Source organism: Bacillus sp. CH140a_4T (assembly GCF_008923725.1).
In the GTDB taxonomy this organism is placed as follows: domain Bacteria; phylum Bacillota; class Bacilli; order Bacillales; family Bacillaceae_G; genus Bacillus_A.
Genome location: NZ_WBPF01000013.1, coordinates 574,757 through 690,099 on the forward strand (window position 1 = coordinate 574,757; position 115,343 = coordinate 690,099).

At 36.9% G+C, this 115,343-nt stretch carries 121 protein-coding genes, 3 pseudogenes and 2 other annotated features (2 of these 126 running past the window's edge); of the genes and pseudogenes, 24 read left to right on the plus strand and 100 right to left on the minus strand.

Going from position 1 to position 115,343, the window contains the following annotated elements; all coding sequences use genetic code 11:
• From F8162_RS11735 to gpr, 25 genes and pseudogenes are all read right to left on the minus strand, one after another.
• Positions 1-21, minus strand: partial view of a helix-turn-helix transcriptional regulator gene (locus F8162_RS11735; protein ID WP_000583755.1) — the beginning only. 612 nt of this gene lie to the left of the window's left edge; only the first 21 of its 633 coding nucleotides appear in the window; its start codon is at positions 19-21; the stop codon falls past the left edge of the window.
• A gap of 107 nt (positions 22-128) precedes the next feature.
• A complete protein-coding gene (recO, locus tag F8162_RS11740) occupies positions 129-875 on the minus strand; it encodes a DNA repair protein RecO (protein ID WP_151633705.1) in 747 nt (248 codons plus the stop codon).
• Positions 876-908: 33 nt separating this feature from the next.
• Complete coding sequence (locus F8162_RS11745) at positions 909-1,052, minus strand: YqzL family protein (protein WP_000883924.1); 144 nt, start codon at positions 1,050-1,052, stop codon at positions 909-911.
• A 176-nt stretch (positions 1,053-1,228) separates the two neighbouring features.
• Positions 1,229-2,134 (minus strand): GTPase Era, encoded by a 906-nt coding sequence (gene era, locus F8162_RS11750; protein WP_151633703.1) that lies wholly within the window; start codon positions 2,132-2,134, stop codon positions 1,229-1,231.
• The gene (locus tag F8162_RS11755; protein ID WP_001086294.1) at positions 2,127-2,525 is read right to left on the minus strand and encodes a cytidine deaminase; all 399 of its coding nucleotides are present in this window, start codon (positions 2,523-2,525) and stop codon (positions 2,127-2,129) included. Before F8162_RS11755 ends, era begins: the two co-directional genes overlap by 8 nt.
• Before the next feature lie 99 nt (positions 2,526-2,624).
• Positions 2,625-2,978, minus strand: coding sequence for a diacylglycerol kinase family protein (locus F8162_RS11760; protein ID WP_151633701.1), 354 nt, complete (start codon positions 2,976-2,978; stop codon positions 2,625-2,627).
• Positions 2,975-3,445: an rRNA maturation RNase YbeY gene (gene ybeY / locus F8162_RS11765; protein ID WP_000054689.1), complete on the minus strand. Its 471-nt coding sequence runs from the start codon at positions 3,443-3,445 to the stop codon at positions 2,975-2,977. Before ybeY ends, F8162_RS11760 begins: the two co-directional genes overlap by 4 nt.
• Positions 3,442-5,586 (minus strand): annotated as a pseudogene (locus F8162_RS11770) (HD family phosphohydrolase). Before F8162_RS11770 ends, ybeY begins: the two are co-directional and overlap by 4 nt.
• Before the next feature lie 193 nt (positions 5,587-5,779).
• A complete protein-coding gene (locus F8162_RS11775) occupies positions 5,780-6,739 on the minus strand; it encodes a PhoH family protein (RefSeq protein WP_016086243.1) in 960 nt (319 codons plus the stop codon).
• 3 nt (positions 6,740-6,742) lie between these two features.
• A complete protein-coding gene (yqfD, locus tag F8162_RS11780; RefSeq protein WP_151633697.1) occupies positions 6,743-7,942 on the minus strand; it encodes a sporulation protein YqfD in 1,200 nt (399 codons plus the stop codon).
• Between the two features lie 176 nt (positions 7,943-8,118).
• Positions 8,119-8,412 (minus strand): sporulation protein YqfC, encoded by a 294-nt coding sequence (gene yqfC / locus F8162_RS11785; RefSeq protein ID WP_000732264.1) that lies wholly within the window; start codon positions 8,410-8,412, stop codon positions 8,119-8,121.
• Between the two features lie 109 nt (positions 8,413-8,521).
• Positions 8,522-8,965, minus strand: coding sequence for a GatB/YqeY domain-containing protein (locus F8162_RS11790; RefSeq protein ID WP_000054579.1), 444 nt, complete (start codon positions 8,963-8,965; stop codon positions 8,522-8,524).
• 15 nt (positions 8,966-8,980) lie between these two features.
• Complete coding sequence (rpsU, locus tag F8162_RS11795; RefSeq protein ID WP_000048061.1) at positions 8,981-9,154, minus strand: 30S ribosomal protein S21; 174 nt, start codon at positions 9,152-9,154, stop codon at positions 8,981-8,983.
• A gap of 445 nt (positions 9,155-9,599) precedes the next feature.
• Positions 9,600-10,952, minus strand: coding sequence for a tRNA (N(6)-L-threonylcarbamoyladenosine(37)-C(2))-methylthiotransferase MtaB (mtaB, locus tag F8162_RS11800; protein WP_061677306.1), 1,353 nt, complete (start codon positions 10,950-10,952; stop codon positions 9,600-9,602).
• A gap of 6 nt (positions 10,953-10,958) precedes the next feature.
• Positions 10,959-11,708 carry a 16S rRNA (uracil(1498)-N(3))-methyltransferase gene (locus F8162_RS11805; protein WP_151633695.1) on the minus strand — a complete coding sequence of 250 codons (750 nt, stop codon included), beginning with the start codon at positions 11,706-11,708 and terminating at the stop codon, positions 10,959-10,961.
• A gap of 145 nt (positions 11,709-11,853) precedes the next feature.
• On the minus strand, positions 11,854-12,792 hold the full coding sequence (gene prmA, locus F8162_RS11810) for a 50S ribosomal protein L11 methyltransferase (RefSeq protein WP_151633693.1): 939 nt from the start codon (positions 12,790-12,792) through the stop codon (positions 11,854-11,856).
• Positions 12,793-12,820: 28 nt separating this feature from the next.
• Positions 12,821-13,936 (minus strand): chaperone protein DnaJ, encoded by a 1,116-nt coding sequence (gene dnaJ, locus F8162_RS11815; protein WP_000043954.1) that lies wholly within the window; start codon positions 13,934-13,936, stop codon positions 12,821-12,823.
• A gap of 193 nt (positions 13,937-14,129) precedes the next feature.
• Complete coding sequence (gene dnaK, locus F8162_RS11820) at positions 14,130-15,965, minus strand: chaperone protein DnaK (protein WP_000034697.1); 1,836 nt, start codon at positions 15,963-15,965, stop codon at positions 14,130-14,132.
• 26 nt (positions 15,966-15,991) lie between these two features.
• Positions 15,992-16,558, minus strand: coding sequence for a nucleotide exchange factor GrpE (gene grpE, locus F8162_RS11825; RefSeq protein ID WP_000392716.1), 567 nt, complete (start codon positions 16,556-16,558; stop codon positions 15,992-15,994).
• A 114-nt stretch (positions 16,559-16,672) separates the two neighbouring features.
• Complete coding sequence (gene hrcA / locus F8162_RS11830; protein ID WP_151633691.1) at positions 16,673-17,689, minus strand: heat-inducible transcriptional repressor HrcA; 1,017 nt, start codon at positions 17,687-17,689, stop codon at positions 16,673-16,675.
• 133 nt (positions 17,690-17,822) lie between these two features.
• On the minus strand, positions 17,823-18,962 hold the full coding sequence (gene hemW, locus F8162_RS11835; protein WP_151633689.1) for a radical SAM family heme chaperone HemW: 1,140 nt from the start codon (positions 18,960-18,962) through the stop codon (positions 17,823-17,825).
• A gap of 51 nt (positions 18,963-19,013) precedes the next feature.
• Positions 19,014-19,388 carry a winged helix-turn-helix transcriptional regulator gene (locus F8162_RS11840; RefSeq protein ID WP_076540274.1) on the minus strand — a complete coding sequence of 125 codons (375 nt, stop codon included), beginning with the start codon at positions 19,386-19,388 and terminating at the stop codon, positions 19,014-19,016.
• A 160-nt stretch (positions 19,389-19,548) separates the two neighbouring features.
• A complete protein-coding gene (gene lepA / locus F8162_RS11845; protein WP_151633687.1) occupies positions 19,549-21,372 on the minus strand; it encodes an elongation factor 4 in 1,824 nt (607 codons plus the stop codon).
• A 210-nt stretch (positions 21,373-21,582) separates the two neighbouring features.
• Entirely contained in the window at positions 21,583-21,945 is a 363-nt protein-coding gene (locus F8162_RS11850) for a YqxA family protein (protein ID WP_151633881.1), read from the minus strand.
• The gene (gene gpr, locus F8162_RS11855; protein WP_151633685.1) at positions 21,945-23,048 is read right to left on the minus strand and encodes a GPR endopeptidase; all 1,104 of its coding nucleotides are present in this window, start codon (positions 23,046-23,048) and stop codon (positions 21,945-21,947) included. The genes F8162_RS11850 and gpr overlap by 1 nt, the downstream gene beginning before the upstream one ends.
• Before the next feature lie 181 nt (positions 23,049-23,229).
• On the opposite strand from gpr, the gene rpsT reads away from it, so the two are divergent.
• Positions 23,230-23,487: a 30S ribosomal protein S20 gene (rpsT, locus tag F8162_RS11860; protein ID WP_001274014.1), complete on the plus strand. Its 258-nt coding sequence runs from the start codon at positions 23,230-23,232 to the stop codon at positions 23,485-23,487.
• Positions 23,488-23,569: 82 nt separating this feature from the next.
• Here rpsT and holA read toward each other — a convergent pair whose 3' ends face one another.
• Complete coding sequence (gene holA / locus F8162_RS11865; RefSeq protein WP_151633683.1) at positions 23,570-24,580, minus strand: DNA polymerase III subunit delta; 1,011 nt, start codon at positions 24,578-24,580, stop codon at positions 23,570-23,572.
• Between the two features lie 346 nt (positions 24,581-24,926).
• Here holA and F8162_RS11870 point away from each other — a divergent pair, with 346 nt between their 5' ends.
• On the plus strand, positions 24,927-25,061 hold the full coding sequence (locus F8162_RS11870) for a YqzM family protein (protein ID WP_000997609.1): 135 nt from the start codon (positions 24,927-24,929) through the stop codon (positions 25,059-25,061).
• A 29-nt stretch (positions 25,062-25,090) separates the two neighbouring features.
• On the opposite strand, the gene F8162_RS11875 is transcribed toward F8162_RS11870, so the two are convergent.
• The 3 genes from F8162_RS11875 to F8162_RS11885 all read right to left on the minus strand — a co-directional run bounded on the left by F8162_RS11875 (position 25,091) and on the right by F8162_RS11885 (position 28,647).
• On the minus strand, positions 25,091-27,412 hold the full coding sequence (locus F8162_RS11875; RefSeq protein WP_151633681.1) for a DNA internalization-related competence protein ComEC/Rec2: 2,322 nt from the start codon (positions 27,410-27,412) through the stop codon (positions 25,091-25,093).
• A gap of 14 nt (positions 27,413-27,426) precedes the next feature.
• Entirely contained in the window at positions 27,427-27,984 is a 558-nt protein-coding gene (locus F8162_RS11880; protein WP_151633679.1) for a ComE operon protein 2, read from the minus strand.
• A gap of 63 nt (positions 27,985-28,047) precedes the next feature.
• Positions 28,048-28,647: a helix-hairpin-helix domain-containing protein gene (locus tag F8162_RS11885; RefSeq protein ID WP_151633677.1), complete on the minus strand. Its 600-nt coding sequence runs from the start codon at positions 28,645-28,647 to the stop codon at positions 28,048-28,050.
• Positions 28,648-28,724: 77 nt separating this feature from the next.
• Here F8162_RS11885 and comER point away from each other — a divergent pair, with 77 nt between their 5' ends.
• Entirely contained in the window at positions 28,725-29,552 is an 828-nt protein-coding gene (comER, locus tag F8162_RS11890; RefSeq protein ID WP_151633675.1) for a late competence protein ComER, read from the plus strand.
• Between the two features lie 171 nt (positions 29,553-29,723).
• Here the strand turns inward: comER and F8162_RS11895 are convergent, their stop codons facing one another.
• The 8 genes from F8162_RS11895 to F8162_RS11930 form a co-directional block, all read right to left on the minus strand.
• Complete coding sequence (locus F8162_RS11895; protein ID WP_000873069.1) at positions 29,724-30,473, minus strand: class I SAM-dependent methyltransferase; 750 nt, start codon at positions 30,471-30,473, stop codon at positions 29,724-29,726.
• Positions 30,470-30,826, minus strand: a complete 357-nt coding sequence (rsfS, locus tag F8162_RS11900; RefSeq protein WP_061677276.1) for a ribosome silencing factor — start codon at positions 30,824-30,826, stop codon at positions 30,470-30,472. The genes F8162_RS11895 and rsfS overlap by 4 nt, the downstream gene beginning before the upstream one ends.
• Positions 30,823-31,392, minus strand: coding sequence for a bis(5'-nucleosyl)-tetraphosphatase (symmetrical) YqeK (gene yqeK, locus F8162_RS11905; RefSeq protein ID WP_151633673.1), 570 nt, complete (start codon positions 31,390-31,392; stop codon positions 30,823-30,825). Before yqeK ends, rsfS begins: the two co-directional genes overlap by 4 nt.
• Complete coding sequence (nadD, locus tag F8162_RS11910) at positions 31,382-31,951, minus strand: nicotinate-nucleotide adenylyltransferase (RefSeq protein ID WP_151633671.1); 570 nt, start codon at positions 31,949-31,951, stop codon at positions 31,382-31,384. Before nadD ends, yqeK begins: the two co-directional genes overlap by 11 nt.
• 139 nt (positions 31,952-32,090) lie before the next feature.
• Positions 32,091-32,384, minus strand: coding sequence for a ribosome assembly RNA-binding protein YhbY (gene yhbY, locus F8162_RS11915; protein ID WP_016086221.1), 294 nt, complete (start codon positions 32,382-32,384; stop codon positions 32,091-32,093).
• A 5-nt stretch (positions 32,385-32,389) separates the two neighbouring features.
• Positions 32,390-33,223 (minus strand): shikimate dehydrogenase, encoded by an 834-nt coding sequence (aroE, locus tag F8162_RS11920; protein ID WP_151633669.1) that lies wholly within the window; start codon positions 33,221-33,223, stop codon positions 32,390-32,392.
• A 15-nt stretch (positions 33,224-33,238) separates the two neighbouring features.
• On the minus strand, positions 33,239-34,345 hold the full coding sequence (gene yqeH / locus F8162_RS11925; protein ID WP_151633667.1) for a ribosome biogenesis GTPase YqeH: 1,107 nt from the start codon (positions 34,343-34,345) through the stop codon (positions 33,239-33,241).
• Between the two features lie 3 nt (positions 34,346-34,348).
• Entirely contained in the window at positions 34,349-34,861 is a 513-nt protein-coding gene (locus F8162_RS11930) for a YqeG family HAD IIIA-type phosphatase (protein ID WP_151633665.1), read from the minus strand.
• Positions 34,862-35,108: 247 nt separating this feature from the next.
• Here F8162_RS11930 and F8162_RS11935 point away from each other — a divergent pair, with 247 nt between their 5' ends.
• On the plus strand, positions 35,109-35,264 hold the full coding sequence (locus F8162_RS11935; RefSeq protein ID WP_000850097.1) for a sporulation histidine kinase inhibitor Sda: 156 nt from the start codon (positions 35,109-35,111) through the stop codon (positions 35,262-35,264).
• Between the two features lie 148 nt (positions 35,265-35,412).
• Here the strand turns inward: F8162_RS11935 and F8162_RS11940 are convergent, their stop codons facing one another.
• Both F8162_RS11940 and sigK read right to left on the minus strand, forming a co-directional pair.
• Positions 35,413-36,201 carry a phosphatidylserine decarboxylase gene (locus F8162_RS11940; RefSeq protein ID WP_151633663.1) on the minus strand — a complete coding sequence of 263 codons (789 nt, stop codon included), beginning with the start codon at positions 36,199-36,201 and terminating at the stop codon, positions 35,413-35,415.
• Positions 36,202-36,492: 291 nt separating this feature from the next.
• Complete coding sequence (gene sigK / locus F8162_RS11945) at positions 36,493-37,206, minus strand: RNA polymerase sporulation sigma factor SigK (RefSeq protein ID WP_000051382.1); 714 nt, start codon at positions 37,204-37,206, stop codon at positions 36,493-36,495.
• Positions 37,207-37,464: 258 nt separating this feature from the next.
• On the opposite strand from sigK, the gene F8162_RS11950 reads away from it, so the two are divergent.
• Positions 37,465-37,695: a hypothetical protein gene (locus F8162_RS11950; RefSeq protein ID WP_151633661.1), complete on the plus strand. Its 231-nt coding sequence runs from the start codon at positions 37,465-37,467 to the stop codon at positions 37,693-37,695.
• Positions 37,696-37,749: 54 nt separating this feature from the next.
• Here the strand turns inward: F8162_RS11950 and F8162_RS11955 are convergent, their stop codons facing one another.
• Both F8162_RS11955 and rpmG read right to left on the minus strand, forming a co-directional pair.
• On the minus strand, positions 37,750-39,243 hold the full coding sequence (locus F8162_RS11955) for a YcdB/YcdC domain-containing protein (RefSeq protein WP_151633659.1): 1,494 nt from the start codon (positions 39,241-39,243) through the stop codon (positions 37,750-37,752).
• 90 nt (positions 39,244-39,333) lie between these two features.
• Positions 39,334-39,483, minus strand: coding sequence for a 50S ribosomal protein L33 (rpmG, locus tag F8162_RS11960; protein ID WP_001265617.1), 150 nt, complete (start codon positions 39,481-39,483; stop codon positions 39,334-39,336).
• A gap of 337 nt (positions 39,484-39,820) precedes the next feature.
• Between rpmG and F8162_RS11965 the strand changes: the two genes are divergently transcribed.
• The gene (locus F8162_RS11965) at positions 39,821-40,471 is read left to right on the plus strand and encodes a GTP pyrophosphokinase family protein (protein ID WP_000456212.1); all 651 of its coding nucleotides are present in this window, start codon (positions 39,821-39,823) and stop codon (positions 40,469-40,471) included.
• Positions 40,472-40,544: 73 nt separating this feature from the next.
• Here the strand turns inward: F8162_RS11965 and F8162_RS11970 are convergent, their stop codons facing one another.
• Both F8162_RS11970 and F8162_RS11975 read right to left on the minus strand, forming a co-directional pair.
• A complete protein-coding gene (locus F8162_RS11970; RefSeq protein ID WP_151633657.1) occupies positions 40,545-41,012 on the minus strand; it encodes a hypothetical protein in 468 nt (155 codons plus the stop codon).
• Positions 41,013-41,066: 54 nt separating this feature from the next.
• The gene (locus F8162_RS11975; protein ID WP_000714923.1) at positions 41,067-42,452 is read right to left on the minus strand and encodes an alkaline phosphatase; all 1,386 of its coding nucleotides are present in this window, start codon (positions 42,450-42,452) and stop codon (positions 41,067-41,069) included.
• 261 nt (positions 42,453-42,713) lie between these two features.
• Here F8162_RS11975 and F8162_RS11980 point away from each other — a divergent pair, with 261 nt between their 5' ends.
• Both F8162_RS11980 and F8162_RS11985 read left to right on the plus strand, forming a co-directional pair.
• The gene (locus tag F8162_RS11980) at positions 42,714-43,547 is read left to right on the plus strand and encodes a GNAT family N-acetyltransferase (protein ID WP_151633654.1); all 834 of its coding nucleotides are present in this window, start codon (positions 42,714-42,716) and stop codon (positions 43,545-43,547) included.
• 15 nt (positions 43,548-43,562) lie between these two features.
• Positions 43,563-44,447, plus strand: a complete 885-nt coding sequence (locus F8162_RS11985; protein ID WP_151633652.1) for an alpha/beta fold hydrolase — start codon at positions 43,563-43,565, stop codon at positions 44,445-44,447.
• Between the two features lie 41 nt (positions 44,448-44,488).
• On the opposite strand, the gene F8162_RS11990 is transcribed toward F8162_RS11985, so the two are convergent.
• The 3 genes from F8162_RS11990 to F8162_RS12000 all read right to left on the minus strand — a co-directional run bounded on the left by F8162_RS11990 (position 44,489) and on the right by F8162_RS12000 (position 46,406).
• The gene (locus F8162_RS11990; protein ID WP_000236605.1) at positions 44,489-44,989 is read right to left on the minus strand and encodes a DoxX family protein; all 501 of its coding nucleotides are present in this window, start codon (positions 44,987-44,989) and stop codon (positions 44,489-44,491) included.
• 259 nt (positions 44,990-45,248) lie between these two features.
• Positions 45,249-45,785: a delta-aminolevulinic acid dehydratase gene (locus F8162_RS11995; RefSeq protein WP_151633650.1), complete on the minus strand. Its 537-nt coding sequence runs from the start codon at positions 45,783-45,785 to the stop codon at positions 45,249-45,251.
• Between the two features lie 18 nt (positions 45,786-45,803).
• Positions 45,804-46,406 (minus strand): histidine phosphatase family protein, encoded by a 603-nt coding sequence (locus tag F8162_RS12000; protein WP_151633648.1) that lies wholly within the window; start codon positions 46,404-46,406, stop codon positions 45,804-45,806.
• Between the two features lie 171 nt (positions 46,407-46,577).
• Here F8162_RS12000 and F8162_RS12005 point away from each other — a divergent pair, with 171 nt between their 5' ends.
• Complete coding sequence (locus F8162_RS12005) at positions 46,578-46,916, plus strand: phosphoglycerate mutase (protein WP_151633646.1); 339 nt, start codon at positions 46,578-46,580, stop codon at positions 46,914-46,916.
• Positions 46,917-46,985: 69 nt separating this feature from the next.
• Positions 46,986-47,108, plus strand: coding sequence for a DUF4023 domain-containing protein (locus F8162_RS12010; RefSeq protein ID WP_000071861.1), 123 nt, complete (start codon positions 46,986-46,988; stop codon positions 47,106-47,108).
• A 42-nt stretch (positions 47,109-47,150) separates the two neighbouring features.
• Here F8162_RS12010 and F8162_RS12015 read toward each other — a convergent pair whose 3' ends face one another.
• A complete protein-coding gene (locus F8162_RS12015) occupies positions 47,151-48,389 on the minus strand; it encodes a TolB family protein (protein ID WP_151633643.1) in 1,239 nt (412 codons plus the stop codon).
• Positions 48,390-48,686: 297 nt separating this feature from the next.
• On the opposite strand from F8162_RS12015, the gene F8162_RS12020 reads away from it, so the two are divergent.
• The 3 genes from F8162_RS12020 to F8162_RS12030 all read left to right on the plus strand — a co-directional run bounded on the left by F8162_RS12020 (position 48,687) and on the right by F8162_RS12030 (position 53,681).
• Entirely contained in the window at positions 48,687-51,440 is a 2,754-nt protein-coding gene (locus F8162_RS12020; protein ID WP_151633641.1) for a S8 family peptidase, read from the plus strand.
• A 191-nt stretch (positions 51,441-51,631) separates the two neighbouring features.
• Positions 51,632-53,386, plus strand: coding sequence for an aromatic amino acid hydroxylase (locus tag F8162_RS12025; RefSeq protein ID WP_151633639.1), 1,755 nt, complete (start codon positions 51,632-51,634; stop codon positions 53,384-53,386).
• The gene (locus tag F8162_RS12030; RefSeq protein ID WP_098667246.1) at positions 53,367-53,681 is read left to right on the plus strand and encodes a 4a-hydroxytetrahydrobiopterin dehydratase; all 315 of its coding nucleotides are present in this window, start codon (positions 53,367-53,369) and stop codon (positions 53,679-53,681) included. Before F8162_RS12025 ends, F8162_RS12030 begins: the two co-directional genes overlap by 20 nt.
• A gap of 19 nt (positions 53,682-53,700) precedes the next feature.
• On the opposite strand, the gene F8162_RS12035 is transcribed toward F8162_RS12030, so the two are convergent.
• Positions 53,701-54,558, minus strand: coding sequence for a VOC family protein (locus tag F8162_RS12035; protein WP_151633637.1), 858 nt, complete (start codon positions 54,556-54,558; stop codon positions 53,701-53,703).
• A gap of 21 nt (positions 54,559-54,579) precedes the next feature.
• The gene (locus tag F8162_RS12040; protein ID WP_151633635.1) at positions 54,580-54,984 is read right to left on the minus strand and encodes a DoxX family protein; all 405 of its coding nucleotides are present in this window, start codon (positions 54,982-54,984) and stop codon (positions 54,580-54,582) included.
• A gap of 156 nt (positions 54,985-55,140) precedes the next feature.
• On the opposite strand from F8162_RS12040, the gene F8162_RS12045 reads away from it, so the two are divergent.
• Positions 55,141-55,686 (plus strand): helix-turn-helix domain-containing protein, encoded by a 546-nt coding sequence (locus F8162_RS12045; RefSeq protein ID WP_151633633.1) that lies wholly within the window; start codon positions 55,141-55,143, stop codon positions 55,684-55,686.
• A gap of 32 nt (positions 55,687-55,718) precedes the next feature.
• Here the strand turns inward: F8162_RS12045 and F8162_RS12050 are convergent, their stop codons facing one another.
• The 13 genes from F8162_RS12050 to F8162_RS12115 all read right to left on the minus strand — a co-directional run bounded on the left by F8162_RS12050 (position 55,719) and on the right by F8162_RS12115 (position 67,700).
• Entirely contained in the window at positions 55,719-56,096 is a 378-nt protein-coding gene (locus F8162_RS12050; RefSeq protein ID WP_151633631.1) for a MaoC/PaaZ C-terminal domain-containing protein, read from the minus strand.
• A gap of 111 nt (positions 56,097-56,207) precedes the next feature.
• Positions 56,208-56,666 carry a GNAT family N-acetyltransferase gene (locus F8162_RS12055; protein WP_151633629.1) on the minus strand — a complete coding sequence of 153 codons (459 nt, stop codon included), beginning with the start codon at positions 56,664-56,666 and terminating at the stop codon, positions 56,208-56,210.
• 56 nt (positions 56,667-56,722) lie between these two features.
• Positions 56,723-57,229: a GNAT family N-acetyltransferase gene (locus F8162_RS12060; protein ID WP_151633627.1), complete on the minus strand. Its 507-nt coding sequence runs from the start codon at positions 57,227-57,229 to the stop codon at positions 56,723-56,725.
• A gap of 458 nt (positions 57,230-57,687) precedes the next feature.
• Positions 57,688-58,083 (minus strand): ankyrin repeat domain-containing protein, encoded by a 396-nt coding sequence (locus tag F8162_RS12065; RefSeq protein WP_061677232.1) that lies wholly within the window; start codon positions 58,081-58,083, stop codon positions 57,688-57,690.
• A complete protein-coding gene (locus tag F8162_RS12070; RefSeq protein ID WP_151633625.1) occupies positions 58,050-58,868 on the minus strand; it encodes an ABC transporter ATP-binding protein in 819 nt (272 codons plus the stop codon). The genes F8162_RS12065 and F8162_RS12070 overlap by 34 nt, the downstream gene beginning before the upstream one ends.
• Positions 58,855-59,883, minus strand: a complete 1,029-nt coding sequence (locus tag F8162_RS12075; protein ID WP_151633623.1) for a FecCD family ABC transporter permease — start codon at positions 59,881-59,883, stop codon at positions 58,855-58,857. The genes F8162_RS12070 and F8162_RS12075 overlap by 14 nt, the downstream gene beginning before the upstream one ends.
• Positions 59,884-59,888: 5 nt before the next feature.
• On the minus strand, positions 59,889-60,836 hold the full coding sequence (locus F8162_RS12080) for an ABC transporter substrate-binding protein (RefSeq protein ID WP_151633621.1): 948 nt from the start codon (positions 60,834-60,836) through the stop codon (positions 59,889-59,891).
• Positions 60,837-60,991: 155 nt separating this feature from the next.
• Positions 60,992-61,219 (minus strand): YrhC family protein, encoded by a 228-nt coding sequence (locus tag F8162_RS12090; protein ID WP_000661459.1) that lies wholly within the window; start codon positions 61,217-61,219, stop codon positions 60,992-60,994.
• A gap of 126 nt (positions 61,220-61,345) precedes the next feature.
• Positions 61,346-63,949: a bifunctional acetaldehyde-CoA/alcohol dehydrogenase gene (gene adhE / locus F8162_RS12095; RefSeq protein ID WP_151633619.1), complete on the minus strand. Its 2,604-nt coding sequence runs from the start codon at positions 63,947-63,949 to the stop codon at positions 61,346-61,348.
• A gap of 259 nt (positions 63,950-64,208) precedes the next feature.
• Positions 64,209-65,342 (minus strand): bifunctional cystathionine gamma-lyase/homocysteine desulfhydrase, encoded by a 1,134-nt coding sequence (locus tag F8162_RS12100; RefSeq protein WP_097818246.1) that lies wholly within the window; start codon positions 65,340-65,342, stop codon positions 64,209-64,211.
• 3 nt (positions 65,343-65,345) lie between these two features.
• The gene (locus F8162_RS12105) at positions 65,346-66,269 is read right to left on the minus strand and encodes an O-acetylserine dependent cystathionine beta-synthase (RefSeq protein ID WP_048562250.1); all 924 of its coding nucleotides are present in this window, start codon (positions 66,267-66,269) and stop codon (positions 65,346-65,348) included.
• Between the two features lie 82 nt (positions 66,270-66,351).
• Positions 66,352-67,047 carry a 5'-methylthioadenosine/S-adenosylhomocysteine nucleosidase gene (mtnN, locus tag F8162_RS12110; protein WP_151633617.1) on the minus strand — a complete coding sequence of 232 codons (696 nt, stop codon included), beginning with the start codon at positions 67,045-67,047 and terminating at the stop codon, positions 66,352-66,354.
• Positions 67,048-67,061: 14 nt separating this feature from the next.
• A complete protein-coding gene (locus tag F8162_RS12115) occupies positions 67,062-67,700 on the minus strand; it encodes a class I SAM-dependent DNA methyltransferase (RefSeq protein ID WP_098670110.1) in 639 nt (212 codons plus the stop codon).
• Between the two features lie 136 nt (positions 67,701-67,836).
• Between F8162_RS12115 and F8162_RS12120 the strand changes: the two genes are divergently transcribed.
• Positions 67,837-68,052, plus strand: coding sequence for a YrzA family protein (locus tag F8162_RS12120; protein ID WP_151633615.1), 216 nt, complete (start codon positions 67,837-67,839; stop codon positions 68,050-68,052).
• A 35-nt stretch (positions 68,053-68,087) separates the two neighbouring features.
• Here F8162_RS12120 and F8162_RS12125 read toward each other — a convergent pair whose 3' ends face one another.
• From F8162_RS12125 to alaS, 12 genes are all read right to left on the minus strand, one after another.
• On the minus strand, positions 68,088-68,738 hold the full coding sequence (locus F8162_RS12125) for a YrrS family protein (protein WP_151633613.1): 651 nt from the start codon (positions 68,736-68,738) through the stop codon (positions 68,088-68,090).
• Positions 68,739-68,854: 116 nt separating this feature from the next.
• Positions 68,855-70,609 (minus strand): peptidoglycan D,D-transpeptidase FtsI family protein, encoded by a 1,755-nt coding sequence (locus F8162_RS12130; RefSeq protein ID WP_151633611.1) that lies wholly within the window; start codon positions 70,607-70,609, stop codon positions 68,855-68,857.
• A gap of 92 nt (positions 70,610-70,701) precedes the next feature.
• Positions 70,702-71,178 carry a transcription elongation factor GreA gene (greA, locus tag F8162_RS12135; protein ID WP_000179964.1) on the minus strand — a complete coding sequence of 159 codons (477 nt, stop codon included), beginning with the start codon at positions 71,176-71,178 and terminating at the stop codon, positions 70,702-70,704.
• A 276-nt stretch (positions 71,179-71,454) separates the two neighbouring features.
• Positions 71,455-72,093: a uridine kinase gene (gene udk / locus F8162_RS12140; protein WP_151633609.1), complete on the minus strand. Its 639-nt coding sequence runs from the start codon at positions 72,091-72,093 to the stop codon at positions 71,455-71,457.
• 17 nt (positions 72,094-72,110) lie between these two features.
• Entirely contained in the window at positions 72,111-73,391 is a 1,281-nt protein-coding gene (locus tag F8162_RS12145; protein ID WP_151633607.1) for a peptidase U32 family protein, read from the minus strand.
• An 18-nt stretch (positions 73,392-73,409) separates the two neighbouring features.
• Positions 73,410-74,339: a peptidase U32 family protein gene (locus tag F8162_RS12150; RefSeq protein ID WP_151633605.1), complete on the minus strand. Its 930-nt coding sequence runs from the start codon at positions 74,337-74,339 to the stop codon at positions 73,410-73,412.
• Positions 74,340-74,346: 7 nt separating this feature from the next.
• Positions 74,347-74,988 carry an O-methyltransferase gene (locus tag F8162_RS12155; RefSeq protein WP_151633603.1) on the minus strand — a complete coding sequence of 214 codons (642 nt, stop codon included), beginning with the start codon at positions 74,986-74,988 and terminating at the stop codon, positions 74,347-74,349.
• Between the two features lie 202 nt (positions 74,989-75,190).
• Positions 75,191-76,261, minus strand: a complete 1,071-nt coding sequence (gene mltG / locus F8162_RS12160; RefSeq protein WP_151633601.1) for an endolytic transglycosylase MltG — start codon at positions 76,259-76,261, stop codon at positions 75,191-75,193.
• A 218-nt stretch (positions 76,262-76,479) separates the two neighbouring features.
• Positions 76,480-76,758: a DUF1292 domain-containing protein gene (locus tag F8162_RS12165; RefSeq protein ID WP_000392245.1), complete on the minus strand. Its 279-nt coding sequence runs from the start codon at positions 76,756-76,758 to the stop codon at positions 76,480-76,482.
• 12 nt (positions 76,759-76,770) lie between these two features.
• Entirely contained in the window at positions 76,771-77,184 is a 414-nt protein-coding gene (gene ruvX, locus F8162_RS12170; protein ID WP_151633599.1) for a Holliday junction resolvase RuvX, read from the minus strand.
• Between the two features lie 3 nt (positions 77,185-77,187).
• Complete coding sequence (locus F8162_RS12175; RefSeq protein ID WP_000348590.1) at positions 77,188-77,454, minus strand: IreB family regulatory phosphoprotein; 267 nt, start codon at positions 77,452-77,454, stop codon at positions 77,188-77,190.
• Between the two features lie 76 nt (positions 77,455-77,530).
• A complete protein-coding gene (gene alaS / locus F8162_RS12180; protein ID WP_151633597.1) occupies positions 77,531-80,173 on the minus strand; it encodes an alanine--tRNA ligase in 2,643 nt (880 codons plus the stop codon).
• A gap of 40 nt (positions 80,174-80,213) precedes the next feature.
• Positions 80,214-80,433, minus strand: a binding site (T-box leader).
• A 222-nt stretch (positions 80,434-80,655) separates the two neighbouring features.
• Here alaS and F8162_RS28705 point away from each other — a divergent pair.
• The 4 genes and pseudogenes from F8162_RS28705 to F8162_RS12205 form a co-directional block, all read left to right on the plus strand.
• Positions 80,656-80,805: pseudogene (locus F8162_RS28705) on the plus strand (PH domain-containing protein); the annotation flags it as partial.
• A gap of 262 nt (positions 80,806-81,067) precedes the next feature.
• Positions 81,068-81,157 carry a hypothetical protein gene (locus F8162_RS29435; protein ID WP_192797614.1) on the plus strand — a complete coding sequence of 30 codons (90 nt, stop codon included), beginning with the start codon at positions 81,068-81,070 and terminating at the stop codon, positions 81,155-81,157.
• The gene (locus F8162_RS12195; RefSeq protein ID WP_151633595.1) at positions 81,150-82,505 is read left to right on the plus strand and encodes an RNA-guided endonuclease TnpB family protein; all 1,356 of its coding nucleotides are present in this window, start codon (positions 81,150-81,152) and stop codon (positions 82,503-82,505) included. The genes F8162_RS29435 and F8162_RS12195 overlap by 8 nt, the downstream gene beginning before the upstream one ends.
• A gap of 287 nt (positions 82,506-82,792) precedes the next feature.
• A pseudogene (locus tag F8162_RS12205) lies at positions 82,793-82,987 on the plus strand (hypothetical protein); the annotation flags it as partial.
• Positions 82,988-83,025: 38 nt separating this feature from the next.
• Here the strand turns inward: F8162_RS12205 and F8162_RS12210 are convergent.
• Entirely contained in the window at positions 83,026-84,093 is a 1,068-nt protein-coding gene (locus F8162_RS12210; protein WP_000793122.1) for an AI-2E family transporter, read from the minus strand.
• Between the two features lie 176 nt (positions 84,094-84,269).
• Between F8162_RS12210 and F8162_RS12215 the strand changes: the two genes are divergently transcribed.
• Complete coding sequence (locus tag F8162_RS12215) at positions 84,270-84,482, plus strand: hypothetical protein (protein ID WP_000242555.1); 213 nt, start codon at positions 84,270-84,272, stop codon at positions 84,480-84,482.
• Between the two features lie 35 nt (positions 84,483-84,517).
• Here the strand turns inward: F8162_RS12215 and F8162_RS12220 are convergent, their stop codons facing one another.
• The 7 genes from F8162_RS12220 to cymR form a co-directional block, all read right to left on the minus strand.
• A complete protein-coding gene (locus tag F8162_RS12220) occupies positions 84,518-84,646 on the minus strand; it encodes a YrzQ family protein (RefSeq protein WP_001053553.1) in 129 nt (42 codons plus the stop codon).
• An 18-nt stretch (positions 84,647-84,664) separates the two neighbouring features.
• Positions 84,665-84,853, minus strand: a complete 189-nt coding sequence (locus tag F8162_RS12225; RefSeq protein WP_000469281.1) for a hypothetical protein — start codon at positions 84,851-84,853, stop codon at positions 84,665-84,667.
• 127 nt (positions 84,854-84,980) lie between these two features.
• On the minus strand, positions 84,981-87,317 hold the full coding sequence (locus F8162_RS12230; protein WP_151633593.1) for an ATP-dependent RecD-like DNA helicase: 2,337 nt from the start codon (positions 87,315-87,317) through the stop codon (positions 84,981-84,983).
• Between the two features lie 96 nt (positions 87,318-87,413).
• Positions 87,414-88,073, minus strand: a complete 660-nt coding sequence (locus F8162_RS12235) for a tetratricopeptide repeat protein (protein ID WP_151633591.1) — start codon at positions 88,071-88,073, stop codon at positions 87,414-87,416.
• A 110-nt stretch (positions 88,074-88,183) separates the two neighbouring features.
• Positions 88,184-89,299, minus strand: a complete 1,116-nt coding sequence (gene mnmA, locus F8162_RS12240; protein WP_048531354.1) for a tRNA 2-thiouridine(34) synthase MnmA — start codon at positions 89,297-89,299, stop codon at positions 88,184-88,186.
• A gap of 16 nt (positions 89,300-89,315) precedes the next feature.
• Positions 89,316-90,461, minus strand: coding sequence for a cysteine desulfurase family protein (locus F8162_RS12245; protein ID WP_151633589.1), 1,146 nt, complete (start codon positions 90,459-90,461; stop codon positions 89,316-89,318).
• 35 nt (positions 90,462-90,496) lie between these two features.
• Positions 90,497-90,913 (minus strand): cysteine metabolism transcriptional regulator CymR, encoded by a 417-nt coding sequence (gene cymR / locus F8162_RS12250; protein ID WP_000704116.1) that lies wholly within the window; start codon positions 90,911-90,913, stop codon positions 90,497-90,499.
• Positions 90,914-91,205: 292 nt separating this feature from the next.
• On the opposite strand from cymR, the gene F8162_RS12255 reads away from it, so the two are divergent.
• Together F8162_RS12255 and F8162_RS12260 are read left to right on the plus strand one after the other, a co-directional pair.
• Positions 91,206-92,492: a replication-associated recombination protein A gene (locus F8162_RS12255; protein WP_151633587.1), complete on the plus strand. Its 1,287-nt coding sequence runs from the start codon at positions 91,206-91,208 to the stop codon at positions 92,490-92,492.
• A 37-nt stretch (positions 92,493-92,529) separates the two neighbouring features.
• Positions 92,530-93,171 (plus strand): RsfA family transcriptional regulator, encoded by a 642-nt coding sequence (locus tag F8162_RS12260; protein WP_151633585.1) that lies wholly within the window; start codon positions 92,530-92,532, stop codon positions 93,169-93,171.
• 461 nt (positions 93,172-93,632) lie between these two features.
• Here the strand turns inward: F8162_RS12260 and F8162_RS12270 are convergent, their stop codons facing one another.
• The 11 genes from F8162_RS12270 to F8162_RS12315 all read right to left on the minus strand — a co-directional run bounded on the left by F8162_RS12270 (position 93,633) and on the right by F8162_RS12315 (position 108,426).
• A complete protein-coding gene (locus F8162_RS12270) occupies positions 93,633-94,400 on the minus strand; it encodes a ThiF family adenylyltransferase (protein WP_000903181.1) in 768 nt (255 codons plus the stop codon).
• Between the two features lie 501 nt (positions 94,401-94,901).
• Entirely contained in the window at positions 94,902-96,677 is a 1,776-nt protein-coding gene (gene aspS, locus F8162_RS12275; RefSeq protein WP_151633581.1) for an aspartate--tRNA ligase, read from the minus strand.
• Positions 96,678-96,689: 12 nt separating this feature from the next.
• Positions 96,690-97,961, minus strand: coding sequence for a histidine--tRNA ligase (gene hisS / locus F8162_RS12280; protein ID WP_033656406.1), 1,272 nt, complete (start codon positions 97,959-97,961; stop codon positions 96,690-96,692).
• 69 nt (positions 97,962-98,030) lie between these two features.
• Positions 98,031-98,261 (minus strand) — a binding site (T-box leader).
• A 54-nt stretch (positions 98,262-98,315) separates the two neighbouring features.
• Positions 98,316-98,492: a hypothetical protein gene (locus F8162_RS28710; protein ID WP_048531368.1), complete on the minus strand. Its 177-nt coding sequence runs from the start codon at positions 98,490-98,492 to the stop codon at positions 98,316-98,318.
• 211 nt (positions 98,493-98,703) lie between these two features.
• Positions 98,704-99,144 carry a D-tyrosyl-tRNA(Tyr) deacylase gene (locus F8162_RS12285; protein ID WP_001266958.1) on the minus strand — a complete coding sequence of 147 codons (441 nt, stop codon included), beginning with the start codon at positions 99,142-99,144 and terminating at the stop codon, positions 98,704-98,706.
• 17 nt (positions 99,145-99,161) lie between these two features.
• On the minus strand, positions 99,162-101,345 hold the full coding sequence (gene relA, locus F8162_RS12290) for a GTP diphosphokinase (protein ID WP_151633579.1): 2,184 nt from the start codon (positions 101,343-101,345) through the stop codon (positions 99,162-99,164).
• Positions 101,346-101,555: 210 nt separating this feature from the next.
• Complete coding sequence (locus tag F8162_RS12295; protein WP_000346221.1) at positions 101,556-102,068, minus strand: adenine phosphoribosyltransferase; 513 nt, start codon at positions 102,066-102,068, stop codon at positions 101,556-101,558.
• Positions 102,069-102,115: 47 nt separating this feature from the next.
• On the minus strand, positions 102,116-104,455 hold the full coding sequence (recJ, locus tag F8162_RS12300) for a single-stranded-DNA-specific exonuclease RecJ (protein WP_151633576.1): 2,340 nt from the start codon (positions 104,453-104,455) through the stop codon (positions 102,116-102,118).
• Between the two features lie 101 nt (positions 104,456-104,556).
• Positions 104,557-105,450 (minus strand): cation diffusion facilitator family transporter, encoded by an 894-nt coding sequence (locus F8162_RS12305; RefSeq protein ID WP_151633574.1) that lies wholly within the window; start codon positions 105,448-105,450, stop codon positions 104,557-104,559.
• 156 nt (positions 105,451-105,606) lie between these two features.
• Positions 105,607-107,871, minus strand: coding sequence for a protein translocase subunit SecDF (secDF, locus tag F8162_RS12310; RefSeq protein WP_151633572.1), 2,265 nt, complete (start codon positions 107,869-107,871; stop codon positions 105,607-105,609).
• A gap of 270 nt (positions 107,872-108,141) precedes the next feature.
• A complete protein-coding gene (locus tag F8162_RS12315) occupies positions 108,142-108,426 on the minus strand; it encodes a post-transcriptional regulator (RefSeq protein ID WP_151633570.1) in 285 nt (94 codons plus the stop codon).
• 186 nt (positions 108,427-108,612) lie between these two features.
• Here F8162_RS12315 and spoVB point away from each other — a divergent pair, with 186 nt between their 5' ends.
• Complete coding sequence (spoVB, locus tag F8162_RS12320; protein WP_151633568.1) at positions 108,613-110,172, plus strand: stage V sporulation protein B; 1,560 nt, start codon at positions 108,613-108,615, stop codon at positions 110,170-110,172.
• A gap of 29 nt (positions 110,173-110,201) precedes the next feature.
• On the opposite strand, the gene F8162_RS12325 is transcribed toward spoVB, so the two are convergent.
• Positions 110,202-110,849, minus strand: a complete 648-nt coding sequence (locus F8162_RS12325) for a DUF421 domain-containing protein (protein WP_151633566.1) — start codon at positions 110,847-110,849, stop codon at positions 110,202-110,204.
• A gap of 103 nt (positions 110,850-110,952) precedes the next feature.
• Here F8162_RS12325 and F8162_RS12330 point away from each other — a divergent pair, with 103 nt between their 5' ends.
• A complete protein-coding gene (locus F8162_RS12330) occupies positions 110,953-111,336 on the plus strand; it encodes a TIGR04086 family membrane protein (protein WP_151633564.1) in 384 nt (127 codons plus the stop codon).
• Positions 111,337-111,372: 36 nt separating this feature from the next.
• Here F8162_RS12330 and yajC read toward each other — a convergent pair whose 3' ends face one another.
• The 6 genes in view from yajC to ruvA are tightly spaced (at most 27 nt apart) and all read right to left on the minus strand, a layout consistent with a single transcriptional unit that may run on beyond the window.
• On the minus strand, positions 111,373-111,633 hold the full coding sequence (gene yajC / locus F8162_RS12335) for a preprotein translocase subunit YajC (protein WP_001068064.1): 261 nt from the start codon (positions 111,631-111,633) through the stop codon (positions 111,373-111,375).
• A 27-nt stretch (positions 111,634-111,660) separates the two neighbouring features.
• Positions 111,661-112,800 (minus strand): tRNA guanosine(34) transglycosylase Tgt, encoded by a 1,140-nt coding sequence (gene tgt, locus F8162_RS12340; protein WP_000125362.1) that lies wholly within the window; start codon positions 112,798-112,800, stop codon positions 111,661-111,663.
• A gap of 12 nt (positions 112,801-112,812) precedes the next feature.
• Complete coding sequence (gene queA / locus F8162_RS12345) at positions 112,813-113,865, minus strand: tRNA preQ1(34) S-adenosylmethionine ribosyltransferase-isomerase QueA (protein ID WP_151633562.1); 1,053 nt, start codon at positions 113,863-113,865, stop codon at positions 112,813-112,815.
• Positions 113,866-113,884: 19 nt separating this feature from the next.
• Positions 113,885-114,085 (minus strand): DUF2905 domain-containing protein, encoded by a 201-nt coding sequence (locus F8162_RS12350; RefSeq protein WP_151633560.1) that lies wholly within the window; start codon positions 114,083-114,085, stop codon positions 113,885-113,887.
• Positions 114,082-115,083 carry a Holliday junction branch migration DNA helicase RuvB gene (gene ruvB / locus F8162_RS12355; protein WP_000344467.1) on the minus strand — a complete coding sequence of 334 codons (1,002 nt, stop codon included), beginning with the start codon at positions 115,081-115,083 and terminating at the stop codon, positions 114,082-114,084. The genes F8162_RS12350 and ruvB overlap by 4 nt, the downstream gene beginning before the upstream one ends.
• A 5-nt stretch (positions 115,084-115,088) precedes the next feature.
• A protein-coding gene (ruvA, locus tag F8162_RS12360) for a Holliday junction DNA helicase RuvA (protein ID WP_000464511.1) crosses the window boundary here: on the minus strand, positions 115,089-115,343 show its 3' end. It continues 363 nt past the right edge of the window; the window shows 255 of its 618 coding nt (coding positions 364-618); its start codon lies off the right edge, out of view; the stop codon is at positions 115,089-115,091.

The following is a 115,343-nucleotide window of genomic DNA, read 5'->3' on the forward strand; positions in this document are numbered from 1 at the left end:
ATTCAGCTCTATGATAATCACCACCTTCAATGCACAACGAAAAAAGTTATACTATCTCTTAAATATTATATACTAAATATGCTATTTGAAAAAGATAGGATGTAAAAAGGACCGTATACGGCCCCAAATTATATTTGAAACTTATCAAGTTGTTCTAAGAAACGTCTTGATTTCAAATAAATCCCGCAATATTCATCATAATATGTATTCAATACTAAACGCATTTGTTTTTTTGTGCTATCCTTCACTGATACATTGCCAAGCCTATGTAAATCGAAGTGGTAGAAAAGACGTAATAATTTATGAACAGCTTCCCCCACTGGTATACGATACTGGTCTTGCTCAGCATGACGTGCGCACAGAAAACCGCCTTCCCGGACAGAGAAGGCGACAAAATCTGTTTCTTGATGACAAATCGCACATGTATCAAAGTACGGGCGCATCCCTAATACCGGAAGCATTTTCGTTTGATAAATTAATGATAATACTTCTGAATCAACACCCTCACACATATAATGCAACGTTTGATATAACATTTCAAATAAATATGGATTATGTTTTTTATCTTCTGTTGCTTTATCAGTTAACTCAACAATAAATGATGCATAAGCAGTTAAAAATATATCCTCGCGAATTTCTTTCATAGTTGAAATAATCTCGCCTTGTTGCAAAGTTCCAAGTCCAGATCCCATTTGGATAAGAAAATTACCATGGGTCATAAGTTGCGAAACAGATGCTAACCGGCTTTTCGGTTTTTTCGCTCCTCTTGCCATTGCACTTACCTTACCCAATTCTCTTGAGAATATGGTAACAATCTTGTTCGTTTCTCCGTAATCTGTCGTACGGATAACGATGCCCTCAACTTTTTGAAACATGTTCGTCACCATCCAAGGTTTGAACAAAACGGGTCAAGAAATTGGAGAGTCTAGATGCGCTAGCTCCTCTTCATGTTGATCCATCTCATCGTTTACGTCTTTTTCCATTTCTTTCAAAAGCAAGTACGTTTCAATGCTTCCTGTTTTGGAGAAAAACTTCCAGGTAAAATCTAGCATAAGAATCCACCTTTCTCAATAAGCGTAGCCTATAAACCAATTTCCTTTGTTGTTATTAAATTGACCCATTTTGTCCATTTTCATGTGAGAAAAATTTTTCCTAATTTATCAAAACTCATAAAAACCAATAATCAGCGGATGAACAAAACATCCGCTGATTACAGCTTTACTCTATTTTAGTACTCGTCTTCGCGGAAACCAAGGTCACGAAGCTGAGACATTTTATTACGCCAATCTTTTTGCACTTTTACCCATACTTCTAAAAATACTTTAGAACCAAGTAATGCTTCAATGTCAAAACGAGCTCGCTTACCGACTTCTTTTAACATCTTTCCTTGCTTACCTATAATAATTCCTTTTTGTGATGCACGTTCAACAACAATCGTTGCGTTTATATAAACCGCTCCGCCCTCACGTTTTTGAATTGCATCAATAACAACTGCTACAGAGTGCGGCACTTCTTCACGTGTTAAATGTAATACTTTTTCACGAATAAGCTCTGAAATAATAAATCGCTCTGGATGATCCGTTACTTGATTATCTGGGTAGTATTGCGGTCCTTCTGGTAAATACTTTTTAATTGTTCCAATTAAAGCATCCACATTATTGCCGTCTAATGCAGAAATTGGTACAATCTCTGCAAACTCATATAGTTTACGGTATTGATCAATTAACTCTAATAATTGCTCTGGATGAAGTTGGTCAATTTTATTAATTACTAAAAATACTGGTTGTTTCGTTTCTTTTAATTTCTCAATAATGAATTCCTCACCACGACCAAATCCTTCAACTGCATTGACCATAAACAGAACAATATCAACTTCTTTTAATGTCGTTTGAGCCATCTTCACCATGAAGTCGCCTAATTTATGTTTAGGTTTATGTATTCCTGGTGTATCAATGAAAATTACTTGTGAATCATTTTCTGTATATACGCCTTGAATTTTATTACGAGTTGTTTGTGGCTTGTCACTCATAATGGCAATTTTCTGGCCGATAATACGATTTAAAAATGTAGATTTCCCAACATTCGGTCTGCCAATAATAGAGACAAAACCTGATTTATAACCTTTTTTATTCATGTAAATCCTCCGCTAAAAATGCTCCTGGTAACAATTCTCCGACTGTCGTCTCTTGAACGTCACCATGTAAATTTGATAGGTATACTTTCGTATCCTGTTTACATAATTCTACCATAACTTGTCGACATGCTCCACAAGGAGGTACTGGACGCTTTGTATCCGCCACAATCGCGATTGCTACAAACTCTTTATCTCCTTCAGAAACCGCCTTAAATAAAGCTGTTCTTTCTGCACAGTTACATAAGCCATATGATGCATTTTCAACATTACATCCACGATACACTTTTCCATCCTGTGTTAATAATGCTGCACCTACTTGAAATTTAGAATATGGTACGTACGCTTGTTTACGCGCTTCGATTGCTTCTTGAATTAATTGTTTACTATTCATATTCCCGCATCCTTCCTGTCCACAGCTGTGAATAGATACACTCTCTTATTAAAGGCCTTTACGGCACTTTCAAAGCTTAATAAAAGCTTTGGAATGCAACTATACCATATACGGCAAAAAGATAATAGCACCAATTATAACGGCTATTATCGCAAACAATAAAACCGCTCCGGCTGCGACATCCTTTGCAATTTTCGCAAATGGATGTATATCGGTAGTCGCTAAATCTACTGTTTTTTCCACAGCCGTATTTACCATCTCTAAACTCATTACGATTCCTATTACAATAAGTAATACCATCCACTCTACTTTCATAATTTGGAAATAAAGGCCGCAGCATATAACAATGACTGCGGCTAAATAATGAATTTTCATATTTCGTTCATGACGAAGACAAAAGAATATACCTGCTATAGCATATCCAAAACTATTTATAAGTTTTCCTTTTTTCATCGACCTAATCCAAATGCCTCTAAAATTTCTTTTTGTCTTCCAAACATTTCTTTTTCATCCTCTTCTGTCATGTGGTCATAACCAAGTAAATGTAAAAAGCCATGTAACGCTAAAAAGCCAAGTTCACGATCAAAAGAATGTCCATACTCTTCAGCTTGTTCTTTCGCTCTCGGAATAGAAATAATAAGGTCACCTAACATACGAGGCATCTCTGCACCTACAATTTCCATTTCTCCCTCTCCCATTTCTTCCATAGCAAAGGAAATGACATCAGTAGGCTGATCCTTATCTCGGTAATCACGATTAATCTCGCGAATGCGTTCGTTATCTACAAATGTCACTGATAACTCCGCACCATCCTCTATTTTTTCCATTTGAGCTGCTTTTTCTAATATCTCACGAATTAAATTCACATATTCTTCTTTCACTTCTTCTGTTTCATCAATGAAATCAATTAATAAACTCATTCTTTCTCCTTCTCTTCCGGTGGTTCCGGATATGTAATACGCGAATGGAAAATACCATTTAACGTTTCACATAACGTTTTTCCAACGATTTGTAGTTCCTTAAACGTCAAATCACATTCACTAAATTGCCCATCTTGCAGACGATCTTTAATAATACTTTGTACTAAATTATTAATTTGATCTGGCGTTGGGTGATTCATAGAACGTACCGCCGCCTCAACACTATCAGCAATACCAACAATTGCCGACTCTTTAGAAGTTGCTTTTGATCCCGGGTAACGGAACATCTCTTCTGTATATTTTTCTTTATCTTCTTTAATCGCCTTATAATAAAAATATTTAAGTAATGTTGTACCATGGTGTTGTCCAGCAATATCGATAATTTCTTGCGGAATATGGTATTCTTCGAGCATTCTGACCCCATCTGTTACATGAGCAATGATAATATCTTTACTCGTCACAGGGTCTAATTTATCATGTGGATTTTCAATTCCCATCTGGTTTTCAATAAAGAATTGCGGTTGTACTGTTTTTCCTACATCATGATAATACGCCCCTACACGTGCTAATACACCATTTGCTCCAACCGCTTCACAAGCCGCCTCAGAAAGATTCGCTACCATTACACTGTGGTGATACGTTCCTGGCGCTTCTAACAGAATTCTACGCAAAAGCGGATGATTCGGACTTGATAGTTCCATAAGCTTCATGCTTGATACAATTCCAAGTCCACTCTCTAAATATGGTAATATCCCCATAGCCAAAACGGATGAGATAATTCCTGAAACGGAAGCCATCAATAATTGCGTTCCAATTTCAAGAGGTGAAAAATTCCCATTACGTAATAATAATAACGCGGCTAAGACGACTACATTTAAGATAGAAACGAGTATACCAGCTTGCAAAATCATCGTACGACGATTTTTTTCCCGTAAGAAAATGCTTACTGATAATGAACTTAATAACACATAAATACCTACACTATAATTCAGTGTACTTGTTACCCCTTCATTAAACATAATACTTCCGCACACAGAAAAAATCATACTTGTTAAAAATACAAACCGATCGCCAATCATTAGTTTTACAAGTATTGTTCCCATCGCAACTGGGACAACATACGCAATTCCTGCATATTCAAGCTTTTGAAACAAACTAATCGTTTTCATTAAAACAATCGTGATAGACAAAATTGTAATATACGCCAAAATATACGGTCTATCTTCTCTTTTTCGCTGTAAAAACACTTCAAATTGCTTATGCATAAAGTACAGTAACACACCAATAAGCACTGCTAATCCAACATAAGGCTGAAAACTATTACCTTTCTCTAATAAACCGACTAATTTCAACTGATTATACATATCACTTGAAATTGTTTCACCTTCTCTAACAATAACTTGTCCTTGAAGAATATAAACAGGTGGAACTAAATCTTCTTCCGCTTTCTTCTTCTCTTTCGTTACAACCGGATCATAAAAATAATTTGCTGTAATCGCATATGATCCTAGCGCATTCACAGCTTCCTTCAATCCGCTATTCACATTGAGGCTTTTCATTTCATTAACAAATCGCTCTTTTGCTGCTATTTCTTCGGACATTTTAATATTTCCACCCATAATAACACTAACAGACGTTAAAGCCGCGTTCTTTGCTAATTATAATTGATCCGGTTCTGCATTAATAAAGTATAATAAATTCTCATCAGATAGTTCCTTTGTTAAATTAGATGGCAACTTCTTCTTCAACTTTTCTAATTTATTTGCATCGGTCATCTTTTTTTGCTCTTCAGGTCCAGCAGCTTTCATCTCTTGAATTACTTCATTTACCTTAGCAAAAACATCATTTACAATATCTACTCTATTTTGTTTATATTCACTTCTATATGTATATTGATCCCCAACTTTTTGAGCGGCCTCTTGTTTTTTTCTATCCGTTATAACCTTATCTTCAATTTTAATAGGAGAATGAATTGTTTTTTTCGCAATAGAATACATATCAACATCTAATTGCTCTGGTTTTACATTATTCATAAGTGCAAAAAACAGCACCGCTCCTAATAAAACGTAAGAAATCCAACTTAGTTTTTTCGAATGTTGTAAATTACGAAACCACTTAGAAATTTCTTCAGATCTTAACATGATTTCAATACCTTCTCCTCTCCAGAAATAAAGTGAAACTATTTATAGCTTTCATTTCTTCTAGCCAACGATACTTTTAGGTAACATTTTGATACACCAGTACCTATAGTTTATTTCTCTTATCTTTTATGATAGTAAAAGATATGCCGTTCGCCAACCTTCATACAAAAAGAAATGATCCTGACAAATAGGATCATTCCATTTTATCATATGCCTCAATAATACGTTGCACCAGCGGATGCCTCACAACGTCCGTTTGTTCTAATGTAATGAATGAAAGACCTGATACACCAGATAAAATGTTAGAAGCTAGCGAAAGCCCTGATTTTACCCCTTTTGGTAAGTCTACTTGTGAAGGGTCCCCTGTAATAACCATTTTAGAACTAAAACCCAACCTTGTTAAAAACATTTTTATTTGTGCACCCGTTGTATTTTGCGCTTCATCTAAAATAACAAATGAATCATCGAGCGTACGCCCTCTCATATAAGCAAGAGGCGCGATTTCAATTACACCTCGCTCCATCATACGTTGCGTATATTCTTGTCCAAGAATATCGTGCAACGCATCATACAATGGACGCAAATACGGATCCACCTTCTCTTTCAAATCTCCTGGTAAAAAGCCTAAACTTTCTCCAGCTTCTACAGCCGGTCTCGTTAAAATAATTTTCTTTACATACCCTTGTTTTAAAGCTCTCACAGCCATTACTACAGCTAAGTATGTTTTACCAGTCCCAGCAGGTCCTATTCCAAATACAATATCATTCTTCTTCATTGCATGAATATATCTTCTTTGCCCCATTGTTTTTACACGAATGGATTTACCTTTTGCCGTTTTAAAGATTTCTTCTTCATATAACTCTTCAAATTGAGCGATTTTCCCTTGTTGTGCGAGCTGAATTGCATACGCAACATCTCTTTCTGTAATTGATACACCTTTTCGAATAACAACAAGTAATTGCTGTAAGATTTTTTCTACGAGTGTCACAGTTTCAACTGCTCCAGATGCATGAACAGTTTCACCTCTAGTTACAATCGATACATTCAGTTCCCGTTCAATTACTTTCAAATGAGCATCATTGACTCCAAAAAGAGCGATTGCTTCGTTAGTATTTTCCAATTGTTGGTTCATTTCTACTAATTGTTCTGCCATTACTCAGTCTCCTTGAATATCGGATTCGGATATTGGTTGTGGCTCTGCAATATTTTCAATCACAGTATAATGCAATGTGACTTTTAGTTGATCCGCCTCAACCTCTTTACTCAAAATCTTATCACTTACAATCATAGCATGTTCATCCAATTTTTTCTTTAGTTCTTTTTCAGCCATCTCTTTCGCTACTTTCATTGCCTGTTTTTCTGTATATTCCCGATTCGCTTCTTCCTCTTCTCGCACGATATCTTTTTCGTACGCGATCGGCAGTGTAAAACCAAATAGTTTCACATCGTGTTTTACACTTTCAGTACGAGAGCGTTTATACTTATCATGTTGAAATCCCCATATTTTTATTTTCGCACTCCCAAATGTAAGGTAATGTTCATTATATGCATTGCCAGTATATACTTGAAATTGCGTCTTTAGTGGCACATTCACCTCAGATGTGTACCACGTTTCTCCATATACAATACCTTTCGCCGAAACAATCATCGGACTCTCCTCATTACCGTATATCCCTGATACGAGAAGCTGTCCTTTTTCGACATGGTCATTTTTCAAGACAACTGGTTTTCCTACTTCAACAAATGTTTTTGTCACAATCGCTTCTTTTTTTGCTACTAAATTTTGTGGCCTTTGTTCCTTTTCTTTTTTCGGCTCGTTTTTTTCAACAATTTTAAAATGGTACGTCGTTCCTCTTATTTCTAGTCCCGCCCAAGTAATCGCATTAATATTGTCTGTCAAATGACGTTGTACATCTTCTACATTAGGCATTTGGAATTGTAATTTCCCTTTTTTAATACCCATTTTGTCCAATTCTTTCATCAATATATATTCCGTTTCAGGTTTCGCTCCTGTAATTTCAATTTTCCAAACCATATTTGATAATGCAATCATGCCAAAAAAGAAAATTAAAAAACCAATTAAGAATCCACTATTTTTAATTAAACGCTTATTCAAAAAAGGAAAACCGTAACGCCCAATAAAATATAGTTTACATTCATTTTTTCTATAAATTGGTTTTATTTTCTTCACATCTCGTAATAACATACAAAAAACTAACGTTTCATCAGCAACCTTCTTAACATCCCAAACTAATAATTTTCTACGCACACATTCGTTAACGAACCGTTCCGCTCCTCTACCTTCAATTCGTACTTTTACATATCCAAGCCACTTTATAAACCATTTATTTTTCATCTACTCTCTCCACTACCTTTCCAAAAGTATACACACTACTTTTCTCTTCAATTAGCAAAATAGCTCGTACGAAAATGAAATAAAGAGTTCTACCGCCCATAAATAGCGAGATAAACTGAATAGTAAGGTCGAATCACGAAAATAACGAAGAAAAACTTCACATATGGAAGTTTCCCTCACTCCTCTTTTTTTTCGTTTTCTAAAAACGTCACTTGCTCAATTATCCCTTCAAGCAAAAGTTCTTCCGGAAGGATTGTTTTAATAATAAAGGATTGCCCCTTAATTAATAATTGACCGTGCTTTAACAACAATCTTACTTCTTTATCTGAAAACACTAATAAACCCCGATGATTTTCTATATAGATATGCACTTGCCCAACAAGCGTAATCCGAGGTAGATCCATTAGTACATCCACTGGCAGGTCTATTTGCTTCGTTAACCAATTCTTCATTTGTTCTAATTTTTTCATCTCAAAAGACCCCCTCTCATCCCATATGTATGAAAAAAGAGCTTGTAATATCACGTCCAAACTGAAAAAAAGCATAAAAAAAACGTCTCATACGAAATGAGACGTTTTTTTATGCTAATAGCTGGATAACCAGCTTATTCACAAGTGATCCGTCTGTTTTACCTTTTACTTTCGGCATAACAGCAGTCATCACTTTACCCATATCCGCTTTAGAAGTCGCACCAACTTCAGAAATAACTTGCTTAATTACATTCGCTAGTTCTTCTTCTGTTAATTGCTCCGGCAAATATGCGCTTAAAATCTGAATTTCACTTTGCAGTTTATTAACAAGGTCTTCACGACCAGCTTTTTTAAATTCAAGGAGGGAGTCCTTATACTGTTTTACTTCACGAGCTAAAACTGTTAATTCCTCTTCTTCAGTAAGAGTATGTTGCAGTTTAATACCTTCATTTTGTAAAGCAGCCTTAACCATACGAATAACGGTTAATTTTTCTTTTTGTTTATTCTTCATCGCTTGTTTCATATCATCGTTTAAACGACCGAGAAGACTCATAACTTACACCCTCTCTTAGAATTTACGCTTTCTTGCCGCTTCAGATTTCTTCTTACGTTTTACACTTGGCTTTTCATAAAACTCGCGCTTTCTTGCTTCAGCAAGTGTACCAGTTTTAGAAACCGATCTTTTAAAACGGCGAAGTGCATCCTCCAAAGACTCGTTTTTACGAACGACTGTTTTTGACATTCTCTTTCCCTCCCTCCGAAACATCACACTTACATACTAATTTCAGCATGCAAAAAGAAACCCTTCTTCAGCATGTCTTTTACGATTATAATACATTTTATCACTTCAGGTCAACTATTTGGCAGAATAAAAGAAGAATAGATGCCCTTCCCTGTTCAAAAGCTATGCAGATAGCTATTATCCTTTTGCCCTGAAGACAACTATATTTTTATCATTACACCTTTTTTAATACAAGAAAGCATTAAATAACTACTCATTCGACGTACTTAACTTCTCTACGAAAAAAAGAAAGCATGCAAATCGTTTCCGTTTGCATGCTTTTTTTATCCCGCTATTTGCCGGGCAGTAAGACCCCCACCTCAAAATTCAGCGAAAGCAAAGAACTTAGGTGAAGGCCGGGCTGATAATCAGTGGGGATGAACCCCTCACTGATTAAAGTTTCATTTTATGCGCTTGCTGATTCTTTTTTTACATCATCTTCAAGAACACGAACAAATTGCGCTTCGTTATATGGATAACCAGCTTTCGTAATTTTCACTTTCACTAGCTTACCAATTAATTCTTCTGATCCTTCAAATACAATTTTCAAGTAGTTATCCGTATAGCCTACATATAACCCTTCACGGTCGCCCTCTTTAAATTGCTCTTCCGGAATGATTTCAAGCACTTCACCTTCAAACTGTGACGCATACTCTTTCGCTAATTGGTTAGATAGTTCAATTAAACGATGAACACGATCATTCTTCACATCTTCAGGAACTTGATCTTCCATACGCGCTGCAGGTGTTCCTGTACGCTTTGAGTAAGGGAATACGTGTAACTCAGAGAAGCGATTCTCTTTAATGAAATTGTATGTTTCCATGAATTCTTCTTCTGTTTCACCTGGGAAACCAACAATTACGTCCGATGTAATCGCAAGGCCTGGCAATGCTTCTTTCAAACGATCTAAACGTTCTTGGAAAAATTCCATCGTATACTTACGACGCATACGCTTTAATACAGTATTAGATCCAGATTGCAATGGAATGTGTAAGTGACGTACAACTACTTCAGACTTATCTAACACTTCAATTACTTCATCTGAAATCTGACTCGCTTCAATAGAAGAAATACGAAGACGTTTTAATCCGCCTACTTCCGCTTCCATATCACGAAGTAATCCAGCTAAGTTATAATCTTTAATATCTTCACCGTACCCACCTGTATGAATACCTGTTAATACGATTTCTTTATAGCCTGCATCTACTAATTGCTGCGCTTGTTTAATAACTTCTTTCCCATCACGAGAACGCATTAAACCACGCGCCCAAGGAATAATACAGAATGTACAGAAATTATTACAACCTTCTTGTATTTTTAAAGATGCACGTGTACGATCCGTGAAGTAAGGTACATCCAGCTCTTCGTATACACGTGTTTTCATAATGTTGCGGACAGCATTAATTGGCTGACGCTCTTTACGGAATTCTTCGATGTATCCTAACATCTTTTCACGATCTTGTGTACCAACTACAATATCTACACCTGGAATCGCCATAATTTCCGCTGGAGATGTTTGTGCATAACATCCTGTTACACAAATAACCGCATCCGGGTTTTGACGAACAGCACGTCTAATAACTTGACGACTTTTCTTATCTCCCGTATTCGTTACTGTACACGTATTAATAACGTATACATCAGATTTCTTTTCATATTCAGTTCTTTCATATCCACCTTGTTTAAACAATTGCCAAATGGCTTCTGTTTCATAGTGGTTTACTTTACAACCTAACGTATGGAACGCAACAGTTGACATTGATCATCACCCCATCAATTCAAAATGATACGAAGCAGCACTTAACGCGTATAACGGCGCCGTTTCTGTTCTTAAAATTCTTGGTCCTAAACTACATGGTACAAATTTATGTTCACGAAGCGTTGTAATCTCTTCCTCAGCTAAACCGCCTTCTGGGCCAAATACAATCAATAGCTTTTGACCTGGTTTCATCGTCGTTAAAGCTCTCGCAAAGTTAGATTTCTCGCCTTGTTTTGCTTCCTCTTCGTAAGCAACAAGACAAACATCATACTCACCACTCATTGAAAGCAATTGTTTAAACGATGCCGGAGCATGTACTTCTGGAACTTCACTTCTATGTGATTGTTCCGCAGCTTCTTTCACAATTTTTCTTAAACGCTCAACTTTTTTATCAGCTTTTTTCGCATCCCATTTTACGATAGAGCGAGATGCTTGAAATGGTAAAAATGCGGCTGCCCCAAGCTCAGTTCCTTTTTGGAAAATTAACTCTAGCTTGTCTCCTTTCGGCAGTCCACTTGCAATCGTCACGAAAACAGGAAGTTCACTTGACGCCTCTACCCATTCTACAATAGCCGTATTAATAAATTCACTGGTAATTTCATCAATTGAACATACTGCTGTTTTTCCGCTTACACAGCAATAAATGTGATCACCAGCTGACATACGCATCACTCTTGCGATATGATGTACGTCATCACCTACAATGCGAATACTTGTCTCATTTACATATTTCTCTTCTACAAAATAACGTTGCATATAATCACCTTAGTAGAGTTTCGTTCCTTTCGTAAGTCAACACTTACGAAAAGAACGAAACATTATCATTTTTTCATATAACAAACGGCAAGTCCCTCACCTTATAGTGAGAGACTCCCCTTTTCATTATAAACTAAAATCTATATTACGCATTTCGTGCAATAATTGCTACCCAATCTTCCATTCGTAATACTTCTTCAATTGTAAATCCAGCTTTTTCTAGCGCTTCAGAAATTAACTTTTCCTTCGCTGCAATAATGCCCGATGTAATAAATAATCCACCCGACTTCACAACTCTCGCTGCATCCTCAGGGAATAAAAGAATAATTTCTGCTAATAGGTTAGCTACGATTAAATCAACAGGACCTTCAATACCTTCTAAAAGACTATTTTGCCCAACAGACACGATATCATCTGTTTTATTCAAACGTACATTCATTTCTGCACTTTCCACTGCAACCGGATCTAAATCATACGCTTGAACAGAAGACGCACCTAATTTTGCCGCTGCAATACTAAGTACACCAGAACCTGTTCCTACATCAATGATAGTATCACCTGGCTGAACTGTTTTTTCTAAAGCACGAATACACATCGTTGTTGTCGGATGAGTCCCTGTCCCAAAGGCCATACCTGGATCTAATTCAATAATTTTTTCTTCCGGAGAAGCTGGTGTATACTCTTCCCACGTCGGCACAATTGTGAATGTATCAGAAATTCGTACTGGATGGTAATATTTTTTCCAAGCAGTAGCCCAATCTTCTTCATTGACTTCGTTAACGGTAATATTTCCAGTACCAATTTCGATGTCGTAAGATGGAAGCATATCAATAGATGATTTTACACCCGCAATCGTTTCCTGTAAAGAATCCGTTTGTGGGAAATATGCTTTTATTAATACACCTTCCGCCGGATATTCATCTGGGTTCAGTGCATAAATTTCACCATATTGTTGCTCGCGCTCTTTCGTCAACTCCGCTGGATCCTCAATCGCAACTCCACTAGCACCAGCTTCATGTAAAATATGAGAGACAGCTTCTACTGCTTCTTCTGTTGTATGAATACTAACTTCTGACCATTTCACAATTTACCAACTCCATTTTTTATTTCCATTATTCCCCTTTGAAAGCACGTTTAAGCTTTCCAAATAAACTATCATCCTGCTCTTCTTGTCCCGCAAATTCACGTAATAACTCTTTTTGATGTGAAGTTAATTTCGTCGGTACAACAACACGAACGACTACATATTGATCTCCTTGACCGTATCCACGTACGTTCGGGGCACCTTTTCCTTTTAAGCGGAATTCTGTTCCTGTTTGTGTTCCTGCTGGAATTTTCAGCTTCACTTTCCCATGAACAGTAGGAACTTCCACTTCAGCACCAAGTGCCATTTGCGCAAATGTTAGTGGCATTTCACAAATAATATGATCTCCTTCACGCTCAAAGAATTCATGATTTCTTACATGAACAACAACATATAAATCTCCTGCCGGTCCGCCATTTACGCCCGCTTCACCTTTTCCAGATACACGAATTTGTTGACCATTATCGATACCCGCTGGAATCTTAACGTTGATTTTTTTACGTTTACGTACTTTACCAGAACCATGACATGTCGTACATTTTTCTTTAATCATTTGACCAGTTCCTGAACAATGACCACAAGCTTGACGGTTTACGATACGACCAAATGGTGTATTTTGTTCTACACTTACTTGCCCTGATCCCGAACAATGTTTACATGTTTCTTTTGAAGTTCCTGGTTTCGCTCCGCTACCTTTGCAAGTATCACATGGATCTTCTACCGGAATCTCAACATTTAATTCTTTACCAAAAATAGCTTCCTCAAACTCTAAAGTAACTTGATATTGTAAGTCAGCACCTTGACGCGGAGCATTTGGATCACGACGTCTACCACCGCCGCCGCCAAAGAATGAACTAAAGATATCTTCGAAACCGAAGCCACCGCCGAAGTCTCCTCCGCCGCCAAAGCCACCGAAACCTTGATTTGCACCAGCATGACCAAATTGATCATATTGTGCGCGCTTTTGATCGTCGCTTAATACTTCGTAGGCTTCTTGTACTTCTTTAAACTTTTCAATTGCATTTTCTTCTTTACTTACGTCTGGATGGTATTTTTTAGCCAAACGACGATACGCTTTTTTTATTTCATCTTTTGAAGCACCCTGGCTAAGTCCAAGGACCTCATAATAGTCTCGTTTACTCATAAATTTACAACCCCCGAATCTTTCACATAAACGTAATTTTAACACCGAAAGAAAGTGCTTTGCAACAAAGTTTCCTCACTTACAGTATGCAAAGTAAAAAACTTAAAAACCTCACACTTTTCTTTTCATTCGTGAAAAAAGCCAAAGCCAAGGCACGCTTGACTTTGACTTTTTGTCATCTTACTTATTTATATTACTTATCTTCTTTTACTTCTTCAAACTCAGCGTCTACTACATTATCTTTCTTCGCGCCAGCATCTTGTGCTCCTTGTGCACCTTCTGCTTGCCCTGCAGCTGCTTGAGCTTGCTCGTATAATTTAACAGTTAATTGTTGTACGATTTCTTGTAAAGCGTCTTTTTTCGCACGGATTTCCTCAAGCTCGTTCTTCTCAATCGCAGCTTGTAATGCTTCTTTCGCTTCTGTTGCTTTTGCAACTTCAGCCGCATCCACTTTACCTTCTAAATCTTTTACAACTTTATCCGTTTGGAATACAAGTTGGTCAGCTTCGTTACGAAGTTCAACTTCTTCCTTACGTTTTTGGTCAGCGTCAGCATTTGCTTCTGCTTCTTGTACCATACGATCTACTTCTTCATCAGAAAGACCTGAAGAAGATTGGATTGTAATAGTTTGCTCTTTGCTTGTTCCTAAGTCTTTTGCACGTACATTAACGATACCGTTCGCATCAATATCGAATGTTACTTCGATTTGTGGAATACCACGTGGTGCTGGCGGAAGGTCTGTTAATTGGAAACGACCTAACGTTTTGTTGTCAGCTGACATTGGACGCTCACCTTGTAATACGTGAATATCTACTGCTGGTTGGTTATCAGCAGCTGTTGAGAATACTTGTGACTTACTTGTTGGAATTGTAGTGTTACGCTCAATTAATTTCGTGAACACACCACCCATAGTTTCAATACCTAAAGAAAGTGGAGTTACGTCTAATAATAGTACGCCTTCTACATCACCAGTAAGTACGCCACCTTGAACTGCAGCACCTAATGCTACAACTTCATCAGGGTTTACACCTTTATATGGTTCTTTACCAGTTTCACGTTTAATAGCTTCTTGTACAGCTGGGATACGAGTAGATCCACCAACAAGGATAACTTTATCTAATTCGCTTGGAGCAAAACCAGCGTCTTTTAATGCACGACGAGTTGGCTCTAACGTTCTTTCAACAAGACCTGCTGAAATCTCTTCGAATTTCGCTCTTGTTAACGTTAATTCTAAGTGTAATGGACCAGCAGCTCCAGCACTAATGAATGGTAATGAAATTTGTGTTTGTGTTACGCCAGAAAGATCTTTTTTCGCTTTTTCAGCTGCATCTTTCAAACGTTGAAGTGCCATTTTATCTTGGCTTAAATCAATGTTATTTTCTTTTTTGAACTCAGCTACTAAGTGGTCAATAATAACTTGGTCAAAGTCATCTCCACCAAGACGGTTGTCACCAGCAGTTGAAATAACTTCGAATGTTCCATCTGCTAACTCAAGGATAGATACATCAAATGTACCGCCACCTAAGTCATACACTAAGATTTTTTGCTCTTCATCTTGTTTTTCTAAACCGTAAGCAAGTGCTGCTGCTGTTGGTTCGTTAATGATACGTTCAACTTCTAAACCAGCGATACGACCAGCATCTTTTGTTGCTTGACGTTCTGCATCGTTGAAGTATGCAGGTACTGTAATAACAGCTTTCGTTACTGTTTCACCTAAGTATGCTTCAGCAGAAGCTTTTAAGTTTTGTAAAATGATTGCAGAAATTTCTTGAGGTGTATAATCTTTACCTTCAACTTCTACTTTGTAGTCTGTACCCATATGACGTTTAACAGACATGATTGTATTTGGGTTTGTAATTGCTTGACGCTTTGCAACTTCCCCAACTTGACGCTCTTCATTTTTGAAAGCTACAACAGAAGGTGTTGTACGGTTTCCTTCTGGATTTGGGATAACCTTTGGTTCTCCACCTTCCATAACAGCTACACAAGAGTTTGTTGTACCTAAGTCAATACCGATAATTTTACTCATGGCGAATCCTCCTACTTTTATGTAAATTATTGATTTACTTTTACCATTGATGGGCGAATCACACGGTCTTTTAGTTTATAACCTTTTTGGAATTCTTCAACTACCGCGTTTGATTCAAATTCACTATCTTCCACTTGCATAATTGCTTGGTGTTCATTAGGATCAAACTGTTTACCAACAGCTTCAATCGCTTCAACACCTTCTTTAGTCAACGCTTCTAGCAATTGACGATGCACCATTTCCATACCTTGTAACAAGGATTTTGTTTGCTCATCAGTCGCTTCCACTTGCATCGCTCTTTCAAAATTATCAAGAGCTGGCAAAATATCTGAAACTAGACTTTGTGCTCTATATTTTTCAGCAGCCTGTTTATCCATTTGGACACGGCGCTTATAATTTTCAAAATCAGCTTGTAGACGTAATGTGCGGCCTTCCGTTTCCGTTAGTTTCGCTTGTAACTCATCTACTTTTTCTTGTAAAAGAGCAGCCTCACTTTTTTCTTCTACAGTTTTTTCACTGTTTTCTGTCGTGACAGCTTCTTCAACTTGCGCTTCTTTTACTTCTTCTACCACTTGTTCGTTACGCTCTTCCACAATATTCACCTCCTTAAAAGGTATTAGGTATTATGCTGAACACAATTACCTAAGCATTATATATTACACACAGCAATGAAAATTTCATTACTTGAGCGAATGTATTACTCTCATTTACTTTTTAAGTCCATCAGTAAATTGTCTCGTAAATAACTGTAACAAACTAATTACCCGAGAGTATTGCATTCTTGTCGGACCTAAAATAGCAATTGTTCCAAGCTGTTCTTCTCCAATCGAATACGTTGCAGAAATTAAACTACAATCTTCCATGGCCGTCGCAGAGTTTTCCCTACCAATTTTCACTTGAATACCTACTTGTTTATGACGCAAAATGTCATAAAACTCAGCTTCATTATCAATCATCGTCAGCAAGGATCTTACTTTGTGAATGTCATGGAACTCTGGTTGCGAAAGCATATTTGCTTTTCCTCCAAAGTATATCTTTTCCGATAAAGGAACTTGAAATGTACCATCTAACATTTTTATTGCACTATCGTAATTATGAACATACCCACGTAAAACTGTAACAATCTCTTTCAAGATTTTGTTATGCAGTTCTGCCATTGGTATGCCCGACAGCTTTTCATTTAAAATATTAACCATTTTTTCTAAATCTGATAAATCAACAGATTCCGGAACGGTAATCGTTTTGCTTTGTACATGCCCTGTATCCGTTACAATAATAGCGACTGCAGTTTGACGATCAAGCGGTACAATTTGTACGTTTTTAAGTTTATTTGTGCTTAACTTCGGTCCAAGAACAATGGCCGTATAATTCGTAAGCTCTGATAAAATTTGAGCCGATTGCTGTGCAATCTTTTCCGCTTCAAAAATTCTTTCAGCAAATAAATCTTTAATTTGTACAATTTCATCGTTCGGTAAGTTTTGCGGCGCTAAAAGATGATCTACATAAAAACGATATCCTTTTTCAGAAGGAACACGTCCTGAAGAACTATGCGTTTTCTCAATAAATCCTAGTTCCTCTAAATCAGCCATTTCATTTCGAATAGTAGCTGAACTAAACGTAATTTCATCTTTCTTAGCCAACGTCCTCGACCCAACAGGTTGCGCTGATCCAATAAAGTCATCAATAATTGTTTGTAAAATTAAGAGCTGACGTTCCGTAAGCATCTCATCATCACCTCTGTTAGCACTCTTTACCTTCGAGTGCTAAATCTATTAATAACTTACCAAAATTGACATTCAATTGTCAACGGAAACGTCACGAAATAATGAAACTTTTTCACGTTTATGGAACATTTAATTAGTCAATCAAAAATGATTGGAATACTTCATTCCCTAATAATTTTCCTTTTCGCGTTAAACAAACATATCCATCTTTCTCTTCAAGCAATCCTTGTTCTTGATTTTTTTGCAACTGCTTCGCGAAAACTTGATCCATCTCCATATTAAATTTCTTTTGAAACGCTACTTTAGATACACCTTTTGTTTTTCGAAGTCCTAAGAACAACTCTTCTTCCATTTTTTCTTTCTCCGTCACCGCGTGAACATCTAAATACGGAAATCCAGTTTCATCGATTTTATTGAAATATTGCTTGAGCGGCCCTACATTTTGGATACGTTCTCCATTTACATAACTATGCGCTCCAGCTCCAAATCCATAATACTCCTCATTATTCCAGTATGTGAGATTGTGTCTACTTTCATTATCACCTTTTGAGAAATTGCTAATTTCATACTGGGTATAGCCATGTTTCCCCATTTCATCCATTACCATTTCATACATTTTCGCTTCATGATCTTCACCTGGAAGTCTTAATTTCCCTTTATTCATTAAGTTATAAAACACAGTTTTCGGTTCCACAATTAATGAATATGCCGAGAAATGTTGTACACCGAGCGTAAAAGCAATATCTAATGTTTCTTTTACATCTTCTATTGTCTGCCCTGGCAGAGCATAAATAATATCTACATTTATATTTTTAAAGCCCACTTCCTGCGCTTCTCTAATTGCTACAAATGCATCTTCCCTCGTATGCTTACGCCCAATTTTCTCAAGCAACTCATCCCGAAATGTTTGCACACCAAAACTAATTCGGTTCACTCCACCTTCTAGCAATACATTTAACTTCTCTTTCGGTAAATCACCCGGATTCGCTTCAAATGTTAATTCACAATTTGGAGCAAACGGACGTAAGCGGCGGTTTATAATATCTAGTAACTTTTTTGTCTGCTCCATATTTAACGCTGTCGGAGTTCCTCCACCAACAAAAATCGTTTTCATACTATCAAACGGTACTTTTTGAACTGTATTTATTATTTCTTTCTCTAAATACTCTAAATATTGATCGACCGGTTGGCGTTCAATAAACACTTTATTAAAATCACAATAGTGACAAATATGCTGACAAAATGGAATATGAATATATGCAGCTTGTACCAAATATAACTCCTACCTTTCTAAAAAGAAAACCTCCGCACTCCGGAGGAATCTTTACTTCTCTAACGTATTACGAATTTGTTCCATTCGCATTTTTCCCCAATCATACATCATTTCAACGATCGGTAAAAGCGACATGCCTAATTCCGTCATACAATACTCTACTCGCGGAGGAATTTCTGGATATACCGTGCGATCAACAATCCCATCTTCCATTAACTCTTTTAATTGGTTCGACAAAACTTTATGAGAAATGCTTGGGAATAATCGTTGTAATTCACTAAAACGATGAGGCCCTTCCACACCAAGATGCCACAGTATCACAACTTTCCACTTCCCGCTAATAATAGAAAGCGTCAATTCCTTTTCACAATTAAAATTGCCATTTTGTATTTTCTCGCGAATATCTTTTCGAATATTTTCGGACATTAATAGTCTCCTAACTCTATATCAATCATTCATAAATATAGCCACCTCACTATTGTAAATGAGAGAAGCTACGTTGTCTAAAAAGTAATTATACATAAAAAAGAAGCCGTATAAACGGCTTCTTTTTTTATCTCAATTCGTACGAAATAACAATCAATTATTAGTTGTCATCCATTTTCAGTACAGCCATGAATGCTTCTTGCGGTACTTCTACAGAACCAACAGACTTCATACGTTTTTTACCTTCTTTTTGCTTATCAAGAAGTTTACGCTTACGAGAAATGTCACCACCGTAACATTTCGCAAGTACGTTTTTACGCATCGCCTTAATTGTAGAACGTGCTACAACCTTGTTTCCGATAGTCGCCTGAATTGGTACTTCGAACTGTTGTCTTGGAATTAATTCTTTTAATTTCTCTACGATTACTTTACCACGGTCATACGCTGAATCACGGTGTACGATAAATGATAGAGCATCGACTTGTTCATTATTTAAAAGAATATCCATTTTCACAAGTTTCGACGGTTTATAACCAATTAACTCATAGTCAAACGATGCATATCCTTTTGTATTTGATTTCAACTGATCAAAGAAGTCATATACGATCTCTGATAACGGAATTTCGTATGTTAGTGTAACACGTGTTTCATCTAAATATTGCATATCAATAAACGTTCCACGTTTACCTTGGCAAATTTCCATTACAGCTCCAACATAGTCATTCGGAACCATAATTGACGCCTTCACAAACGGCTCTTCTACACGATCGATAGACTGTGGATCCGGCATATTAGATGGGTTATCAACAATAACATCTTCACCGCTCGTTAAATAAACTTTATAAATAACACTTGGCGCTGTTGTAATTAAGTCAATTTTGAATTCACGTTCAATACGTTCTTGAATGATTTCCATGTGAAGAAGTCCTAAGAAACCACAACGGAAACCAAATCCTAGCGCTTGAGATGTTTCTGGTTCAAACTCAAGAGCAGAATCGTTTAACTCTAATTTTTCTAACGCATCACGTAAGTCGTTGTAACGTGCAGAATCGATTGGATATAAACCACAGAATACCATTGGGTTTAATTTACGATAACCCGCTAACGGCTCTGCAGCTTGACGTTTCGCGTGTGTAATCGTATCACCAACACGTGTGTCACCCACATTTTTAATCGATGCTGCTAAGAAACCTACATCACCTACTGTTAATTCGTCACGTTGCGTTGTTTTCGGTGTAAACACACCTACTTCTGTTACTTCAAATTCTTTTCCAGTTGCCATCATACGTACTTTATCGCCAACTTTTACCGTTCCGTTTACAACACGGATATATGCAATTACACCGCGGTATGGATCATATAAAGAATCGAAAATCATACATTGTAAAGGCTCTTCTGAATCACCTGTTGGAGCCGGTACCTTTTCAACGATTTGTTCTAAAATATCTTCAATACCAATACCAGCTTTCGCTGAAGCAAGTACAGCTTCCGATGCATCTAAACCAATTACATCTTCTACCTCTTGACGTACACGTTCTGGGTCCGCACTTGGTAAGTCAATTTTATTAATAACCGGTAAAATTTCTAAATTGTTATCAAGCGCTAAGTATACGTTCGCTAATGTTTGCGCCTCAATACCTTGCGCTGCATCCACAACAAGAATTGCACCTTCACAAGCCGCTAAACTACGAGATACTTCGTACGTAAAGTCGACGTGTCCTGGAGTATCGATTAAGTGAAGAATATACTCTTCACCGTCTTTCGCTTTATACGTTAGTTGTACTGCATTTAATTTAATTGTAATACCGCGCTCACGCTCTAAATCCATAGAGTCAAGCAATTGAGCCTTCATTTCACGTTGTGTTAACGCGTTTGTTTTCTCTAAAATACGGTCTGCTAACGTTGATTTTCCGTGGTCAATATGAGCAATGATAGAGAAATTACGGATTTTGGACTGTCTTTTTGCTCTTTCTTCTTTGTTCATCTATGTTCTCAACTCCTAATAGTCTCGCCAATATACACTAGCACTGATTATATCAATAGAGCAGCAAAGATTCAATGAAAACTCGTGCTGCTTACAATACAAATCATTCTATCTATATCTTATGCGAACAAACCATAAGAGACAAACCTTTTTCAAATTAAAAAACGGCTGTCTTACAAATCTGTAAAACAGCCGTCCTCCGTTTGACTCTTAACTAAAAATTTCTTTTACTTTCCCGACAACTATATCTGTTCCAAACCTTGTTATTTCATAGGCAACACTTGCTATCGCCATACCCATCCCTTCTACAACATTAAAACTTCTTAAACTTTCTAATTGTTTTTGTTTTTCAGTAGCGGAAAATGAACCCTCCAAAATTTCTGATTCAGCAGCCTCACCTTTTGTTCCTGTCATATGAGCGATTTGTTCATACGACATTTGCTGATAACCTTTCATACTTTTCAAACCATGATTAGCAAGTGCCACCCCTGCTATTATCATAAGTAAACATAAGGCCGCACTACATATACATAAAAGCGAAAAGCGGCTTAAACGATTATCGTCTCTTCCCATCAATGTGTATATGCTCCGGTATTATCTTGGTCAATTTGATGATGCAAGGCTGCATTTAAACCACTCGCTATTACATTTGCCATATCTTCTATGAATGCATCCACTTCTTTCGGAGTCACCATTAAATTATGGCCAAGAGGAGATAACACTTCATAAATTAATTTTCTCTTCTCTTCATCTTCCAGTGTACCTACAGCACCTAAAAACATATTCCGACTCTTTTCATCCGGCATATCTTCTTCTGTTAATTTTTTCTTTTCTCCAAATGTAAAACCAGCTGGTAACAAAGAACGGGAAGGTTTGTTTCCTTCTTTCATCTCCCGTCCAAAATGTTTCAAAATAAAATCAATTGTATCGCTTGTAATCGAAACTGCATCAACCACAGTCGGAACACCAATCGCGATAACAGGAATACCCAATGTTTCTTTACTGAGTTCCTTACGTTTATTCCCAACACCCGATCCTGGATGAATTCCCGTATCAGAAATTTGTATCGTACTATTTACTCGTTCAATAGAACGGGCAGCTAATGCATCAATTGCAATGACAAAGTCTGGCTTTGTCTTCTCAATAATTCCATAAATGACATCGCTCGTTTCGATTCCTGTAATTCCCATTACCCCCGGCCGAATTGCACTAACAGGTCTAAACCCTTCTTCTACACTTTCAGGCTGCAATTGAAACAAATGTCTCGTTACCAATACATTTTCTACAACTATCGGCCCAAGCGCATCTGGCGTGACATTCCAATTCCCAAGACCAACAATTAAACAACTCGCTTCCTTCGTAACGCCAACTTCTTCTAAGAAATAAGAAAATTCTTTTGCAAAAATGCGCTCTACTTTTTGTTGCAATTCCGTATCTTGTTGACGTATACCTTGCACTTCAAGCGTTAAATAACTCCCAGGTTTTTTTCCCATCGATTCAGAGGCAACTTCATCAATCGTTACTTTCGTAATAGTAACACCTTCTTCTTCCCTCTCTTTTACAATAACTCCTTGTATCCCTTTTTGCTCTTCTTGACGCTCTTGCAACATTTGATGAGCCTCTACAGCAAGGTCAGTTCTAACGCTATATTTACTTAAATCTAATGGTTCTTTCATCGTATCGCCTCCGTAATTCATAGTAAATATCGTTAGATTTCCCAAAGTTATATAAGGTCATTCTTTCCTTTACGTGAAATTTCATTGATATACTATTGCAATTCTCTTCACCGTTTGATAGAATATCACTTGTTCTATGTTAAGAATCGAGTCATTCGATTGCACCAGGGAGGTGAAAAGTATGGCAAACATCAAATCTGCTATCAAACGCGCTAAACTTAGCGAAGAGCGTCGTTCACATAACGCTTCTATCAAGTCTGACATGCGTTCTGCTGTTAAAACTGTAGAAGCTTTAGTTACTAATAACGATCTTGAAAATGCTAAAGAAGCTTTCAAAACTGCTTCTAAAAAACTTGACAAAGCAGCTCGTAAAGGTCTTATCCACCAAAACGCTGCAGCTCGTCAAAAATCTCGCTTAGCGAAACAAGTAAACGCGTAAGGCGTTTAAAAAACGATCCATTTGGATCGTTTTTTTATATACAAAAAAGTTCACGTGCTTAGCACGTGAACTTTTTGTTTCATCACATATGATTTAACCGCATTAAGAAAAACTCAAGCACAAGTTTCTTATCCATTTTTCCTGTCTTCATACTATAATCAGCTTCCGCTAATTCTATAATCACTTTTTTTAATTCTTCAAAAGAGAAAAACTTCGTTTGATTCATCGCTAACTTTACACGATATGGATGCACACCAATATGAGACGCAATTTGATTTTGTCCATAACCACGTTGCTGTAACTCTTTCACTTGATAGAGCAAGCGGAATTGACTTACTAATAATGCAAGCAGTTTAATGGGTTCCTCTTGCTGCGTAAATAATCCATCCAAAATTTGCATCGCACCCGCGATATCTTTTTTCACCACTTTTTCTGTCAAAGCAAACACATTTTGTTCAACCGATTTTGGCACAAGTTCTGCAACGAGTTTCGGTGTAACCTCTCCGCCCATACCGACGTATAACGTTAACTTGTCCATTTCCTTCGCCAACATCGTTACATTACTTCCCACAAGCTCTAACAACAAACTAACAGCTGCATTATCAATATGTACATGCACTTCATCTGCACGAGCAACAATCCACTTCTGAACATCCTGCACTTGCATCGCATTCGCTTCTACTACATCCGCTGTTTTCTTTAATAGTTTTGTAATTTTTTTTCGTTCATCAAGTTTTTCGTAAGGCGCAACAAAAACAAGAATAGAAAATGGAGAAGGCTCCCCAATATATTCTTCTAAAATTTTTATATTTTGCTCTAATTTTTGTTTTTGTGAAGTTAAAAATAGTGGTGATTTTATTAATATCACTTTACGTTCTCCGAAAAAAGGAAGTGTACGTGCATCCTCAACCACATCTTCTAAATACGCTTCTTCTAAATCATATGTCACAACATTAAACTCGCGATCTTCCTCTTCAAGCGCTTCTGTTGTAATAAGCTTTATCGTTTCATTTATAAAAAACGCTTCCGTTCCATATAGTAAATACAACGGAACAAACTGCTTCTTTTTAATCTTTTTATGTATATCACTCATACTTTTTCCTACTCCCTAACTTGGCAATATATATTTATACTAATGCCCTAGCTTTTGTTTTACAAGTACAAAGGAACAGGCTGTATAACCCGTCCCTTTATTTATATTAAACGCCACGCAATAAGCCCCGGGTTTCTTATTGGTGTGCGGTAATCACCTTCCCTTTATTATTCACAATAAAAATTCGAGTATAAGTGCCAACTGTTAACATGCTTGGAAACAAAAAACTCACGTTACTTCATGATCTAAAAGTAGTAAAAACGCTCTATTTCTCTTCATATGGAAATTGTAGATTTTTTTCTGACAATATTTTATACTAAAGTGGAATGTTGGGGAGGGATTCTAAATGAATGATTTTGAACAAAATGTTCAAAGTAAACGCAATGACGCTATTGATTCAGGGGTAGGATTTATCGTCTCATTTGGTTTTTTCGCAACACTTTTCATCATTGCAACTGTTATTAAATTTATCGGTTCTTAAAGACTGCTGCTTACTGGCAGTCTTCTTTTTTATCTATTATGTGTTTCATCATATGTGATTTTGCTACGAAAGGTTCCCCTTTCCCCTTTAAAAACATAGGAAATAGCACCTTGCTTATCCGTGCGCCATATTTCAATCCCCATCTTCTCAAAACGCTCTATAACTTCCTTATGAGGGTGCCCATACCTATTACGCTCACCGGCAGAAATAATCGCTATATTAGGCTGTACGATGCTCAGAAAAGGCGCTATAGACGACGTGTTACTCCCGTGATGAGCAACCTTTAAAACATCCGCCCGTAACTCTGGATACGCCGCTACTAAAAAATTCTCTCCTTCTTCTTCTAAATCACCTGTAAATAGCCACGTTATCCCTCCTAACTTTGCCCACACTACAATTGAAGCGTTATTTTCACTTCTTTCCTTTCCTGTTGGAGCTAGTACGAAAAATTCCGCTTCATTTACGCCCCAACTCTCTCCTTCTCCCACTTCTCTTATTTTCACTTTCTTTTCTAACGCCTGTTTCTTTACTACTTTTTCTAATACTGGATCTTGTTCCTTTCGGCCAAATACGACTTCTTTTACGGTTATATTTGATAATAACTCTTGCGCAGCACCTATATGATCCGCATCGCCATGCGTTACGATTAATTTATCGATTTTTTTAATACCTTCCTTTTGTAAATACGGAATCAAAATATCATTTCCGACAGAAAATTCATGCTTTTTTAGTTGCCATTCTTCTTTGTTTACACGAATTGTTCCACCAGTATCAATGAGGTAAATCTCTTTATCGTACGGGAGACGGATTAATATCGCATCTCCCTGTCCAACATCAAGAAATGTAACACTTCCGCTTTCTCGAAAATACGGATATACATAATGACATGTACTAATAAATAGAAATATACCTGAAGCTATACACATAATTCCCTTCGACATTCGCCTTTCCCAAACCATCAATATACTAATAATACTCACGCAATATAGGGCTACAAGAAGTAGAGGTGTTTGCCCGAAATTAAGACGGATAAATGGCAATTTTTCACAATAACTTAAAAAATCATTAGAAAGATTCAAACCTATTGATAGTACATTCGCAAGTCCTTTTGCAAGAAATGGGACGATCGGTATACATACCAAAATGATAATACTACACGGCAATACAATGAGAGATAAAAACGGAACGTATAGGATATTAAGAAAAATACTATATGGAGAAAAATAACCGAAGTGATATAACAAAATTGGAGTACTAACGAGCTGTGAAATAAAAGAAATATAAATAGAATTTCGGATTACTCCATTACTATTCTCTAGTAAAAGCGGGGCAGATAAAAGTAAAGCAAAACTACCAACGAAAGAAAACTGAAAACCAATATTAAACACGAGATATGGATCAAATATAAGCATACATATAGCTGTTACACTTAAAGCATCTAAGCTAGATAAACGAATAGAACACATAAAAGCAATCAACATTAAAACACCTGTTATAGAAGCTCTTATAACAGACGGTGACGCTCCTGCTAAAATCATATATAGAGGAATACAGAAGATAAGACATACTGTCGCTACCTCCCTCGTCACACCACTTCTTAGCAAAATAAAATACACGATCACCATTAACAATACGATATGCGATCCTGAAATCGCCAACAAATGTACAAGACCAAATTGCTGATATTGCTCTTCAACTTCATACGTCATTTGTTGTCTATCACCAAATACTAATGCATTCATAAAAGCACCTGATTGCCCTGGAAACATTTCTGTAATGCCCGAGATCGCTTGCTGCCTTAAAAGAAGGATCCATTGCACGAGTGACAATGATGTTTTATGGCATTCAGAAATATATGTAGCCTCCAATATGAAATGAATATTTTGCTTATACAAATAATCACGATAATTAAAACCATGAAAATTCCGAGCTATTGGCGGTTCTTTCCTCTCACCTTCGAATACACATGATGCTCCTGCATGTAATCGTCGCAGTTGTTTCTTTTCCGAGGCTGATTTAATTTTGTAACTTAACTGCACTATATTTTTATACTGATCTTCAACTTGAAATGATAGGCGATCCCCGTTAATAAGAGGTGTATTGTATATCACTCCTCTTGTAGCTTCGTAGGACTCTCCTAGAGGCTTATTTTGCCCTTGAATATACATAGTGTACATAGCGCCACTAAAACACGCTATCATACAATAAAGGAAGGTTTTACGCGAAGTACGATACAAACAAAAGAAAACATATAGAACAAGACAACAAATCAGCAATAAAACCGAAGAGGAGAAGGCAATTGCAATCCCTATGATAAATGAGATTGCAACATAGCCCCATTGTCCTTGCAATTCATACTCACTCCTTATAGCATCATTTTTGCTTTCGTGAATACATACTGTAATTCTGCCATTGATAAGTTTTCTTTTTCTAAAGATGCAAATAGTTCTTTTAACTCCATATGACGCTTTTGATCCTCTAATGCTGCAATATTATATTCTAGCGGAACGTGTTTCACTGTTACATTCGCTTTTTCAAATAACTCTACGGCATATGGATGATTTTTATAATCCTGCGCATAATAAACTGCTGTAATACCACTTTGAATAATCGCCTTACAGCATTGTAAACAAGGGAAATGCGTAACATAAATTTCCGCTTCCTCCGTTTTTACACCAAACTTTGCACATTGTAATAAAGCATTCATTTCTGCGTGAATTGTACGAACACAATGATTATCAATAACGTAGCATCCATCATCTATACAATGTACACCACCTTTAATTGAACCATTATATCCACCAGCAATAATTCGTTTATCACGAACGATTGTCGCTCCTACTGCAAGCCTTGTACATGTACTACGTAAAGATAGCAGATGGCTTTGTGTCATAAAATATTGATCCCATGAAATTCGTTCCATATTTTTCACCTACTTTTTTGTCTACTTGTAGTGTAGCGAATGAAGAAAAACTTCGTCAATCTTTTACGGAATAATAATTTGATCTTTTATTTTTTCCAATGACTTCACACCGATCCCATCAATCTCTAACAAATCCTCTATTTTCTGAAAAGGACCATGTTCTTCTCGATATTTCAAAATACTTTCTGCTTTCCGAGAACCAATACCTGTAATTTTTTCAAGTTGTTCTTTAGAAGCTGCATTTATTTGAACTTTCCCCTCTTCCTTTGAAACAGCAGCTACTTCTTGCACTTGCTCGCTTTTATTCGGTACATAAAGAATCATTTGGTCTTGTACCATTTGTGCTAAATTTACCTTCATCCTGTCTGCCTCGGGCAAAAAACCACCTGCCTTCTCAATAGCATCCTTGACCCGGTCCCCTTCTTTCATTTCATACACTCCCTCTTTAACAACAGCCCCTTTCATATCAATTACAATTATTTTTTTCTGCTGCTTTGTATCCGATATTTTCGGTTTACTTTTTTTCTCCATCTCTTTCGCTTGAACATCCGTTACAATGATCGATTGCTCTGTATGCTCGTTTGTTTTCCAGAAAAGAAGAAAAAGTACAGTTCCAATAATAGCTACTAATCCTAACCATTTCTTTGGAAAATCCCACATCATTTTTCACCTCTAATCATAAATTTATAACATCATTCATATTGTTTAGGAGAAAGCTGTTACGAAGGAGGGATGAAACATTGAACATAGGAATTATAGGGACAGGGAACATGGGGAATATACTAATCGACGCATTTTTAGAAACCCGTGCTGTCAAACCTTCGTGCCTTACAATCATTAATCGAACGCCCGCCAAAGCATATCATATAAAGGAAAAATACCCTTCTGTTCATATAGCCAAAACTATTGATGAGGTAATCGAACGATCACATCTTATTTTTATTTGCGTAAAGCCGATAGATATATACCCGATCCTACAAAAATACGCCGAACATTTTTCTGATGAAAAGTGCTTAGTTTCTATCACAAGTCCAATATCTCCATCACAATTAGAGACACTTGTACCTTGCCACGTTGCCCGTATTATTCCAAGCATTACAAACCGCGCCCTGTCTGGCGCATCACTATTTACGTTTGGAAGTAAATGCTCTGAAGAGTGGCAACAAAAACTATTTCGCCTATTCAAAAAAATTTCTACTCCCCTTGTAATAGAAGAAGATATAACGCGCGTTTCATCTGATATAGCAAGCTGCGGCCCTGCATTCTTTAGTTATTTATTACAAGGTTTCATTAACGCTGCTGTAGATAAAACAAATATTACACATGAAGAAGCCACTACTTTAGTAAGTGAAATGGTCGTTGGAATGGGGAAATTACTTGAAAAAGGGATTTTCACATTGCCTACTTTACAAGAAAAAGTATGTGTGAAAGGCGGCGTTACAGGAGAAGGTATTCGTGTTTTAGAAGAACATGTTGGAGATATGTTTCATAAATTAATCGAGCGGACACACGAGAAATTTGATGAAGATTTAAAATGCGTTGATCAGCAATTCAATAAACACACATAATAAATACGTCATCGTCATTCCAATTCCTTTTTATAAATACTTACTTTTTTACATTACATTTTCACTTAAACTAGTATTTTCACACTTCACGTATATCATCTTCTTATTATTCTAGAACAAAAATTACAGCTTCTTTACAAAACAAAAGCAACCTTCTCGGTTGCTTTTGTTTTACCCGTTTTTCTTCGCCATGAAGAAAATACGTTCTGTTTGTTCGGTAACTTCAAGTCTCTCAAAGTCACCAGTCACGCGAAGCACTGTAAAACCAGCTTCTTCAAGCCATTTCGTTAACTCTTCAACCTGATATGCACGTTGCACGTGACATTCGTCAAAGCGATGGTACACATCTTCTTCTGGGTCTTGAACAAAGAATGTTAAATCATGTTCTACACTATTTGATTCTTCACCAGGGAAGCAATTCCAAATAAGAGATATTTCTTCTCCATTCACTGTGTATGTTTCATTTTGAAATACATGATGTATTTTATATAAAGAATGTACATCAAATAAAAACAAACCATCTTGACGTAAATGGTGAAACACTCTTCGAAATGTTTCTTGCACTCCATCTTCTTGCAATACATAATTTAATGAATCACAAAAGATAGTTACACAGTCAAACTCACCCGGAACATCAAGCTCTCGCATGTCTTGTTGGTAAAAAGGAATAAAATATCCTTCTCCGCCTAATTTTTGCTGAGCGACCGTTAACATTTCTTCTGAAAGATCAACACCGATTAAATCGTAACCCTTTTGTACAAGCGGAAGTGTTACATTACCAGTACCGCATGCTACATCAAGAATCTTCGCCTCTTTCATATCCGCTTGTTGTAAACTTTCCTCTGTGAATTCCACCCATTTATCATAAGGAACATCATTCATTAGTTCGTCGTACAACAATGCAAATTGTTCGTATTTCATTGGTCTAGCTCGTCTGTAATATCCTCACGCGGCACATCGCCCCAAAGACGCTCTAAGTTATAGTGATTACGCTCATCTTTATGGAATACATGAGCAACTACATCTCCAAGGTCAACTAATACCCAGCGTGCTTCGTCAAAACCTTCCATACGTTGTACGTCGATTTGGAACTCATGTGCTTTTGATTTAATTTCACGTGCAATTGCTTGCACTTGCTTATCTGAGTTACCGTGACAAATAATGAAATAATCTGCAATTGGTGAAATACCTTGCATATTTAGGACAACCATATCTTCTGCTCTCTTATCATCAGCCGCTTTTGCTGCTAATACTAATAAATCTTTATCGTTCATTTACTAATTTCCTCCTTGATAACTGCGTTGTATGTTTGGAATGTTAATGGATAAATCGTTTGATTTTTTTCCATTAAAAATTGAATTGTTCGCTTTAACGCAAATAATAAAGCTTGATTTATATCCGCATATGCGAGTTTACGAGCTTCCTCCACCCCTGGAAACTTTCGCCCAGGCTCAATGTAATCAGCTACATAAATTACTTTATCTAACATCGTCATTTTCTCATGACCACTTGTATGATATGTAATAGCTTGCAGGATTTCAGGATCCGTAATGCCTACTTCTTTTTCTACTAAGTATGCCCCAACAGGTGCATGCCATAACTCTTTGTTATAACAAAGTAAATCTTTCGGCAAATCTTCACTTTTAATAATCTCTTCCATCTCAGAAATCGCTCTACACTTCGCATAATCATGGAATATAGCCGCAACTTCAGCCTTTTTTTCATCCACACCGTATAACTTAGCAAGTTCAATTGCTGTCTCCATTACACCAATTGTGTGTATATAACGTTTTTCATGCATTTGTTGTTTGACAATATGAAGTGCTTTCTCACGATTCATACAACCCATTCCTCTCGATATATACCTGTACTTTTTCAGGAAGTAAATATTTACATGTTTTCTTCACTTTATATCTCTCACGCAATAAAGATGAAGAAACTGCAAACTCCGGAATTTCCACAGTGGTGATAGGATAAGGTGTACGCAATGTATAACCAGGTCTTGCAACCCCAACAAACGTTACAAGATCAAGTAACGCTTCAATGTTATACCACTTTGGTAAATACTCAACCATATCTCCACCAATAATAAAGTGAAACTGCACATCCGGATACTTCTTCGTCAATTGTAACATAGTGTCATACGTATAAGATGGGCCCTTCCTGCTTAGCTCTTCTAAACAAATAGAAAAATGTTCCTCTGCCTCAGTCGCAAGCTCTAACATTTGCAAGCGATTTTCTACACTTGTAATATTCCGCCCTTGTTTATGCGGTGGAATTTGGTTCGGTAAGAACCATACTTCTTCTAAATTCAAAGCATGATATACTTCATTTGCAATGAGCAAATGTCCATAATGTGGCGGGTCAAATGTACCGCCAATGATGCCAATTTCCCTCAAAAGAAACGCCCCTTCCTTTTACGTACAGCAACTCTCTTCATCCCTATCCGAAGAGAGTTCACTGTTAATAAAAGTTCAATTGGTTTCGCTCTCTACATCATTACGTACTAACGATAAAAAATAGCATATGCTAGTCTTTTTATCGTGGAAGTTTAATTTGTTTATTTTCTCTAGATTCTTTGTATAAAACGATTGTACTTCCAATTACTTGAACGATTTCAGCACGTGCGCCTTTTGCAAGTTCTTCTGCAACTTCACGACGATCAAATTCACAGTTTTGTAGTACGCTCACTTTAAATAGTTCACGAACTTCTAATGCTTCTCCAATCTGCTTCACCATATTTTCATTTACGCCACCTTTTCCAACTTGAAAAATCGGTGTTAAATGATGTGCCTTGGCACGTAAAAATCTTTTTTGTTTTCCTGTTAACATATATGTTAGCCTCCAAGCTTTCTTATAACTAATTGTTTCATTCTATCGATATTCGGTACACGTCCTGTCCACATTTCAAATGCAAGTGCCCCTTGATAAACAAACATATCAATACCATTTTGAATCATTGCACCTTGCTCGTTTGCCTCACATAAAATTTTCGTTTCAAATGGATTATAAATTATATCTGATACAATCGTTCCTTTTTTTAACGAAGAAATTTGTAATGGCGTATGTTCGACACGTGGATGCATACCTATTGTTGTCGTCTGAATGATAATATCATAATTTCCTTGTTCTTCTGTTGCTTTTTCTAACGGTAAAGCAACAGAATTAACATGAGCCGTACATGCAGCAATAAGTTCTTTCGCCTTATCTACTGTACGATTAGCTACATCAATCTCTTTCACACCTACATCAGCAAGAGAAAAATAAATAGCTCGACTAGCACCACCTGCGCCAAGCAATAAAATACGTTTCTCTTGAAGTGGTTCACTACTAACTGCCTGCAGCGCTCGGACAAAACCAATTCCATCTGTATTATAGCCAATCAATTTTCCATCCTTATGAACCACTGTATTTACTGCACCAATTTGTTTTGCTAGCGGGTCAATCTCATCCAAATAATCCATAATAGCAACTTTGTGCGGAGTTGTTACATTAAATCCTGAAATACCTAATGCTTTTAAACCTCTTACTGCTTCCCCTAGCACTTCCTCTTTAACAAGAAATGCATGATAATGGGCATCCATATTCAAGTGTTCAAATGCATCGTTATGCATAACGGGTGATAATGAATGTCCAATTGGATTTCCGATTACACCATATAATTGTTTCATAAATCCCTCTCCATATTAAATTAAAGATTTACGTAGCGAAACACTTACTCCTTTTGGTACGTGTGCAACAATTTTTGCTCCCGGTTCGTTCACAGTAACCCATCCTAATCCAGAGAATACAACATCCGTTTTTGGTTCACGAATATTAAATTCGTATTTCACTAGATCTGGCATATTTGCTAATTCTTCTGGTGTTGGCGGGCTTAGTAAATCCCCAGCATGATTTTTAAACAATTCATCTGCTTTCTCAAGCTTTGTACGATGGATTGTTAAACGATTCGAGAAGTGACAAGTAAATGCACGACGACCACCACTTACATAATCAAAACGTGCCAATCCACTGAAGAATAATGTTTGTTCTTCATTTAATTGGAACACCATCGGCTTAATTTCTTTTGTTGGTGTAATAAGCTTTAAGCTTTGTTTTCCAACATAATGAGCCATTTGATGGTGGTTAATAATACCTGGCGTATCATATAAAGAAGATTCTTCGTCTAACGGAACATCAATTAAATCAAGTGTTGTTCCTGGGAAATGAGATGTTGTAATTACATTTTCAGTCTCATCACTAAATTCTTTAATCATACGATTAATAAATGTTGATTTTCCTACATTCGTACATCCTACAACGTAAACATCTTTTCCGCCGCGGTAATACTCAATAGCATCTGCCAGTTCAGCAATCCCTTGCCCTTTCTCTGCACTAATTAAAAAGACATCTTCTGGCTTTAATCCTAGCTGCTTTGCACTATAGCGCATCCAATGCTTTACTTTATCATGTTTTACTGACTTAGGAATTAAATCAGCTTTATTTCCAACAAGTAATACTTTATTATTTCCCACGAAACGATGTAAGCCAGGTAACCAGCTACCATTAAAATCAAAAATATCTACAATCTTAACTACTAACGCATCTGATTTTCCAATTCCATTTAGAATACGTAGGAAGTCATCATCTGTTAATGATACATCTTGAATTTCGTTGTAATGTTTCAAGCGAAAACAGCGTTGACAAATTACTTGTTCTTTCTCTAAAGATGAGGTAGGAGCATATCCCACTTCGTTTTTATCTTCTGTTTGAATTTCTACACCGCAACCAATACATTTAATTGTTTCAGTCAAACTTTATTCCTCCCAGTTAATTAAACCTTTTTTCTTCATATTTCTCATAATTCTTCGTTCAATTTTTCGATTAAAGCGCGTTACTAATCCGTCCGTTTGTGCTACCGGTACAACTAAAATTGTATGAAGTCCCACTCGGTTTCCACCTAACACATCCGTTAGTAACTGATCCCCAATTACTACAACTTCATCTGGTTGCAGATGCATCTCTTGTATCGCACGCTTAAATGCACGAACAAATGGTTTACGCGCACTATGAATAAATGGAATACCTAATGGATCAGCAAAGTCTTTCACACGTTGCTCATTATTATTTGAAACGACCGTTACTTGAATGCCTTGCTCTTTCATTTCCAAAAACCATTCTTCAAGTTGCGGCGTTGCATTTGGACGATCCCATTCAATTAAAGTGTTATCTAAATCAGTAATAACACCTTTAATTCCACGTTTTTTCAAATCTTCTGGTTGAACATGATATACATTTTTCACATATTCATTTGGTAAAAATAACTTCAATTTCTTTCACCTCTTTGAGGAGTTTTCATAAAAATTTTTCGACAACATATTTCGATATATAACCTGTGGATAAAATTGTACACATTTTCCACATTAATTTTTCAGTCAATTTGGAATTTACTAACATTCTATACACATTTTATCCACCTAGGTATGTGGATAACCACCCGTTTGTGACTGTCATATTTTTTTGGTACATTAAATGCAACAACGAATCAATCCTTATATTATTAGGAGGTGACTCACCTTGAAAACAAAACATATGGAACAGTTATCTACTGAGTTACTCACTGAGTCTTATTATAAAGCAAAAGAACTAAAATTAAATCCCGACTTCATTTTACTTATAAAACAAGAAATGATTAGACGCTCATTAGAGGACAAGCTTGTCAAATCGTCTTGATTACATATAAAGTGAAATTTTAATGAGCTAACTTGTAAAAAGAGCCATCCTGCGATGGCTCTCGAATAAACAAGTACTCCCATCTAGGGAATTTCATCATTAAGCATCTTTGTCCATAACTCTTGCTTACAGTTATAAAATCTTTTCTTTACTTATGGGCCAATCGAGTAGCAATTTTTTCACCAAGACGAAGCTCTTGCCCACTCTTCAAATTCTGCACTACTTCTATCATATCTTTTTCAAACAATAACACAACTGTTGAGCCAAATGTAAAGTATGCCATTTCTTCACCTTTTTGAACAGTACTTCTTTCATGCAAAAGCTCAATACTATTAACAAACATAGCTCCTACTTTTACAAGCGCCATATGTTCACCGTCACTATTTACTTCTGTAACAGAGCGATAATTTTTTGATAATGGCTCTTTCCCGTATTCCATACCAGCTGCATTTACCGGATATGATTTTCTACCAAGTACAAACCTTTCAGTCACAGAACCAGAAAGCGGGCTATGAATACGATGATAATGACTTGGGCTTAAATAAATAACCATGTATGTACCACCTGCATATCGCTTTGCACGTTCTTCATTACCTAGCATATCCACGATCGAATAACGCTTGCCTTTAATATCAAATGTTTTTGTGTCCTCAATAGGACCGTGATCAGCAAAAACACCATCAACAGGACTAACGATACTCGATGCACCTGTATCAACACTACGCTTTCCTTCTTTTAGCTTACGCGTAAATAATTCATGCAATGTTCTATATTCCTTCAAACCCTTTTCCATCTCATCTTGATTAATTTGAAAAACTTTCGCATACGATGGAATAATGATAGAGCTCAAACGAGATTGTGCAAATTTACGTAATATATAAGAAGTAAAACGACCATTTGTAAGTTCGATCATAAGTCGATATAATGTACGTCGCAAATTGCGAAACCTCCTAATCAGCCTATAACTTTAGCTTCCCCTTCTTTTCCTTCTATATCATATGTAAAATTGGTTCTTATTTCCACATATCATATAGAACTGTTTCATTGATACATGCGGAAAACTAAGTATGGTATTATTCTTAAATTGTTTAGCACCCTCTAATATTACAGATAGAATCCGTCATTTTCAACAGTGAACATGGATTTCTTCTGAACACAACTCTTTTTCTTTCCTTATTTACAAAAAGAAAAGCAGCCCATTTTAAAATATGGCTGCTTGCAATGTACATTATTCTTTCGCTTTTTTCTCTTTCTCTGCTCTTACAAATTCATGGAACATTTTCATTAAAGCACGCTTTTCAATTCTTGATACGTAGCTTCTCGAGATACCGAGTGCCTTTGCGATCTCTCGTTGCGTTTTCTCTTTATCAAGCCCCAGTCCAAAACGCTTCACGATTACTTCTTTCTCCCGTTCGTCTAAAATATCGATATACTCTTTAATCTTTTCTAACTCCATACTAAGCTGAATCATATCAATTACATCTTCAGACTCTGATTTTAATATATCAATAAGCGATATTTCATTCCCCTCTTTATCTTGCCCGATCGGGTCATGAAGTGAAACGTCCTTTTTCGTTTTCTTTAGTACACGTAAATGCATCAAAATTTCATTTTCAATACAGCGTGCTGCATACGTCGCAAGTTTTGTGCCTTTTCCTGCCGAATAGCTCTCGATCGCTTTAATAAGCCCTATTGTACCAATTGAAATTAAATCTTCTGCATCTTCCCCTGTGTTTTCAAACTTCTTAACGATATGAGCTACAAGCCGTAAATTATGTTCAATTAACAAATTCCTCGCTTGAGCATCACCTTGCTCCATTAACTCTAAGTACTTTCTCTCATCGTCTGATGATAACGGTTGCGGAAACGCATTGTTCTTTACATAAGAAACAAAGACAAACACTTCTCGAACCATATATCCAATTGCGGCGAATAGACTCAAACCTTTCACCTCCGCCAAAATAGTGGTCTTTACTATGTGTATGTGGGCGTAAGGTTGTTTGTGTCTGTACGATATCATTCCAACATCTTTTTAAGCATAATTCTTGTCTCACGAAGCTTTGCTACGTATACTTTAACAACAGATAGGAGGGGGAAATGTGAAACATTTTACTACCTTCTTGTGCATAAGTAGCTTGTAAGAGATGAACTCCTTGTACGCTCTTGCAAGCTGCTTGTACTACAAGGAGGGATTACAAATATGAGATTTGAAAGAACACGTGCTTTTACGCGACACCAACGTCAACGTACAATGCGCCGAAAGATGAATATTGCAAAACACGCCTGGGGATATACTCCTGAAATTGCCGGTATTTTTGCGAAAGGAAAAGTCCACTGTTCTTGCGGAATGTGTACAACAAAGTGGCGAACAGAAGGACCACCTGCTAGTGTACAGAAGTGGTTATACAAAATTGATACATACGAAGAATAATCGTTCTTTCTAAAAAAGGTCTTCTCTCGAAGACCTTTTTCCCTATTGAAAAGCTTATTTGCTCCAAATTTTCTTCCCTGTGTTGGCATCAATATAACGCAGTTCTCGACTACAATCGAAGGATTCTTTATAATTTTCATCCGTTGTTTGTTTATACAATAATTTATATACCGTTTCTTCTGCATCATTATCTATGTCCCATTCTAAATTAATTCGGATGGCCTCTTTGTATATTTGTAACGCTTTTTCTTTTGTTACTTTTGGTGTTGTTTCATATGTAAGCAATTCTTTTATAAAGTTGCTAGATTCTCCAGAGTAGTGTATCACAGCACCATTTTCCGCATTTATATTGACCATAAATTGCTTACACTCTGCTGGAATACCATTCACATATACGGAAAAGATAAACCTTTCAATTCCATCTTCTGTTGCTTCACGTTCTTCCCAAAGACGTAGATATTTTGTGACATCTGGAATAACTTGTTCCAAAAATTGAAGTGCTTTTTGTAAACATTCCTCTCTAGACAATATTTGCTTTACTTCTTTATCGTCTGTCAGTTTTATAAAACCAGTTAATTCATTGGTAGATTTATCAACCGTAATGCCAAGTAAATTATTATATTTTAACATCGGTAAATGCTTCTTAAAAAATTCATTCATTAAATATGGATTTTTTTCTTCTTTGTGTTTCTGTAATTCCTCTTTCGGAACAAATTTCATCCTGATTTCATCATCATTTTCCGTCTCAGCTACTTTTGTAAAACTTTCTTTATCCCAGTCAAACAAATCGAATATATCATCTTTTCGGCTACCTTTTTTCAGTTTTTCAACAGCTATAGTTGGAGGCCACTTATAGTGATCCGATCCAAACAAATCTTTACCTGTACTTGCTTTAATAAACGCATGGCTAGGTTCTGGTTCATATACAAGATGGTACCCTTTTACTTCCTCTCCATTTTCATACTCACATGAAGAGTATGTTAAATCCACAAATACAAGTCTCATATCTTGTCTAGCTTTCAAATTTTCTAAGACGACGTTCTCTTCAACGATTTCACTTGGCCATAACGGTTTTTTCTCGATAGCTTTTTGTCCATTATAACGAAAATGCACAACATTACCTGAAGAATGAACTCGCACAACACACCCTGTATTTGGCAATGGGTATCCATTCACTTCTTGCATATAATTTACTTCTTTCCAACCGCGCCTGTCGTCCTTAACAGTTACATATGTATAAAATTCATATCCTTCTTTTGTATATTTTTTTAAGAATACATTTGCAATCTCTCTTGCTTTATTCTCCTCTATCGCTTCCTTACCACTCGAAAAAGAATTTTCATCATCTATACTAAATTCAATTACATTACCAGTATGTCTATTCAGCGTAATTTGTATCGTTTTCTCCTCGTCCTCTTTATGCTCCCACCATAATAGATGATACGGGTCATCCACGCCTTCTTGATCATCTACAACAAGACTATAATCATCTGGAATGTCAATCATATGAGCCACTTGCTCTTTTCTTTCTTTATCTTTTTGATTCATCATACCTCTCCTTTATTACAATTTAAGGTAATTATAACAAACAAAACCAAAGAACTATAAACAAAAAAGACTAGAGATATCTCTAGTCTTTTACTTTGTCTCACGATGTAGCGTTACTCGCTTTAATCGCGGACAATATTTTTTTAGTTCGATGCGCTCTGGATTGTTTCGTTTATTTTTTTTAGAAATATAATTACGATCACCGCACTCTGTACAAGCTAATGTAATATTTACACGCATATGTAGTTCTCCTTTCTTTCAAAGATCGCAAACTAAAACGTAACGATTACGATTTATATGTTATATAACTTTATTCTCTTTGTCAATTGCAAAAAAAGACAAAAATCTGAAACAATTAGTTCATACGAAATTCACACGAATCTATTAATATAGGAATTGTACATAGTGAACTTATTAACAATCACGTTTATTTATATAGAATTTTAATCGAAAGGAGTTGAAAGTATGAAAACTAAATATCGTTTTATGATCTCATCATTTGCTGCTTGCGCCTACATGATTTGGTGTTTAGTATAATAACAACCTCACTTGTAAATAGGAAAAGGTGTGTATATAAATGGAATATAATCAATCAACAGTTAACTATTGGAAAGCTTTTGTACTACCATATACATTCGCTTTAGAAGAGTTAAAAACTAAATTTGAAATTATGAACCGGGAAGCCCAATTTTTAGAGGATTACAACCCGTTTGAACATATAAAAACAAGATTAAAACAGCCTGAAAGTATTATTAAAAAGCTTGAACGTAAAAATTTATTACCGACAGTTGAAAATGCGCAAACACATTTACAAGATATCATCGGCATCCGTATTACATGTTGCTTCGTAGAAGATATTTATCATTTAAAAGAAGTCATTCAAAAGCGTGAAGATATGGAAATCATAGAAGTAAAAGATTATATCGCTAATCCAAAGGGAAACGGATATAAAAGTTTACACATGATTATTAAATATCCTTTATCACTGAATTCTGGTACAAAAGATGTATTTGCAGAAATCCAGTTACGTACGCTAGCAATGGACTTTTGGGCAAGTTTAGAACATAAACTTTACTATAAATATGAAGGGAAAATACCTGAGTATTTAAAAGATGAACTTCATGATGCGGCAATGAAGGCTGAAGATCTTGATAATAAAATGGCAACAATCCGCCAAGATATTGATGATATCGAAGCATGTTCAAATCAAATTCTGTTACCACTATAAAAAAGGTTCTCTCCAATGAGAACCTTTTTTTCGCTATTTACGGGCAGTAAGACTCCCTGATTAAAGGTTCACGTTATTTTTTCCCTATCGTACGAACTTCTTCAATTTTCCAGCCATCCTCTTCTTTTCCAAGTGCATACTGTACATTTTTCTGAAGAGTGACCTCCCCCTCTATTTCCTTTTCCTTTGTTTCAACTACCACATACCCTTCTTTACTAGCTTTCATGTCTATATGTTCCAATTGAATTTTCTTATTTCCCTTTTGAAAAGCTGCTTCTTTTTGTGTTTTTAAATCTTCAGCACTAGGCATCTTCTTTGAGAATAACTCCATATGTTCAGCAAGATTTTTTTCATTTGTCGTCTGTACAAATTTCTCCATAACATCTTGAATCGATTTCTCTTCTTCTTTCGTTATTTGTACCTTTTCCTCAGTTTTTGTAGTAGTAGATTTTTGTTCTATATGATTCTCCTTGGATTGACATCCAACTAGTAATAATACACCTATTAGAAGGGATCCTATTCCCCTGAAAAAAGAACTCATCTTCCCATCTCCTAAAAAGAAAAGTGAGGCATTTCGCCTCACTTTCATTGATAATTAGCGTCTCCCTTTATTCGGATCGCCACCGCCAACTATATCAAAGACACGTTTAGCGATATTTGTATTCTCTTGAACGCCAGAGAACAAGTATTTACCTGGGCCAAATGCATATACATTTACATCTTCCCCTGTATGTCCACCTGTCGTCCAGCCTGTAACCGAACGTTTATTGAAAATATCTTCAATCGCATTATCAATCTTTGTTACATCTTTTGAAGGAGCTATATCATTTACCGCTTTAATTTCTTCTGGTGTTAACTGTAAATCAATATATTTTTTCAATGTTTCTTCTACATTTGCACCTTTTGCAATCTCATTTGCCATGAAGTCTGGTGTGCGTTTTGCAGCTTTAATTGGATCTACTTTAAAGTTATACTCGCCATTCGCACCTAATGATAATCCACCAGTAGCGTGGTCTGCCGTTGCAACGACTAACGTATTTTTATCTTTTTTCGCAAACTCAATCGCTGCTTTAAATGCTTTTTCAAAGTCTTCCATTTCACTCATTGCACCAACGATATCATTATCGTGTCCAGCCCAGTCGATTTGACTTCCTTCAACCATTAAGAAGAAACCATTTTTATTTTTGTTCAAACGTTCAATTGCTGCATTTGTCATTTCTTCTAATGAAGGTGTTTTATCGGTACGGTCAATCATTTTATCTAAACCGCCTGGTGCAAATAAACCTAGAATTTGATCGTTTTTATCATTTAACAATTGATTGCGATCAGTCACATAGCTATAACCAGATTTCTTAAATTCTTCTGTAAGATTGCGATCTTTTCTAACAAAGTTATTTACACCGCCGCCAAGCATAACGTCTACTTTATGCTTCCCTTTAATTTTTTCATCAAAATAATCATTTGCAATTGCGTCCATATTTTTACGACTAATGTCATGCGCACCGAAAGCAGCTGGTGTTGCATGTGTAATTTCAGAAGTAGCAACGAGTCCCGTTGATTTCCCTTTTTCTTTCGCTTGTTCAAGAACAGTTTTCACTTCTGCTTTATCATTATCAACTGCAATTGCTGCATTATATGTTTTAATTCCTGCTGACATGGCTGTTGCTGCTGATGCAGAGTCTGTGATATTTTCATGTTCATCTTCCGGATATGTCTTTTGTGTTCCTACAAGATGTTTATCAAACTCTGTAGATTCCATCTCGAATGTTTTTGGATTATCTTTCATATAACGATGAGCCGTCATGTATGAAGGGCCCATACCATCTCCAATTAACACAATAACATTTTTAATCTTCGCATTGCTTCCGCTCTCATCTGCATTTACTTCACTAGAACGTGTAAAATTCCATGTTGCCACCGAAGTAACTGCTAACGACGCCACAACTGCAAATGGCCATGCTTTTTTCACAAACTTTTTCACTGTCTTGTCCCCCTAATTAGGTTATTCATTTCCCACTATCAAATTTAATGGAAGACTATTAAGAGAAAATTAGTTATATGTAAATTTTTTGTTAACTTATGTAAATATCAGTTATAATTTGTATAAGTTTGTCTGTTCATATCAACCATCTTCCCCTTTACAATCGAAATATAAACTAGTTGGATTTCATTTAACGTAAATCTCTTAATTAACATTTTCAATCTACTTTTATGAGAATTAATAGAAATGTGGTGAACATTTATGAAAACAATAAAGCTAGATGAATCTTTTATCTTTGATTTACTCGACCTTTGCAAAGCTATTGGATGGTTACAAGATAAAGCATTTATGAAAAAACAATTCGAAATGTACCTTTCTCTCGGCACACTTATCGGTTATATACATGAAAATAAATTGATTGCAGCTGGAGGAGTATTTCCTTTTAAAAATAGTTTTTCTACGATTGGCATGTTAATCGTCCATCCTAATTTTCAAGGCCGAGGCATCGGGCGGATTTTGCTAACTCGTTGCTTAGCACACACTCACCCAAAACAACCAATTGCACTTATTGCAACAAAAGCCGGCGAGCCTCTTTATACATCATGCGGATTTCAAACAGTAACGACGATTCATCGTTTTGAAAAACAAACTACTAAGACACATATTACTCCTACACAACAAGTGAAAGAACAAGATCTTGTATCACTTATTTCTCTCGATCAAATTACAACTGGTGCGAATCGTTCTTTACTTTATTCATCGCTATTACCAAGAACGAGCCATTCTTTTAAAATTGAGAGAAATAACTGTATAGAAGCTTTTTCCTTATGTATACAAAAAGGTAATATATTATGCGTCAATCCACTTATCGCAAAGCGAGAGAAGGATGCTATTCAATTATTCAAGAAAATCTGTGAATGTTGGAGTGGCACAGTAAGGATTGATGTCCCCCATTCACAATTTTCATTTCGTCAATTTCTTCAAACAGAAAATTTCCAAGAAACACTCCTTTCACCTCTTATGACGAAAAATGGTAGTCAACTTCCTGGAAATCGTAACATGCTATTTGCTATGATAGATACAGCGTTATGTTAGAAAGGGGACACCTCATTGAAGCGATTTAGCTATTTTATGGTAGGTTGTCTTACTCTTACACTATTAGTAGGATGTAGTGCAGCAGAAAAGCCAGTAGAACAAGTAAAACAAGTTAAAAATACACTTACAGCGAAACTAGCTACCGAGGAGAAAATGGTAGAAATAGATGGTCAAACCATTTACTTTAAGAAGATTGGTAATGAAAAACCACCTTTACTTATGATCCATGGATTTGGAGGATCTTCAGATGGTTTTCAAAAGATTTATTCAGACTTAGCAAAAGATCATACAATTATTTCTGTAGATGCTTTAGGGTTCGGGCGCTCATCTAAGCCGATGGATTTTTATTATTCTTTCCCAACCCATGCAAATTTGTATTATAAATTAATGAAAACACTAGGTTATGATTCATTTGCAATACTGGGACACTCAATGGGTGGAGAAATCTCCCTTAATTTAACGTATTTATATCCTGAAGCCGTTACTCACCTTATTTTAACTGATGCTACAGGCGGTCCGCATACACTCGTTAATAAACAAGGTTCACCAAAACCACAATTGTCGACCGATTTAAATACCGTCTCTGCTATTGCAGATTACGATGAGAGCAAAGTGAAATTTAAACGTAATGATGAAGAGCATTACAATAAAATGAAATTATGGCCTAGACGTCTTCAAATCAATGCAAATGAATTGAATCAACCAACCTTAATTATATGGGGAAGAAATGATAGTAGCGTTTCTTGGAAAGAAGGAGAAACGTATCATCAATTCTTAAAAAATAGTACTTTCCATATTATCGAAAAAGGTTATCATGCACCATTTCGTCAAGAGCCACAAGAATTTGTAGGTTATGTAAAAGAATTCTTTAAGAACAATCCAATGAAAGTTGAAAAATAACATAAGCGGGTATCTCATTTTGAGATACCCGCTTTCATATATTAAGCAGCTTGCTTTTGGCGTTTTTGAGTTTTTGATCCTAATACTTTCGGAATAACGAAACCATCTATTCCAAATTTACCAGCATTCATACCAGAGACTAGAACGAACATTGATAGAATAACCATTTCAGGGTTTACACCAATTGACCCACTAAGCATATAGGAAAAGTTCATTACAAGGCCGAAAAAGACCGCTGTTTTTGTTAAACAGCCTACAATTAAACCAATTCCGACTAAAATTTCGCCCCACGTTACAAGTGTATTAAACAAATCTACATTTGGAATTGCAAAATCTTGTAAAAATGATGCCCACCAAGATTGAACAGCCGGTTGTGCTCCTTTAGATTTTTCAATTGCCCCTTGTAAATAACCGGTTGCATCGAACCCTTTTCCTTGTAGTTTACCTATTCCAGCCATTAACCATGTGTAACCAAGATACACTCGAATTACTGCTAACACAAAAGAAACTGCTTTGTTTTCTCTTAAAAATTGAATAACCATATCTTCCTCCTAAGGTTGTAATTAATTTAGTTACAGATAATATAATAACATTAGTTACTTATTTTTTAAATGTAAATTACGAAAAATTTGTGACGAACATAAAAAATATTGAATACTAATGTATAGTAACTTCTATTACCCGTAAAAACTTGAACATATCATACCATAAGTGATAATGGTTTTCATTGAAGAAAATGTAAAAAAAATGTGAGTTAAATGTGAAACACGTTTATTCGAATATAGAATAAACGTGTTTTTTCTATTTATAGAATTGAAATGTACGTGTCTCCTCATCGATTAATTTCGCCTCTTGAAAAGCCTCTTTTAACGTTTTTTCATGGTTAATAAGCCCGTAAAATAAGCGTATTGTAAACATAATTGCTGCATTCCCGTCTACATAATCTATCGATCCAATATACGATTTCGCTCCACTACGTAAAAAAGATTCTGCTAGTTTTCGCTCCCCTAACGTACACCCACTATTTACAATATGTGTATTATGCAATTGTGCATATTTATAAATTTCTGCTGCGCCAAAGTATCCTCTCGGTTCATCTTGTTCATATACATCTTCACCTAACTCTTCCATCACAAACTTTCCTTCCTCACCATGAAAGCAAAAGACAACATAATCGATATCATTATATAAACCCTTTCCAGAAAGAATATCGATGAACTCTTTCGGTCTACCAATCCAGTATGTTATAACTTTTGCTCCAAAATATTCAAGCGATGCTCGGATTGATTGCGCCTCTAAATCAGAGTTAAAGCCAACTACTATTGCAACATTCAACATACACCCTCCATCCTATCATTAGATCTCATCAATCAAACTTGTAAGGGATAGATCCATTTCATATATACCCGTTTCTTGCAAAAAATCAGATCTAGTTAAAACGACTTTCTGTAAATATTGCCTATATGCTGTAATTGTCCCATCGTGAGATACAATGCAAATTCTTTCAGCCCCCAGTTCATAACACCAGAGAAGAAATTCATCTACTATTTTCCGAAAACGATTCTCTGAAATAGTATTTATACCTTCCGTCCATAACTGCTTATTTTTAGTTTTCTCTATCGAAAAATGTGGAAATAAATTTGTTATTATTCCCTGTTCTACTATGTGATCACATGGTAATGTTTTCGCTCCTTCTCGATAAGGAAAAATACGTGGGGATACATATGTATAGACGAGCTTTTGACAGGCTACTTTCTCACTCCATATTGTTGCCGTTTGTAAAGTTCTAAGTGTAGGGCTAGCAATTAATATATCTGTTTCTTGTAATGGCACATTGTATTGAAGTAATTTAGCCTGATTCCTTCCCTCATCTGTTAATGACGGATGCAACACTTGTAAACTTACCGGCAAATCTTTTGTATGTTCTCCTTCACCGTGCCGAACAAAGACGAGTTTCATATCCATCCTCCTCTCTCTATGAAATCCTTCAACATAATTTCTTCCCTATCTCATCCATTATTCCTGCTATATGCAAAATGGGTATGTAAAAAAAATTTAACACAATGAATTAGAAAATATTACAATTATATATGTAAAATACTTTTTACACGAGAGAGGGGAATCATAAATATGAAATGGATAACCATCTTAATTGGAATGATCATATGGGTATATATAAACGGATTTTTTAGTAGTGATAAAACTGCTAATCCTTGGATTACAGATGATGAACGGGAAACAAAAATTAAGCAGAAAGCAATTATTGCAAGCTGGTCTGGTGTTTTTATGTTTTGTATCATTAACCTCTTAAACAAATGTTTAGGTTTAGAAACGAGCAATGCGTCACCTTACTTACCACCTTCTGTCGCAACTATTTTAAAAGAAAACGTAGAGCTACAAATTTTATTTATGCTATTTATTACGTATGGCATATTTTACGTATACTATCGAAGAAAACTAAGTGCTTAACTTTTATTTCATGATTATCCTCCTAAATGGTTATAGTAATTAGGACGAAATGAAAGGAGCGATATAAAAATGAGTAACTCAAATGATTTTTTAGATACATTGCATGAAAAACAAGCAAAAGATGAACAAAACAGAAAGCGTCAAGGGAACGGAAACCCAGCGAAAAAAAAACCAAATAAAACACATAAATAACAATAAAAAAACGTGCCTAAAATTATCTTTTAGGCACGTTTTTTATTCTTCTTTCACCGAAATAACATTTCCCCAATTCCATTTCTCATAATACCACTCTGGTACATCTATATTTTCAATCAACTTCTTTTCTTGTTTTCCATCACTATTTGCAACCCATACATTTGCTTTCTTTCGGTCTGAACGTATCCATATTAATTGATTGCTCTTCTTCATGAATATTGGATGATAATCACCTTGCTTATGAGGTGGCTTTGTGATTTGATGTTGTTCGTCGCTTGTACTATCGATCTCATATAAGGATGGCAGTGGCCTTTTCTCCGGCGGAGTTTCTATCCCTGCCTCTTTCGCGCGTGAAACGATAATTACTTTATCATTTTTCCACGCAAAATCCCAATCGACATATCCTTTCGGCGTAAAAGTGTTCTGCTGAAGTGCCGGCAGTTCTTTTACTTTTAAATGTTTATTCTCTAGCGCAACTCTCCCGCTTCCTTCAATATAAGCTAATATATTCTTGCCTGGCGCCCATTTGAACCATTGTGTGTTTAATAACATTTGATCTATCTTTTCAAACCGGCTGCCATCTGCTCGAACTAAGCAAAGCGTATTACTATCAGCTGACCATGAAGCTGTCGGTACTGCTAAAAATGAAATCCACTTTCGATCCCGTGACCATTCAAACCCACTTGCAACTAACGCTAGAAAATCATCATGCTCATTTGGTAATGCGTACAAATGCTTCATTTTATGAGGATTCATATGTGCATCTTTTTGCACTTCATACAGTTGTGCTCCTGTCCATCCCGTTGGAAGCAAGTGTGCTTCAGAAGATACAAGAAACTTCTTTCCATCAGGGTACCATGCATAATCACCTACACCAGCTGATACATTTTCAAAATCCGCATTCTTTTTTTGAACGTCAAACGTATTTAACGTATTCGCAAATACAAATGCAATTATATTCTCTTTCGGTGACCATTGAAAATTCGATACTTCAGATTGCAATGGCCTAACTTTCTTTCCATCTTCCAGTTGGTACAACTCCAAGGTGCTTTGCTTCTTTCCTTTAGCATAGGCAATCCATTCTCCATCATGAGACCATTTCGGTCCTATTATGTACTCACCTTTTGTTATTTGTTTTTCCTTCCCATCAATTTTAATCCAAAGGTCATGGTGACGGATAAAAGCAACTTTCACCCCATTATTTTCTGCACTGGTACTAAAAATTGAAGATAAAAAAATGAATAAAGCCACACTACTACTCACGATAATTTTTTTCATACGTTCCTCCATTTTTCTTATAGCATTCCTCATATTCCGCTTACTATATGTGAATTTCGCTCCGTATTAATTGCACAGTTGTTGTGAATTTATACCCAGTCATTACGTTCTTCCCCCACTGAATATTAGCCATTCGACATAATCACAAAAAATTTCCCAAGAAATTTTAAATTCATAGAGGATTGGTATGAATTATGTCGAAAGTATAGTTTAGCCAACATTCGATTTTATATTTCATAATAAAAATGTAAGATGACTTTTCGGAATATTGACACTTTTTATTAGGGGGGAGTTTCAATGAAAAAAACTGCATCTACACTATTAAGTATGGCGCTCGTCTTTTCTAGTTTTGGAGCTTTAAGCGCACATGCTGAATCGCTGCAAAAGGAGAAGCAATTTAGTCCACAGTTAAAAGCGAATATTGAACAATGGGGCGACAACAAAATCGCGCAAAATGTTGAAACAAAAACATCAAAAGAAATTTCAGTCATTGTAGAATTGCAACATGCTCCGCTCGCTTCACAAAGTAACATTCAGCATGCTCCAGATTTTAAAAAAGGCAATGTGCAATCATACCATGCACAACTAAAAAAGGCACAAGAGGATACAACAAAGAAAATTAAAGAAAAAGCACCGAAAGCCAAAATAAAAGAAACGTATAGTACATTATTTTCTGGATTTTCTATTTCTATCCCAGGAGATCAAGTTGCTGCTTTAGCTTCTTTACCTGAAGTAAAGGCTGTTTATCCGAACTTAACATATAAATTGCATGAAACAGCAAAAAGCACTACTAATGAAGAAGCGCCAAATGTCGGTGGACCGACAATCGGTGCACCTGAAGCATGGAATTTAAAAGATCCAACTGGAAAACCGCTTGATGGAAAAGGAATGAAAGTCGCTGTTATTGATTCAGGTGTAGATTATACCCATCCTGATTTACAAGCAAACTATATCGGTGGATATGATACAGTCGATGAGGATAATGATCCGATGGATGGCAACGTACACGGTACTCATGTAGCCGGCATTATTGCTGGTAACGGAAAAATTAAAGGCGTTGCTCCAAATGCATCTATTCTAGCTTATCGTGTAATGAATGATGGTGGCACTGGTACGACCGATGATATTATTCAAGGTATTGAGCGTGCTATTCAAGATGGTGCAGATGTTCTAAATCTATCTCTCGGTCAAGATTTGAATGTCCCTGATCAACCTGTAACAATGACGTTAGAACGTGCAGCAAAACTTGGTGTAACTGCAGTCGTTTCAAATGGAAATGATGGACCAAAGCCTTGGTCTGTTGATGCTCCTGGTAATGCAAGTAGCGTCATCTCTGTTGGTGCATCTACTGTTTCTATTCCATTCCCAACATTCCAAGTAGCTGGTTCTAATAAATCTTATCAAGGATTACCGTTATCAAAAGCAGATTTCCAAGTAGGAAACGATGCTCAGCTTGTCTATGTTGGCTACGGTAATTCAAGCGATTACGCTAAACAAGATGTGAAAGGAAAGTTTGCCCTTGTTTTACAAGGAACTTCGAGCGCATTAGTAAAAGCAGAACAAGCAAAACAAGCTGGCGCTCTCGGTGTGCTACTAATTTCTAATGAAAAAGAAATTGACCTTATGCCAGAATATTTCGGACGTGCAGACATAGCTCTTCCAGTTATGCAATTATCAAATACAAATGGCGAAGAGTTGAAAAATTCAATTGCAAAACGAAAGAAAAATATAAAAATTGGACAACCGAACCAAACAGAACTTATTGGTAACTTTAGTTCAAGAGGACCATCACAAGGAAGTTGGCTCATAAAACCTGATGTTGTTGCACCTGGAGTAAGCATTACAAGTACAGTACCAAGAGGTGGCTATGAATCTCATCACGGAACAAGTATGGCTGCGCCACAAGTAGCAGGAGCCGTTGCCTTACTACGTCAAATGCATCCTGATTGGACGACAGAACAATTGAAGTCTGCTCTTGCCAATACTGCAAAAACATTAAAGGATGTCAATGAAAATACATATCCTATTATGGCACAAGGATCTGGTTTAATTAACATTCCGAAAGCAGCTCAAACGGATGCATTAGTGAAACCGAACAATGTAAGTTTCGGTCTTATTAAACCGAATAGCGGCAAAGTAAAACTAACACAAAATATTACGTTACAAAATCTTTCTAGTAAAAAGAAAAGTTTTTCAACTCGTGTCGAGTTACTAGATGCAAATACAAAAACAAAAGTAAAAACTTCCGTCCCTTCGTCAATTAGCATCCAGCCAAATAGTAGCACCGAAAAGCCATTTACGCTCACAGTCGATAGCTCACTACCACAAGGCGTATATACTGGCAATGTATACGTAAAAGACCAGGGAACAAAAGAAGAAACGCGTATTCCATTTACATTTAGCATCGATCCGAAAGAATACAAGCGTATTGATGGCGTTGAAATCGTTAATTCTACTTTTAGTCCAAATAATGACAAAATACTAGATGACAACTTAATCAATTACTATCTAGTTACACCAGTTGAAGATATAGCGTTCCATGCTAATTTAATTACGAAAGAGCATGTGACATACCAAGGCATGGTATACCAAGGTAAAAACGAAAAACCTGGTTATAAATCTTTCAAATGGAATGGTACAAGAACGGACGGATCTCCGTTGCCTGATGGCTTATACCAAATCGAAGCTGTCGCTTCTAACTCTGGCGGAGAAACAAAGCAAACAGGAGCTGTATTTATCGACCGAACAGCACCTAAGTTAACACACGAAATTGATCAAGAAAATCTTGTTATTAGAGGAAAAGTTGACGATATTCTACTAGATTGGATGACAGAATCTGGTTGGGTTGCACCCGGTATTCCAGTGAGAATGCAATATGAAATTAACGGTAATGGCGTGTGGGAAAGTGCGTACCTGAATCCTTGGGAGAAAAACTTCGAAATTTATTTCGATCGTAATCAATTACAACAAGGAAAGAATACTATTCATATTGTAACGAGCGATGCAGCTGGAAATACGACTAATTTAAATGTTGATTTAGAAGTAAAATAAAGTCGTACCACTATTCTTTTGCCCCTATCAAATGTTCCGATAGGGGCTTTTTCTATTTCTCACATAAACAAATGTTAAATAATTCTGAATGTTATGATAGAATTTTTATAAGCGCTTTCAAATTTGGAAAGAGGTGATACAAGCTATACGAAATCAATATGTAGTTTTATAGAAAAAAGGAGGATGTTTAAATGACAAAGAAAACAGAAATTCCATCGCATTTAAAACCATTCGTATCCACACAGCATTATGATCAATACACACCGGTGAACCACGCTGTATGGCGTTACATTATGAGACAAAATCATAGTTTCTTAAAAGACGTTGCCCATCCAGCCTACGTGAACGGATTACAATCATCTGGTATAAATATAGATGCAATTCCTAAGGTAGAAGAAATGAATGAATGTTTAGCACCAAGTGGCTGGGGAGCTGTAACGATTGATGGACTTATTCCCGGTGTCGCATTTTTCGATTTTCAGGGGCACGGATTATTACCAATTGCAACAGATATTCGTAAAGTAGAAAATATCGAGTATACACCTGCTCCTGATATCGTTCATGAAGCTGCAGGCCACGCACCAATTTTGCTTGATCCTACATATGCACAATATGTAAAACGCTTTGGACAAATTGGTGCGAAAGCTTTCTCTACAAAGGAAGAACATGAGGCGTTTGAAGCTGTTCGTACATTAACGATTGTAAAAGAAAGTCCTACTTCTACACCTGAAGAAATTGCAGCTGCTGAAAATGTTGTAATTGAAAAACAAAACTTAGTTTCTGGTTTATCAGAAGCGGAACAAATTTCACGTCTTTTCTGGTGGACAGTAGAATACGGATTAATTGGAAATATAAATGCTCCAAAAATCTACGGCGCTGGCCTCCTTTCTTCTGTTGGTGAAAGTAAACATTGCTTAACAGGCGCTGTAGAAAAAGTTCCTTTTTCCATTGAAGCTTGTACAGGAACAACTTATGACGTAACAAAAATGCAACCACAATTATTTGTTTGTGAATCATTTGAAGAGTTGACTGAAGCACTTGAGAAATTCTCTGAAACGATGGCCTTTAAAACAGGTGGTAAAGAAGGTTTAGAAAAAGCGATTCGCTCTGAAAACTATGCAACTGCTGAGCTAAATAGTGGACTACAAATTACAGGTACATTCAATGAAACAATTGAAAACGATGCAGGTGAAGTGATTTACATGCGTACAAATTCGCCAACTGCATTAGCAATTCATAATAAACAACTAGCGAATCATTCTACCGCTGTACACAGTGATGGCTTTGGAACGCCAATTGGATTACTTACTGACAATATTGCATTAGAAAATTGTACAGATGAACAATTACAATCATTAGGAATTACAATTGGAAATAAAACATCCTTTACTTTTGCAAGTGGCATCCATGTAAATGGAACGGTAACAGATATTGAAAAGAATGATAAAAAGATCGCTCTTATCTCCTTTATTGATTGTACCGTTACTTATAAAGATCGTTTATTATTTGATGCTTCATGGGGTGCTTTTGATATGGCTATTGGCTCAAAAATCACTTCTGTATTCCCAGGAGCTGCAGATGCAGCATCGTTTTTCCCAGCTGATGAAGAAATAGAAGCAACTCCAGCGCCTCTTACATTAACTGAGCTAGATCGTATGTATCAAACAGTTCGTGATATTCGAAATGAAGGTATTTTACACGACGCGCATATCGAGCAGTTAGTAGCAATTCAAGAGGTACTAAATAAGTTTTATGCGAAAGAATGGCTACTTCGCCTTGAATTATTAGAATTGCTTTTAGATCATAACAAAGGGCATGAAACATCCGCAATATTATTACAGCAACTTTCTACTTTCACAACTGACGAAGCTGTAACACGTCTTATTCACAATGGCCTTGCACTACTACCTGCAAAGGATGTGAAAAATGATGCTACGATTAACTGAGGAAGAAGTTCAAGAGGAATTATTGACAGTAGATAAATGGATGATAAAAGATGAAAAATGGATTGAACGAAAATATATGTTTTCCGACTACTTAAAAGGAGTCGAATTTGTCTCTGAAGTCGCCAAACTATCAGAAGAACATAATCACCATCCATTTATTCTTATCCAGTATAAAGCAGTCATTATTACTTTGTCCTCATGGAATGCAAAAGGTTTAACGAAACTCGATTTTGAGCTGGCGAAGCAATTTGATAAACTATTCGTCCAAAATGAAAAAGCCATTATAAGAAAGTAAAAAAAAAGAGAAGCCTTTATTAGGCTTCTCCTTTTATTTTGAAATGAATACTATGTCCAAATGGATCCTCGACTTGTAATATTCCATCCTTGTACGTAGCAATTTTGCCAATATTTTTTAAGCTTTCACATACTTGCTCTTTTTGTTTTTCATCCGCTAGTACAATTGTGAAATATTTCAATCCAACGGAATTTGGCATTTGCGGTGGTATCCCTTCACCTTGCCACGTATTTAAACCGACATGGTGATGATAGCCGCCTGCTGATACGAACAACGCACCATTGCGAGCTGGGATTGTTACTTCAAAACCAAGACCATCCACATAGAAACGTTTCGCTTCTTCTAAATCAGCTACATGTAAATGAACATGCCCCATCACAGTACCTGCCGGAAAACCCTTCCATGTACTTCCTTGCTGCAATAATTCTTCACCAGCTAACGGGTTACTAACAAATGGTAGTTCTCCATTCTCATCACGCCAAACTTCTTTTTGGCGATCATGATAAATTTCAATCCCGTTTCCATCTGGATCAGCTAAATAAAGAGCCTCACTAAAGTAATGGTCAGCACCGCCATGCAGTGGATACACCATTTCTACAAGATGACGAAGAATATTCGCTAAATCTTGTCTGCTCGGTAATAAAATTGCGTAATGATATAACCCCGTTCTCCCTCTTTGCTTTGGTAAGGCTTCTTTCTTTTCTTCAATGATAAGGAGTGGTTCGTTATTTTCATTACCAAATGTAACGACTATTTCATCTTGTTTTAATACTTTCATACTTAGTACTTCTGTATAAAACTCTAGTGATTTCTTTATATTTGATACATATAAATGAACAACATCAAGTGTTGTATCGGGATGAAGTTGAAAACTCATCTTGTTAGCCCCCCATTTAATTTAGTTCTTCTTTAACATTTTCTCTTTGATGAAATTATCTACAAAACCGTCTGCTTTCGCAACAAATAAGTACGCACCCATCGCTAACAATGCAAGCTCTAATTCGAAGCCAGGATTTTTTCCATCTCCTAATAAACCAGCTGACCATTTTACTTTTACAATTGCGCCAACCATAACAAGTGCGAATAATAATCCAATATATCTTACACCTAAACCTAAAATTAATAATAGACCACCAACTACTTCCGCTGTTGCTACACCGTATGCAAGTCCTCCTGGTAAGCCAATGCTTGTGAACCACCCTGCAATATTGTCAATCCCTGATTGGAATTTTGTTAAACCGTGCATAAAGAACGTTACCCCTAACACGATACGAATAATTAAGTTACCGATATGTTGATTCATTTCTTTCTCTCCTTTATAGTTTTCTTATACAAAACTTTTATTCACATTACAAAACATACACTAATTTTTTTTATTCGTCAATTCATTTTCACTGGGAAAAAATATATTTTTTTTGCTATGATACAAATAGTTGTTTACGAAAAGGAGCTTGATTTTATGAATATTGGTTCTGCAATACGTGAAATTCGTCAACGTAGAGGCATAACAATTGCACAAATTTGTGAGGGAACAGGTCTTTCTAAAGGATTTATGAGTCAGGTTGAAAATAATAAAACATCACCATCTATCTCCACTTTAGAAACGATCTCCAATTTTTTAAATATTCCCTTGCCCTATTTATTATTAGAACAAAAAGATCGGTTGAAAGTTGTCAAAAAGGTAGAGCGTAAATATAGTGTATATGGAAAAGATGAACAAAGAATTGAACATGTTGCAGAGCAAGGTGGCCTTCGCCTAAACCTCGTAGAAATTCCTGCTGGGTTTCCGAAAGAAAACACACCAAATGCCCATGAAGGGGAAGAGTGTCACCTTGTATTACGCGGAAAACTAGAAGTTCAACATGGAGAAGATATTGCAATTGTAGAAGAAGGGGATTCTTTCTCCTGGAATGCATGTGTTCCTCATATCGTTCGTAATATAGGGGAAGAAACTGCATTATTACTTATCTCTAGTCATGCAGAAAATCGAAAACGTGTTTATTAAATAAAAAAGAAGCCTGTAACTCAGGCTTCTTTTTATCCCCTTATAACTCCATAGCTTGTCCCAACTAGTACAGTCTTTTCGTCTTGATTGCGATAAACTGACTCTATTGAAACCTTTTTGTATCCTTCCATCTGTTCAATATTTGTTAAAGTTAATTCACAAGTGATCGTATCTCCTGTAAAAACTGGTCTAATAAACTCACTTACTAATTCTCTTGCTATGTAATGTAATTCTTCGCCTACTTTCGTTCCAATACTAGCAGTCAATAAACCATGAACCATTAAACGTCCATTTTCATCATATTCCATATGATGCCTACCTTTATCTCCTGTAATATTTGCAAATTCAAAAACCTCTTCCTCAGTGAATCTTCTTTCGTATTTAAATACATCCCCAACCTTTATACTCATTTTTATCCCCCTAATAATAAACAGAATTTTCTTTCATTTTATCATAAAATGCGTCTTAGTTCAGTTTATATTATTAAAATAGCGAGTCTTTTTCCATACTACTGTTTCTCTTTATCGGTGCCCATCTTTTTTTGCTATTTGATATCCATAGTACGCACATGTTCCATTTCTCGATAGCTCTCTCACCTCAAAACCACAACTTCTATAAAAATCAAAATTACTTGCAGATGTATGTGCAAACCAGTCTCCATGTGGCAGCTTTTGCAAACAAAGAGCGACAAGTTTCTTACCTAGTCCCTTCCCTCTATATTCACATTTCACAACTAAATTTACTATGTTCGCGACCATGATTCCATCAGAAATGACCCTAACCATCGCAACCATCTCTTCTTCATCCCATATTGTGAATGCCCACGTTGAATTTTCAAATGCTATCGTAAATTTTTCAATTTGCCAAGAAGGGATATTATCATTGCTCCAACCGGCATCTTCGAATAAGGTTTTAATTGCATATGCAGGTACACCATTCGTTCCCTCACGAATAATAAGTCCATTATGATAAATGTACATGTAATCCCCCCTTTATTTTTATATACCATTCTTCAAAAGATGCAATTTACCTTTTTTCACCCAACTCGCTTAATAGAATACACGAGAATATCCATCCCATGAAATGAAGTTGTCTTCTCATAACTAAGCCCAGTTTTTCTAGCAACAAATATTGAGGCGGGATGGTCTGGATTAATAAGAGAAATTAACTTATTCATTCGTAACGCTTGGAAGCCATATTCTCGAAATGCTGCCGCTGCTTCTTTCGCATAACCTTTTCCCCAATACTGAGGCAATAACCAATAACCAATTTCAATTTCCTCTTTTCCATCTATTTGCTGCTTTACTAATCCTGCATGACCAATTCGTATTCCCGTTTCCTTTTCAATCAATACAAATAAACCGAGACCGTTTTTATAGCTAGGAATCACCCATTCCTCCAAACTTTTTTTACATTGCATATATGTTTTTAACGTCCCATTTCCAATATAGCGCATTACCTTCTCATTTCCCCATAGTGAAGCGTAGAACTGTAAATCATCCATTGTATATTTGCGAACTTGTAAACGCTCTGTATGAAACATCTCTGCACTCCTTCCCACGAATTTGTACTTAACTACACGAGTTTTGGATATATACTAAATGTTACTATCTATTATAAAGTGAAACTTTAATCAGTGGGGGGTTTTGTTCATCCCCACTGATTATTAGCCTTCACCAATCGGACATTTACAGACAGTGGACCTCTCACCTAACTTCTTTGCTTTAGCTGAATTTTGAGGCGGGAGTCTTACTGCCCACAAATAGTGGGATAAAGGAACTAACGATAAAATACAGAATATTCAATCTAGAAAGAATTAAAAAAGACAGTAGACAAATGTTGTCTACTGCATCCATATCATAACTAGCATAAAGAAAACTACAATTGAGGGGGGTGTAGGATTTTCAATTATACTAGATACTTATCCCGTTCTAACGGGCGGTAAACTTTTCAATTATATGAAAGTGAAAAGTTTACCGCACATAAGAACCTTTGCGGTCATTAAGAGAGCACCGTTAAGTACTCAAATACACGCTGTGCTTTTTCTCCACCCATTCGTGCATGCTGAAGAAGGGAAATACCATGTGGACCAGATGCACGTAATGCTTCTGGTTGTGCTACTAAAATAGCTTGTACAACTTCTAATTCACCGAGCATAGCGGCCGCGAAAATATCCATTCGAGCACCCTTTTCTAATAAATAAAGAGCAATATCTTTACGACCTACATGTGCCGCTGCTCCTAACGCACTTTCCCAATCTGATCCGCCCCAATTGTAAGAGGCATGAAGTAAGCTTGGCGATTCAGCCAACAGTTCTTGTACTTTCTCTAAATCTCCGTGAGCTGCCATAACAAATTCTCTTACTAACTCAGTGGTAATACGTTCTTCTGTTCGCATCTTGCTCCTCCTTTTTTAGAAATTCGTTTTGGTGTAAAAAATGGCTTGTCGCTACCTTGAAAAATATCTACCTCTATGCCGAACACACGTTGAAACATTTCATGACATAACACTTCTTCTGGTACACCGTCATACTGAAGCTTCCCTCGCTTTAATACGAGTAAACGATCACTATATTGAGCCGCTTGGTTAATATCATGTAAAACCATTACAATTGTCATACCAAACTCCTCGTTTAATCGTTTCACAAGTTCCATGACTTCCAACTGATGAACGATATCTAAAAAGGTTGTTGGCTCATCCAATAATAAGACATTTGTACGTTGTGCTAGCGTCATTGCAATCCAGGCACGTTGTCTCTCTCCTCCTGATAAAGATTGTAAAAGACGATATTCATACCCTTCAAGATTTGTAACAGACAATGCCCAATCAACAATTTCTTCATCTTCTTTATTAAAGCGACCACTCCATGATTTATGCGGGCCTCTTCCAAATTCGATTAATTCTTTCACCGTTAAATCTAATTGATGATCATGCATTTGTGGTAACATCGCTAATTGCTTCGCTACATCGGCACTTTTCATCGTATGAATACTTTTTCCATCTAAAATGATATCCCCTTCGCTTTGTTTAAGTAGTCTTGCCATTAAACGAAGCAAAGTAGATTTCCCCGATCCATTCGGTCCAATTAAACTAACGACCTCTCCAGCTTTAATATGTACATTCATATTTTGCATTTGAAATCTTTCAGAATGTGCGTAAAATACTTTATTAACGGAAATCACGTCGTTTTCCTCCTCTATGAATTAAATATAAGAAGAACGGACCGCCTAAAAAGGATAATAAAATACCTACAGGCAATTCAATTGGATCGAACCAACTTCGAGCTATCGCATCCGCGAAAACAAGTAATATCCCTCCGCCAAGGCATGATAATGGCAGTAAATATTTATAATCATTTCCAACTAATAAACGTAACATATGTGGTACGACAAGACCGACAAATCCAATAAGGCCAGAAACACTAACTGCAATTCCAGCTAATAGTGTACTAACTACTATTAAATAAAAACGGCTTCTCTCCACGTTATAACCTAATAATTTCGCCATCTCATCTCCAAGCATTAATACTCGAATATGCTTAATACCAAAGAAGGCTAATATAATAGCGAATATTGCATAATAAATAATCATGTTTAAATGTGCCCAACTTACACCACCAATGCCACCCGCTAACCACGGTAACACGGATTGTACTTTGTCACTATGTAATAACATTAACGCTGACGTCGCTGCACCAATTAATGCATTGATTGACACACCTACTAAGACAATCCTTGAAGGCGGTGCCCCTTTTTGCCATGATAAAGCATAAATGACCATCGCTGTTATGAAAGCTCCTAAAAACGCCCCGAGCGGTAAAAATGCCATATGCTGAGGGAATAAAATCATAATTACAATTGCTACAAGACCTGCTCCAGATGAAACCCCGATAATACCAGGGTCTGCAAGAGGATTTCTCATAACCCCTTGTAGCAGTGCACCAGATGCCGCTAAACATGTTCCTACTATAAATCCAACGAGCACTCTCGGTATACGAAGGTCCCATACAATTCGATGGACCGTCGAACCTTCATCTTGTATGCCTGTTAGAATATCTTGTAAAGAAAAGGATAGACTTCCTGCGAAAAGACCGTAAAAAAGGCCTAAAATCGTTAATACAACTAAAGTAATTGCTATTATCCATCTTTTTTTCGCAAAAGGATGTTCCTTTTCCCTTACTACTTCACTACTTTCCATACTTATCATTTCCTTACATCTTGTATACTTTTATACATAAAGTCCATTGCTTCTGTAACTTTTGTTCCAGGATTTGATCCAAATAAGTCAGGTGGCAAAATAACTACACGATTTTGTTTTACTGCATCTAAATTTTTCCACGCTTCATTTTTCATCATTTCGCCTTCAAATGCTTTTTTAACGCTATTTGGATCTCCATGTGTAATCAAATAAATCACATCTGGATTTGCCTCAATAATGCGTTCTACGCTTAGCTGTGCATATTGCGGATATTCCTTCATTTCTGGAAAATCAGCTGCAATATTTTTCCCGCCTGTTTTTTCTAAAATATCACCTGATAAAGATGTTGGTAATGCCGCTAAATAAGTACCCGGTGCTCCATACACTAGCAATGCTTTCACATCGCTCTTTTTCTCATATGTCTTCATTTGATCATTAATTTTTTGGTTCAGTTCTTTTGCTTTATCTTCTTTCTTCATTATCGTTCCATATAGTTCAATACTCTTTTGAATATCTTGTACAGAATTCGCAGAAGAAATCATTACTTTCGTTCCCTGTCCTTCAACCGTTGGAACATTCTTTTGGAAACCATTGTTAGCAATAAGTACATCAGGCTTTAAGCTGGCAATTTGCTCAAAGTTCGGCTGATGTGCATTCCCAATTACTTGTACTTTCTTTATATCCTCTGGAAGAGTTATTTTTGCATCCGGACGACCCACTATTTTTCCGCCCAACGCATGAATAATATTCATGTCTCCCATACTTAATGTTGCAAAACTCTCTGGCACTTTATCGAATGTTACCTTTCTTCCTGACAGGTCGGTAACTTCGATTTTCTCTTTTCCTTTTTCTGTTTTTGTCGCAGATGCTTTTTCGTCTCCCTTTGCATTGCAACCTATTAACAAGAAAAAAATAGATAAAATCGCTGTGAATAGCGTAATAGATTTTTTCATTCTTTCACCTCTAACTGATAATGATAATCATTAACTACTATTCTACTTTAATTGATAAGGATTATCATTGTCAATATAAACCGCATACATTTTTTACAAAAACAAAAAGCACTACAAAAAGATTCGTTCTTTTCGTAGTGCTCTATTTCATAATATTACTCACATTCATTTCCCTCTAACTGATCTCGCATCACTTTCACACGCTGAAAGAAAAAGAATGATAAACTTAAAAATATAATGGTGCTCCCCATCATAACAAAAGATTGTATTGTTTCTTTTGCTCCATTCGGAATCAATAAGCCAACCATTAACAATGTACTTACAGCGAGAAGGATTTGTCCGAACCGAGTATAATCTTCTATTTTCCCTTGTAATTCTTTCATTATATTCTCACTCCCCTATTTCACTGTATCATATTCTATTAAACTTAAAGACCAGTAAATACAGCCATTCTGGGAGATGTTTTCCAAATGAAAAAGAGCCGCTTTATTGCGACTCTTTCATAACCATTACTCCCCTTTATATGCTTCCATATAAATTTCTTTCAACTCTGAAATAAGAGGTAATTTGGGATTAGCTGTTGTACATTGATCTTCAAAAGCTCTTTCTGCTAATAATCCAACACTCTCTTCAAATTGGTCTTTAGCAACTCCTTGTCCTGCAATACTCATATTTATATTTAAGCTTTTTCCAAGCTCAATAATTGCTTGGACGAGTGATTCCACACCTTCTGCTGTCGAGCCTGCTGGAAGCCCAAGCATTTTCGCAATATGTGCATAACGTTCATCAGCTACAAAGTGCTCATATTTTGGGAACAACGCATGTTTTCTTGGCTTAATAGCATTATAGCGAACTACGTGCGGCATAAGAATTGCATTCGCACGCCCATGCGGAATATGAAATTCTGGTCCAATTTTATGTGCTAAGCTGTGATTAATACCTAGGAAAGCATTTGCAAATGCCATCCCTGCGATTGCAGAAGCATTATGCATTTTTTCTCGTGCTTCTTCGTCATTCCCATCTTTAAATGCTCTTGGTAAATATTTAAATACGAGATCAATGGCCTTTAATGCTAATCCATCTGTATAGTCATTTGCTAGAACAGACACATACGCCTCGATTGCATGTGTCAATACGTCCATACCAGTGTCTGCTGTTACATGTGGTGGTACTGTCATTACAAACTGTGGATCAACAATTGCTACATCTGGTGTTAATTCATAATCCGCGAGCGGATACTTTATATTATTTTTCTTATCTGTAATAACCGCAAATGGTGTCACTTCTGATCCTGTTCCTGATGTTGTTGGAATGGCAACAAACTGCGCCTTACTTCCTAATTCCGGATATTTACATGTACGTTTTCTTATATCTAAAAACTTCTGTTTAATTCCATAGAATGTTGTTTCTGGGTGCTCATAGAAAAGCCACATCCCTTTCGCTGCATCCATAGCTGAACCACCACCAAGTGCGATGATTACATCTGGCTTAAAACTTCTCATCATTTCCGCACCTTTAAACACAGTTTCATCTGATGGATCTGGCTCGACCTCAAAGAAAACTTCGACTTTTACATCATTTGCATGTTTACGTAAATAATGCGTAACCGTATCTACATATCCGTGCTCAACCATTCCTGGATCCGTTACAATAAATGCACGTGAAATGTTAGGCATATTCGCTAAATATGCTGTCGCATGTTTTTCAAAATAAATTTTTGGTGGTAATTTGAACCACTGCATATTCTTTTTTCTATTTGCCAACCTTTTTATATTTAATAAATGCGTCGCTGTTACGTTTTGAGAAACTGAGTTTTTCCCATACGAGCCGCAACCAAGCGTAAGTGATGGAATAAATCCATTATATATGTCACCGATTCCACCTTGTGATGAAGGGGCGTTTACAATAAGACGGCAAGCTTTCATACGTAATCCAAACTGCTTTTGTACTTCTTTATTTGTAGAATGAATAACTGCTGAATGACCTAAACCACCGAGGTTTAACATTTCTTCGCAATATGTAAACCCTTCTTCTAATGAATTTGCTTTTACACAAGCTAATACTGGACTCAGTTTCTCACGAGATAGTGGATACGCTGCTCCGATACCTTGTATTTCAGCTACAAGCATTTTTGTATTTTTAGGTACAGTAATTCCAACTAATTCGGCAATGTACTGCGCTGATTTCCCTACAATATCACTATTTACTGCACATGTATTTTCATTAATAACTAGCTTTTCTAATTTTCTTCTCTCTTCTTCTGTTACAAAATAACAATTGTTTGCAATCATTTCTGTTTTTACATCATCATAAATTTCCTTGTCTATAATGATTGCTTGTTCTGATGCACAAATCATACCGTTATCAAATGTTTTTGATAAAATTAAATCATTAACAGCTCGTTTTACATACGCTGATTTCTCTATATAACATGGTACATTACCAGGACCTACACCTAGCGCTGGTTTTCCAGTAGAATAAGCTGATTTCACCATACCTGCTCCTCCAGTTGCCAAAACAAGCGCAACACCTTCATGGTTCATTAATTGTTTTGTTGCTTCGACAGAAGGTTTTTCAATCCACTGAATACAATGTTTTGGTGCCCCCGCCTTCACTGCTGCATCATATACTGTTTTCGCCGCTGCAATGGAACAGTTTTGTGCTGAAGGATGAAATGCGAAAATAATTGGATTTCTCGTTTTTATCGCGATCAATGCTTTAAACATTGTTGTCGATGTTGGATTCGTTACTGGCGTTACCCCAGCTACTACACCGACAGGTTCCGCAATTTCTATTATTTCTTCATGAGGATCTTCGTGAATAATCCCTACTGTTTTATCTTTCTTTATGCTATGCCAAATATATTCAGTAGCAAAAATATTTTTAATGCATTTATCTTCATATACACCACGACCCGTTTCTTCAACAGCCAACTTCGCAAGCGGCATATGTTGATCAACACCTGCTAATGCCATTTCATGAACAATGTTGTCAATTTGCTCTTGTGTAAAACTTTCTAATGCTTGTAAAGCCTTTCGACCGTTATTCACTAACGTATCAATCATCTCTTTTACTTCCTGCATTTCATTTACAACTTTCTCTTTGACTACCATGTAAATTCCTCCTATTCTGCTATCATGGACTAAATAAGACCTTATAGGTCATAATAAGTCCCGATTAGCGCAAAAAAAATAGAGTTGCTTTCCTACATGAACCTCATTGTTTGTGAAATATTTCACAAGTTTGTTCGTGAGTAACATTTCATGAACTTAATATACATGAAATTATTTCATTTGTGTATGTCTATTTTGTGAAATGTTTCACAAAATAATATAATAAAAATGCACCGCCTATATGAGCAGTGCATTTTTACTATGCTAGCGCTTGTGCTAGATCTTCAATTAAATCTTCACCGTCTTCAATACCGACAGAAATACGAATTAATGTATCTGTAATTCCTAATTCTTTACGGCGATCTGCTGGGATTGATGCATGTGTCATTTGAGATGGGATAGAAATTAAACTTTCTACTGCCCCCAAACTTTCAGCAAGTGTAAAGTATTGTAATTTCTCAAGTACTTTATTTAATGTTTCTTCACTATCTACATCAAATGAGATAATAGCACCAAATCCATTTGCTTGTTCTGTTGCAAGTTCATGGTTTTGATGTGATGCAAGACCTGGGTAATATACTTTATTTACTTTTGGATGGTTATTTAAAAACTCGGCAATTGCGCGTGAATTCGTTTCATGCTCTTCCATTCGAATTCCTAATGTTTTTAAACCACGAAGTAGTAAGAAGCTATCTTGTGGGCCAAGAATGCCTCCTGTTGAGTTTTGTACAAAGTGAAGGTCTTCTGCTAATTGCGGGCTATTTACAACTACTAGGCCTGCAACTACATCACTATGACCTCCTAAATATTTCGTTGCACTATGAAGTACAATGTCTGCTCCTAAAGTAATCGGCGACTGCCAATATGGCGTCATGAATGTGTTATCGATAATTGTTAATAAATCTTTCTCTTTAGCAAGAGTAGATATTTTCTTAATATCAGTAATTTTCAATAATGGGTTCGTTGGTGTTTCCACATAAATTGCTTTCGTGTTTGGACGAATTGCTTCTACAACTTCCTCTAAGTTGGTTGTATCTACAAATGTATGCTCAATACCGAAGCGATTTAATACTTTCGTGATAACGCGGTACGTTCCACCATACACATCATCTGTTAAAATAACGTGGTCACCTTTTGAGAACAACATAATTGTAGCTGTAATAGCAGCCATTCCTGAACCAAATGCAAAACCAGCATGACCGTTTTCTAATACTGCAATCATTTCTTCTAAAGCTGCACGTGTTGGGTTGCCTGTACGTGAATATTCATATCCTTGATGCTTACCAACCGCTTCTTGTTTGTACGTACTTGTTTGATAAATCGGTACATTTACAGATCCAGTTGAAGGTTCTCCTATGCGAATACCATGAATTAACTTTGTCTTTGCTCTCATTTTTTATTCCCATCCTTTGTATATGTCTTTACTTAAATAACGCTCACTACTATCAGGAAAAATCGTTACAATATTTGTACCTGGCGCCGCTTGCTCTGCTTCAAGTAAACTTGCATGAAATGCCGCTCCTGAAGAGCTCCCAACAAGCAGTCCTTCTTTTTGCGCTAATTCCTTTACTCGTAAAAATGCATTTCGATCAGAAATTGTATGAATTTCATCAAAATAAGATGTTTTCAAAAATGGCGGGATGAATTCAAGGCCGATCCCTTCTGTTTCATGCGAACCAGCTTTACCACCATTTAAAATGGATCCTTCTGGTTCCACAATAACCGTTTTTATATCTACATTTTTTTCTTTCAAATAAGATGCAGTCCCCATGAATGTACCACCAGTTCCTGCTCCTGCAACAAATATGTTAATCTCTCCGTTAAGTGCCGACCAAAGTTCAGGACCTAGTGTTTTGAAATAAGCACGCGGGTTTGCTTCATTCGCAAACTGACTTGGAGAGTATGAATTCGGTATTTCATTTACTAATTCTTTTGCTTTTGCAATTGCACCGGTCATTCCTTGCTCAGTTGGTGTATGCACGACCGTTGCGCCTAGCGCTTTCATTAATTCTTGTTTTTCAATACTAAATTTCTCTGGTACACAAACAATAACGCGTAAATCATGTTGTAACGCTGCAAGTGCCAGTCCAATACCAGTATTTCCAGCAGTCGGTTCAATAATTGTTCCACCCTGGGTAACAAGCCCTTTTTCTAGCGCATCTTCGATTAATTCTCTTCCTAAACGGTCCTTAACGCTTCCACCTGGGTTATAAAATTCAAGCTTTGCAAATAAACGGACCCCTTCTGGAAGTGAAAAACGAGTAATTTCTACAATTGGTGTATGACCAATCAACTCATGAACTCCACGATATACATTCATCGTGTTCTCCCCCTTATTTGCCAATAAAGAAAAGGCAACTGTATGTATTTTCTTTATATGAGACAGTTGCCTTTTTGTTACATTACTTTAACTCTTCTAGTACTTTTACGATAAAGTTTGTAGAATGAAGAGCTGCTTGATCTAAAAATTGATCAAATGAAACATTTGATTCTTTACCAGCAATATCAGAAAGTGCACGAATAATAACAAACGGAACTTGATATTGGTGGCATACTTGTGCAACAGCTGCTGCTTCCATTTCTACTGCATAAAGATTTTCGAATTTATCACGAATTGCTGCAACGCGGTTCGGATCACTCATAAATGAATCACCTGTTGCAATCATACCTTTTACAACTTGAATATTTTCTTCTGTCTGCATACATTTCTCAGCTAATGCAACTAATGCTTCATCAGCCTTGAATCCAGGAGGCATTCCTGGTACTTGACCATACTCATAGTTAAATGCTGTTACATCTACGTCATGATGACGAACTTCTGTTGAAATAACTACATCTCCAACGTTTAGAGAATGATGGAAGCCACCAGCTGAACCAGTATTAATTACTTTTTCAGGCTTATATCTTTCTAATAAAATTGTCGTTGACATCGCTGCATTTACTTTACCAATACCAGACTTTAACAAGATTACTTCATGTCCTGCTAATTGCCCTTTCGTAAATTCACAACCCGCAACCGTTTCTGTTTCTGCTTGTTCTAATTTGTCACGTAAAATACGTACTTCTTCTTCCATTGCTCCAATTACAGCAATTCTCAATCTAATCCCTCTTTCTATTGCTTAGTTGCCTCCATTACCCAAACGAAATGATTTAATCTCGTAAACGTTACATGGAAGCCATTGTTTTCAAAAATAGACTGCATGACTGGAATACGTGTATAGTATTCCGTTTGCAAATCGTTTGCTAACTGATGAAAACCTCTTTGTTTTGCTGTTTCAACAGTTTTATCATATGCATCTTGATCTGCAAATATCGTATCAGCAAACACTATTTTACCACCTTTGTTTAGCAATTGACTATACTTCGCAATCGCTACATTTTTTTCATCATCTGTTAAATGATGAAATGCATAGGTGCTTACTATGGTATCAATTGAATTTGGGACTTCAAACGAAAGAAAATCACCTTCTGTAATAGAAAACTCTTGCGGCAATTTCTCTTTTGCAATCATGCGCATTTCACGTGACGGCTCTATACCGTAAACTGTGCGGCCAGCAAGTAATAATTTATTTGTTAAATTACCAGTACCAACACCAAATTCTAATACATTACCAAATGACTTGTTAACTACATCCTCTAGAATGTCCTCATAATGGGCGAAAACTTCTTTATATTGTATATCTTCGCCTTGTACAAATGAGTCGTACGTATGAGCCCACTCATCAAATAAACCATTAAATTCTGTACCCATAAAAATTCCCCTTTTTCTTATCGGTTTTATCAGTATGATATGCCCTCTTTCTAAAAATGTCAATTGAAATGTACATGGCATTTCCTTCTTTTCTTTGTTACACTATAGTTGATTACATAGGAGAGGGGCCGTCTTCATGTCATTTACCTTTGAAATGTTAGAAGATAAAGTAGAGTTTTTCGAAGCAGGAGACTTAGCTTCTTTGGAACGAAAAATTAGTGAACAAGTCGATAATAATAAAGCACTTATGCTTGAAGTTCATCACATCTCGCATCAAATGGTTATGGATCCCGAAAGCAAAAGGCCATATTACAGCGCGGTTGTTCATTTTAAATTAAAGAAATTACGCTAACTAAAAAAGAGAGGCTCCTTAGGAGCCTCTCTTTTTTAGTTCAGAGTTTGAACAAGTACTGGTTTCCAGCCCTCATTGTCTACCCAATCAATATTCACATAATATTTTTTACCCGATTGTTTATCTTGTACGTTACCGTAAGCTTTATTTTTACCGTTATTTCCGATTCGATGAATAACTAATTGCTCTACTGGAACGTCAATTGCAGCTGAAATAGCTTGATTCATCTCATTCCAATCTGCTGTACCTTTTTTAAACGTCATCGCAGGTGTTGCACCTTGCTCTGTACCTACTGGCTTCCAAGAAGATTTCGTATAAGCATCTGTTGCCTGTGACTGTGTTTTTTCAGCTGGTGCTTTCTCGTCAGCTTTCGCTTCTTCTTCTACTTTTTTCTGTTCTTCTTCAGCCTTTAGCTTCTCTTCTTCTTCTTTCTTCTTAGCTTCTGCCTTATCTTGCTCGTTCTTCTTCGTCTCTTCTTTGCCTTTAGCTTTCTCAGACTTATTCTCTTTCGTTGTTTGCTGAGCTACTTTTTTATCACTAGAAGACGCTTGTTCTTTTCTTTCAGGAACAAACAATTGATATGATACAATAGCTACTAATATTAATACAATTGCAATTGCAATATTTAAAACACCGTTTTGACGACGTTTTTGTTGTTTCTGTTGGAATCTAGATCCTCCTGCCATTCTTCAAACCTCCATGCAGTTTTTCATACTTGCTATTGTAACATTAAATCTAGAAAGGTTGAACATTTACAATAATATTTTCACGAAATGAAAACATTTCACTATGAATTGCAAGATTACTTTTCATTCTCTAATCGATAGATTGATTCTACGATAGCTTTGAAAATAGGTGTAACTTTATTTACATTGCTATTCGTTTCTATATCCACGATAACTAAAGCATATCGTGGATTTTCATATGGAAAATAACCTGCAAACCAACGATTCACTTTCGTCCCTTTTCCTGTTTGCGCTGTCCCAGATTTTCCAGCGACACTTAGTGGTAACGACCTGAATGCTGCTCCTGTTCCTTTCTCCGTTGTTACAACGCCCCTTAATAACTCTTGTAATGTTTTCACCGCTTCATACGAAAGCTGTTTCCCGCCTATTGTATGGTCTTCAAATGTATAAAAGTCCGCTCCATTTTTATACATTATTTTTTCCACAGCTTTCACTTCCATCTTTTCTCCATCTCTAGCAATCGTTGCCATCATATTTGCAATCGCTAGAGGTGACATACGTACATCTTTCTGTCCAATTGCTGTTTGCGCTACCGCCTTTTTACTATTCTTATTTCCTTCACTACCCCAAATCGTAACCCTCTTCTCCTCTGGCATTTGCTCAAAATGAGTTGTATGAAATACAGAACCTTTCCATCCAACCTTACCAGCGGCTCCTAACGCTGCTACGTAAGTTTCTAACACCATCTTATCCTTTTGTATTAGCTCATTACCTAACTCTGAAAATGTCCTGTTACAGCTTCTAGCAAAGCTCTCTTTAAAACTAAGTGTACCCATCATAACTTGTGGGTGGTCTTCACCATATAAATCTTGATTACAATTAAATGTACGATTAAACACATTTTCATTTTGATCAATCACTGCCGCTGCAACTATTGTTTTAAAAACAGAACCGGGAAAATGTGGTGTTAACATTTGATTTTCAAGTGTAGTTGTATATAAACGCTTATCCTTCACCTGTACAGATGGTTTACTGACCATCGCTAAAATTTCATTTTTCTTTACATCAAGTAATACTAATCCCCCCTTCTTTATTTCGCTTGCTTCAACCACTTCTTCTGCTTTTTGCTGTAACCCGTTATGTAAAGTAGTTTGAATCGTCACTGGATAAAACGGATTTCCAGGCGCAGTATATTTCGCTTGTTTTCCAAAAATCGGTTCTCCTTGTCGGTCTACTTGATACAATACTTTCGCCTCTCCATCGGTCAAAAGAAATTCATCCAATGATTGCTGCAATCCTGAAATACCAATTGGCGTTTGCCTTGAAATTTTTCTCACTTCTCCGTATCGTTTTTGAAATTCTCGTTCATTCTCCCCCACATCGCCAATTAAATGATTCATCGCACCAGTTTGCCGTAAACGAACTTCAGCTGCTACAATACCTAATACATTTAATTGATTTACCTTCTCCATCTGCTCTCGTGCCAAGCGAAATGGACCATTTCCCCTTTGCATGATAAATGCACTTTTCTTGTCTTTCATTTGAATTTCAATCTCTTGTCTCGACACACCAATGATATGCGCAATTTTCTCTAACATGTCATTTTTTATTTGTAGAAATGGAAAAACAATTAAAACAGGATACTTTTCCTCACCTATTTCCTTACCGTTCCGATCTATAAAGTGACCTCGTCCATCATCTACCGTAATGGATTGCGTCCGTTGTGTAACACTTTTTTCAATTAAATTTATCTTACGATCTGTAAATGATTCTGTATCTATAATTTGTATTTGAATTAAACGACAAAGTAAAATAAACATGATACATATAAAACAAATTAAAACAATTGTAATTCTCCGTTTTATTTTCATAAAAAAACACCTCGTCTATTATAGTTTGGACGGAGTGTTTCATCTTTTATACAAATAAAAAAATCACTCGCTTTTACACGAGTGATTTTTTATTATTTTACAGAGATAATCTCTACTTGCATTTCTCCACCTGGAGTTTGGATTGCTACCTTCTCACCAATTTGCTTACCTAATAAGCTTTTTGCGATTGGAGAATCGTTAGAAATTCTTCCTTCAAATGGATCTGCTTCTGCGCTACCTACGATTGTGTAAGATTCTTCATCTCCACCTGGTAACTCTTTAAATGTTACTGTTTTACCTAATGTAACAACTGTAGATTCTTCGCCGTTATCTGTGATGATAACTGCGTTACGAATCATGTTTTCTAATTGCGTAATACGTCCTTCTACGAATGCTTGCTCATCTTTCGCTGCATCGTACTCAGAGTTCTCAGAAAGATCTCCAAAGCTACGTGCAATCTTAATTCGCTCTACAACTTCTTTACGTTTTACCGTTTTTAAATCTTCAAGTTCGTTCTCTAGCTTTTGCTTACCCTCTTGCGTCATAGGGTATGTTTTTTCTGTTGCCATATTTTCCACTCCTTTTATATACCAATCCCCCGAAAAAAAGAGGAGTTCCATATGAAAACTCCCCCACTTATATATAGCGGAGGTTTCTAGCACGCCTGTACTAGCGGAGTTGTCACACACAACCCCGTATTCCAAATTCTTCTTTATATAAAGAAGATATGTATGGAAAGTTGATATAAATATGCCCTCACCTATATATAGATGAGGTTGCATGTTTCATTGTATTCGATAGGAAGGGAAAAAATCCCTTCCTATCGTATATCTTTTACTATGCTATTACAAATTTACTTTTTGTTCAAGAATTGTTGCAATTTTTGTCACCATAATATCAATTGCAACATGGTTTTGTCCACCTTCAGGGATAATAATATCCGCAAATTTCTTAGAAGGCTCAATAAATTGATTGTGCATTGGACGTACAACACTTACGTATTGATCAACAACTGAATCCATCGTACGACCGCGTTCTTTAATATCACGCTGCATGCGGCGTAAAATACGAAGATCTGCATCTGTATCAACGAATAGCTTAATGTCCATTAACTCACAAAGACGTGGGTCTTCTAAAATAAGAATTCCTTCTAAAATGATTACATCTTTCGGCTCAACTGGAATAACTTCTTCTGAACGCGTATGCAATGTATAGTCATATACAGGCTTATCAATTTTCTCATATGCAAGCAACTGCTGCAAATGTTCAATTAACAGATCATTATCAAACGCAAGCGGATGATCATAATTTGTTTTTAAACGCTCTTCCATTGGTAAATGGCTTTGATCTTTGTAATAATAATCTTGCTCTAAGATTAAAATAGAATGACCTTTAAAATGGTCAAAAATCGCTTTCGTTACACTCGTTTTACCTGATCCCGAACCACCAGCAATTCCAATTACAACAGGCTTATTCGTCCCCATTCGACTATCACTCTTTCTTATTGAAGTATGCTTTTGCGCATCATATTATTCACATACACTGGTTGTTCCACTTTGAATTTCACGATTTGCAACGGATGTCTCGCTGCATCTAATTCGTTTCCATCCTCATCCCAAATTTTCTCCACCGTCTGCGTAAAGTTTTCTATTTCTGGTCCAAAGAACTCCACTTCATGTCCTGGTTTGAAATGATTACGTTGCTCAATCGTTACAATGCCCGTTTCTTCATTATAATCTAACACTAAACCAGCGAAATCATACGTTGTTTTCTTACTATGATTTCCAAACATTTGCTCTTGATGTCCTGGAACCCCTTCAAAGAATGCAGGAGCTGTATCACGATTTGCACATTTATCAAGCTCATCTAACCATTCTTGTTTAAACTCAAAATTATCCGGATCCGCACAATACGCATCAATTACTTTACGGTATACCGTCGCTACAGTCGCTACGTAATGGATTGATTTCATACGTCCTTCAACTTTTAAGCTATCAATTCCAATTTCAATCATTTTCGGAATTGATAAAATTAAATTTAAGTCTTTTGGACTCATTGCAAAGTGAGCATCTTCTTCTTGGAATAGAGGCAGCTCTTTTGCATCTTTATGTTGTGATACTGTTTGAACTAAATCATAGTCCCAACGGCAAGATTGACAACAACCACCACGGTTAGAGTCACGTGCTGTCATATGGTTACTTAACGTACATCTGCCTGAATATGCGATACACATTGCACCATGGACGAATGCTTCAATTTCAATATCCACTTTTTCTTTAATTTCTTTCATTTCTTCATAGCTTGCTTCACGAGCTAATACAAGACGATGTAAACCTTCTTCTTTCCAATACTGTGCTGCTTTCCAGTTGGATAGTGATTGTTGTGTACTTAAATGCACTTCAACAGAAGGTGCTACACGTTTACACGTCTCGATAATAAGCGGATCAGCAACGATAATTCCCGTTACGCCAGCTTTTTCAATCCCTTTTAAATATTCCTCTAGCCCGTCCATATTTTCATTATGTGCAAAGATATTTGTTGTTACATATATTTTCGCTCCATATTTTTTTGCAAATCCAACACCTTCTGCCATATCTTCCAGTGTAAAGTTACCTGCATTCGAACGAAGACCAAATTCTTGTCCACCTAAATATACAGCATCTGCCCCGTAATGGATAGCTACTTTTAATTTTTCTAAGTTACCCGCAGGGATTAACAGTTCAGGTTTCTTCACAATAACGCGTTTGCCATCGACTACTCGTGAAATTTCTTGTACAGTCATTTCCTACACCCTCCTCGTTTAGTAAACCGTCTCTTTAAAGAAGAATCCTGTATCTAACGGACGATTTACTGGTTGCATTTCTTCTATCTCTTTATATAAATCGTCTTTCACGTCATAATATGCATCACGATCTTCTACACATAAATCAATTGCTTTACGATATTTCTTCGTTACCTCAATAATGTATGCAGAGCTTTTTAGTACACCATCAACTTTTAAGCTAGCGACTTCAGCGTCAATTAGTTCTTCTAACTCATCGATGAAACAAATATCGTTTGGACTCATAATGTGAGTACCATTTTCATCTTCATAAATTGGGTATTTATTGTTACGCTCTGGGTCATATAAGAACATATTCTCTTCATATTTTTTCTTTTCAATGTCAAGATTACGTCCTTGATACTCAAAGTAGTTTCCTACTAAGGAACGCTTTGATTGGAACATACAAGTCATACCGTGAATTTGCACTTCAAGTTCCACTTCAGCATTTTCTTTTAATTCAACAATTTCATCTAAGCTAAGTTCACGAGCTAATACAGCACGTTTGGCCCCTCTTTGTCCCCAGTAGTTACAAGTAAACCAGTTTGTTGCTGTTGTCTCTGTATTCCAGTGCAATTGCATATTTGGCGCTACTTCTCGGACCGCCATTAATACTGCTGGATCTCCGAAAACAATTGCATCTACACTTACTTCGTTTAAAAATGCAACATAATCTGTTAATTCGTCTACTTTATCATTGTGGAACATAGCGTTCATTGCTACGTATACTTTTACACCATTTTCATGCGCAACCTTCACAGCTTGTTTCACATCTTCACGTGAAAATTCCCCTGCTAAACGTAAACCAAACTTTTGCTCACCGATCATTACCGCATCTGCCCCTGCTTTCGCAAGAGGTTCGATATCCACCACTGCTTTTGGCGTTACTAACAATTCAGGTTTCTTCATACCTTGGTCACCCTCTCTTTTTACTAACAGCTACTCCATCACCAATTGGGAAAATCGTTGTATCATATCCTTCATGGTTCATTAGCCATTCATTGTACGTCTTAATACGACGGATTAAACCACGTGTACGTCTGTTTTCAATTTTCTCTTTCGTTGTTACAAGGCCATGGTACATAACATTGTCTGAAATAATTACGCCACCAGGATTTAATAACGGTTCATATAAGTCAAAAAAGCGACGATATTGTCCTTTTGCTGCATCAATAAAAATAACATCAAATGTTCCATGTTCTTCTACTTGCTCACCTGTTTCTAAAGCATCACCGTAAATAACAGAAATACGCTCTTTAACTGATGAACATTCTATATATTCAAGTGCTTTTTCATATCGATCGCGATTGCGTTCAACTGTCACAATGCGAGAATTTGGAATAGCTTGCATCATACGAATACTAGAATAACCAATTGCTGTACCAAGCTCTAAAATGCTTTTCGGTCCAATTAAACGTAAAAATTGCAACATAAATTCCATTCCAAGTCGATCCATAATCGGCACATGATTTTCTTTCGCATAATCTTCCATTTCAAGAATTAATTTATCTTTTGGATCAATAAATGATAATAGGTACTCGTTAACTGCATCCTCCATAATGGTCCTCCTTATTTACATGGAGAAGTGCCTCTATGACGTCTTTTCACACATAGAATGCAATAAAAATACAAGCCAGTTTTACCCTTAGCTTGTACGTTCCGTTTTGATATTAAAAACGATTCTTCTGCCAGTTTTTAACCCGATATATTTTACCACAAAAAAGAGGGATGTGCGACCTTTTTCGCTATCCCTCCCCATTTCACTGTTTTTTCGTAATATATTTTTGCTTTAATGCATTATGCTCTTCTAATGTTTTCGCATAGTACACTTCACCAGTTGGTGCAGCTAAGAAATAATAATAATCTGTTTGCGCAGGCTCTAACGCCGCTTCCACTGAATGTTTACCCGAGTTTGCAATCGGACCAACCGGCAACCCTTTCACAACATACGTATTGTACGGTGAGTTTATCTTTAAATCTTCGTATAATACACGTTGCTTATGCTTTCCAAGTGCGTATAACACCGTTGGATCCGTTTGCAGAGGCATACCTTTTGCTAAACGATTATAAAAGACACTAGAGATCTTTTGACGATCTGTAAAGCCTGTTGCCTCTTCTTCAATAAGTGAAGACAATGTTAAAAGCTGATGAACATCCCAGTTTTTCGCTTTCATCTTCGCCTCATTTTGAACAATGATTGCATTCGTTTTCTCAAGCATCGGAATTACAATTTCTTCTAACGTCGTATCTTTTTTATAGAAAGAGTACGTCGCAGGATATAAATAACCTTCTAATGGATATTTAATATTGCTATCAAAGATTTTATCCGTTAATAACTTTGGATATTTTTGCTGCATTTTCTGAATAAATGCTTTATCGTTCAATTGACGTACAACATCATCTTTATTCCACTTTAATTCGTTTGCAACCGTTTCTGCAATTTCAGTTACTTGTGCACCTTCTTTTATCGTTACTTTATAAAGTGCTGGACGATGTACATTACCAGATGACATTTGTTCAATAACATCTGAGGCACTCATTGAAGGATTTAATAAATATGTACCCGCTTGTAAATTTTTAGATTTAGCCTTTGTATAAAAACTAAAAACTGTACCGTTTTTCACAGCACCCTTTTCTTCTAAAATCTCACCAATTTTACTAGTAGATGATCCTTTTGGAATTTCTACTTCAATCTCTTTTTTATTCCCGCTATCAACTGGTCCTAATGCGGATGAAATATACGCATAGACTGAACCACAAACTAAAAGCAGTGCAATAATCGAAAATAAAAAAAGACGTCTACGCTTTTTTTTCGCTTGATTCTCTATCAACACTCTTCCTCCTTAATTAAATTGTAGACCGGATGTATATCTTTCTATACAGCACGATATAAAAACACAATAAATTTATTTATCTTTTTTAGATAGACATTTTATTTTTCTACAATCCGTCTCATTATACTACAAAGGATTGCGCAGTTTCGACAAAAAATCTTTCATTTTACATATAAAAAAGGTGGACGATATATCGTCCACCTTTTCAGTACTTATTATTCAGCTTCTTGCTCATCAGCTAGAGTGTTGAACATTTCTTGTACCATTTCCCACTCTTCTTCCGATTCGATTGGAAGTAAACTTCCGCCCTCTTCTTCATTTTGCTCATAAGCCATTGCATCGTAAATTGGGTCTCCATCTTCGTCTACTTCACCGATTGGAGAGAAGACTACGTATGATTTTTTGCCAAATTTTTCAGCATCAAAAGTGAAAATAATTTCACATAAATGTTCGTTACCTTTTTCGTCTACAATTGTAATTTGATTTTCTTCCATTTTGGTCACCTCTTATTTACTATCTAAAAATCCTTGTAAGATTACGACTGCAGCCATCTTATCGATTACTTGCTTTCGCTTCTTACGGCTTACATCAGCTGAAATGAGCAGACGTTCCGCTGCCATCGTTGACAAACGCTCGTCCCACATTACAACGTCTAATTGTACCAGCTCTCGTAGGTTTTCTGCAAATTGTTGACACGCTTCACCACGTGGGCCAATTGTACCATTCATATTTTTAGGCAAACCTACTACTATTTTGTCCACATTGTACTGCTTTACTAACTCAGAAATACGGTCAAAACCAAAGTGGCCTCGTTCTTCGTTAATCCTGATTGTTTCCAGTCCTTGTGCTGTCCAGCCCATTTCGTCGCTCATTGCAACTCCGACTGTTTTTGTACCTACATCTAAACCTAATATCCGCATAAACTACTCCTCACGATGATGTTTCAAGTAAGACTTCACAAGCTCTTCAATTAACTCATCACGTTCAAGCTTGCGAATGATGCTTCGTGCATCTTTATGGCGAGGTATGTATGCTGGGTCTCCACTTAATAAATAACCGACGATTTGATTAATCGGATTATAGCCTTTTTCTTGAAGTGCATCATACACAGTTAAAAGTACATCATTAACATGGACACTCTGTTTTTCATCTTGAATGCTAAACTTCATTGTTTTATCAAAACCGTCCATTTCAAGCACCTCACTTATATAGTAAGTATAGGGAGAAGAACTTCTCCTCTCCCTACCATTGTACACTACTATCTCTTTATTTTGAAACAGATTTAACGTACTCTTGTACAAATGCTAAAGCTTCCTCAACTTGCGCTGGGTTTTTACCGCCCGCTTGTGCCATATCAGGGCGGCCACCACCGCCACCGCCACAACGAGAAGCTACCTCTTTCACAAGTTTACCAGCATGGTATCCTTGGCTAATTAAATCTTTCGTTACGCCAGCTAAGATGTTTACTTTGTCATCATTTACAGACACTAATACGACAACTGCAGATTCTAATTTATTTTTTAGGTCATCCATCATCGTACGTAAGTTGTTCATATCTGCAACATTTACTTTTGCCGCTAATACGTTTACGCCATCAACTGTCATTACTGAATCCGTTAAGTTTCCAGCTTCAATATTGCTTAATTTCGCTGCAAGAGATTCGTTTTCTTTTTGAAGTTGTTTTACTTCAGCAAATAAACCATCTACTCTTGTTAAAATGTCTTTCGGATTTGTTTTCATTTTTCCTGCTGCTTCTTTTAATAAACCTACTTGGTCGTTCATTAATTCATAAGCAGACTTACCAGTTACCGCCTCAATACGACGAGTTCCTGCACCGATACCAGACTCAGCAACGATTTTGAAAATACCGATAGAAGCTGTGTTATCAACGTGACAACCGCCGCAAAGCTCTAAGCTGTAATCGCCTACTTGTACAACGCGTACAACATCACCGTATTTTTCACCGAATAATGCCATTGCGCCCATTTCTTTCGCTTCTTCAATTGCTTTTTGAGAAATCTCAACATCAATACTTTCCCAAATTTTCTCGTTTACCATACGCTCAATTTTTTCTAATTCGTCAGCTTGTACTTGACCGAAGTGAGAGAAATCAAAGCGTAAACGTTCAGAAGTTACAAGAGAACCTGCTTGGTTAACATGCGTTCCAAGTACGTCTTTTAATGCTTGGTGTAGTAAGTGAGTTGCTGTATGGTTTTTCACAACGCTACTACGGTTTTTCGTGTCGATAATAGCTTTCACAGCCGCATCTTTCGTTAATGTACCTTCTTCAACAACAACTTTGTGTAAGTTTTGACCATTTGGTGCTTTTTGTACGTCTTTTACAAGTACTTTCACGCCGTCAGCAAGAAGGTAACCACGGTCTGCAATTTGCCCACCGCTCTCAGCATAGAATGGTGTTACATCAAGCATTAATTGTCCTTCTTCGCCAGCTTGTAAGCTATCTGTGTATTCGCCGTTTTTCACAAGTGCAACAACGTTACTTTCTGTTGCAACTGTACCGTAACCAACGAACTCGCTCGCTACTTTCACTTCTCCAAGGACACCACCTTGAACTTGCATAGAATCAACGTCTTGACGAGCAGCACGTGCGCGCTCACGTTGTTTTTCCATTTCACTTTCAAAGCCTTCCTGATCAACTGTCATACCAGCTTCTTCTGCATATTCTTCTGTTAATTCAATCGGGAAACCGTATGTGTCATATAGACGGAACGCATCTACTCCAGAAATAACAGTTGTTTTTTCTTCTTTTGCTTTTGTGATAACTTCAGCTAAAATCGCTTCACCATCATGAAGTGTTTCGTGGAAACGCTCTTCTTCGTTTTTCACAACTTTTGCGATGAAATCTTTCTTTTCAAGTACTTCTGGATAGAAGTCTTTCATTACTTCTCCAACAACCGGTACTAATTCAAACATGAATGGGCGGTTGATGTTTAATTTCTTTGAATAACGAACCGCGCGGCGTAATAAACGACGTAATACATAACCACGGCCTTCGTTAGATGGAAGAGCACCGTCACCAACAGCGAATGTTACTGTACGGATATGGTCCGCGATTACTTTAAACGCCATATCTTTTTCTAAGTCACCATTGCGATACTTCTCACCAGAAATTGATTCTGTTGCGCCAATCATTGGCATGAATAAGTCTGTGTCAAAGTTTGTAGGCACATCTTGAACGATAGATGTCATACGCTCTAGACCCATCCCTGTATCAATGTTTTTCTTAGGAAGTGGTGTATATGAACCGTCTGGATTATGGTTAAATTGAGAGAATACAAGGTTCCATACTTCTAAGTAACGCTCGTTTTCTCCGCCTGGATATAATTCTGGGTCACTAAAGTCATTACCGTAAGCTTCTCCGCGATCATAGAAAATCTCTGTATTCGGTCCACTTGGCCCTTCACCGATATCCCAGAAGTTTTCTTCTAAACGGATAATGCGCTCTTTTGGAACTCCCATTTTCTCATTCCAAATTGTGAATGCTTCTTCATCTTCTGGATGGATTGTAACGGATAGTAATTCTTTATCGAATCCGATCCATTTGTCGCTCGTTAAGAATTCCCAAGCCCAAGTAATTGCTTCTTCTTTAAAGTAATCACCGATTGAGAAGTTCCCTAACATTTCAAAGAATGTATGGTGACGAGCTGTTTTTCCTACGTTCTCAATATCGTTTGTACGAATTGATTTTTGAGCATTTGTAATACGTGGATTTTGCGGGATTACACGTCCATCAAAATATTTTTTTAATGTTGCTACACCACTGTTAATCCATAAAAGAGATGGATCCTCATGTGGAACTAGTGATGCACTAGGTTCTACTGCATGTCCTTTTTCTTGGAAAAAGTCTAAAAACATTTGACGAATTTGTGCGCCTGTTAGTTGTTTCATTGTATTTTCCTCCTTAAATATAAAAAACTCCCGCCCCTATAAAAGGGACGAGAGTTAACTCGCGATACCACCCTAATTATGAATTGATTATTATACAAATCAATTCATCACCTCATGGTGCCGTAACGTGGCAAGACGGCAGTGATTAGCTGCTCTCAGGATTAGCTTTCTGTTACCCTTCATTTAAAGCTTCTTTCAGCCATATGGAAGCTTCTCTCTATAAATGGACTGTAACGTACTTGTTCCGTCATTGATTTAATGTATTATATGACTAAATATAATAGAATTCTCTTAAGTTTGTCAATGTAGATAATGATTTATATTATATCAATTGCTTATTAATCCTAGCTATTCTACTATTCATTCTTAACAGCCTTTTCATATATTATGCATGTATGAATAAATTGTACTACCTCTACGCACCTTTCTGAATATTGTATTTTTGTTATAATTAAATTATCAATAACAAAGGAGCGATTGTAATGACAACCTTATTGAACAAAGCTAAAAATATATTAACGACTGACGAAACGATATTATTTTACATAGCATGTTCGTTAAATATATTTATTTATCGTTCCGTCGCAAGGCCAGGACTGTTAATTTTAACGAACAAACGGCTCTTCTTTTATCCTTTTCGGCAAGAAGACTCCATCTGATTTTTGTTACGGGTGAAACCCAACAATTCAGGTGGAGATGAATTGCCGTCAGTCAATAAGGCTGAACTCTTTTTTTCGTCCATAACAATTTTCCAGGGGAGAATATTTGTTTCTTTTTGTCTTACGATATTTCGGAAATAAGGAGGGAATATATCTTAAGATAACGAAATTGGATAATAATCATCATTCGGTTATTTGAACCAAAAGGAATTACGATGAAGACCATATTCATGTTTTGTTCCGTTTCGTTCCAAGTATTGATTTGCCAAAAGTAATTAATAAGTTTAATGAACCCTCTAAGACAGTTGGTGAAAATAATGGCTAGAAAGAAAGCAGTGAAAGTATTACGTAAACAAAAGAAAAGAGAAAACATGCAACGATTCACGCAGAAACAAAATATCGGACGAGCTTGTCTCACGGCTAAAGAATTCCGCTTACTGCAACGTATGTCACATAGTTCAAAAGCGTTACGAAATGTTGGATTGTATACCATTAAACAAAGTTATTTGAACCATAATCAAATAGCTACTGTAAAAGAAGTAGACACTGCTATGCAAGCCGATATGAATTACTCGGGCATGCAATCAAACTCTGTGCAGGCTATTCGTAGAGCCTTATTTACAGAAGTGAAGAGCTTTTTTAAAGCAATGGAACAGTGGAAGAAAAATCCTGAGAAGTTCACAGGTCGTCCTAAGTTTCCGGATTATTCTCGTTCAACTGACAAACGAATCATTGAAATCTATCAAGTTCCAAAAGTAGATGAGAACGGGTATTGGACGATTCCGATGAATGTGGCATTTAGAAAAAAATTTGGTTCCATTAAAATACGTATGCCTAAAAACGTAAGACATAAGAAAATCTCTTACATTGAGATTGTACCGAAGCAAAAAGGTCTGTTCTTTGAGGTGCATTACACATATGAAATGTACGTGTCCCAAATGAAGAAACAACCCACGACTACGAGTAACGCTTTAAGTTGCGATTTAGGTGTAGATAGATTAGTAAGTTGCGTAACCAATACAGGTGATACATTTTTAATTGATGGGAAAAAACTAAAATCTATTAACCAGTACTTCAACAAAATGACACGTAATCTCCAATTGAAAAATGTGGAAAATGGACTTTCTAAACGAGTTGTGACGAACAAAATGGCTGCACTTTGGCATAAACGGGAAAAACAAATAAGTGGCTACATTTCACAAACGGTAGGTCTGTTGTTCAAAAAAGTGAAAGCATTTGGCATAGATACGGTTGTCGTAGGGTATAACGCTGGTTGGAAACAAAAATCTGACATGGGAAAAAAGAATAATCAAACATTTGTTCAAATCCCATTTCATAAACTGATTGCAGCAATTGAGAATAAATGTGTAAAAGTAGGCATTCGATTTTTGAAACAAGAAGAAAGCTATACTTCAAAAGCTAGCTTTCTTGATAAAGATCCGGTTCCAGTTTGGTCTAAGGATGATAAGACTTATTATCGCTTTAGTGGCAAACGAATCACGCGCGGTCTGTACAAAAGTAAATCAGGGAAATGTATTCACGCTGATATTAATGGTGCGCTAAATACATTGCAAAAATCAAGAGTTGTACAATTGGATGACAACCTCAAAGTAAAAACGCCGATTCTATTAGAAGTGCAAAAACGTAAGGCTGTTGCTTCGCGCATAGCTTAGTGGGTGCGTCAACCATCCATGTGTACTCGACTTGTCGGGGCTTGTAGCACACGCTAGATTCATCTGAGTGGTGGCTTCTTCCGCAAGGGAGAACTGCTCTTTTTCGAAAGGGTGGTGCAAGTGGGAAAGCGATAGTTCGTTGCCAGTACCAACCAAAAACTTACTTGGGGTGTTACCATAGGGTGGCATGAATGCTAGAGCGTCAATTGTCTAGCAATAGACGAAAAGACCTAGCATTCGAACTCAAGCCCCCACTGAAATGATTCATCTCAGTGGGGGTAGTTGACGGACCAGATGTAAGTAAGAACCCAATATTTGAAGAGTACTCTTTCGCAAACATTTCTAATCTAAAAGAGCGAAAACGTCTTTTCAGCAAGCAAATTATATTTATGTATGATAATGAATGGAAAAAAATAAAACATATTCAAACAAATGATGTAGGCACTCTCGTTCAACAAATAAACGAGCAACTCTCAAAATAATGAAAGCCCTCTACCTTTATAAGTAGAGGGCTTTCCTATTACACATTTTCTTTTTTCCAAAGAGGCCTTACATGAACGATCACTGTACGAATGACCGCTAAAACAGGAACTGATATTAATAACCCTACAATTCCCGCCACTTCTCCCCCAACTAGTAATGCAAGCATAATAATAACAGGATGCATACGAAGTGACTTACCAACGATGTAAGGTGATAAAATGTTACTTTCTAAAAATTGTAAAATGGCAATCGTAATCCCCGCCTTAATGAGTAAACTCGTTGATACCGTTGCCGCAATCATTAATGTCGGGATCGCCCCTAAAATAGGACCGAAGTATGGGATTATATCCGTTACCCCAATAATAATGCCGAGTAATAATGGATATTTCATACCGATAAACCAAAAAGAAAGAACAGATACGCCCCCTAACACTAAGCAAACAAATAACTGTCCTCGAATATAACTTCCGAGTGACTTATCAATTTCTTTCGCAAGCATTTGCCCCGTACTACGCCACTTACTCGGGACTAGTTTCCAAAAAATATGATAGAACTCACCGTAATCTTTTAATATGTAAAATACAATGAACGGTATTAAGAAAATAATAAGCAACGAGTCCAGTACGCCACGGGCTGTGCTCATTACTTTATTTAAAAGTGATTGTATCTTCGTTTCTACCCCACCAAAAATTTGTTTCACCTTTTCATGAATAAATGACGGGAAGTTCGCTGTTTGTTCCGTAACGCCATCCATCCAAGAATCATACATTTTTGTAAACTGCGGAAATTGTTCATTAATCTCTTGTAATTGCTTAATAACAATTGGGGTTCCTTTATAAATCCCATAACCAATCCCACCAAAGAAAAGGATGTAAATAAGCAAAATAGCGAGTGTGCGTGGCATCCCTTCCTTATGAATTTTTTCAATTAAAGGATGCAATAAATACGCAATAAAACACGCAATAAGAAACGGTGTAATTGCCACTTTAAATACAAAAATAATCGGTGCCCATAGCGGCTTAATTTTTAAAAAGACAAGCAAACAAAGAAATACGAGTAACAATAACCCTAAACGATATATCCAAATGATTTTAAGATTCTTCACACGAAAAACCTCCTCCACCTTTATTTTGAAAATAAATAGGGTAGGTTATGTGCGAAAGTTTTAAAATCTTTTTATACAGACCATACTGTTTTGTAAAGACGTACATATACATAACATAATAAGGACAACCACCCCTGAGAATGCAGCATGAAACAATATAATCAGGAGGGCTCATAATGGTTTTATTTATGCTCGTATTATCAGCACTTTTTATGATTCTTGAATGGGTTTGTATCGGGTTTGGTATTTGGAAAGGTTTCTTTATTCGTTCTTCACGAAAAGAAAGGGCGAAGCAATTATTTCATTACGGAATGCTTGGCGTTGGATGTTACGGCCTATCTTATCTCTTCTCTGAAATCGGACTTTTATATTTGCATACAAGTGCATAAAAAAACTCCCTTATGATGAAGGGAGTTTTTTACGCTTATAGATAAGATTTAATCATCTTACGTGCCTTTTTCATATTGCGTTTTGAAAATACATCTTGCTTGCGAGCATATTGATATGCTGCCGCTCCAACACCTAATGCGATTAATGAATTGCGTAGATTCAAAGTAAATCCCCCTTTTCGTTATCCGATTGTTCTTTCGTTCTCATCAAATAAATCATCAAGAGAGCTTAATGAACCATCTTCCTCTACTTGATGCGTATGGATTTTCCCCTTTGAAACCGATAATTCGATATAACAATTCCAGCAATAAAATTGGTTGACACCTATTTTTCCAATGTCTTTTCCTTTGCAATTTGGACAAATGAACATATGGCTTTCATCTCCTTACAGTCTCCCGGATTCTATTCGCCATTATGTCCAAACCGCATTCATTTATACATTGCTGGAGCCTTTCAACGTTATACGTTTGAAAGTTTCACTATATAATTTCACCTTGTTACATGAAATCATACGGTGAAATGTTTTCCACGTCCATTTCTTCGCCATTAACTGTTACCATCTGTACTTCTCCTTGTGATTCTTGCAAGCGACTCGCTAAAGTCGTTTGACGCATTGCATCATCAAGGCGATTTACACCAGACTGGAAAGCTGCTTCCTCCCCGCAAATAATAAGGAACTTCTTACTTCTTGTAATGCCAGTATAAATTAAATTACGACGCAACATACGATTGTAACTTTTTACTATCGGCATAATCACAATCGGAAACTCACTACCTTGCGATTTATGAATCGAACAGCAATAGGCATGTGTAATTTGATTTAAGTCTGGCTTTGTATACGTTACTTCAATTCCATCAAATGAAACGATAATCATATCTTGTTGTTCAACGTTCTCTTTCGCATAAAACACCGAAACAATTTCTCCGATATCACCATTAAACACTTGGCTCTCCGGCTGATTAACGAGTTGTAGTACTTTATCGCCTCGTCGGTATACAACATCACCGTAAGCAAGTTCTTTACTCTTTTCCCTCTTCGGGTTAAACACTTCTTGCAACGCTTCGTTTAGCACATTAATACCGGCAGGGCCACGGTACATCGGGGCAAGTACTTGTACATCTCTTGCGCTAAACCCTTTTGTCTTAGCATTTGCACAAACCTTCTTAACAACCTCAACAATTTGAGCTCCTGTACAGCCGATAAATGAACGATCTTTTTGATTTTGCGCTAAATCTGGCGGGAGCGTTCCATTTTTTATCGCATGAGCGAGTTGAATAACAGATGACCCTTCCGCTTGACGATAAATTTCAGTAAGCTTTACTGTTGGAACTGCACCTGCATTCAATAAATCTTTCAACACTTGCCCAGGCCCTACAGATGGCAATTGATCTTCATCACCTACAACGATAACTTGAATGTTAGTCGGCAATGATTTAAACAGCTGATTTGCAAGCCAAATATCAACCATTGAAAATTCATCAATAATGAGCAATTTCCCTTGTACCGGATCCGTTTCATTACGCTGGAAAGACCCTTCTGGCGTCCAGCCAAGTAAACGGTGAATTGTACAAGCCGGAAGCCCTGTTGATTCACTCATCCGCTTCGCTGCTCTTCCTGTTGGGGCCGTTAATAATATCGGAAATGGATTATCATCACTGTATTCATTTGGATTTAACGATAATCCGTGCAGTGATGCATACATTTCAACAATCCCTTTAATAACTGTTGTTTTCCCTGTTCCTGGTCCACCTGTCAATAACATCATCGGTTTATGAAGTGCCGTTTGAATCGCTTCTTGCTGAAACGGTGCATACTGTACGTTCAGTTGTTCTTCAATTTGACCTAACGTCTTTAACACTTCCGCTTCAGGAAATGAAGGCGTTTCTTCTTGATTCATGAGCCTGCGAATAGACTTTACAACACCTTTTTCAGAGTAGAATAACGATGCTAAATACACTCGTTCTTCTTCTATGATAACTTTCCCTTCACTTTGCATCGTTTCAACGCAAACTACAATGTCTTCCTCCGTCACTCGTCCTTCTTGATTATTTAAAAGTGACATCGTTTCTCTTACAAGTTGATCTTTTCCCATATAAACATGACCAAGCTGCAATGATACATTTTCTAGCGTATAAAAACACCCCGCACGTACACGGTCGTCGTGATTACCCGATATCCCTAACGCACGTCCGATATCATCCGCTCTTCCAAACCCAATCCCGTCCACTTCTTCAATAAGCTGATATGGATTTTTACGAATCACTTCTAATGTCATCTCTTTATATTGCTGGTAAATCTTAATAGAAAGCTTCGTTCCAAAACCGTAACCATTTAAAAAACTCATTACTTTCTCTAGTCCTTGATGTTCAACAATTGTCTCATATATTTCTTGCGCTTTTTGTTTATTGACAACACCATTTAAAGCATCAGGATCATCCATAATTTTAGAAATGGCATGTTCCCCGAGATGGTCCACAATTTTTTCAGCTGTACGCTTGCCTATCCCTTTAAATAAATCACTCGCTAAATATTGCACCATACCAGCTTTTGTTTGCGGCAATTCTTTCTTAAATGTTTCAACTAAATATTGTTTTCCATACTTCGGATGGTCTTTAAAATGCCCTGTCAATGTAAACACTTCATCTTCATGCATGCGGGGAAAATGACCGTTTATCATCACTTTTTTTTCGTCGTATGTTTCATTCGTTTCAATGACTTTCATACTGACAACGGAATAGAGGTTTTCTTCGTTGTGGAAAATGGTATGAAGAACTTGCGCTTTTATAAACTTTTTCTCTTCCTCAAACAAATCCATTGCATGTTGATTTCCCATCTTTCCTCTCCTTTCCGGTTCGTTTCACTTTAATGAGCAGTACATCCCCCACCTATTTAGATGAGGGATAACTACCCATTAAACTATATTTTCATCTTATTCAGCTTCTTGCTCTAATAAACGAACACCATTACCAGCTAAAAAGTGATCTGCCTGAATTTCAGTTGCTTTCTTAAATAAAGCAAGAGCTTTCTCGTTATCTTCTTCAAATACGTACGCAACACCTAAATTATAATACGCATCTGCATGCTCTTCATCCATTTCTAATACCTTTTCAAAATAAGGTTTCGCTTCTTGAATATGTTCTAATCGTGCAAAGCAAAGTCCGCACTGGAACACAGCTTCTACATCGTTTTCATCTAATTCTGTTGCTCTTTGTAAAAACGGCAGTGCAAGACGATCATTTCCAAGTTGTACATGTGTAATACCTAACATAAATGTTACATCCGCTGATTGTAATCCCGCTTGCATCGCTTGTTCAAATACAGTTTTAGCCTCTGCAAATTGCTCTTGACCGTAATACACATTTCCTAATCCATAATAAGCAGCCGCAGATTTATCATCTAACTCTAATGCACGTTTATAAAATAAAATTGCTCTTTCACTATCACCTAGTACATCTAATAAGTTCGCAAAATTAATGTATCCAAGCGCATCTTTCGGATTTTCTTCAATTGCTTCTGTGAAATTTTTAGCAGCTTCTTCCCAGTTTCCTTCTTGCATATATTGAATACCTGTTTCAAGTTTGTTTGACATGTCCTTCACCTCTACAACAAATTATAACAAAGAATGTATTTTCCAAGCGAACGAAAAATCGCTTTATGTAAAAGAAACCTCTAACCGCGAATCGGCAGAGGCTTCTCGTTTTATCCTAAATAATCCAATTTCTTACCGCTACGGTATACTTCATCAATTGTAGCACCGCCCAAACACTCATCTCCATCATAGAAAACAACTGCTTGTCCTGGTGTAATTGCACGAATTGGCTCGTCACAAAGAATACGAACTGTATTTTCATCAACGATTTGAACCGTTACTTTATTGTCTTCTTGACGATAACGGAATTTCGCTGTGCACTTAAATTCCTTTTCTTTCGCTTCATTACTTACCCAGCCGATATTCGTAGCAATAACTTCATCACCATATAGAAGCTCGTTATGGAATCCTTGATCAACATATAAAATGTTTTCTTTCAAGTTTTTCCCAACAGCAAACCACGGATCACCGTTACCACCAATACCAAGGCCATGACGTTGTCCAATTGTATAGTACATTAAACCGTCATGTTTTCCTTTCACTTCGCCAGATAATGTTTGCATTACACCTGGTTGTGCTGGTAAATAGTTACTTAAGAAATCTTTAAAGTTACGCTCACCAATGAAGCAAATACCAGTACTATCTTTCTTCGCCGCTGTCGCTAAACCAGCTTCTTTCGCCATCTCACGAATTTGTGGTTTCTTCAGTTCACCAAGCGGGAACATTGTTTTTGATAATTGCTCTTGGCTTAATTGATTTAAGAAATACGTTTGGTCTTTATTATCATCAACGCCGCGAAGCATTTTATATTCGCCGTCCATATAAGCAACGCGTGCATAATGACCTGTTGCTACATAATCAGCACCAAGCGCAATGGCATGCTCTAAAAATGCTTTAAATTTAATTTCTTTATTACACATTACATCTGGGTTTGGTGTACGACCAGCTCGGTATTCATCTAAGAAGTACGTAAATACTTTATCCCAGTATTGTTTTTCAAAGTTTACTGCATAATACGGAATACCAATTTGGTTACACACTTCAATTACATCATTGTAATCTTCGGTTGCTGTGCAGACACCATTCTCATCTGTATCATCCCAGTTTTTCATAAAAATTCCGATTACATCATAACCTTGCTCTTTTAATAAAAGAGCTGCTACAGATGAATCGACGCCACCGGACATCCCGATGACAACGCGTGTTTCTTGAGGTAGTTTGTTCATCATGTCACCTCCCATGCTAATTTTGTGTTAATCGCTTCACGATTTTCACTGTTTCGTACGCCGCTTTCTCAATTTGCTCTTTCGTATTTCCAAGTCCGAAACTAAAGCGTACGGATGAACGTATTTGATCGGAGTCTTTTCCGAACATCGCTACTAATACATGTGATGGATCAATCGAACCAGCTGTACACGCCGAACCACTTGACACTGCAATGCCAGCTAAGTCTAAGTTCACAAGGAACGGTTCAATGTTCATTCCTGTAAAACTGATATTAAGCACATGTGGTAAGCGATATTCTAAGTTTCCGTTTACCTCGAAAGTAATGTCTTCATTTTTGAAGACAGATACCATTATATCTTTAAAATCTTCATATTGGGCATTTTTTTGCTCACGAGTTTTTTCAGCTAGCAAAATTGCATGTTGCAAACCAACGATACTCGGTACATTTTCAGTACCAGCACGACGTTTTCTTTCTTGCTCCCCGCCTATCAATAACGGTTCAAATTTCACATTTGCACCAGCGTATAGGAACCCGACACCTTTTGGCCCGTTAATTTTGTGAGCTGAAATTGATAATAAATCAATGCCGAACTCTTTCACATCTATTTCTACTAATCCGTAAGCTTGTACCGCATCTGTATGAAAATAAGCTTGATGCTCTTTTAGCAACTTCCCTATTTCCGCGATTGGTTGCATTGTCCCAACTTCATTATTCCCAAACATAACGGATACGAGAATTGTCTCTTCTGTTAATGCCTTTTGTATGTCAGAAACTTGAACGCATCCGGTTTTATCAACAGGTAAATATGTCACTTCAAACCCTTCGCGCTCTAACAATTCACACGTATGCAAAATTGCATGATGTTCAATTTGCGTCGTTATAATATGGTTACCTTTATGACGGTTCGCACGTGCTACACCTATAAGTGCTAAATTATCAGCTTCTGTACCACCGCTTGTAAATATAATTTCATTCGGATTCGCATGAATGCTACGTGCACACAAGCGTCTCGCCTCATCTACTGCATGGCGAGTTTGACGTCCATAAAAGTGAATACTAGACGGGTTACCAAATGCTTCTGTCATATATGGAATCATCTTTTCGACCACTTCTGGGTGAGTCGGAGATGTCGCAGCATGATCTAAGTAAATGCGTTCCATTAAATCTCCTTCTTTCCAAATCGTTTCACAAGGAATTAAATGTAAAACATATAGCCCCCGTGATTTTCTTCCTCATAACGTACTAAATCTTCTAACGTTGTGCTATCTAACACTTCTTGCACCGCATCACGAACACGCATCCATAATTGGCGTTGTGCTGGTTCTTCTTCTTCTATCATTTCTACAACACTAATTGGACCCTCTAATACACGGATTACATCCCCAGCTGTAATGTTAGCTGGCTGATCTGACAATACATATCCGCCATATGCCCCGCGCGTACTCTTTACTAGACGAGCGTTACGAAGTGGTGAAATTAATTGCTCTAAGTAATGTTCCGATAAATCATGTGCCTGCGCAATTGACTTTAAGGAAATTGGACCTTCACCAAACTTTTTTGCAAGATCGATCATAATTGTTAAGCCGTAACGGCCTTTCGTTGAAATCTTCATCTATTTTGCACCTCTTTTCAAATTTTCACTTCTATTGGTTATATCTTATTTATAAAAGAACACAATTTAAAATCCTATGAAATTATAGCATAATATAGTATTATAAGAAATTTCAACTTGTGTATCAAAATGATAACATAAAATCACATTGAAAAACTCGGAAATTATTACAATTGAAAGAAAAATGAAAATATTCATATTCATTTTTCCCACAAAACAGCATCCTCTTTCAAATTCCACTAAAAAAAATGATACGATAGAAAGAGATTATACTTTAAGGGAGACGGTACAAATGAAACAACCACTCGCACATCGAATGCGCCCTACAAATATTCAAGAAATTATCGGACAACAACATTTAGTTGGTGAAGGAAAGATTTTATGGCGAATGGTGCAAGCAAATCATTTTCAATCTATGATTTTATACGGTCCTCCAGGCACTGGAAAAACATCCATTGCGAGCGCAATTGCAGGAAGTACTGGAACCCCTTTTCGCCTATTAAACGCTGTTACTCATAATAAAAAAGATATGGAAGTTGTCGTACAAGAAGCAAAGATGCATCGACACCTCGTTTTAATTTTAGATGAAGTACACCGTCTAGATAAAGCAAAACAGGATTTTCTATTACCTCATTTAGAAAGCGGACTCCTTACCTTAATTGGTGCAACGACGAGTAATCCGTTCCATGCTATTAATTCTGCTATTCGAAGTCGTTGTCAAATCTTCGAATTACACGCATTAACAGAAGATGACCTTTTAGTTGGCTTAAAACGAGCACTTGAAGATAAAGAAAAAGGTCTTGGGGAATATGATGTAACTGTTACGCCTGAAGCATTACATCACTTTGCAAATGCATCAGGCGGAGATATGCGTTCCGCTTATAACGCACTTGAACTAGCTGTTTTATCTAGCTTTACAACAGATGACAAAGCTGCGGAAATTACGCTAGAAATTGCAGAAGAATGCTTGCAAAAAAAGAGCTTCGTTCACGACAAAGGTGGAGATGCTCATTATGACGTATTATCGGCATTTCAAAAATCGGTGCGCGGAAGTGATGTAAATGCAGCACTTCACTATTTAGCACGTCTTATTGAAGCTGGTGATTTACAAAGTATTGGTAGACGTCTTCTTATTATGGCATATGAAGATATCGGACTTGCTAGCCCGCAAGCCGGACCGCGTACACTAGCAGCTATAGAATCCGCTGAACGAGTTGGCTTCCCAGAGGCACGCATACCACTTGCAAATGCTGTTATCGAGCTTTGCCTATCACCAAAATCAAACTCAGCTTATAAAGCACTTGATGCTGCATTACACGATTTACGTAACGGTCAAACAGGCGACATTCCAAGTCATTTAAAAGATAGTCATTATAAAGGTGCAGAATCACTTGGAAGAGGCATTGGATACTTATATCCACACGACCAACCAAATGGCTGGGTACAACAACAATACTTACCTGATAAAATAAAAAACAAACAATATTATAAACCGAAAACGACAGGGAAATTTGAGCAAGCACTTTCTACTGTATATGAAAGATTACAAAGTTCGAATAAAACGAAAAATAAAGGGTAACATAAGCGAAAACGTCACCATTATGGAGGCTTCGCTTATGAAAACACGTCAAGATGCATGGACAAAAGAAGACGATCTCCTTTTAGCAGAAACTGTTTTACGACATATTCGCAGCGGCAGTACACAAATAAAAGCATTCGATGAAGTCGGCGATACATTAAACCGCACTTCAGCAGCTTGCGGATTTAGATGGAATGCTGAAGTAAGACCGAATTACGAAGATGCGGTGCAACTTGCAAAAAAACAACGTAAAGAATTAAAACGCTCTGAAGCTAAAATAGAAAAAGAGCATTTCACGAAAACGAAACAACTCGTAATCGATGCCGAGTTTTCAGAAGATATTACGCCAAGTAAACAAGAACTTACACTGCAAAATGTTATCTCGTTTTTGCAGAACTTAGAGCATACCGATCCTTCACTCGCAAAGCTACAAACTGAAAATGACGTATTACAAACTCAGCTCACTTCCTTACAAAAAACGAACCATGAACTGGAAGAAAAATTAGCGGTACTCACAAAAAAACAACAAGCAATCGAAGAAGATTACGCAATGCTTGTTAGAATTATGGACCGCGCTCGAAAACTCGTTTCAGTTGAAGAACAAGAAGAACAGATCGCTCCAATTTTCAAAACAGATCAAAATGGAAATTTAGATATTATATATTCTGCAGAGAATTAAAAAAGGAATGTCACTTTTTTGACTAAGTGACATTCCTTTTTGTTTCTTTGGTGGAGAGTATATATGTGCGTGCATGTATCGGTAAATGAAATTGTATCGACGATTCGACAAAGAATATCGATTTACCAACAAAAATTGACGAAATATCCCTCCCCGTCATACAAGGAAACTCCTGAAATTAATTGGATAAGATTTACTAAAATATCATTATAAACATATACATTTAAAGGGAGATGGTTGCTATTTCAGTAATACTCTTCAAAATAACTCTTGGCCTTCTCGTCCTGACTTTAGCTCTTTTCACCATTAACAGTTTTAAAAAAACGTCCGCCTATCAATCAGATAGATATGATCATTACTTACTAGCCTTACTTACATTTGAACTAGTAGTGATGCAAATATCCATATTTCTTTAATACATGTAAAAAAGCATATATCCGAAATGGATATATGCTTTTACTTTATTCTTGCCCTACACGCTTCACTTCTACATTTTTAATGCGTTCACGTACAACGTGACTTGCCATAATTAAACCTGCCACAGATGGTACGAATGCATTTGATGAAGGCGGTAATTTCGCTTTACGAATTTTTGCATTTTCGTCTGGTACGATTTCTTTACGTACTTCTTCACGAATTACAATTGGGTTTTCGTCAGAGAAGACAACTTTTACACCTTTTTTAATACCATCTTTACGGAGCTTCGTACGAATCACTTTCGCAATTGGATCTGTATGTGTTTTAGAGATGTCCGCAATACGGAAACGAGTTGGGTCCATTTTATTTGCTGCACCCATGCATGAGATAATTTTAATTTTTCGACGTAAGCACTGTTTAATTAAATGAATTTTGAACGTAATCGTATCAGATGCATCTACTACGAAATCCAATCCATGTTTGAAGAACTCTTCATATGTTTCATCAGTATAAAACATTTCTAGTCCAATTACTTCACACTCTGGATTAATGTCTGCGATACGCTCTTTCATTAATTCTACTTTTGAACGTCCTACAGTAGATACTAACGCATGAATTTGACGGTTTACGTTTGTAATATCTACAACGTCTTTATCGACTAATACGAGACGTCCTACACCAGAACGTGCTAACGCCTCTGCCGAAAATGACCCTACGCCGCCAATTCCTAAAATACCGACTGTACTATTTTTTAATATTTCAAGTCCTTCTTTACCGAAGGCTAATTCATTACGTGAAAATTGATGTAACATTCAGCTCTACACTCCTATTACAAAAATGGTCTACCATGTATTCTAGCGTTTTTCCGACTATTTGTATAGAAAAAGTTATAGAATTCCTAAAAATACATATTTCGAGAATAAAAACATAGCGTAAACCGACTTTTCTTTCTTCCTAAATATACGTTTTAAAAAGGAGGATTTAGAGAACCGAGCAGATCGAGGCACGTATGCTAGGAGGAGCGCAGTGTAGAGATACTACTCGAGCACCGGACTGGCATACGTAACGATGAGATGCGACAGTTATCTAAACCGGACTTTTTAAACTTCCGTTCAATACACGTTTAAAAAGGAGGATTCAGAGGACCAAGCAGATCGAGGCGCTGAAGCCAGGAGGAGCACAGTGTAGCGTTACTACTCGAGCACCGGACTGCAAAGTAACGACGAGATGCGCCTGCCCTCTGAACCGGACTTTTTAAACAACCTCTCAAAAAAAGCCTAGATGGTATTAGTATAACCATCTAGACCCTATTCTTACTTCTCTTCTTTTAAGCTTAATTTTAAGTTTAACTCTTCAAGCTGTGCTTCTGCAACTGGGCTTGGAGCTTCTGTTAATAAGCAGCTTGCGCTTGCTGTTTTCGGGAATGCAATTGTATCACGAAGGTTCGTACGACCTGCAAGTAACATAACAAGACGGTCTAAACCTAATGCGATACCACCGTGTGGTGGCGTACCGTATTCGAATGCTTCTAGTAAGAATCCGAATTGTTCTTGTGCTTCTTCTTGTGAGAATCCAAGTGCTTTGAACATTTTTTCTTGTACGTCACGCTCGTAAATACGAAGTGATCCACCGCCAAGCTCATAACCATTTAATACAAGGTCATATGCTTGTGCACGTGCTTTTTCTGGTGCCGTTTCTAATAGCTCAACGTCTTCACGGAATGGCATTGTGAATGGGTGGTGAGCTGCGAAGTAACGATCTGCATCTTCGTCGTACTCAAGAAGTGGCCAATCCGTTACCCATAGGAAGTTAAATTTACTTTCGTCAATTAACTCAAGCTCTTTACCTAGACGTAAACGAAGTGCACCTAAGCTATCTGCAACAACGCTCTTCTTATCTGCTACGAATAGTAATAAGTCGCCAGCAGTAGCTTCTAATGTAGCCATTAACGCGTTTGCTTCTTCTTCACCGAAGAATTTCGCGATTGGTCCTTTTAGACCGTCTTCTTCCACTTTAAGCCAAGCTAGGCCTTTTGCACCGTATACTTTCACGAATTCAGTTAATGCATCGATATCTTTACGAGAGTATTTGCTCGCAGCACCTTTTGCATTAATTGCTTTTACTTGTCCGCCGCTTTCTACAGCACTTGTAAATACTTTAAAGCCACAACCTGGTGCAAATTCAGATAGGTCTGTTAGTTCCATTTCAAAGCGTGTATCCGGCTTATCAGAACCGTAACGAGCCATTGCATCAGCATATTTCATACGAGGAAATGGTGCACTCACTTCTACACCTTTTGCATCCTTCATAACTTTCGTCATCATGCGCTCCATCATATCTAAAATTTCATCTTGTGTTAAGAATGAAGCTTCGATATCGATTTGCGTGAATTCTGGTTGACGGTCTGCACGTAAATCTTCGTCACGGAAACAACGTGCTACTTGATAGTAACGCTCAAATCCACCGACCATAAGAAGCTGTTTAAATAATTGCGGAGACTGTGGTAATGCATAGAATTCACCATCATGTACACGACTTGGTACTAAATAGTCACGAGCTCCTTCTGGTGTACTCTTCGTTAAAATTGGTGTTTCCACTTCTAAGAACTCTTCTGTGTCTAAGAAGTTACGAATTGTTTTCGTTACGTCGTGACGCATTTTGAATGTGTTAAACATTGCAGGACGACGTAAGTCTAAATAACGATATTTTAAACGCACATCTTCTGATGCATCTGTATCATCAGCAATAATGATTGGCGTTGTTTTTGCTGCATTTAATACGTTTACTTTCGTTGCTTGTACTTCAATACGACCAGTTGCCATATTGTCATTAATTGCGCCTTCACCACGCTCAACAACTGTACCTTCTACGTGCAATACGTATTCACTACGAATAGTTTCTGCTATTTCTAACGCTTCTTTTGATGTTTCTGGGTTAAATACAACTTGCACGATACCTGTACGGTCACGTAAGTCGATAAAGATTAATCCACCTAAATCACGGCGTTTTTGTACCCAACCTTTTAATTGAACTGTTTGTCCAACTGCTTCTACTGTTACTTTTCCACATGCATGTGTTCTTTCAGCCACTGTAAGTTCCCCCTATATTAATTTCTCTGCTACGTATGAAGCAAATACATCTAATGCTACTTCTTCTTGTTCGCCTGTTGCCATATCTTTTAAGTTAATGATGCCTTTATCTAGCTCATCTTCCCCTAATACAGCTACAAATTTCGCCTTTAGACGATCTGCTGATTTAAATTGTGCTTTCATTTTGCGGTCTAAATAATCTTTTTCAACTGATAATCCCGCTTTACGAAGATCAAACGCAACTTTTGCAGCATGGTCTTTCGCTTTTTCACCAAGCGCTACAACATAACAATCAATGCTATGTTCAATTGGTAATTCGATGTTTTCAGCTTTTAGCGCCATAATTAAACGTTCGATACTCATCGCAAAACCGATACCTGGCATTTCTGGTCCACCGATTTCTTGTACAAGTCCGTTATAACGACCACCGCCGCTTAATGTAGTGATAGCACCGAAACCTTCTGCCTCACTCATGATTTCAAAAACAGTGTGTTGATAGTAGTCTAAACCACGTACTAAGTTCGGATCTTTTTCAAATGGAACATCCATCATCGTTAATAATTCTTGAACTTTGTCGTAGTATACTGCTGAATCTTCGTTTAAGTATTCTGTAATAGATGGTGCTGTTCCCATTAATTCATGGTTACGGTCCTTCTTACAATCTAAAATACGAAGAGGGTTCTTTTCTAAACGAGATTGACAGTCAGAACAGAATTCGCCGATACGTGGCTCAAAGTGTGCGATTAACGCATCACGGTGCGCTTGACGGCTCGCTGCATCACCTAAGCTGTTTAATACAACTTTAATATTTTTCAAGCCCATGCCGCGGTAAAACTCTACAGCAAGTGCAATTACTTCTGCATCAATTGCAGGATCGTTACTACCGATTGCTTCAATACCGAATTGTACGAATTGACGATAGCGACCTGCTTGTGGTCTTTCATAACGGAACATTTGACCGATATAGTATAATTTCGTTGGTTGTGTTGCATCACCAAACATTTTGTTTTCAACGTAAGAACGTACAACAGGTGCAGTACCTTCTGGACGTAATGTTAAACTGCGCTCTCCACGATCTTGGAATGAGTACATTTCTTTTTGTACGATATCTGTCGTATCACCAACACCACGTAAAAATAGCTCAGTGTGTTCAAAAATTGGTGTACGAATTTCTTTATAATTGTAACGACGGCAAATTTCGCGAGCTTGCCCTTCGATATACTGCCATAACTCAACAGTGCCTGGAAGAATATCTTGCGTTCCGCGTGGGATTTGAATAGACATATTCAGTTCCTCCTCAAATTGTTTTAATCTTAATAAAAATAAAAAAACTCCCGCCTCTACTGTTTGAACAGTAGGGACGAGAGTATTATACCCGTGGTGCCACCCTAATTGAAGCACGTATGCTTCCACTTTTTTAATAACGCTTAAATGTGCGTTCATCCCTACTAAGCATATATGCCGTTCAAGTTGAAACCTCTAGAGTGTCATTCAATTAGTCATCATGTAGAAATGTTTTCAGCCTAAGACATTTCTTCTCTTTCCATGTGTGTCTCATTTACTCTTCTCTATCAACGGTTATATTCATATGTAAATATAAAATTACTATACGTTTGTTGAGTAGGATTGTCAAGTGCTCTAAGAGCGTTCAATTTGCTTCTTTAGACGCTTTACATCTTGAAGAGAAATTCCAAACTCAGAAGCAAGCTCCATTGAAGTATTGTTTTGCTCTTTCGAAATAAAATCATGAAAACTCACGTTAAACAGTTGATTTGCACCATTTGTAACAGAGTGCCCTTTTTCATTCATACGCATACGTATATCCCTCACATTCAATATGGATGTTTTACTTTTTATTGTTCCATATTGATCAGATAGTTATACATAAACGAAAAAGCTATTAACGCCAAAGAAAGTGAACCTTTAATACACGGAGGATTGTCCACAAATAGCGGGATAAATGAACAAAACATACAACAATGTATAAAAATGAGAGGATGATATCATCCCCTCTTTTTAAGTAACACTATTTACTATCCACAATTAAGGTCACCGGACCATCATTGATTAAAGAAACATCCATCATTGCTCCGAACGTCCCTGTTTCTACATGCAATCCTTGCTTACGAACTTCCTCATTAAAGAAATCATATAAACGTTCTGCATAGTCAGGTTTGGCAGCATCCATAAAGTTTGGACGTCTTCCCTTGCGGCAATCTCCGTATAATGTGAATTGCGAAATTGATAGAACTTGTCCTTCTACATCAAGTACAGAATGGTTCATCTTTCCGCTCTCATCTTCAAAAATACGTAAGTTCGCAATTTTTTCTGCAATGTAGGTTGCATCTTTTTCTGTATCTTCATGCGTAATGCCGACTAGTAATGTTAAACCGAACGGAATTTGTCCTACGATCTCACCGTCTACTGTGACAGACGCTTCTTTTGATCGTTGTAAAACAACTCTCATCTTTTCTACACTCCCTATTAATGCATCATGCGTCGTACTGCATAAATTTCTGGAACGCGTTTAATGCGTTCTACTACTTTTTTCAAGTGCTGTAAGTTACGAATAGAGATTGACATATTAATTGTCGCCATCTTATTACGGTCACTTCTACCAGAAACTGCCGAAATGTACGTTTTCGTCTCTGTAACAGCTTGCAATACTTCATTTAATAAACCACGGCGATCATAACCTGAAATTTCAATATCAACGTTATACTCAATTTCTTTTTCAGGGCTACCTTCCCACTCTACTTCTAATAAACGTTCTACAGCTTCTTCTGTATGAACATTTACACAATCACGGCGGTGAATCGATACGCCTCGGCCTTTCGTAATATACCCAACGATATCATCACCCGGTACTGGGTTACAGCATTTTGATAAGCGAATTAATAAATTATCCGCACCACTTACTTTAACGCCAGAATCCCATTTTCGAATTTTCATCGGTTTACGAACTTCTTTAACTTCAACAATCTCTTCTTCTTCACGTTGCTTACGGAACTTGTCCGTTAGTCGCGTAACAATTTGTGATGCAGTGATGCCATTATATCCAACTGCTGCAAACATATCTTCTTCATTTGCAAAGTTAAACTTCTCAGCAACACGTTTTAAATTGTCAGGAGCTAACACTTCTTTCATCTCATACTCTAGGCTACGCACTTCTTTCTCAACAAGTTCACGACCTTTTTCAATATTTTCATCTCTACGTTGCTTCTTAAAGAATTGACGTATTTTGTTTTTTGCATGAGATGTTTGAGCAAGTTTCACCCAGTCTTGACTTGGCCCATACGAATGTTTCGATGTTAAAATTTCAATGATGTCACCTGTTTTTAATTTATAATCAAGCGTCACCATTTTGCCGTTTACTTTTGCACCAATTGTTTTATTTCCAATCTCTGAATGCACGCGATACGAAAAGTCAATCGGAACAGATCCAAGTGGCAATTCCATTACGTCGCCTTTCGGTGTAAAGACGAATACCATGTCAGAGAATAAATCAATTTTTAATGACTCCATAAACTCTTCTGCATTAGAAGCTTCATTTTGCCATTCTAATATTTGACGGAACCATGTAAGTTTCTTCTCTAATGTACCTGTTGTTTCTGCTGTTTTTCCTTCTTTATACGCCCAGTGCGCCGCGATCCCGAATTCTGCAATCTCATGCATTTCTGTCGTACGAATTTGCACTTCAAGCGGATCGCCTTTCGGTCCAATTACAGTCGTATGAAGAGATTGATATAGATTTGCTTTCGGCATCGCAATATAATCTTTAAAACGACCTGGCATCGGCTTCCAGCACGTATGAATAATTCCAAGTACTGCATAACAATCTTTAATACTATTTACAACGACACGTACAGCTAATAAATCGTAAATTTCATTGAACTGTTTATTTTGCAGTGCCATTTTACGATAAATACTGTAGATATGCTTTGGTCTTCCAGAAATCTCAGGTTGAATTGCAACTTCTTTTAATTTCTCACGAATACCAGTCATTACTTCGTCTAAATATTCTTCACGCTCTGCACGTTTACGCTTCATTAAATTTACAATACGATAGTATTGCTGTGGATTTAAATAGCGAAGTGACGTATCCTCTAGCTCCCATTTAATAGTACTAATTCCGAGTCTATGTGCTAAAGGTGCAAAGATTTCTAACGTTTCATTCGCAATGCGACGCTGCTTCTCTTGAGGCAAATGTTTCAATGTACGCATGTTATGAAGACGGTCAGCTAGTTTAATTAAAATAACTCGAATATCTTGAGCCATTGCTATAAACATTTTGCGATGGTTTTCTGCTTGTTGCTGCTCATGAGATTTATATTTAATCTTTCCGAGCTTTGTCACACCATCGACAAGCATAGCAATTTCTTTATTAAATTCCCGTTCAATATCTTCTAATGTAATTTCTGTATCTTCCACTACATCATGTAAGAAACCTGCTGATACTGTAGCTGGATCCATGTGTAAATCAACTAAAATACCTGCAACTTGAATTGGATGAATAATGTACGGTTCACCCGATTTTCTGTATTGTTCGCTATGCGCATCACGTGCATATTCATAGGCACGTGCCACTAGCTCAATATCTTCATCTACTAAATATTGACTTGCTTTCTCGAGTACCTGTTCAGCTGTTAGTACCTGCTCATTTGCCATCGAATCACCTTTTATTGAAAATTGACTTTATCTTAATTAAGTAGAATAAATTATATTCTATCATTATAACCTAATGATTGTGAATTGTGAAAAGGAAAAGATTTTACTGACATTTCACCTTATTTTTTTGTGCAATTATACAAAAGTACCCGCTCCTCTCCAAGAGATTCACGGGTACTTTTTATCACCGTAGTTTTACCTATATAGTGATTAGTATTTTTCTAATACTAATACATCGTAACCATCTAACATTTTACGACCATCTAAGTAAGTAAGCTCTACTAAGAATGCAATTCCTGCTACAACTCCGCCAAGTTCTTCAACTAGCTTAATTGTCGCTTCAATTGTTCCACCTGTAGCTAATAGATCATCTGTAATTAATACGCGTTGACCTGGCTTAATTGCATCTTTATGGATTGTTAAAACATCTTTACCATACTCTTTACCGTAGTCAACTGTAATTACTTCACGTGGTAATTTTCCTAATTTACGAACTGGTGCAAAACCTACTTCTAGTGCATAAGAAACTGGGCAACCGATAATAAAGCCACGTGCTTCTGGCCCTACTACAACGTCAATGTCTCTTTTCTTTGCATACTCAACGATTGCATCTGTTGCTGCTTTGTATGCTTTACCGTCGTTCATTAACGGTGTAATGTCTTTAAATACAATACCTTCTTTTGGATAATCCGGTACAATTGCGATATGTTGCTTGAAATCCATATTTCTGAATCCTCCTCAGATCTAAAAGGTTTGTAAATACAAATCCTTTACCCTAACTGTTCTACTTCTTTATGATTACGAATCGTTTCAAACCATGTATATAGTTGCTGATATGTGCTATAAACCAATTCTTTTTCTAATTGTAAGTGGTTCATTTTCTCACGATATGTGTTCGATTCAATTAAATCACGCTTTTGTTTTTTGTCTGCCATAAAAATGACGCCATCTTTTATTGTAACAAATTCTAACTCAAAAAACACCTGTGTCATGAAATTTACTGTATCTTTTGACCAACCTTTATGTCGACATAGTTGTTCTCCATATTGTCTTAAAGAAAATGGTGCTTTTTGGTTCAAGAACGAATAGTACCATTTAAAATGTTCCCTCGTTGGAACAGTACTAAATAAATGATTATTCTCTTGATAAAATAGCGTATAAATTCGCGACGGGAACCCCACTTTAAATAAATCTCGTAATTCATCTGTTCCTTTTGGCAAATCAAGTAACACGATGTATTGATCGTCTAAATGAGTTACTTCTGATGCATGCATAATATGCTCTTTATAGTCTTCTAAAGAAAATTTATTCAACACCTCTTCAGAAAAATACACCATCGTTATTTTTTCTTTCGGAAGTTCTGCTACATTCGCTTCTACGTTACGCATACTACGCCAATCAAATAATTGCCACGCCTCTACCGCAATATCTTGTACCATTAATTGCGGCTTCTTAAAATTATTCCATTCATTGATAGATGCTTCCCCTATTACAGATACCTTTGCAACTGGAGAAATTTCTTTCGCATACGCACCAAAACCAAATCCGATTGTGTCCAGTGTTGCTTGTCCATCACGAAGAGCCATTTTCAAATGAGAACCGTCGGATCCGATTGCTCGAATACTTTCTAGCTCTGCATCCTTCACTGCAATACGTGGTTTTGGATTTCCAACACCAAATGGCGCTAACTTTTGCATATCTTCAATTGCTGCAAGTGTTACATCTTCCACTTTACAAAAGACATCAACAGATGTAATTGGAATAAAATCTTCTTCCGCTAAAATTGTATCCGCTTGTTCATTTAAGCGGCGGCGTAATTCATCTACATCATTCATATGTAGCGTCATTCCCGCTGCCATCGGATGCCCTCCGAAGTGTGGCAATAACTCTCTACAATCTGACAAGTTTGCGAACAAATCAAATCCTGCAATACTACGTGCTGAACCTTTTGCTGTTTCTTTTACAGGATCAATGCTTAATACAATCGTCGGACGATAGAAACGTTCAACTAATTTAGAAGCGACAATTCCAATTACACCTGGATTCCATCCTTCTTTTGCAAGCACTAGTACTTTATTGTCTTCAGGCGGAAAATTATTTTCCACTTCAGCGATAGCTTCTTCTGTAATTTGCTTTACAATATCTTTTCGCAGTTTGTTCAGCTCATCAATTTCTTCAGCCAGCTCTTTTGCTTCTTCTGGATCATCTGATAATAAAAGATGTACAGCCGGCGTAGCATCTTCTAAACGTCCAACTGCATTAATACGCGGTGCGAGTGAGAAGCCAATACTCTCTTCTGTAATTTCACTTTGCGAAACGTTAGCAACTTTAAATAGCGCCTTTAATCCAATATTTTTCGTCATGCGCATATGTTTTAAACCGCGTTTCACTAGCAATCTATTCTCACCATGAAGTGATACTAAATCGGCTACTGTACCAATCACTGCAATTTCTAATAAATGTTCTGGTACACGGCCTAATAGTGCATGTGCAACTTTAAACGCAACACCTACACCAGCTAAATAGTGAAACGGATACACACCGCCATCTAATTTCGGATGAATAATTGCAAGTGCTTCTGGCAATTCTGGTGGCGGCTCATGGTGATCTGTAATAATAAGATCTACCCCAAGTTCCTTCGCTACCTTCGCTTCATGTACTGCTGCGATACCAGTATCGACAGTAATAATTAGTGAGAATCCTGCGCTATGTGCCCAACGAAATGCTTCTTCGTTTGGTCCATATCCTTCTGTAAAACGGTTTGGAATATAAAATTCTACGTCGGCACCTAATTCTTGCAAGGCAAGATATAACACAGTCGTACTACTTACTCCGTCCGCATCGTAGTCACCAAATATTAATATTTGCTCTCCATTTTGAATCGCCTTATTTACACGTTCTACCGTTCTATCCATTCCTTCTAATAAAAATGGATCATGAAATTCTTGATTTTCTGTATTTAAAAAATCTAAAATCTTATCTTCTGTATCTAATCCTCTACCGAGGAATAACGAAACGACAAGTGGTGATAATTGTAATTTACTTGCTAACTCACTCACTCGCTCATCATTATATTCTTTTTCTTTCCAACGCGTCTTCGGTTGTAACACGAAATCACCCCTTAACCTGTTCATTATACAAGACAGATTAAGGGGTGACAATATAATGCAAACTACGCTGCAATATCTATATACCAAAATGTTAATGATATTTAATTTGGAGAATACGGATTTATATGTACAAACACATTTTGTACGTTATCTTGTTCCATAAGCGTTTCTTTCACATGCTTTCCAATGCGGTGCCCTTCTTCTACAGTAATGTATGGATCTACAGAAACTTTAATATCAACAATAACGTAATGACCATGCTCCCTTGCATATAAAGAACCGATTTTTTTCACACCATCTATTTGAAGTACTGCTTCTCTAAGCGGAACAACATCTTCCTCATGAAGAACATGATCAAGCGTTGCATGAATTGCTTCTGCCCCAATACTCCATGCCATTTTTGCAACAAGAAGTGAAACAAATAATCCTGCAATTGGATCGGCATATACAAGCCAATCTAACCCGAAATTACCACCCATAATCGCTGCACAAATACCGATTAAAGCTGCAATTGAAGAAAACACATCCGAACGATGTTCATATGCATTTGCAATAATTGCATCACTATTTACCCTCTTCCCTAATCGGAATTTATATTGAAACATTCCTTCTTTTACGACAATCGAAAGAACAACAGCAAAAATCGTAATTCCCTTCGGTGGTTCTAATTCTTGTGAAAAAGCTTTTATAGATGAAATCGCTATCTCGATTCCCACAATAAATAACAATACTGCAACAATAATTGCTGAAATCGATTCCGCTTTACCATGACCATACGGATGATCTTCATCAGGCGGCTGCTTTGCTGCTCGCAATCCAAAAAGCACAGCGAGCGAACCAATTACATCTGATGCAGAATGCACGGCATCCGCTAATAGTGCTTTACTGTTCCCAATATAACCAATTACCGCCTTTACAATCGCTAATATAATATTACCAACGATTCCGACAATAGCACCAAACTCGGCCTGTTTAAAACGTTCATCTTTTTCCATAATTAAAATCCCTTCTTTTCTTAACCTATCTTTTTATTGTAGCAAAAACAGCGATAACACCACCACTTTCTTCCATCTTCCTTTTGTTAAAAAGTTGCTATCTTATTGTATCCACAAACGAAAAAAGAGATGCCTCATAAAGAGACATCATCTTTTTTATACTTGTGGTTCAGATTCTACTTTCTCAACCTTCTTCTTGTTTTTTCCCTTTTTCAAACGACGGTTTTCAAGCATTAACCAAATTTGAGAAGCAACGAAAACAGAAGAGTACGTACCTACAACTAATCCAACAAGTAACGCAAACGAGAAGTTACGTAGTGACTCACTACCGAAGATAAGTAACGCAATTACTGGGAATAACACTGTTAATACGGTGTTAATCGAACGACCAAGCGTTTGACGAATACTTGCATTTACGATTTCTTCTAAGTCTTTTATATCGCGAACTCGTTTTTTCTGTTTGTATAATTCACGGTTTCTATCAAATGTAACAATCGAGTCATTAATAGAATAACCGATGATCGTTAACACCGCAGCGATAAACGTTAAGTCTACCTCTAATTGGAAAATACTAAATATAACAATCATAACGAACGCATCATGTAATAATGCAAGCACTGCAGATAATGCATACGTAAATCGGAATCGAATACTTACGTATAAAATGATAACCGCAGAAGCAATTAATACTGCGATAAATGCATTTCGTGCAATTTCTTTACCAATTGTCGGTGAAACTGTACTTACGTTTGGATCTGTACCGTATTTATCATGGAAGAATGTTTTTGTTTTCGCAATTTCATCTTTTGATAGAACACCTAAAGTACGAACGGCGAAACCTTTATTGTCATCTCCAGTCGGTACAATATTTTCTTCCTTCACATCAATGTTCAATTCTTTAAAATCTTTATGAACATCTGATACAGTAACTGATTGTTTTGATTGCAAGTCGATACGTGTACCACTCGCGAAGTCAATACCAAGATTCAATTTGAAAATTGGTAAAATAATTGCACCTGCAATTATAACTACAATCGAGAAAACAAGGAATTTATGACCGATATTTACGAAGTTAATACGATCAAATCTTGTCGGTGGATGTACTACACCTTTTGTTAATGGAATAATATCTTTTTGTTTCACACCAAAGTAGGCTGGTTTTTTATCGAAGTAACGGCTCTTTACAAGTAAACTTAGTAAGAAACGAGTACCGAATACGTTCGTAACGAAACCAACTAAGATACTTACGATTAAACTTGTTGCGAATCCTTTTACAGAGCTATTACCATAAACGAATAACACACCAGCTGCTGCAAGTGTTGTAATGTTTGCATCTAAAATTGTTGCTAATGAACGATGGTTACCAGCACGGAATGCTGACATCATTGACTTACCAATTTTCAGCTCTTCTTTCAATCTCTCGTACGTAATAATATTCGCATCAACCGCGATACCTACCCCGAGCACTAACGCCGCAATTCCTGGCAACGTAAGAACCGCATGCATCCAGTTAAAGACAAGTAATGTAACGAAAATGTATAAACCTAACATAATCACCGCTACAATTCCTGGTAAACGGTAGAATACAAGCATAAATAAGAAAATAAGAGCGATACCAATCGCACTAGCAAAAATCGTTTGCTCTAACGCTTGTTGACCAAACTTCGCTCCAACAGATGTTGAATACATTTCTTTTAAATCAACAGGAAGTGCACCTGCATTTAATAAAGATGAAAGTTGTTTCGCACTTTCCACTGTGAAGTTTCCACCTACGATAGATACTTCAGCTTGGTTAAACACTTGGCTTACTGTTGCTGCTGATAGGAACTTCGGATTCGGCTTTGCAGATTCTGCTTTATACGAATCTTTTCCTTCTTCAAAATCAAGCCAAATTACCATTAAATTCGTTGGTGGTGGCATTTTTGAAATTTTTTCAGTTACTTCACGGAATTTTTCAGCGCTCTTTAGTGTAAGACCTACGCTCGCACGGCCTTGCTCATCAAATGTTTGTTTCGCTCCGCCGCCTTTTAAATCCGTTCCGTCCATAAGAAGGTTGTCATCTACATCGCGGAATGTTAATTTCGCTTGTGTTGATAACATTTCACGTGCTTTTTGCTGATCTTGTACACCAGCAAGCTGTACGCGAATTCGATCTTGCCCTTCGATTTGAATGTTCGGCTCACTTACACCGAGAACATTGACACGATTTTCAAGAGCGCCTACTGTACTGACAAGTACGTCTCGATCGATTTTATCACCTTTTTTGGCTGGTTTTACTTCATATAGAATTTCAAAACCACCGCGAAGGTCTAGTCCTAGACTAATTCCTTTTGCTATGTCTTTTCCTGCCGCACCAATTACTCCACCGATTAATAAAACGATGAGGAAAAAGGCGGCAATTCTCGTACCACGCTTTGCCATATGTACCCTCTTTCTGCTACTAACACTTTAAATAAATCTCTTACGATTTACTTTTACACGTGTGCATACGCCTAGTTAGTAGACTTCCTTTCTATAATTTTGCTAGTTCATCACTAGCTGTGTCGGTAAGTTTTCCACAATACCTACACTTTCATTATTTATTTTTTCTCTTCACTACCCCCTTTATATATAATCTTAGACATAATTATTTCCTCATTATCAATACCTATCATTATACTGCAAAAGGAAGAACAAACCAATTGCAGTTGGTTATTTATTTTCATATTCATCAAATGACCAAAGTGGCGCTTGATATGCTTCAACAGTTAAATAATTCATATATTCATTAGTACTTACTCTTAATACATCATTTACTAATTCATATAATCTAACATTACCGTTTATTTTTTTCCACTTCTTCACTTTAAGAAACTTCCAAATATCATCATCTGTTACTCGGTCATAACCGAACATGTGAAACTCTTCTACTTTGCTTTCTAAAACGACTTGTAACTGTCCGCGGTATGATTCTACCAAAGCCTCTTTTTCTAACATACATAAACATCTCCTTCTTATTTCAGCACGAAAAGTCGCTTTTAATCCCGCTCTAATGGACAGCAATAACTACTTTCAAGAGCACTCTCACACTTCACTCTCTTAAATGCTTGTCATTCTTGTCTCATACGTGCATATAAATTATTGTAAATCATTCCACTGATTTTGAGAAGGTAGGAGAAGACCATGACGAGACAAAGCTTTTTAAAAGGCGCATTTATTTTAATGATAGCCGGCTTTATTACCAAAATCCTTGGATTTATTAACCGGATTGTAATGGCACGTATTTTAGGAGAAGAAGGCGTTGGTCTTTATATGATGGCCGTTCCTACATTCATTCTAGCAATTACATTAACACAAATCGGCCTTCCTGTCGCAATCGCAAAATTTGTAGCAGAAGCGGAAGCTGTGAACGATAAACAAAGAGTTAAAAAAATATTAACAATATCATTAGCTGTTACATCCGTTATTAGTATCATTTTAACAATTGGAATTATGCTCCTCACACCTATTTTAGCAAAAACATTATTAACTGATGAACGAACGTACTATCCATTAATGGCCATTTTACCTGTCGTTCCTGTTATTGCCGTTTCTTCTGTTTTACGCGGTTATTTCCAAGGGAAACAAAATATGAAGCCTAGCGCTTACGCCCAAGTTATAGAACAAGTTGTCCGCATTACAATTATCGCTGTATGCATTCGTTTATTTTTACCTTACGGCGTAGAATATGCTGCAGCTGGCGCTATGTTATCAGCCGTTCTCGGTGAAGTTGCATCGTTATTATTTTTACTCACTTTATTCCAGCGCGAAAAACATTTATCTATACGCTCTGGATTTTTCACGACTGTAAAGGAAAGCAAGGGTACATTTTATTCTCTTATGGATATTGCACTTCCAACTACAGGAAGTCGTTTAATCGGCTCCGTTTCCTATTTTTTTGAACCTATCGTCGTTATGCAAAGCTTAGCGATTGCCGGCGTTGCTGCCTCTGTCGCAACCCAGCAATACGGTATATTAAACGGTTATGCATTCCCACTTCTATCACTGCCAGCCTTTATTACATACGCTCTTTCTACAGCACTCGTTCCATCTATTAGCGAGGCAATGGCCAAAAGACAGCATAAATTAGTGGAACACCGCTTACAACAAGCTCTTAGAATCTCATTAATTACTGGTGGATGGTCAGTCGTTATATTATATGTATTCGCTTCTCCTGTTTTAACTCTTATGTATGGATCGGATAGTGCAACAGCATTCATCCAGCTTCTTGCACCTTGTTTTTTATTTCATTATTTCCAAAGTCCACTTACCTCTGTTTTACAAGCTTTAAACTTAGCACGTGCGGCGATGATGAATACATTTATTGGCGCTATCGTGAAATTAATCGTTATTTTTGTACTAGCTTCAAGGCCAGATTTTCAAATGATGGGGGTTGCACTCGCTATCGCTGCAAATATAGTAACGGTAACATTCCTTCATTACGCTACTGTTTTAAAGAAAATTACATTTACCATTTACGCAAAAGACTATATTTTCGGTGGACTTGCTATCGGTATTGCGGGCTCTTTCGGTTTTTACCTTCATAAATATATGATTTTCTCTCATTCACTCGGCGTACAAACATTATGGGAAATCACTTTAACAACAATCGTTTATATTGTCCTCCTCTTCACTTTCAAACTCATTCGAAAAGAAGAGTTAAGCCGACTCCCAATCATTCGAAAACTTTCATTTTTGAAGTAAACGGGCTTACTATTTCATATAGTAAGCCTCTAGTTTTCTTTCAAATCAACAAAAAATTGTCCATTTTGAAAGCTGCAGTATAAAATTTGTTTGATATCGTTATAACCTATGTTTTTTAATTTGCCAATGAGCCATTCGTCTGTATGTTCAATCATTTGTAAATGATTCGATTGAATTTCTCCATCAATAATAAGAGGAAGAGTAAACTGCAATGCATCCTGTTTACCTTTTTGTTTTTGAAAGACAGATAACTTCCCAGATGGTTCTAAAATAGCGTATTCTACATCTCGGATATCTCCAACTCCCTGCTCCCTTAATTGCATCATTAAATCATCTATATTATAACGTTGCTTTCTCATCTTCTTTTCATCAATTTTCCCCGCATTTATAATAATCGCCGGTTCACCTTCTATTAAATGCCGAAATCGCTGAAACTTTAGTGAAACGACTGACAAAATGATTTGTATGCACATCAGAAAAGTCATCGGAACTAATTGGTGCCAAAGTGATTTATCGGTATTTTCAATTGCGACTACAGCCATTTCGCCAAGCATAATGAACACGACTAAATCTAATACACTTAGCTCTCCAATTTCACGTTTACCCATAAGACGAAAAATAATTAATATGATGATATACAAAAGCATCGTCCGGCCAATGATTGATACCCATTCCATTTCTACATCTCCTTTTTTACGTATAGACTCCCCTATCAAAAAGAAACTAGTCTAACTTAGGCAAAAGGAAAATATGCTTGTATTAAAAAGGGGGAATGTATAAATGGGTGGAACGAAAAAATTATCAACTGCAATCGGCTTTGGTATTATTACCTTATTAATTCTTGCATCAATTATTAGCATGGTTATGGCTCTTTTACTAAAGTTTACAGATATGACTGAAGGGACATTAGCCATTACTATTTTTATACTAGCTCTTTTATCTATGCTTATATCCGGATTTACTGCCGGCAAAAAAGCACAAGGGAAAGGTTGGCTAGTAGGTTTCACAACAGGTCTTACATTCGCTATACTTGTTTTTCTAGTTAACTATTTAGGCTTCTCTCAAACTTTATCGAACTCCCAGTTACTTTATCAATTAGCATTAATGGGTGCGAGTACACTCGGTGGGGTTTTCGGGGTAAATATGTCAAAACAAAATAACTAAAAAAGGCCCTGCATATTTCATGCAGGGCCTTCCTCATTAGTTTTTCACAACTTCACGAATCGCATTGCGATCGAAAGTTAAGTGTGAACCACCAGACTTAATAACGATTTTCGTCTCATCTACTGATTCGATTGTACCGTGTAAACCACCGATTGTTACGATAGCATCACCTTTTGCTAACTCATTTTGCATTTGAGCAACTGCTTTTTGACGCTTTTGTTGCGGGCGAATTAATAAGAAATAGAAAATCGCAAACATCGCAACGATCATAACGATATTCATCATACCTGGATTCATCTTTTGTTCCTCCTTTTAAATTATGTATTAGAAGTTTTTAGCATTCGGTTTATTAAAGCCATACTGTTCAAAGAACTCTTCGCGGAAATCGCCAAGACGGTCTTCACGAATAGCTTGTCTCACCTGCTCCATTAAGTTTAACAGAAAATGAAGGTTGTGATAAGACGTTAAACGAATTCCGAACGTTTCATCACATTTCATTAAGTGACGAATGTACGCACGAGAGTAATTTTTACATGTATAGCAATCACAATTTGGATCAAGCGGACCGAAGTCTCTTGCGAATTTCGCATTCTTTACAACAAGGCGACCTTCACTTGTCATACATGTACCATTTCGAGCGATACGAGTTGGAAGTACGCAGTCAAACATATCAATACCACGAATTGCACCATCAATTAATGAGTCAGGCGAACCTACTCCCATTAAGTAACGTGGCTTATTATCTGGAAGAAGTGGTGTTGTAAACTCAAGTACACGGTTCATAATATCTTTCGGCTCACCTACAGATAAACCACCTACAGCGTAACCAGGGAAGTCCATTGAAACAAGGTCTTTTGCACTTTGACGACGAAGCTCTTCGAACTCTCCGCCTTGTACAATACCGAATAAACCTTGATCTTGTGGGCGTTCATGCGCTTTTAAACAACGTTCTGCCCAGCGGCTTGTACGTTCTACAGATTTCTTCATATATTCAAAAGTAGCTGGGAATGGCGGACACTCATCAAATGCCATCATAATGTCTGAACCTAACGCATTTTGAATTTCCATCGCTTTTTCTGGTGATAAGAATAATTTATCTCCATTTAAGTGGTTACGGAAGTGAACGCCTTCCTCTTCAATACGACGGAAGTCACTTAAACTGAATACTTGGAAACCACCAGAATCCGTTAAGATTGCACGATCCCAGTTCATAAATTTATGCAAACCGCCTGCTTCACGAATAATTTCGTGACCTGGGCGTAGCCATAAATGATACGTATTACTTAAAATAATGCCAGAATCCATTGCTTTTAACTCTTCTGGTGACATTGTCTTAACTGTTGCAAGTGTACCAACTGGCATAAACGTTGGTGTATCAAATGAACCGTGCGGCGTATGTACACGTCCTAAACGGGCACCTGTTTGTTTACAAGTTTTAATAAATTCATAACGAATTGCTGTCATAATTTACTCCTTTTATTTGTTTCCCATTTTAGCGTGAGATGCAACGAACATTGCATCACCGAAGCTAAAGAAACGATATTTTTCTTTTACTGCTTCATTATAAGCATGAAGTACATTATCTCTGTTTGCAAATGCACTTACAAGCATAATTAATGTTGATTTCGGTAAATGGAAGTTTGTAATCAAACCATCAATTGCTTTAAATTCATAACCTGGGTACATAAAAATGTCTGTCCAGCCAGAAGCAGCACAAAGCTTGCCATCATGATCTGTCGCAATTGTTTCTAACGTACGAGTTGAAGTCGTACCTACCGTAATAATACGTCCACCATTCTCTTTCACACGATTTAATAATGCTGCTGTCTCTTCAGACATATGGTAATATTCTGCGTGCATATGGTGTTCTTCAATCGTATCGGCAGAAACTGGTCTAAATGTTCCAAGCCCTACGTGAAGTGTAATGAAAGCTAATTCAACGCCTTTTTGTTTTAACTTCTCCAGTAACTCTTCTGTAAAGTGAAGTCCTGCAGTCGGCGCCGCTGCTGAACCGACCTCTTTCGCGTATACTGTTTGATAGCGATCGCGATCTTCTAGCGTCTCTTTAATATATGGAGGAAGTGGCATTTCCCCAAGTTCATCTAAAATTTCATAGAAGATGCCGTCATATGAAAATTCAAGCTGACGTCCACCTTGATCTGCAGTTCCTATGCAAGTTGCTTTTAATTTCCCTTCGCCAAAAGAGAGAACAGTTCCTTCTTTTACGCGTTTCGCTGGCTTAACAAGCGTTTCCCACTTATCGCCTTCTTCTTGTTTTAAAAGAAGTACTTCAATGTGTGCACCTGTATCTTCTTTCACACCATGCAAACGAGCAGGCATTACTTTCGTTTCATTTAATACTAAGCAATCTCCCTCATGTAAGTAAGAAAGAATGTCTGTAAAATGTTTATGCTCAATGTCACCTGTTTCACGGTCTAACACCATTAATCTTGATGTTTCACGATCTTCTAATGGGACTTGTGCAATAAGTTCTTCTGGTAAATGAAAATCAAACAGATTTATATCCATAACTATATCCACCTATTTCTTATTTAAATCGATTTATTATATACATAATAAAAGATAATACAATACTTATCACAATACATGTAATGATAGGAAAATAAAAGGTAACGTTACCTTTTTTCACAAAAATATCGCCTGGAAGTCTTCCAATGAACTTCCAAGCTAAGCCAACAACGATGAGTAAGATACCTGCTGTAATAAGCAATTTCGGCATCTCCGTCATACTTTTGGCATCTCCATTCCGAAATGCTCATATGCAAGCGGCGTTACGATTCGGCCTCTTGGCGTTCGTTGTAAAAAGCCAATTTGTAATAAATACGGCTCATACACATCTTCAATCGTATGAGATTCTTCTCCGATTGTTGCCGAAACCGTTTCTAACCCCACTGGGCCACCGCGGAATTTCTCAATAATACCAAGCAATAATTTATGGTCAATATGATCTAAACCTAATTTATCTACTTGCAGTAGCTCTAATGCCATTTGTGTAATTTCCATCGTAACCGTTCCGTTACCACGAACTTGCGCGAAATCACGTACACGTCTTAAAAGACGATTCGCAATACGAGGTGTACCACGAGCACGTCTTGCAATTTCTAGTGCAGCTAACGAATCAATTTCAACTTCGAATACTTCTGCTGTACGTTCAACAATCTCAGAAAGCTGATCTACTGTGTAATATTCTAATCTCGAAAGTACACCGAAACGGTCACGCAGCGGTGCTGATAATGCTCCCGCACGTGTCGTTGCTCCAACTAATGTAAATGGCGGCAAATCTAAACGTACAGACCGTGCTGACGGCCCTTTTCCAATTACAATATCAAGACAAAAATCTTCCATCGCAGGATATAACACTTCTTCAATCGATCTATGCAAGCGATGAATTTCATCAATAAATAATACATCCCCTGGCTGAAGCGCTGTTAATACAGCTGCTAAATCTCCTGGCCTTTCAATTGCTGGTCCTGAAGTTGTTCTAACATTTACGCCCATTTCATTGGCAATAATATTGGCAAGCGTCGTTTTACCAAGACCTGGTGGTCCATATAGAAGCACGTGATCTAACGTTTCTTCACGCATTTTCGCCGCTTCAATAAACACCTCTAAATTATGTTTCGCTTTATCTTGGCCAATATACTGACGGAGCGTCTGTGGCCGTAATGAATATTCTAAATCCGAATCTTCATATGCAGATTCCCCTGAAAGGAGACGTTCGTCCATTATACTCACCTCTTACCATTTAGTAAAAGACTAAGTGCCTTTTTAATATACTGATCCGTCGTTAATGATTCTTTTAATAACTCTGGTACAACGCGAGAAACTTCTCGTTCTGCGTATCCAAGTGCGCGCAGAGCTTCCAGCGCCTCATCAAGCTCAGCTGATGAACCTTTCTTCTCATCAAAACGTTCTGTGTCTGAGAATAAATCAACAAATGCATCTGGCACGACATCAGCTAGTTTTCCTTTTAAATCTAAAATCAT

Bases quoted from the DNA above. Each gene is read 5' to 3' on its own strand.
- recO (WP_151633705.1), bottom strand. From the start codon at position 875: ATGTTTCAAAAAGTTGAGGGCATCGTTATCCGTACGACAGATTACGGA.
- F8162_RS11745 (WP_000883924.1), bottom strand. From the start codon at position 1,052: ATGCTAGATTTTACCTGGAAGTTTTTCTCCAAAACAGGAAGCATTGAA.
- era (WP_151633703.1), bottom strand. From the start codon at position 2,134: ATGAATAAAAAAGGTTATAAATCAGGTTTTGTCTCTATTATTGGCAGA.
- F8162_RS11755 (WP_001086294.1), bottom strand. From the start codon at position 2,525: ATGAATAGTAAACAATTAATTCAAGAAGCAATCGAAGCGCGTAAACAA.
- F8162_RS11760 (WP_151633701.1), bottom strand. From the start codon at position 2,978: ATGAAAAAAGGAAAACTTATAAATAGTTTTGGATATGCTATAGCAGGT.
- ybeY (WP_000054689.1), bottom strand. From the start codon at position 3,445: ATGAGTTTATTAATTGATTTCATTGATGAAACAGAAGAAGTGAAAGAA.
- F8162_RS11775 (WP_016086243.1), bottom strand. From the start codon at position 6,739: ATGGCAGAACAATTAGTAGAAATGAACCAACAATTGGAAAATACTAAC.
- yqfD (WP_151633697.1), bottom strand. From the start codon at position 7,942: ATGAAAAATAAATGGTTTATAAAGTGGCTTGGATATGTAAAAGTACGA.
- yqfC (WP_000732264.1), bottom strand. From the start codon at position 8,412: ATGAAAAAATTAGAACAAATGAAGAATTGGTTAACGAAGCAAATAGAC.
- F8162_RS11790 (WP_000054579.1), bottom strand. From the start codon at position 8,965: ATGAGTCTTCTCGGTCGTTTAAACGATGATATGAAACAAGCGATGAAG.
- rpsU (WP_000048061.1), bottom strand. From the start codon at position 9,154: ATGTCAAAAACAGTCGTTCGTAAAAACGAGTCTTTGGAGGATGCACTT.
- mtaB (WP_061677306.1), bottom strand. From the start codon at position 10,952: ATGTCAACTGTTGCGTTCCATACGTTAGGTTGTAAAGTAAACCACTAT.
- F8162_RS11805 (WP_151633695.1), bottom strand. From the start codon at position 11,708: ATGCAACGTTATTTTGTAGAAGAGAAATATGTAAATGAGACAAGTATT.
- dnaJ (WP_000043954.1), bottom strand. From the start codon at position 13,936: ATGAGTAAACGAGACTATTATGAGGTCCTTGGACTTAGCCAGGGTGCT.
- dnaK (WP_000034697.1), bottom strand. From the start codon at position 15,965: ATGAGTAAAATTATCGGTATTGACTTAGGTACAACAAACTCTTGTGTA.
- hrcA (WP_151633691.1), bottom strand. From the start codon at position 17,689: ATGCTTACGGAACGTCAGCTCTTAATTTTACAAACAATTATTGATGAC.
- F8162_RS11840 (WP_076540274.1), bottom strand. From the start codon at position 19,388: ATGTCCGAAAATATTCGAAAAGATATTCGCGAGAAAATACAAAATGGC.
- lepA (WP_151633687.1), bottom strand. From the start codon at position 21,372: ATGAACAAAGAAGAAAGAGCAAAAAGACAGTCCAAAATCCGTAATTTC.
- F8162_RS11850 (WP_151633881.1), bottom strand. From the start codon at position 21,945: ATGGGAAGAGACGATAATCGTTTAAGCCGCTTTTCGCTTTTATGTATA.
- gpr (WP_151633685.1), bottom strand. From the start codon at position 23,048: ATGAAAGAACCATTAGATTTAAGTAAATATAGCGTTAGAACTGACCTT.
- rpsT (WP_001274014.1), top strand. From the start codon at position 23,230: ATGGCAAACATCAAATCTGCTATCAAACGCGCTAAACTTAGCGAAGAG.
- holA (WP_151633683.1), bottom strand. From the start codon at position 24,580: ATGAGTGATATACATAAAAAGATTAAAAAGAAGCAGTTTGTTCCGTTG.
- F8162_RS11870 (WP_000997609.1), top strand. From the start codon at position 24,927: ATGAATGATTTTGAACAAAATGTTCAAAGTAAACGCAATGACGCTATT.
- F8162_RS11880 (WP_151633679.1), bottom strand. From the start codon at position 27,984: ATGGAACGAATTTCATGGGATCAATATTTTATGACACAAAGCCATCTG.
- F8162_RS11885 (WP_151633677.1), bottom strand. From the start codon at position 28,647: ATGATGTGGGATTTTCCAAAGAAATGGTTAGGATTAGTAGCTATTATT.
- F8162_RS11895 (WP_000873069.1), bottom strand. From the start codon at position 30,473: ATGAAATACGAACAATTTGCATTGTTGTACGACGAACTAATGAATGAT.
- rsfS (WP_061677276.1), bottom strand. From the start codon at position 30,826: ATGAACGATAAAGATTTATTAGTATTAGCAGCAAAAGCGGCTGATGAT.
- yqeK (WP_151633673.1), bottom strand. From the start codon at position 31,392: ATGAATCGTGAGAAAGCACTTCATATTGTCAAACAACAAATGCATGAA.
- yhbY (WP_016086221.1), bottom strand. From the start codon at position 32,384: ATGTTAACAGGAAAACAAAAAAGATTTTTACGTGCCAAGGCACATCAT.
- aroE (WP_151633669.1), bottom strand. From the start codon at position 33,223: ATGAAACAATTATATGGTGTAATCGGAAATCCAATTGGACATTCATTA.
- F8162_RS11950 (WP_151633661.1), top strand. From the start codon at position 37,465: ATGAGATTTGAAAGAACACGTGCTTTTACGCGACACCAACGTCAACGT.
- F8162_RS11955 (WP_151633659.1), bottom strand. From the start codon at position 39,243: ATGAATCAAAAAGATAAAGAAAGAAAAGAGCAAGTGGCTCATATGATT.
- rpmG (WP_001265617.1), bottom strand. From the start codon at position 39,483: ATGCGTGTAAATATTACATTAGCTTGTACAGAGTGCGGTGATCGTAAT.
- F8162_RS11965 (WP_000456212.1), top strand. From the start codon at position 39,821: ATGGAATATAATCAATCAACAGTTAACTATTGGAAAGCTTTTGTACTA.
- F8162_RS11970 (WP_151633657.1), bottom strand. From the start codon at position 41,012: ATGAGTTCTTTTTTCAGGGGAATAGGATCCCTTCTAATAGGTGTATTA.
- F8162_RS11980 (WP_151633654.1), top strand. From the start codon at position 42,714: ATGAAAACAATAAAGCTAGATGAATCTTTTATCTTTGATTTACTCGAC.
- F8162_RS11990 (WP_000236605.1), bottom strand. From the start codon at position 44,989: ATGGTTATTCAATTTTTAAGAGAAAACAAAGCAGTTTCTTTTGTGTTA.
- F8162_RS11995 (WP_151633650.1), bottom strand. From the start codon at position 45,785: ATGTTGAATGTTGCAATAGTAGTTGGCTTTAACTCTGATTTAGAGGCG.
- F8162_RS12000 (WP_151633648.1), bottom strand. From the start codon at position 46,406: ATGAAACTCGTCTTTGTTCGGCACGGTGAAGGAGAACATACAAAAGAT.
- F8162_RS12005 (WP_151633646.1), top strand. From the start codon at position 46,578: ATGAAATGGATAACCATCTTAATTGGAATGATCATATGGGTATATATA.
- F8162_RS12010 (WP_000071861.1), top strand. From the start codon at position 46,986: ATGAGTAACTCAAATGATTTTTTAGATACATTGCATGAAAAACAAGCA.
- F8162_RS12015 (WP_151633643.1), bottom strand. From the start codon at position 48,389: ATGAAAAAAATTATCGTGAGTAGTAGTGTGGCTTTATTCATTTTTTTA.
- F8162_RS12020 (WP_151633641.1), top strand. From the start codon at position 48,687: ATGAAAAAAACTGCATCTACACTATTAAGTATGGCGCTCGTCTTTTCT.
- F8162_RS12025 (WP_151633639.1), top strand. From the start codon at position 51,632: ATGACAAAGAAAACAGAAATTCCATCGCATTTAAAACCATTCGTATCC.
- F8162_RS12030 (WP_098667246.1), top strand. From the start codon at position 53,367: ATGATGCTACGATTAACTGAGGAAGAAGTTCAAGAGGAATTATTGACA.
- F8162_RS12035 (WP_151633637.1), bottom strand. From the start codon at position 54,558: ATGAGTTTTCAACTTCATCCCGATACAACACTTGATGTTGTTCATTTA.
- F8162_RS12040 (WP_151633635.1), bottom strand. From the start codon at position 54,984: ATGAATCAACATATCGGTAACTTAATTATTCGTATCGTGTTAGGGGTA.
- F8162_RS12045 (WP_151633633.1), top strand. From the start codon at position 55,141: ATGAATATTGGTTCTGCAATACGTGAAATTCGTCAACGTAGAGGCATA.
- F8162_RS12050 (WP_151633631.1), bottom strand. From the start codon at position 56,096: ATGAGTATAAAGGTTGGGGATGTATTTAAATACGAAAGAAGATTCACT.
- F8162_RS12055 (WP_151633629.1), bottom strand. From the start codon at position 56,666: ATGTACATTTATCATAATGGACTTATTATTCGTGAGGGAACGAATGGT.
- F8162_RS12060 (WP_151633627.1), bottom strand. From the start codon at position 57,229: ATGTTTCATACAGAGCGTTTACAAGTTCGCAAATATACAATGGATGAT.
- F8162_RS12065 (WP_061677232.1), bottom strand. From the start codon at position 58,083: ATGCGAACAGAAGAACGTATTACCACTGAGTTAGTAAGAGAATTTGTT.
- F8162_RS12075 (WP_151633623.1), bottom strand. From the start codon at position 59,883: ATGGAAAGTAGTGAAGTAGTAAGGGAAAAGGAACATCCTTTTGCGAAA.
- F8162_RS12080 (WP_151633621.1), bottom strand. From the start codon at position 60,836: ATGAAAAAATCTATTACGCTATTCACAGCGATTTTATCTATTTTTTTC.
- F8162_RS12090 (WP_000661459.1), bottom strand. From the start codon at position 61,219: ATGAAAGAATTACAAGGGAAAATAGAAGATTATACTCGGTTCGGACAA.
- adhE (WP_151633619.1), bottom strand. From the start codon at position 63,949: ATGGTAGTCAAAGAGAAAGTTGTAAATGAAATGCAGGAAGTAAAAGAG.
- F8162_RS12100 (WP_097818246.1), bottom strand. From the start codon at position 65,342: ATGAGAGCAAAGACAAAGTTAATTCATGGTATTCGCATAGGAGAACCT.
- F8162_RS12105 (WP_048562250.1), bottom strand. From the start codon at position 66,269: ATGAATGTATATCGTGGAGTTCATGAGTTGATTGGTCATACACCAATT.
- F8162_RS12115 (WP_098670110.1), bottom strand. From the start codon at position 67,700: ATGGGTACAGAATTTAATGGTTTATTTGATGAGTGGGCTCATACGTAC.
- F8162_RS12120 (WP_151633615.1), top strand. From the start codon at position 67,837: ATGTCATTTACCTTTGAAATGTTAGAAGATAAAGTAGAGTTTTTCGAA.
- F8162_RS12125 (WP_151633613.1), bottom strand. From the start codon at position 68,738: ATGGCAGGAGGATCTAGATTCCAACAGAAACAACAAAAACGTCGTCAA.
- F8162_RS12130 (WP_151633611.1), bottom strand. From the start codon at position 70,609: ATGAAAATAAAACGGAGAATTACAATTGTTTTAATTTGTTTTATATGT.
- greA (WP_000179964.1), bottom strand. From the start codon at position 71,178: ATGGCAACAGAAAAAACATACCCTATGACGCAAGAGGGTAAGCAAAAG.
- udk (WP_151633609.1), bottom strand. From the start codon at position 72,093: ATGGGGACGAATAAGCCTGTTGTAATTGGAATTGCTGGTGGTTCGGGA.
- F8162_RS12145 (WP_151633607.1), bottom strand. From the start codon at position 73,391: ATGACTGTACAAGAAATTTCACGAGTAGTCGATGGCAAACGCGTTATT.
- F8162_RS12150 (WP_151633605.1), bottom strand. From the start codon at position 74,339: ATGAAGAAACCTGAATTGTTAGTAACGCCAAAAGCAGTGGTGGATATC.
- F8162_RS12155 (WP_151633603.1), bottom strand. From the start codon at position 74,988: ATGGAGGATGCAGTTAACGAGTACCTATTATCATTTATTGATCCAAAA.
- F8162_RS12165 (WP_000392245.1), bottom strand. From the start codon at position 76,758: ATGGAAGAAAATCAAATTACAATTGTAGACGAAAAAGGTAACGAACAT.
- ruvX (WP_151633599.1), bottom strand. From the start codon at position 77,184: ATGCGGATATTAGGTTTAGATGTAGGTACAAAAACAGTCGGAGTTGCA.
- F8162_RS12175 (WP_000348590.1), bottom strand. From the start codon at position 77,454: ATGGACGGTTTTGATAAAACAATGAAGTTTAGCATTCAAGATGAAAAA.
- alaS (WP_151633597.1), bottom strand. From the start codon at position 80,173: ATGAAACAACTAACAGGCGCACAAATTCGTCAAATGTTTTTAGACTTT.
- F8162_RS12195 (WP_151633595.1), top strand. From the start codon at position 81,150: ATGGCTAGAAAGAAAGCAGTGAAAGTATTACGTAAACAAAAGAAAAGA.
- F8162_RS12215 (WP_000242555.1), top strand. From the start codon at position 84,270: ATGGTTTTATTTATGCTCGTATTATCAGCACTTTTTATGATTCTTGAA.
- F8162_RS12225 (WP_000469281.1), bottom strand. From the start codon at position 84,853: ATGTTCATTTGTCCAAATTGCAAAGGAAAAGACATTGGAAAAATAGGT.
- F8162_RS12230 (WP_151633593.1), bottom strand. From the start codon at position 87,317: ATGGGAAATCAACATGCAATGGATTTGTTTGAGGAAGAGAAAAAGTTT.
- F8162_RS12235 (WP_151633591.1), bottom strand. From the start codon at position 88,073: ATGTCAAACAAACTTGAAACAGGTATTCAATATATGCAAGAAGGAAAC.
- mnmA (WP_048531354.1), bottom strand. From the start codon at position 89,299: ATGAACAAACTACCTCAAGAAACACGCGTTGTCATCGGGATGTCCGGT.
- F8162_RS12245 (WP_151633589.1), bottom strand. From the start codon at position 90,461: ATGGAACGCATTTACTTAGATCATGCTGCGACATCTCCGACTCACCCA.
- cymR (WP_000704116.1), bottom strand. From the start codon at position 90,913: ATGAAGATTTCAACGAAAGGCCGTTACGGCTTAACAATTATGATCGAT.
- F8162_RS12255 (WP_151633587.1), top strand. From the start codon at position 91,206: ATGAAACAACCACTCGCACATCGAATGCGCCCTACAAATATTCAAGAA.
- F8162_RS12260 (WP_151633585.1), top strand. From the start codon at position 92,530: ATGAAAACACGTCAAGATGCATGGACAAAAGAAGACGATCTCCTTTTA.
- F8162_RS12270 (WP_000903181.1), bottom strand. From the start codon at position 94,400: ATGTTACATCAATTTTCACGTAATGAATTAGCCTTCGGTAAAGAAGGA.
- hisS (WP_033656406.1), bottom strand. From the start codon at position 97,961: ATGTCTATTCAAATCCCACGCGGAACGCAAGATATTCTTCCAGGCACT.
- F8162_RS28710 (WP_048531368.1), bottom strand. From the start codon at position 98,492: ATGCGTATGAATGAAAAAGGGCACTCTGTTACAAATGGTGCAAATCAA.
- F8162_RS12285 (WP_001266958.1), bottom strand. From the start codon at position 99,144: ATGAGAGTTGTTTTACAACGATCAAAAGAAGCGTCTGTCACAGTAGAC.
- relA (WP_151633579.1), bottom strand. From the start codon at position 101,345: ATGGCAAATGAGCAGGTACTAACAGCTGAACAGGTACTCGAGAAAGCA.
- F8162_RS12295 (WP_000346221.1), bottom strand. From the start codon at position 102,068: ATGGATTTCAAGCAACATATCGCAATTGTACCGGATTATCCAAAAGAA.
- F8162_RS12305 (WP_151633574.1), bottom strand. From the start codon at position 105,450: ATGGAAAAAGATGAACGTTTTAAACAGGCCGAGTTTGGTGCTATTGTC.
- secDF (WP_151633572.1), bottom strand. From the start codon at position 107,871: ATGGCAAAGCGTGGTACGAGAATTGCCGCCTTTTTCCTCATCGTTTTA.
- F8162_RS12315 (WP_151633570.1), bottom strand. From the start codon at position 108,426: ATGTTAGAAAAAGAGGCTTTGGTAGAATCATACCGCGGACAGTTACAA.
- spoVB (WP_151633568.1), top strand. From the start codon at position 108,613: ATGACGAGACAAAGCTTTTTAAAAGGCGCATTTATTTTAATGATAGCC.
- F8162_RS12325 (WP_151633566.1), bottom strand. From the start codon at position 110,849: ATGGAATGGGTATCAATCATTGGCCGGACGATGCTTTTGTATATCATC.
- F8162_RS12330 (WP_151633564.1), top strand. From the start codon at position 110,953: ATGGGTGGAACGAAAAAATTATCAACTGCAATCGGCTTTGGTATTATT.
- yajC (WP_001068064.1), bottom strand. From the start codon at position 111,633: ATGAATCCAGGTATGATGAATATCGTTATGATCGTTGCGATGTTTGCG.
- tgt (WP_000125362.1), bottom strand. From the start codon at position 112,800: ATGACAGCAATTCGTTATGAATTTATTAAAACTTGTAAACAAACAGGT.
- queA (WP_151633562.1), bottom strand. From the start codon at position 113,865: ATGGATATAAATCTGTTTGATTTTCATTTACCAGAAGAACTTATTGCA.
- F8162_RS12350 (WP_151633560.1), bottom strand. From the start codon at position 114,085: ATGACGGAGATGCCGAAATTGCTTATTACAGCAGGTATCTTACTCATC.
- ruvB (WP_000344467.1), bottom strand. From the start codon at position 115,083: ATGGACGAACGTCTCCTTTCAGGGGAATCTGCATATGAAGATTCGGAT.